The following is a 101,652-nucleotide window of genomic DNA, read 5'->3' as shown; positions in this document are numbered from 1 at the left end:
GGGGGCCGCCCCCGCGGGGGGGGGGGGGGCGCCGGGCGGGGGGGGGTTGTCCCCCCCCCCCCCCCCGACGCGAACCAGCGACCTCGGCGTCGGGGATGGGGCGGGCGTGGACGGGACAGTCGTCCACAGGCCCGGCGGCACCGTCGTGACGGCGGGTGGGTCGGGAACGAGCCTGCTGGTGTGGACGCCGCTGCACGCCCTGCCCTCGCTCGCCCGACGACGGTGGTGCGCCCGAGGTTCGCCGCCCCGCCCGTGCTGCTTGCCCGGGAGCACCACACCGCTGACCTGCGGCGAGAGGTCGAGACGGGTGCCGTGGTCCGCCTGCGACGTGGCGCGTACGTCTCGGGCGACCTCGGCGGTCCCGGGCAGGTCCTCGCCGAGGCCCGGGCGCGAGCGGCGATCGTGGCGGCACACCGACGCCTGACGTTGCCGTTCTGGTTCAGCCACGTCTCAGCGGCGCTGGTGTGGGGCTGTGTCGTCTGGCCCGCGCCGACAGCGACCCATGTCGTGCAGGAGCACCGTCCCGGGGGGCGCGGGGGCGAACGCGACACCCTGGTCCGGCACCACCGCGCCGTGCCGGCGGCGGAGCGAGCCCGGATCGACGGGCTCCCCGTGACCTCACTCGCGCGGACCGTGGCCGACTGCGCCCGGACCATGCCGGCGGGCGCGGCGCTGGCCCTCGCCGATTCCGCTCTCCGCCTCGGCGTGGTGGCGGGCGAGGTCGAGCGCCTGCTCGGCGCCCCCGGCGGTCGGGGCGTCCGACGCGCGCGGCTCGTCTGGGCGGCGGCAGACCCTCGCGCGGAGTCTCCTGGCGAGTCGATGACGCGCTGGATCCTCACCGTCTCCGGTCTGGCGCCCGGCGAGCTTCAGGTGCCGGTGCGGACGTCGATGGGCGTCTTCTACCCGGACCTGTGCTGGCCGGAGGTGAGCTTCTGCGTCGAGTTCGACGGTGCCGGCAAGTACGGCGAGGGTGAGGCGGCCGCCGAGGCGGTGCTCCGGGAGAAGCGCCGGCAGGACGCGCTCGAGGAGGCGGGATGGACGGTCGTCCGCGTCACGTGGGGGGATCTCCAGCGCCCGGACCAGCTGGTCGTCCGCGTCCGCGCCGGTCTCGCTCGTGCCCGTCGCCGGTCGTGACCCCGGGGGACCGGCCAGTGCGCCGAGGTCGCTGGTTCCCGTCGAGGTCGCTGGTTGGAACCAGCGACCTCGGCGCAGACCAGCGACCTCGGCGAACCGGCGGTCGGCGGGGGTGGGTGGGGGGTGGGGAGCGGGGCGGGGGTGGGGAGCGGGGCGGGAGAGGTGTCGGGGGTGGGTCGTAGAATGGGGGCATGAGCCAGCCGACTGCACCGACCGGCCCGGACGACCCCTTCGGGCAGCCCGGCGGTCCCGGTGCCGGCGGCGCGACGAGCGTCCTCGAGCGCGAGGAGACCCGCCAGCAGGTCGAGCCGGGGGACCACGAGAGGTTCTCGCACTACGTGCGCAAGGAGAAGATCCTCGCCTCGGCGTTGTCCGGCAGCCCGGTCGTCGCGCTCTGCGGCAAGGTGTGGGTGCCGGGCCGCGACCCCAAGAAGTTCCCCGTGTGCCCGATCTGCCAGGAGATCTACGACGGCCTGCGGGACCCGCAGGACGGCGACAAGCCCGGCGACGGCGCCGGCTCCGACGGCGGACGGTGAGCGCCCCGCACCACGCGGCGCGTCAGTCCTGGGAGGGGCCCGGCCTCGCCACGCCCGGAGGTGTCCACACGCCCTCCGCCGCAGCCGCGTCGCACCTGCCGCCCGCCTTCCCCGGCCGGGCGCCCTGGGGCACCGCGGGCAAGCTGCGCGCCTGGCAGCAGGCCGCGCTGACGGCCTACGAGCAGCGGCAGCCGCGGGACTTCCTCGCGGTCGCGACGCCCGGCGCCGGCAAGACGACGTTCGCGCTGCGCGTGGCGACCGACCTGCTGCAGCGCGGCGTCGTGCGGCGCGTCACCGTCGTCGCGCCCACGGAGCACCTCAAGCGCCAGTGGGCCGACGCCGCGGCGCGCGTGGGCGTCCACCTCGACCCCAACTTCCGCAACAGCCAGGGCCGGCACGGCGGGAGCTTCGACGGCGTCGCGCTGACGTACGCCGGCGTGGCGAGCAAGCCCGCGCTGCACGCCGCCCGCACCGCGGCAGCGCCCACGCTCGTCATCCTCGACGAGATCCACCACGGCGGCGACGCGCTGAGCTGGGGCGACGCGGTGCGCGAGGCGTTCGAGGGTGCCACGCGGCGGCTCGCCCTCACCGGCACGCCGTTCCGCTCCGACACCGCGCCCATCCCGTTCGTCACCTACGCGCCCGGCGCCGACAACATCCGGCGATCGCTCGCCGACTACACCTACGGCTACGGCGACGCGCTGCGGGACGGCGTCGTCCGTCCCGTCCTCTTCCTGTCCTACAGCGGCCAGATGCGCTGGCGCACCCGCGCGGGCGACGAGGTCAGCGCGCGCCTGGGCGAGGACCTGACCAAGGACATGACCGCCCAGGCCTGGCGCACCGCGCTCGACCCCGAGGGCGAGTGGATCCCCTCGGTCCTCGCGGCCGCGGACCGGCGGCTGTCCGAGGTGCGCCGCACCGTGCCGGACGCCGGCGGCCTCGTCATCGCGACCGACCAGGCGGACGCGCGCGCCTACGCCGGGCACCTGCGCCGCATCACGGGGGAGGCGGCCACCGTGGTCCTCTCCGACGACGACGGCGCCTCCGAGCGCATCGAGAGCTTCTCCGAGGGCGACTCGCGCTGGATGGTCGCGGTCCGCATGGTCTCCGAGGGGGTCGACGTCCCGCGGCTCGCGGTCGGCGTGTACGCGACGTCGACGGCGACGCCCCTGTTCTTCGCCCAGGCGGTCGGACGGTTCGTCCGCGTGCGGCGGCGCGGCGAGACGGCCTCGGTCTTCCTGCCGAGCGTGCCGCAGCTGCTCGCGCTCGCGGCGACGCTCGAGCTCGAGCGCGACCACGCGCTGGACCGCCCGGAGCGCTCGGACGACCCGGAGGCCGACCTCCTGCTCGCCGCCGAGCGCGAGCAGAGCACGCCCGACGCCGTGGGCGCCGACGGGGTGGCGGGCACCTTCCAGGCCCTCGAGGCGCAGGCGACGTTCGACCGCGTCCTCTTCGACGGCGGCGAGTTCGGCACGGGCGCCGAGGTCGGCTCGGACGAGGAGCAGGACTTCCTCGGCCTGCCCGGGCTCCTCGACGCCGACCAGGTCAGCACCCTCCTGCGCCAGCGGCAGGCGGACCAGGTGGCCGGACGGCGCGCGCCGCGGCCCGCCGTCGACCACCGGCGCCTCACGGAGCTGCGCAAGGAGCTCAACGCCCTCGTCAGCGCATGGGCGCGACGCAGCGGGCAGCCGCACGGGTCCGTGCACACCGAGCTCCGACGGCGGTGCGGGGGACCCGAGGTCGCGCTCGCGAGCCAGGAGCAGCTCGAGGCGCGCGCGGCGCTCGTCCGCGACTGGTTCGTCGGCCGCCGCTGACCTCCGGGCCCGGCACGCGCGCGCCCGGACGGCCGCCCGACGACGCCTCGTGACGCGTCCCGGGCGCCGACGTTCACCCGCTCGGACGACGACCTCGCTGCCGATGCCGGCGCGCGCGCATCGCCAGCGCGTGCATCGGTGCAGGTCAGCGAGCCGGGCGACGCCCGATACCACCGACCCGCGAGTTCCGCGCGACGTGATCGTTCCGGATGCGGGGTGCGGAAACACCTGCCACGCTCGTTGTCAAGACCCCCCGCCCCGGTACCCCCCGGGGAGGGAGACCTGGAAGAAAGGGCTCATCATGCCTACCTGGCTGATCATCCTGATCGTCGGCATCGTGCTGCTCATCCTCGGCGTCGCCGTCGAGGCTGCGCAGTTCCTCATCTGGCTCGGCATCATCGTGCTCGTCGTCAGCCTGATCCTGGGCCTCGTCGGACGCGGCAAGGCGCGCGTGTAACGACGCCGCCGCGGCGCTCGAGCCGCAGAGCCCCGCGCCCGGGGCCCCGGACCACCCGGGGCCCCGGGCGCAGTGCTGTCCGCCTCACCCCACGAGCGTCATCGCCGCCCGGCCTCACTCCGTGAGGGTCAGCGTGACCGTGGGGAGCGCCGGGTCGCCCGCCGAGAGCCGCCGCGCGCCGCGGGGCAGCTCGGCGCGCGAGGTGTGGTGGCGCTCGACGGCGTGCTCCACGCCCGCGCTGCCCGTCCACCGCGTGTCCACGGCGCCGGCGACGACGAGCGGCACGTGCAGGCCCCGGAGGTCGCCCTCGGCCGGCGCCCACGCCGCGACGGCGTGGTCGGGACCGGTGACCACGACCTCCTCGACGGCGCGGTTGTCGGGACCGAGCCGGCGCGCCGCGGTCTTGCGGCCGCCGCTGCTGCCCTTGCGCGCGGACGCCTTCGCGACCGGCTCCAGGCGCCCGTCCCGTCCCTCCCGGGCGACCAGCTTGTAGACCATGCCGCACGTGGGCGCGCCCGACCCCGTGACGACGGACGTGCCGACGCCGTAGGAGTCCACGGGTGCGACGGCGAGCGCGGCGATCGCGTGCTCGTCGAGGTCCGAGCTCACGACGATCTTCGTGCCGCGGGCGCCGAGCTCGTCGAGCAGCGCGCGGACCTCGTGCGCGAGGAACGTGAGGTCGCCCGAGTCGAGCCGCACGGCACCGAGGCCGGGGCCGGCCGCCGCGACGGCGTTCCGGACGCCCTGCATGACGTCGAACGTGTCGACGAGGAGCGTCGTGCCGGGACCCATCGCGGCCACCTGCGACGCGAACGCCGACGGCTCGTCGTCGTGCAGGAGCGTGAAGGCGTGCGCGGCCGTGCCGATCGTCGGCAGGCCGTAGCGGCGCCCCGCCTCGAGGTTGGACGTCGCCGCGAAGCCCGCGACGACGGCTGCGCGCGCCGCCGCGACGGCGGCGTGCTCCTGCGCGCGCCGCGACCCCATCTCGAGGCACGGGCGGTCGACGGCCGCGCTCGTCATGCGCGACGCGGCCGAGGCGACCGCCGAGTCGTAGTTGAGGATGGACAGGACCAGGGTCTCGAGCAGGACCGCCTCGGCGAACGTTCCCTCGACCGCGAGCACGGGCGAGCCGGGGAAGAAGCACTCGCCCTCCGCGTAGCCCGTGATGGTCCCCGTGAAGCGGTAGTCGGCGAGGAAGTCGAGCGTCTCGCGGTCCACGACGGCGTGGCGCGAGAGCCACGAGAGCTCGTCGTCGCCGAACCGGAAGGTCGACAGCGCCTCGAGCACCCGGCCGGTCCCGGCCAGGACCCCGAAGCGCCGGCCCGCGGGGAGCCGGCGGGTGAAGACCTCGAACACGCAGTGACGGGCCGCGGTCCCGTCCCGCAGCGCCGCCTGGACCATGGTCAGCTCGTACCGGTCGGTGAGGAGCGCGGACGACGCGGGCGCCGGTGTCGCGGGCGTCAGGGCCCCGTCGAGGGCCAGGGCGGGCGCGGACGAGGGCGGCTCTGCACTCATGCGCCCCACCGTAGGGGCATGATCACGGGTCCCGCTCGTCCGGCCACGACGGCGGTCGCGGCGCGTCCTCCCTAGACTGAGGCGGTGGGGTCGACGAGGGGGACGCGGGTGCCGAGCGCCCGGTCGGTGGTCCGTGCCGGGGCGCGGGCGACGTCCTCGACCGTGCCGTCCGAGGACGTGCGGACCCGCGAGGAGCTCGGCACGGCGGACGTGTGGGTCACGGTCGTCTGGAACGACCCGGTGAACCTCATGAGCTACGTCACCTACGTCTTCCGGTCCTACTTCGGCATGCCGGCCGAGCGCGCCGAGCGCCTCATGCGGCAGGTCCACGAGGAGGGACGCGCGACCGTCTCGCACGGCACCCGCGAGCAGATGGAGACCGACACGCAGGCGATGCACGGGTTCGGCCTGTGGGCGACGGTGCAGGCGTCGGGACGGGGCGCCGCGTGAGCACCCCCTGGACCTTCCGCCCGGACGACGGCGGCTGGGTGGTGGCCATCGCGCCGACGGAACGGGCCGTGCTGCTCGACGTCGTCGACGAGGTCGTCGAGCTGCTCGGCGGGGACGAGAGCCTCGGCCGCCGGGCCCGGGGCGCGAGCCGGCACCCGCTCGACGCGCTCGAGCTCGAGCCGCTGCCCGTCGCGCCGCCCGACGACCCGGCGCTGCGCCGCCTCCTGCCGGACGCCTCGCCCGACGCCGAGGTCTCGGCCGAGTTCCGCCGGTTCACCGAGGCCGACCTGCGCGCGACCAAGGCCGCGAACCTCGCACGCCTGCGGGCGGCGCTCGCGGACGCCCGCACCGAGGTCGTCGTCGTGCCGAGCGAGGCGCCGGGCGTCGCGGCCGCGCTCACCGACATCCGCCTCGTCATCTCCGAGCGGCTGGGGGTGCGCACCGACGAGGACGCCGAGGACGTCTACCGGCTCGCGGCCGAGGTCGGGCCGCAGGAGCCGTCCCCGCGCCACCTGCTCGCGGCCGTGTACGCGGTGCTCACGCAGCTCCAGGAGTCGCTCGTCGGGCTCATGCTGGGCGAGCTGCCCCGCGCGCGGCGGGAACGCGGGTAGGCGCCGACTACTCTCGGGGTGTGAGCGACGCGCCCATCGGGATCTTCGACTCCGGCGTGGGCGGCCTCACCGTCGCGCGCGCGGTGCTCGACCAGCTCCCCCACGAGTCGGTCCTCTACATCGGGGACACCGCCAACGGCCCGTACGGCCCCAAGCCCCTGGCCGCCGTGCGCGCGCACGCGCTCGAGGTCATGGACGACCTCGTCGACGCGGGTGTGAAGATGCTGGTCATCGCGTGCAACAGCGCGTCGGCGGCCGTGCTCCGCGACGCGCGCGAGCGGTACACCCAGCGCCGCGGCCTCCCGGTCGTCGAGGTGATCCTGCCCGCGGCGCGCCGCGCGGCCGCGGCCACGCGCACGGGGCGGGTCGGGGTCATCGGCACGCGCGCCACGGTCGAGTCCCGCGCCTACGACGACGCCTTCGCGGTCGCCGCGCGCCTCACGGTGACGTCCCAGGCGTGCCCGGGCTTCGTCGAGCTCGTCGAGGCGGGCCGCACGTCGGGCCCCGAGGTGCTCGACGTCGCGCGCGAGTCCCTCGCGCCGATCGTCGCCGCCGACGTCGACACGCTCGTGCTCGGCTGCACGCACTACCCACTGCTCACCGGCGTCATCTCCTACGTCATGGGCGAGGAGGTCACCCTCGTCTCGAGCGCGGAGGAGACCGCCAAGGACGTCTACCGCACGCTCGTGGCGCACAACCTCGAGCGCGACCCGGCCCTCGGCCCGCCCGAGCACCGCTTCCTCGCGACGGGGGACGCCGGGTCCTTCGCGACCCTGGCCCGCCGCTTCCTCGGGCCGGAGGTCGTCGCCGTCGAGCCCGCCGCGAGCCTGCGCGCATGAGGCTCACGGTCGTCGGCTGCGCCGGCTCCTTCCCCGGGCCGAGCTCGGCCGCGTCCTGCTACCTCGTCCAGGCCGACGACGACGCCGGCCGCACCTGGTCGGTGCTCCTGGACCTGGGCAGCGGCGCGCTCGGGCCGCTCCAGGCCCTGCTCGACCCGGCCGACGTCGACGCGGTCGCGCTGTCCCACCTGCACCCGGACCACATGGCCGACCTGTGCGGGCTGTACGTGTACCTCAAGTACCGGCCCGACGGCCGTGTCCGCGACCCGCTGCCCGTGCACGGACCTGTGGGCACCGAGCGCCGGCTCGAGGAGGCGTACGGCACCGAGGCGGGCGAGCGGCTCACCGACCAGCTCGCGGTGCGCCTGTGGGACCCGGAGGCGCCCGTGCCCGTCGGTCCGCTCACCCTCACGCCCGTGGCCGTCCACCACCCGGTCCCCGCGTTCGGCGTGCGCGTCGAGGGCCCGGCGGAGGACGACCCGGCGCGCACCGTCGTGCTCGCGTACACGGGGGACACCGACGCGTGCGACGGCGTCGTGACGCTCGCGACCGGCGCCGACCTCCTCCTGTCCGAGGCGGCGTTCGTCGAGGGCCGCGACGACGCGGTCCGCGGCATCCACCTCACGGGCCGCCGCGCGGGCGAGGCCGCCGCGGCCGGGGGAGCCCGGCGCCTGCTCCTCACGCACGTCCCGGCGTGGAACGCCCCGGACGTCGCGACCGCCGAGGCCCGAGAGGTCTACCCCGGGCCGGTCGACGCCGCACGGCCCGGGATGGTCGTCCGGCTCTGACGTCGGGACGGTCACTGCGCGAGCGCGGGCGCCACCATGACCGCCAGCCAGGCGAGGCCGGCGAGCAGGGCCGGTGACGGGTGCACGACGACCCGCCCGCGGGCGCCGCTCAGAGTTCGGGCCGCTCGCACGCGCTCGGCCAGCTGGCCGGTCGACGCCTCGTCCTTGGTAAGTCGCCGCAGCTCGGGGTCGGAACGCAGGAGCAGCGCGTCTCCGCCGGGACGGCCGTCGTCGTAGCGGATCACGAGGGTGTCGCCGTCCACGGCCTCGCCGGTGACGCGCGCCCACGGGATGCGCGTGTCCAGGAGCAGGCCCGAGCACCGCAGCGCGCGCGGTCCGAAGGCGAGCGCGGGTGTGCCGATCACCGAGAGGGCCCAGGGGACCGTGGCGAACGTCACCGCCGCGCCCAGCAGGCGGAGGCTGGGGCCGGTGATCGTGACCACCCACCACGACGTCGACGCGACGACAGGCAGAAGGGCCCAGGGCAGCCAGGAACCTGCCGCCCGCCCGACGGCCATGAGCGCCGCGCCGCGTGCCCGGCCGTAGGCGGCGCGGGTGCTCAAGGGCTCCGTCGCCGGGGTGCTCGCCGGGCGGATCGAGCGCCACAGGGGGTGCCCGAGCGTCCCGGTCGACACCAGTACTTCGTCGCCCCGGCGCACGAGGACCGGCCCCGACCGGTCGAGACGGCCCGCGACGACGACCTCCTGGAGCGCCCAGGCGTCGGTGCCGGACCGTGGCGGCGCCTCCCGCTCGAACCACCGGCGCTCTCGAGCCAGGCGGACGAGCTCCTGGTCGCTCATCGCCGACACGTCCGGGCGCCCGGTCGCGCCCGAGGGCCGTTCGGGGTCGAAGCCGTCGTCCAGGTCGTCACCGCCCTCCGCGTCGACGCCCCACTCCTCCTCCTCCTCCTCCTCCCACGCATCCCCGTCGTCCTCCCCGTCGTCGAGCGTGTGGTCGGCGTGCTCGAAGACACCCGGACCCGCGACGGCGACAAGACGCGGCGCGATCCCGGCGATGGCGGTGACGTCGTCGACCGGGCTCAGGAGGACACCATGAGCCCGCGGCGCACCCGTGGCGAGGGTCGAGACGGCGGGCTGGGAGGTGGTGAGCAGCTCGCCGACCTGCCGCCGGAGCCGCCACGTGCGACTGACCAGGGCGATCGCGACGACCGCGGACGGCATGCCGAGCAGGAGCACCACCGACGGGTCCGCGACGTCGTCGACGACCTCGGCCCGGCCCGTCGCGCGCTCGACCCGGACCAGCACCCGCTCGTCCGGGACATACCCGTGCGCGTGGGTGGGGACGCGCAACGTCATGCCGTCGACGACGACCTCGATCGTCCTCCCGTCGTCGGCGACCGCAGCGACGACGGTGGGCACCTCCTTTGCGCGCGCGCGGAACGCGGCGAGCTCGTTGGCCTCGTGCCACCACCAGCCCGTCGAGCCCGCAGTCACGGCGAGGAGGAGGGCCGCTACCACCAGACGCCATCGGCCGAGGCGGAGGATCGCCGGTGCGTGCCCATGCCTCAGCGCGGGCGGTGCCAGCGGTGTCGCCGCGCCGAGCACCTGCCGGGCCAGGAGCGACCGCCGGGCACGCGTCGCCCCGTCGACCAGCGAGAGCACGGCGAGCGCACCGCCCGCGACGAGCCACGGCAGCGGAACTCCTTGGTGGCCGTGCGGCAGCACGCCCAGAGTGAGCAGGCTGACTGAGGTGAGGGCGAGCCCGGCGGCGGTCGAGTGGAAGGCGAGCACCGCGCCGGCGAGGGCGGCGGCCTGCACCAGCGATCCCAGCACAGCGGGCGCCGACGTGACGACCTCAGCGGTCAGCGGCGTCTCCGGCGCACGGGCCGCCGTGACCACCACCGCCCCGGCGAGGGCCATCACCACGGCCGCGCGGAGGGGTCCAGCCGGCACGACGGGACCCAGCAGCCCGGCGACGTCCCGGGTCAGCGACTGCTGTTCCACGTCGCCTCCCTCCGGCCGACCATCGCGTGGAAGAGTAGGGCCGCCAGGTGTCGTCGGCTCGGGACCTCCCGACGTGTCGCCTAGGGTCGTCCCCATGACGTCCCCCACCACCTCGACATCCACACCGGCGACCCGCGCCGACGGCCGCCGCCCCGACGAGCTGCGGCCCGTGACCCTCACCCGCCACTGGCTCGACGCCGCCGAGGGCAGCGTGCTCGTCGAGTTCGGCCGCACGCGCGTCCTGTGCGCCGCGTCGTTCACCGAGGGCGTCCCGCGCTGGAAGAAGGGCTCGGGCGAGGGCTGGGTCACCGCCGAGTACGCGATGCTGCCGCGGTCGACGTCGACCCGCAGCGACCGCGAGTCGGTCAAGGGCCGCGTGGGCGGCCGGACGCACGAGATCTCGCGCCTCATCGGGCGCTCGCTCCGCGCCGTGATCGACGTCAAGGCGCTCGGCGAGAACACGATCGTCCTCGACTGCGACGTCCTCCAGGCCGACGGCGGCACGCGCACCGCGGCGATCACGGGTGCCTACGTCGCGCTCGCCGACGCGGTCGCGTGGGGACGTCGCACGGGCCGCATCAAGGGCAAGGGCGACGTGCTCACCGACTCCGTCGCCGCCGTGAGCGTCGGCATCATCGACGGCGTGCCCATGCTCGACCTCCCCTACGTGGAGGACGTGCGGGCCGAGACCGACATGAACGTCGTCGTCACCGGCCGGGGGCACTTCGTCGAGGTGCAGGGCACCGCCGAGCAGACGCCCTTCGACCGGCGCGAGCTCGACGTGCTGCTCGACCTCGCGGTCGCGGGCACCGCGCGCCTCACCGAGCTCCAGGCCGTCGCACTCGCCCAGGGCGCGTGACGGTGGCGCGTCTCGTCCTCGCGACCCACAACCCGCACAAGGTCCGCGAGCTGCGTTCGATCCTCGGCCCCGTCGTCCCCGACCTCGACCCGGCCGACGTCGTGGGCGCGGCCGACCTCGGCACGGAGCCGCCGCACGAGGACGGCGTGACGTTCGCCGAGAACGCCCTGCTCAAGGCGCGCGCGCTCGCGGCGGCGACGGGGCTGCCCGCGGTCGCGGACGACTCGGGGCTGTGCGTCGACGTCCTCGGCGGCGCGCCCGGCATCTTCTCGGCGCGCTGGGCCGGACGGCACGGCGACGACGCCGCCAACCTCGCCCTGCTTCTCGCCCAGGTCGCGGACGTCCCCGACGCGCACCGCGGGGCGGGGTTCACGTGCGCCGCGGCGCTCGTGACGCCCGACGGGTTCGAACACGTCGAGACCGGCGTGCTGCGCGGCCGGCTGGCGCGCGTGCCCCGGGGCGACGGCGGCTTCGGCTACGACCCGGTGCTCGTGCCCGACGTCCAGCCCGCGCGAGCCGCCGGCAGCCCGCTCACGTGCGCCGAGCTCACCGCGGAGGAGAAGAACGCCATCTCCCACCGCGGTCAGGCGTTCCGCGCGCTCGCCCCCGTGGTCGCCTCGAGGCTGTGAGCGCGCTCGCGCCCGCCTCCACCGTCCCGGCCGCGGCCGTCCACCTCGCGGCGCGGGACGTCGAGGTCGGCTACCCGGGACGACCGGTGCTGCGCGGCGTGACGTTCCGGGCCGGTCCGGGCTCCCGGATCGGCCTCGTGGGGGAGAACGGCACGGGCAAGACGACGCTCCTCCGGGTGCTCGCGGGCGAGCTCGCGCCGACGTCGGGCGAGGTGCGCGTGGTGGGCTCGCTCGCGACGGTCGCGCAGGAGCTCGAGGTGAGCGGCGGTGCGACCGTCGGCGACCTCGTCGAGGAGGCGCTCGCGGCGGCCCGGGCCGCGGCCGCGGAGCTCGCGGCCGCCCACGCGGCGATGGACGCCGTCGCCCCGGACGCGCGCCCCGAGGTGCACGACGCCGCCGCGGGCCGGCTCGCGCGCGCGCTCGCCATGGCCGAGCGCCTCGCGGTGTGGGACGCCGACCGGCGGGCCGACGAGGCGCTCACGCGCTTCGGCGCCCCCCGCGACACCGGGCGCCGGCTCGCCGAGCTGTCCGTCGGCGAGCGGTACCGGGTGCGCCTCGCGTGCCGCATCGCGCAGCGCCCGGACGTCCTGCTGCTCGACGAGCCGACCAACCACCTCGACCAGGACGGCATCGAGCACCTCACCGAGGAGCTGCGCCGCTGGCCGGGCGTCGTCGTCATCGTCACGCACGACCGGCAGCTCCTCGACGACGTCATGACCGCGATCCTCGACCTCGACCCGTCGATGGACGGACGGCCCACGCTCTACGGCGAGTCGAGCTACGCGACCTACCGCTTCCAGCGCACCCAGGCCCTGCGGCGCTGGCGTGCCCGCTACGCCGCCGAGCGCAAGCGCGCCGCGACGCTCGCCGAGCGGCTCGACGACGCCTACGAGGGGCTCTCCGACGCGTGGCGCCCGCCCAAGGGCTCGCAGGGCCACCGGCGCGCCACGCGTGCGCGGATCCACGTCAAGGCGGCGGACCGCCTCGTCCAGCGGCTCGAGGCGACCGCCGTCGAGGTGCCGGTCCCGCCGCTCGAGCTCGCGTTCCCCGACCTCCCGGCGCTGCCGCCGGCCACCGACGTCGCCGCCGGCACCCGGCCCCTGCTCGAGGTGCGCGGGGTGCGCGTCCCCGGCCGTCTCGACCTGCCGGGCGTCCGCGTCGACCTGCCGCCGTGCGGACGGCTGCTGGTGACGGGCCCGAACGGTGCTGGCAAGTCGACTTTGCTCGCCGTCCTCGCCGGGACGGTGCTGTCGGTGCGCGGGGTGCGGCACGTCGCGCCCGGGGTCCGGCTGGGTCTGCTCGGCCAGGACGACGACGCGGACGACGACGCGTCGGGCACGTCCCACGCGGCGAGCCCGGGCCGCGTCCCGCGGGCCTCGGGCGCGGCCCCCGGGACCACGGGGTTCGACGCGTACGCGGCGCACGCGCTCGCGCTCCTCCAGGCGGGCGCGCTCGACCCCGAGCGCCTGGTGCCGGTCGCGTCGCTCGGGCTCCTCACGGAGGAGGACCTCGACCGGCCCCTCGCCGAGCTCTCGGTGGGTCAGCGGCGCCGGTTCGCGCTCGCCAAGGCGCTCCTCGCCGCGCCGCACGTCCTGCTGCTGGACGAGCCGACGAACCACCTCTCGGTCGCTCTGGTGGACGAGCTGACCGAGGCGCTCACGGCGACGAGCGCCGCCGTCGTCGTCGCGACGCACGACCGCGCGCTGCGGCGCGACCTCGACGGGTGGCCCGAGCTCGCGCTCTGACGCCGTGGGTCAGGGCAGGCGGCCGACGTGCGCCATCGCCTGGCGCAGGAGGTACCCGTGGCCGCCGGTCATCTCGACCTGGACCTGCTCGCCGCACGCCTCCTCGGGCGTGAGCCACGCGAGGTCGAGGGCGTCCTGCTGCGGCTGGCAGTCACCCGCGACGGGGACGACGTACGCCAGGGAGACGGCGTGCTGGCGGACGTCGTGGTACGGCGTGACGCCGGGCGTCGGGAAGTACTCGGCGACCGTGAACGGCTGCGGCGCGGCGGGGATCTGGGGGAGCGCGACGGGGCCGAGGTCCTTCTCCAGGTGCCGCAGCAGGGCGTCGCGCACACGCTCGTGGTACATGACGCGGCCCGAGACCAGCGCGCGCGTCATCTCGCCGACGCTGTTGACCCGCAGCAGGAGGCCCACCGCGACGACGTCGCCGCTGTCGTCCACGCGCACGGGCACCGCGTCGACGTAGAGCAGGGGGAGCCGGGACCGGGCCGTCGCGAGCTCGCGGGGCGTGAGCCAGCCGTCGGGCTTGGGGTCCTCGGGGTAGTCGGCGGTCTCCGTCACGAGCGGCAGCCTAGGCGACTCCGGGCCCGCGGGCCGTCGTCCCACGCCCCGCCGCCACGTCGCTCGGCGCGCCGCGCGCGCCCGTCCCGCGGCGCTCCGCACGTGCTCCTGACGCGCGCGGGCGGCCCGTCCGACGGAATATCGAGGGTGCGCACGCGTTGACCACCGTGACGACAACGAGAGGAAACCCGATGGCGACCGTCGAGCTGACCGAGTCCGACTTCGAGCAGACCGTGACGAGCAACGACATCGTGCTCGTCGACTTCTGGGCCTCGTGGTGCGGGCCGTGCCGCCAGTTCGCGCCGGTGTTCGAGCAGTCCTCGGGCGAGCACCCCGACGTGGTCCACGCCAAGGTCGACACGGAGGCCGAGCAGGGCCTCGCGGCCGCGGCGAACATCACGTCGATCCCGACGCTCATGGCCTTCCGGGACGGCATCCTGGTCTTCAACCAGGCGGGCGCGCTGCCCAAGCAGTCCCTCGAGCAGGTCGTCCAGGCCGTCAAGGCCCTCGACATGGACGCCGTGCGGGCGCAGCTCGCCGAGCAGGGCCAGGAGCACGACCACGAGCACGAGCACGACCACCAGCACCAGCACTGAGACCTCGCCGGGACGCCCGGCACCGCACGACCGAGGAGGGCGCGGGTGACCGCGCCCTCCTCGCGCGTCCGTGGGTTCACGTCAGGCGGGGTCGGGTGACGAGGGCGCCGGACGCCTCAGCGGCCGGCGAGGAAGCGCGCCAGGGCGGCCGCGAGCTCGTCGGGCGCCTCCTCGGCCATGTGGTGACCGCTGTCGACCGTCCCGCCCGAGACGTCGTCGGCCCACTCGCGCCAGACCGCGAGCGGGTCGTCGTACAGCTCGCCCAGGTCGTCGCGCGTGGACCACAGGACCAGGACGGGGCACGCGAGCCGACGTCCCGCGGCGCGGTCGGCGTCGTCGGCCGCGCGGTCGACGCCGAGGCCCGCGCGGTAGTCCTCGCACATCGCGTGCACCGTCGCCGGGTCGCGCACCGCCGCCATGAGGTCGGCGTGGTTCTCGGCGCCCATGAGCGTCGGGTCGGCCTGGAGGGCGTACCAGGCGGGCGCGTCCCGGACGATGACGTCCTCGGCGGGCCGGACCGTCTGGCCGAGCCAGAACCAGTGCCACCACCGCTGGGCGAACCTGGCGTCCGCGCGCTCGAGCGCCGCGCCGATGGGCACGGCGTCGAGCACCACGAGCCGCGTCACGCGCTCGGGACGGTCGGCGGCGAGCCGGTGGGCGACGTAGGCGCCGCGGTCGTGCCCGACCACCGCGAACCGCTCGTGGCCCAGGTGGTCCATGAGCGCGGCGACGTCGCCCGCCATGGCGCGCTTGGAGTAGGGCCGGTGCTCCGCGTCCGACGGCGGCGCGCTGGACAGGCCGTAGCCGCGCAGGTCGGGGCACACGACGGTGCGGTCCCGGGCGAGGAGGGGCGCGACCCGGTGCCACGTCGTGTGGGTCCGGGGGTGCCCGTGCAGCAGCACGACCGGCTCGCTCCCGACCCCGCCCGGGGCGCCCTGCCGCGTCGGACCGCCGATGCGGTACCGCACGTCCACCTCGGCGAGCCGCGCGGTCGCCAGCGTGAAGTCCTCGAGCACGTCGTCCCTCCCTGGTCGCAGGCCCCAGGATCGCGGCCGCGCGTCGGGTCCGCACGCCCGGGTGCGGTCCGGGCTCGGGTCGGGCACGCTCGGACCACGACGGAGCAGCGGCACCCCTCGCGGGGTGCGGGAGGGCGGTGAGGTGAGGTTCGCGGCCGAGGTGTCCCGCATCCCCGCCTGTCGCCGGTGGGCCGTGAACCTCGCCCGCGCCGAGGGCGCGTCGGAGCACGCGTTGCGCCTCGTCGCGCTCCTCACCACCGAGGCCGTCACCAACGCCGTGCGGCACGGTCCGCCGGGCGGCGAGGTCCGCCTCGACCTGCGCCGCGACGGCGACGCGGTGCGCGTGATGGTCCGCGACGCCTCGCCCTCGCTGCCGGTCGTGCAGCGCGTCCCGCCGACCGCCCAGGGGGGCCGCGGCGTCATGCTCATCGACACGCTCGCGGAGGCCTGGGGGGTCGAGCGCGGCCCCGACGGCACCAAGAGCGTGTGGTTCCTCGTGCCGCTGGCGGCCGACGCGGCGCGCCCGGACGCCTGACGTCGCCGCCGTCGGGCGGGGTGCGCGAGGCGGGAGTCGAACCCGCACGCCCGAGGGCACCAGGACCTAAACCTGGCGCGTCTGCCGATTTCGCCACTCGCGCTCGGGCCGAGCCTAGGGGTCAGCCGAGGCCGAGGTCCCGCCGGAGCTTGGCGACGTGACCGGTGGCCTTGACGTTGTACTGCGCCACCTCGACGTCCCCGTCCGCGCCGACGACGACGGTCGACCGGATGACGCCCTCGACCGTCTTGCCGTAGAGCTTCTTCTCGCCGTACGCGCCGTACGCCAGCAGGACGGCCCTGTCGGGGTCGGAGCCCAGCGGGTAGGTGAGCGCGGCGGACTCCGTGAACTCCTGGAGGCGGGGCACCGGGTCGGGGGAGATGCCGAGGACGGTGTACCCGGCGGCCTGGAGGGCGCCGAGCGAGTCGCGGAAGTCGCAGGCCTGCGTGGTGCAGCCGGGCGTCATCGCGGCGGGGAAGAAGAAGATGACCACGCGCGTCCCGCGCTGCTCCGAGAGGGTGAAGGTCCCGCCGTCGGCGGTGGGGACGGTGAAGTCGGGTGCGGGGTCACCGACGGACAGGCGCGGCATGGTCCTCCTCGGGATCGGAGGCCACTGTAGCGTCGGGCGGGTGACGTCCCTCCCCCTCCCGGGCGACCCCCGCCCCGACGCGGCCGGCCCCGCAGGCCGTCCGCCCGTGCGGATGCTCCACGACCGCGTCCTCGTGCGTCTCGACGCCGAGTCGGCCGAGCGGCTGTCCTCGTCCGGGATCGTCATCCCGGCGACGGCGGCGGTGGGCAAGCGCCTGGCCTGGGGGCTCGTGGTCGCGACGGGCCAGCACGTCCGCCAGGTCGACCGCGGCGACCGCGTGCTCTTCGACCCCGAGGACCGGGCCGAGGTGGAGCTCGAGGGCGTGGACTACCTGCTCCTGCGGGAGCGTGACATCCACGGCGTCGCCGAACCGGCTCCGAGCGGCGAGGGAACCGGGCTGTACCTGTGAGCGTTCTCCGTGAGGACGTGCCCGCGCGCGGACGGATCGCCGGGCCTCGCCGCCGTGGCGGGAAGATCGTGCCGGTCCGTCCGGCGTGACGCGTTGCGTCACCTGCCCGGCAGTGGTGCAGTGTGACCGTCGACCACCAGAGAGGAGGTCCAGGCGATGGGTCTGGAGACCAACGTGGGTGAGGGTGAGGCCGTTCCCGGCCTCGAGCCCGAGCCGGCCGTCGTCGAGGCTGCCGACCAGGTGGAGACCGAGGCGTCGGCCGAGGTGATGAGCCTGCTGGCCGAAGGTGTCCCGCTGACCCTTCTCGCGGACCTCGTGAACCCGGACGGCCCCGCCTCCCCGGCGATCCTCGAGGACGAGGGCCTGCCCGAGGTCGCGTGGTGGGACGCCGAGGACGAGGGCGCGACGACGACGCCTGACGCGGCCGCGACCGGCGACGCGGCGGCGGCCGACGCCGACAGCTGAGGCGTCCGCGCCGCGGCGTGCAGGAGCGGCCGCCGGCACCCGAGGCGGGCCTTGGGGCGGGCGCGGACGCGCCCGGATGCGGCCCGCGGCCCGCTGACCAGCGGTTTCGCGTCCTCGCGACCTCGGTGCTAACCTCGTGCACCGCGCGCCATTAGCTCAATTGGCAGAGCAGCTGACTCTTAATCAGCGGGTTCGGGGTTCGAGTCCCTGATGGCGCACCGACGACGAAGGCCCCGGTCCTGCGACCGGGGCCTTCGTCGTGCGTGGGGTCGTCCGAGCGCCGGGCTCAGTCCTCGGCGGTCGTGTCGCCGAGCGGCAGCAGCTGGTCCACGCCCGTGATCGTGAGCAGCTCGCGCAGCATCCACGGCGCGTTGTCGAGGCGGACGGGATAGCCGCCGGCCTCGGCGTCGCGGGCGATCCGGACGAGGATCGACATGCCGGTCGAGTCGATGAAGGTCACGTCGCGCGCGTCGATGACGACCGGCAGGGACCGCTCGGAGACCGCCTGGCACAGCTCGTTGACGGACCGCCGGACGGACAGGTCGATCTCGCCCCACGCGCGGACCACCGACCGGTCGGGCTCGCTCTGCAGAGCCATCCCCGACGTCCCGTCACCCTCGGTCTCCACCTCGGCCATGGCCGTCCCTTCTCGCAGCGCCGCGCCCCTCTTCCTCAGCGATCCAACCGCACCCGGGGGGAGTTGGCACTGCGGCAGCGCTCCCACCTCCGGGACGCCGTGTCGGGGCCAGGACATTCCGGGCGCGGGAGGAGAGCGGAGGTCTCGTGGCACGCGGCGCGCCGGACCGTACAGTGGCGGGGTGAAGATCGCCCTCGCCACCTGTGCCGCCCTGCCCACCCTCGACGCCGAGGAGAGCCCGCTGCTCGGCGAGCTGCAGGCACGCGGCGTCGACGTCGACGTGGCCGTGTGGGACGACCCGGCGGTCGACTGGTCCGCCTACGACCTCGTCGTGATCCGCTCGACCTGGGACTACGCGACCCGCCGGCCGGCATTCGTCGCGTGGGCCGAGGCCGTCGAGGCGGTGACCACCCTGGTGAACCCCGCCGCCGTGGTGCGCTGGAACACGGACAAGCACTACCTCGCCGAGCTCGAGGCCGCCGGCGTGCCGATCGTGCCCACCATGTGGCTCGAGCCCGAGCGCCACCTGTCCTCGCGCGCGCTGCACACCCGGTTCCCCGCCCACGGCGACTTCGTCATCAAGCCCGCGGTGTCCGCGGGCTCGGTCGACACGGGCCGCTACACCGCGATCGACGCCGGCTCTCGCGGGCTGGCGATCTCCCACGCGCGCCGCCTGCTCGAGGCCGACCGCACCGTCATGGTGCAGCGGTACCTCACGAGCGTCGACACGGTCGGCGAGCGGGCGCACATCTTCGTGTCCGGGGAGTACTCGCACAGCGTGCGCAAGGGCGCGATGCTCAGCGGCCCCGACGTCGGCGGCTCCGGCCTCTACAAGAAGGAGCAGATGACGCGCATCGACGCGTCGGAGGCCGAGGTCGAGATGGCCCGGCAGGTCATCGCGACGGCGGCAGGCCTGCTGCGCGCGCAGGCGGACCCCGACGTCCCGGAGCAGCCGTTCCTCTACGCGCGGGTCGACCTGGTGAGCGGGGACGACGACCAGCCGGTCCTCATGGAGCTCGAGACGGTCGAGCCCTCGCTGTTCATGAGCCTCGGCGAGGGCGCGGTCGAGAGGTTCGCGACCGCGATCCTCGAGCGCGTGCCCGGAGCACCCTCCGCGACTGTGTAGACTTCTCGCCGGTTCGCGACCGCCGCCCGGTGGCCGGTCTCGACACCGTGGTGGCTATAGCTCAGTTGGTAGAGCACCTGGTTGTGGTCCAGGGGGTCGCGGGTTCAAGTCCCGTTAGCCACCCCATCGTGAGCACGACGACGGCACCCGACGACGCGTCGGGTGCCGTTCGTGCGTCCGGGCCGGCTCAGGGCGCGGGCGTCGCCCCGCGCACGCTCGTCGCGGCGATCTGCGCGGCGACCTGCTTGGCCGTCGCCGAGTCCGGCCCCGGCTGGGGCACGAGCATCGCGGCGCGGTAGTACCGCAGCTCGTCGATGCTCTCGAGGATGTCGGCGAGGGCGCGGTGCCCGCCCGTCTTCTCGGGCGAGGCGAAGTAGATGCGCGGGTACCAGCGCCGGGCGAGCTCCTTGATGGAGGACACGTCGATGATCCGGTAGTGCAGGTGCTCGACGAGACCCGGCATGTCCCGGTCGAGGAACGTCTTGTCGGTGCCGACCGAGTTGCCGGCGAGCGGCGCCCTGCGCGCCTCGGGCACCCAGGTCCGGATGTAGTCCAGGACCTGCTGCTCGGCCTCGGCGAGCGTGACGCCGCCGGGCAGCGCGTCGAGCAGCCCGGACGTCGTGTGCATGTCGCGCACGAAGGGTTCCATCTGCTCGAGAGCCTCGGCCGGCGGGGTGACGACGACGTCGACCCCCTCGCCGAGGATGGTCAGCTCCGAGTCGGTGACCACGGCGGCGACCTCGATGAGCGCGTCGCGCCCGAGGTCGAGACCGGTCATCTCGCAGTCGATCCAGACGATGCGGTCGTTGGGTGCGGCAGGGCTCACGCGGTCACTGTACGGGCTGGTCGCCCGCCGGCCGGTGCGCGTCGCGCCCGTCGCCCGGCGCCGGCGGCGTCGGCCGTGGCGGTCCCGGGGGTCCCGGGGGTCCCGCGCCCGGGCGGGGCAGCGTGCCGGCGAGCCACGCGCCGACGCCGACGACGACGGCTGCCGCAGCGGCCAGCGCGAGGGCCGTGGTCCACGGCGTGCCGCCCCAGAGCGTGACGGCCGCGACGGTGAGCCCGCTCACGGCGGCGAGCACGAGGCGCGGCACCAGGCCGTGCGTCGCGGGTGCGTGCCCGGCGCCGTCGTCGTGGCGCGGGGGCTCGGACGCGGGCGGCGGCGCGGGGGCGGAGTGCCGGCCCATCAGCGCGTCGCCTCGCAGCGGCCCGCCGAGCGGACGGGCGGGCGGAGGTCGGGCATGGCGCCATCGTGGCAGAGCGTCGGGGGTCCGAGGCGCCGTAGCGACGCTGCGTGGTGGCGACGGACGCCGGGGAGCAGGGCGGACGCCCCGCGTGCGCTCAGGCGACCGCGGGGCGTCCGTCGGTGGGGGACCCGGCCGCCGCGACGGCGGTCGTGCCCCGGGAGAGGAGCCGCTCGGTCGGCCGGACGTCCGGGACCGAGCGGGCCCGCCGGCTCAGGCGGACCTGGCGGGCGCGGCTGCGCTCGACGGTCGCGCGCTGGTGCTCGCGGACGGCTATCTCGTAGACGGTCAGAGGATGCATGGTGGTGCTCCAGGAGGTGGGAAGGGACTGGGGTCGAGGACGGGCCAGGTCCTTCACCGCGGTGGTCCCACGGTGGCAGAGCGCCGTGCCGGGACGCACCCGAATTACCCCGGTCCGGACGGGGTCGGTCGGTGCCGGGCGGTGCCGGGCGCCGCCCGCCGCCCGCGGCGACGGGCGCCCGCCGCGCGGTCCGCCCGCGCGGGTGCGATGCTCGCCGGATGGCGGAGGGGCGACGCGGCGTGCGCGCGACCGTGCGGGACGTGGTCGCCGACCTCTGGGGCCGGCGGTCGTGGGTCGTCGACCGGGGTCCGCAGGTCGCCGTCGTCGTCGGTCTGCTGCTCGTGGTGCTCGGCACCGCCGGGTTCCTCGGGGTCTTCGACGCCGTGCAGGAGAACGACGACCTCGCCGAGCTCGACCAGCCCGTCCTCACCGGCCTCGCCGAGGCGCGCAGCGAGCCCGTCACCGTCGTGCTCACGGTGATCACGACCGTGACGGGGCCCGAGGTGCTGCCCGTCCTCGTCCTCGTGGGCACCCTGACCTGGGGCTTCTGGCGCAAGCAGTGGTGGCAGGCGGGCCTGCTGGCCGGCGCGATGGTCGCCTCGACGATCGTGTCCGTGCTCATCAAGGACGCCGTCGCGCGGCCCCGGCCGCCCGTGGACACCATGACCGTCGCGGGCGTCGAGACGACCTACTCGTTCCCGTCGGGCCACACGATCGGCACGGCGACGCTCCTGCTCGTGGTCGGGTACCTGGCGTGGATCCGGCGTCCCCGCGTGGGCTCGCTCGTGGTGTGGTTCCTCGTCATCGTGGCCGGGATCCTCGTCGTCGCGCTGAGCCGGCTCTACCTCGGGTACCACTTCGTCACGGACGTCGTGGCGTCGATGGCGCTCGCGGTCGCGGTGCTCGGCGGCGTGGTCGTGGTCGACCGGCGCCGGGCGGTCCGGGCGGCGCGGGTGACGAAGGCGACGGCGTCGCTGCCCGGGACGGGCTGAGCGCGCGGGCAGGCGCGACCGGCCTGCGGCGCCCCCGGCAGGATTCGAACCTGCGACCTGCGGATTAGAAGTCCGATGCTCTATCCACTGAGCTACGGGGGCGGGTGCGAGCAGCACCTCGCGGCAACGCGATGCGCTCGGGTCGTGCGACGAGCCGCAGCGGCGGCCGCTGCGACGCACATGCTACGGACTCGGCGACGCGCCGGGGGAGCGGTCCTCGTCGGGCGGCTCAGCCGGCCGCCGGGGCGCCGACGTAGGAGACGTCGCCGCTGTCCGAGCGGATGTAGACCGAGCGCGGGGCGCCCGGGTCCGTCGGCGCGTCGACCGTGGAGCGGCCCTGGGCGGTCGCGATGTCGAGCGCCACCGGGTCGCCGGTGGAGCGCACGACGACCCGCCCGACCGACGTCGTCGCGCGCACGTCGCCGAGCACGCCGGCCACGTCCAGGCCGCCGCTGCCCGAGCGGACCACGGCGTCGCCCGCCGCGCCGCGCACCCGGACGTCGCCGATCCCCGTTGTCGCCTCGACCGCGCCACCCGCGTCACGGACCTCGACCCCGCCGCTGCCCGAGCGCGCGACGACCTCGCCGCTAGCCCCGTGCACGGCGACGTCGCCGATGTCGGTCGACGCCTCGACCGGACCGCCGGCGCCGCGGACCTCGACGTCGCCCGCGCCGGCCGCCGCCCGGACCCGCCCGCCGACCCCGTCGACCACCACGCTGCCGACGCCCGAGCTCACCGTGACGTCCCCGACGCCGTCGAGCACCCGGACGGCACCCGACGACGCCCGGACCGTCACGTGCGTCCCCTCGGGGACCCGCACGTCGAGCGACGCGCTGCAGCTGGCGCCCACCTGGTCCTGGCACGTGTGCCGGACGGTGAGCCCGGCGTCCGTGCGGTCCGCGGCGTAGGTCGCGGGCGACAGCCCCGTCCGTGCCCGGGCCAGGACCTCGACGTCCGCGCCGCCCGCGGTGACGGTGACCTCGCCGTCGGCGACCAGCTCCACGGCTGCGGGCGCCGGGTAGGCGTGCCCGGCCTCGGTCGTGCGCTGGGTCAGGTGGTCGGCCGCCGCGGCCCCGGTCGCGAGGATCACCAGGGCGCCCACGAGCCCGCCGGACCAGCGCAGCGCACCCGCCGCGCGCGTGCGCCGCGGCGGCGCGGTCACGGCCGGCCCCCGCGGCCCGGGGCGTGCTCGAGCCAGCGCAGCACCGCGAGGACGCGGCGGTGGCCGTCGCCGTCGGGGGCCAGGTCGAGCTTGGTGAAGACCGAGGTGACGTGCTTCTCGACGGCGCCGAGGCCGACGACGAGGCGCTCGGCGATGGCCGCGTTCGAGCGTCCCTCGGCCATGAGCCCGAGGACGTCGCGCTCGCGCGGCGTGAGCTCCCGCAGGCCGTCGCGGCGCGTGCGGGCGAGGAGCTGCGCGACGACCTCGGGGTCGATGACCGTGCCGCCCGCGGCGACGCGCGCCACGACGTCGAGGAACTCCTCCACGTCGGCGACGCGGTCCTTGAGCACGTACCCCAGCCCGCGCACGTCACCCGCGAACAGCTCGGAGGCGTACCGCTGCTCGACGTACTGCGACAGGACGAGCACCGGCAGCCTCGGGTGCAGGCTGCGCAGGTGCACGACGGCGCGCAGGCCCTCGTCGGTGTGCGACGGCGGCATCCGGACGTCGGTCACGACGAGGCCCGGCGGCTCCTGCCCGCTGCCGAGGCCGGCGACGAGCGCGTCGGCGGTGCGGTGGCCGGTGACCTCGTGCCCCTCGGCGGCGAGGAGGCGCGTCAGCCCGTCGAGCAGGAGGACCGAGTCCTCCGCGATCACGATGCGCACGGCACCTCCACGGTGAGGCGGGTCCCACGCCCGCGGGGGCTGTCGAGCGCGAAGGTCCCGTCCAGCGCCTCGACCCGGCCGCGCAGCCCGTCGAGCCCGCTCCCGGGCAGGGCCCTGGCCCCGCCGCGGCCGTCGTCGCTCACCGTGAGCCGCAGCCGGTCGCCGACGAGTTCGGCGCGCACGTCCGCGCGCTGCGCGCCGGAGTGCCGGGCGACGTTCGTCAGCGCCTCGGCGGTGACGAAGTACGCGGCGGCCTCGGCGGCCGGGCCGGCGCCGTCGAGGGAGTCCGTCGCGGGCACCTCGACGGTCACGGGCACCGGGCACCGCGCCGCGAGCGCCGAGAGCGCGGCGTCGAGGCCGCGGTCGGTCAGCACCGCGGGGTGGATGCCGCGCACGAGGTCGCGGAGCTCGGCGAGGGTCTCCTTGACCTCGCGGTGCGCGTGGTCGAGCGCCGCCGCGGCGACGGCGGGGTCCGACGCGGCCGCCCGGCGCGCGACGCCGAGCTCGACGCCGAGCGCGACGAGGCGCTGCTGGGCGCCGTCGTGCAGGTCGCGCTCGATCCGTCGCCGGTCGTCGGCCGCGGCGCCCACGGCGCGCGCGCGGGCCCGCGTGAGGTGCTCGGCGCGCACCTCGGCCCGGGTCGCGCGCTCGTCCGCCTCCAGCGCCGCGGCCCGCGCGGCGTCCGCGAGGGCGGCCGAGGCCGGGCGCCCGAGGAGGCCGCGCGCGAGCCGCACGTGCCCGAGGGTGACCAGCTGGGCGAGGAGCGCGGCGAGCCACACGGCGGCCAGACCGACGGCGACGAGGAGCGCCGCCGGCAGGTCGACGTCGGCCCACGAGCGGTAAGCCGGCAGAGCGAGGAGGGCCAGCCCGCCGCCGCCGAGCGCCGCGACCGCGCCGAGCTGGGCGACGGACAGGCCCAGCCCGACGACGACGTGGAGGAGGTGACCCCAGCGGCGGGGGTCGGCGGCGACGCGTCCCCACCCACGCCACCACCGGCGTGCTCCCAGGTCGCGCCGTGGGAGCTCGGGCGGGGCGATGTCGACGCCGAGCTGCGCCCGCAGGCGCGCCCGCTCGAGCGCGGCCACCGGGGCGCTCGCGAGCAGGACCAGCACGAGCATCGGCGCCCCCACCCCGAGCACCACGAGGGCGAGCGACAGCGGGACCGCGGTGAGCACGACCGCGGCCACGGGCAGCAGGACGACCGTGCCGACGACCGCGTGCGAGACCGCCCGCCAGGTCGCCGCCGACACCGGTGCGAGCAGCAGCGCCCGGCCGCCGCGCAGGGCGGGTGCGACGGCGCGCACGTCGTCGTGCGGGCCGGCGGCGGACGTCATGCCCCCGACCGTAGGGGCGCCGGGGACGTCGCGGGACCACGCGCCGCCACGTCCGCGGCCCCACGGCGGCCGTAGGACACCCGCCGCAGCGCCGACTCGAACGGTCCGCGCCGCCCGGCCCGGTGCAGGGAGACCGCGACCGCCGCCGTGACGAGCCACACCAGAACCGCGAGGAGCGCGGCCTGGGTGGTCGAGAGGCGACCGCCGAGGCCGAGGCCCCAGTCGCTGAGCAGCGGGGCGAACAGGAGCGACTGCAGCAGGTAGCAGGTGAGGGAGCGCTCGCCGACGGCGGCGAGGGCGGCCACCGGGCCGCGGCGGCCGCGCCCGACCCACGCCGCGGCGAACCAGCCGAAGGCGCAGACGTAGGCGAGCCCCATGAGGTCGCCGGCGACGTGGTGGACGAGCTCGGCGACGGCCAGCGCGGTCGTGCCGGGGTGCCACACCTGCCCGACGGCGACGGCGTACGGCAGGCTGCCGGCCACGCTGACGGCGCCGAGGCCGAGGGCGACCTGCCCGAGCCGCCGCCGGTGCTCGGCCGGGTGCGTGAGCCAGCCCGAGCGCGCGAGCAGGATGCCGACGACCAGGTGCGGGACGAACATGAGCGTCAGCGTGTAGAGCGAGGTCACGGTCGCGGCCGTGGCGAGCCGGTCGAGCGCCGAGGCGAGGTAGCCGGTCGCCTCGGGCGCGGACGCCTCGCCGCCGCCGGCGTCGGACGGGACGAGCAGCGCGACCGCACCGGCGGTGAGCGACAGCGTGTAGGCGACGCCGAACCACCACGCGAGCGCGACGCGGGACCGGTGCAGCAGGAGGAGGGCCAGCAGCCCGGCCGCCCCGTAGGGCGCGAGGATGTCGCCGCCGTAGAGGAGCGTCGCGTGGAGCAGGCCGAGGACGAGGAGCGCGAGGCTGCGGCGCGTGAGGACCCGTCGGGTGGTGCGGGGCGTCGCGCCGCGGGCGGCGAGGCGGGCCGCCATCGTCGCGAGCCCGAAGCCGTAGAGGATCGCGAACATCGGCTTCGTGTGGCTGTCGACGAGCAGGGTGAGGACGGCGTCCACGAGGTGGTCCGTGGCCGACCCGCCGACCGGGCGGCCGCCCGCCTCGTGGTAGCCGTCGTCCGACCACAGGTAGCCCCACACGTTCGCGGAGGCGATGAGCAGCAGGAGCAGGCCGCGCGCGAGGTCGGGGGCCAGGGACCGGGACGTCGCGGGCGTCGGGGAGGGGAGCGGGGGCTGCGGGCGGCCGGTCGGGCCGGGGCCCGGCGTCGCCGGCGCCGTGGCGGTCGGGGGATGGCTCATGCCCGGCAACGCTAGGGACGCCCGAGGGCCGCTCCCAGGGGGTGCGCCCACGAGGTCGTCCGGGGGCAGACCCCCGGGTCCGCGGCCCGGTCCGGCGCGCGCGACGCGACCGGTCGGGCCCGGCGGACGCGCGCCGCGACGCGCGGCGCGCGTGTTTGGTCCCCGCCTGCGCGCACGGGAGGATGACCCCGTGACCATGGCACCGAGCACCGGGGGCGTCCTCACCGGTCCTCGGGGCACGGGCTCGTTCCGTGCGGCGAGCACCCCGGACCGCCCGCGCGCGAGCTCGTCGACGCTCGACGCCGTGGAGGACCTGCGGCGCGACGTCGCCGCGACCTCCTTCCCGCTCCCCCTCCCGGGCGTCGACGAGGCCGAGGCGCGTCGGGTCGCGCTGCTCGACCAGCTCGACGACCACCTCCTGCCGCGGCTGCGCGAGCTCTCGGCGCCCGCGGTCGTCGTCGTCGCGGGATCGACGGGCGCGGGCAAGTCCACGATCGTCAACTCCGTGGTGGGCTCCGAGGTGAGCCCGGCGGGCGTGCTGCGGCCCACGACGCGCCGGCCGGTCCTCGTGCACCACCCTGCCGACGCCGACCTGCTCGCGGACCACCCGCTGCGCGACGTGGTCGACGTCGTCGGCAGCGACGCGGTGCCGCGCGGGATCGCGCTCGTGGACGCGCCGGACCTCGACTCGCTCGTCGCGAGCAACCGCGCCACCGCCCACCGGCTGCTCGAGGCGGCCGACCTGTGGCTGTTCGTCACCACGGCGGCGCGGTACGGCGACGCGCTGCCGTGGCAGGTGCTGGACGACGCCGCCGGGCGGGGCACGTCCGTCGCCATGGTGCTCAACCGGGTGCCCGCGGACGCCCTCGTGACGGTGCGCACCGAGCTCATGGCACGGCTGCGGGACCGCGGCATGGGCGCCGTGCCGCTCTTCCTCGTGCGTGACCTCGGCCCGCACGAGGGCCCGCTGCCGCCGGCCGCCGTCGCCCCGATGCGGCGCTGGCTCGCGACCGTCTCCGGGCCCGACCGCGCGCGCGCCGTCATCGCGCGCACGCAGCGCGGCGCGCTCGCGGCCCTGCGACCGTGGGTCGACGAGCTCGCCGAGGCGGTCCAGGCCCAGGTCGACGCCGCCGACGCGCTCGGCCGGCTGGTCAGGGCGACGGTCTCGCGGACGGCCGACGCCGCCGCGGACGCGGCGGCGCAGGGCGCCGTCGTGGCGGGTCCGGTGCGCAGCCGGTGGTCCGCCGCGGAGGCCCGCGGGCTGCTCGCGCGCCGCGTGCCGCGCCGCCGTCGCGCGGACCGCGACGCCGAGCTCGCCGCTCTCGCCGACGACGTCCTCGCCTCGCTCGAGGTCGTGCTGGCCCAGGCCCGGACCGCCGGGCGCGCGGCGGTCCGGGGCGCCGTCGCGGCCTCGGACCTGCCCGGCGCCCAGGGCCTCGTCGACGCGCTCGACGCCCTGGGCCACGACGCCGCGTCCGGGGTCATCGGCGTCGTGCCGCACGCCGACGCGGACGTCGTCGACACCGGCACCGCGAGCCCGCACGACGCGGCGCTCGCGTGGGCCGCGCGGGCCGACGGCAGCCCGCAGGCGGACGAGGCGCGGGACGCGCTCGCTCGCCGGCTGGGTCCCGCGGCGGCCGGGGTGCTGCTCGCCGGCGCGGCAGGCCTCGAGCCCGCGGCCGCACGGTGCGCGGACGCCGGCCGCGGCGCCGCCGGCGCCCTGGTCGCCGCGCTGCGCGAGGAGCTCACCGAGGCCGTCCGGCAGCAGGTCGTGGCCGGCGCGGCGCCGGCGTCGGCGCTCCTGGGGTCGGCCGACCTCGCCTCCGACGCCGCGTCGCGGCTGCGCCTGCGCGGCGCCGTGCTCAAGGCGGTGCGATGACGCAGCCGGACACCACCCCCGCACCCGCGGGAACGGCCCCGGGGAGCCGGACCGCCGGTCTGCTCGCGCGCGTCGATCGCCTCGAGCGCGCCCTCGACGTCGCCGGGCCGCGGGTGCCGGACGCGACGGCGTCCGCGGTGCGGGGCGCCCTGGCGACGGTGCGCGAACGGCTCGCCCTGGGCGCCGACCACACCGTCGTCGCGCTCGTGGGCGGCACGGGCTCGGGCAAGTCGAGCCTCTTCAACGCGCTCACGGGGCTGCCGCTCGCCGACGTCGGCGTGAGCCGCCCCACGACGTCGCAGGTCACCGCGTGCGTCTGGGCGCACGACGCCTCGGCGCTGCTCGACTGGCTCGGCGTCGCGCGCGACCGCCGCATGGAGCGCGAGAGCGAGCTCGACGGCGAGTCGCAGGCCGACCTGCGCGGGCTCATCCTGCTCGACCTGCCCGACCACGACTCGGTCGAGCCCGCGCACCGCGAGGTGGTCGACCGCCTCCTGCCGCTCGCCGACCTGCTCGTGTGGGTGGTCGACCCCCAGAAGTACGCCGACGACGCGCTGCACTCCGGCTACCTGCGTCACCTCACGGGCCACGAGGGCGCGATGCTCGTCGTGGTCAACCAGATGGACACGGTGCCGGTGCACGCGCAGGCAGGGCTGCTGCGGGACGTGTCGCGGCTGCTCGAGGAGGACGGCCTCCGCGGCGTCGGTGTGCACAGCGCGTCCGCCCGCACGGGCGACGGCGTGCCGGTGGTGCGCGGCGTCCTGGCGTCGACGGTCGCCGGGCACACGGTCGCCCAGGTGCGCGCGTCCGCGGAGATCGACGACGCCGCCCGGGGGCTGGCGCGGGTCCTCGGGGCCGCGGAGGTCGCGCCGGACGCGCTGCCCCGCGCCGACGCGGTCACGACGCTCGCGACCGCCGCGGGCCTCGAGCCCGCGCTCCGCCTCGTCGAGGAGGGCGTCGCCGCAGGCCGCACGGCCCGCGGCTTCACCGAGCCGGTGCAGCGCGACCGCGTCGCGGACCTGCGGGGGCGCTGGCTGGACGCGGCGGCCGCGGGCCTGCCTGCCCCCTGGCGCTCGGCCGTGGACGCGGCCCTGCCCGACCACCGCGCGCTCAGCGCGGCCGTCGACGACGCGCTCGGCGGGGTCGTGCTCGAGGGGCGCCGCGCGGGTGCGGCGACCGCGCTGCGGGTCCTCGCCGCGGTGCTCGGGGTCGGCGGTCTCGTCGCCGCGGGGCTCGCCGTCGCGGCGGTCGCGGGCGGCTCCTCGGGCGGCGGCGTCCGGGCGCTCCTCGCCGTCGTCGCGCTCGCGCTCGCGGTCCTGCTCGAGCTGCTCGGGCGCCGCGTGCGCCGCGCGGCCGGGCGGCGCGGGGCCGCGCGGGCGCGCGACGCCGCGCTCGCGGCCCTCGGCACGGTGGTGGACGAGCGCCTCGTCGCACCCGCCGCGGCGGTGCTCGCCGAGCACCGCGCGGTGCGCGAGGCGGCAGCCGTCGGGCCCGCGGTCGGGTCGTCGTCCCCAGGCGACGGCGGGGCGACGTCGTCCCCAGGCCCGGCGGTCCCTGCGCCCTGAGCCGCGGCCGCGGCGGCATGGTCCTGCCAGCGCCGGACCGGCCGGCGCGGGACGAGGAGGACGCCATGACCACGCAGGGACTCTCGCTGACCGTCGTCGGCTGGGTCGCGACGGCACCCAAGGAGATCGTCGGCGGCGGCGTGCCGTACACGAGCTTCCGGATCGCGACGACCCCGCGCCGGTTCGACACCCGCGCCGGCGCGTGGGCCGACGGGCGCACGGAGTGGATCACCGTCAAGGCGTTCCGCGACGTCGCCTTCAACGTGGCCGCGTCGGTCCGCAAGGGGGACCCGCTGCTCGTGCACGGGCGCCTGCGGACCGAGGAGTGGGAGAGCGAGAGCGGTCCGCGCACGACGCTCGTGCTCGAGGCGTCGGCGCTCGGCCACGACCTGACGCGCGGGCAGTCGAGGTTCGCGCGCACGGTGCGGGTCGGCACGTCCGACGCCGCCGGGACGCCGTCGGGCGCGGCCGCGGCGCTGGAGTCCGTGGACCCGTGGGCCACCGACGCGCCGCCGTCGGACGCGGACGCCGGCGACGAGCCGGTCGACGGGACCGACCCGGTCGACGCGCCCGACCTGGTCGACGCGCTCGACCCCGGGCCCGGCGACCCGGCGTCGCTGGGCGCACCGGACGAGGTGCCCACGCCGACGCCGTAGGCTTGCACGTTGGACCGCACCCCCCAGACACCTGGAGCAGACCCGACGTGGCTGAGTTCATCTACACCATGTACAAGGCGCGCAAGGCGCACGGCGACAAGGTGATCCTCGACGACGTCACCATGAGCTTCTACCCGGGCGCCAAGATCGGCGTCGTGGGCCCGAACGGCGCCGGCAAGTCGACCATCCTCAAGATCATGGCCGGCCTCGACCAGCCGTCGAACGGCGAGGCGCGGCTCTCGCCGGGCTACACCGTGGGCATCCTGCTGCAGGAGCCGCCGCTCAACGAGTCCAAGACGGTGCTCGGCAACGTCGAGGAGGGCGTCTCCGAGATCAAGGGCAAGCTCGACCGGTTCAACCAGATCTCCGAGGAGATGGCGAACCCGGACGCCGACTACGACGCGCTGCTCGAGGAGATGGGCAAGCTCCAGGAGGCCATCGACGCGGCCAACGCCTGGGACCTCGACTCGCAGCTCGAGCAGGCCATGGACGCGCTGCGCTGCCCGCCGCCGGACGCGGACGTGTCCGTCCTGTCCGGTGGTGAGCGCCGCCGCGTCGCGCTGTGCAAGCTGCTCCTCGAGAAGCCCGACCTGCTGCTGCTCGACGAGCCCACCAACCACCTCGACGCCGAGAGCGTGCTGTGGCTCGAGCAGCACCTGTCGCAGTACGAGGGCGCCGTCCTCGCCGTCACCCACGACCGGTACTTCCTCGACCACGTCGCCGAGTGGATCGCCGAGGTCGACCGCGGCCGGCTCTACCCGTACGAGGGCAACTACTCCACGTACCTCGAGAAGAAGCAGCAGCGCCTCGAGGTCCAGGGCAAGAAGGACGCCAAGCTCGCCAAGCGCCTCAAGGACGAGCTCGAGTGGGTCCGGTCGTCGGCCAAGGGCCGCCAGACCAAGTCGAAGGCGCGCCTGGCGCGCTACGAGGAGATGGCTGCCGAGGCGGACCGCACGCGGAAGCTGGACTTCGAGGAGATCCAGATCCCGCCGGGCCCCCGGCTCGGCAGCGTGGTCATCGAGGCGAAGGACCTGCGCAAGGGCTTCGACGACCGCGTGCTCATCGACGACCTGTCCTTCTCGCTGCCCCGCAACGGCATCGTCGGCGTCATCGGCCCCAACGGCGTCGGCAAGACGACCCTGTTCAAGACGATCGTCGGCCTCGAGCCGCTCGACGACGGCGACCTGCGGATCGGCGAGACGGTCAAGCTCTCCTACGTCGACCAGTCCCGCGGCGGGCTCGACCCGACGAAGAACCTCTGGGAGACCGTCTCCGGCGGGCTCGACTTCATCAAGGTCGGCAACGTCGAGATGCCGTCGCGGGCCTACGTCGCGGCGTTCGGCTTCAAGGGCCCGGACCAGCAGAAGCCGACCGGCGTGCTGTCGGGTGGCGAGCGGAACCGGCTCAACCTCGCCCTCACGCTCAAGCAGGGCGGCAACGTGCTGCTGCTCGACGAGCCCACCAACGACCTCGACGTCGAGACCCTGGGTTCGCTCGAGAACGCCCTGCTCGAGTTCCCGGGCTGCGCCGTCGTGGTCTCCCACGACCGGTGGTTCCTCGACCGGGTCGCGACGCACATCCTCGCCTACGAGGGCACCGAGGAGGACCCGTCGCGCTGGTACTGGTTCGAGGGCAACTTCGAGTCCTACGAGGCCAACAAGGTCGAGCGCCTGGGCGCCGACGCCGCGCGGCCCCACCGCGTGACGTACCGCAAGCTCACGCGCGACTGAGACGCGCCCCCGACGGGCCCGGCACCTCGTGCCGGGCCCGTCGTGCTGCCCCGGGCGGCCGCCCGGCCGGACGCCGGGCCGCCGAGCACGGGCATGATCGGTGCGCCTGCGCGAGACTGGCTGGACGTCCGGACGAAGGAGGCACGGTGACCTGGACCGACGAGGGTGCCCAGCGCCTCGCCGCCGGGCTGACCGGCCTGCGGGCCGCGGTGGCCGACCTGCGCCTGCCGCTGGACCTCGCGGGCGCCGAGCAGGACCGGCGCGCCGCGGCCGCGCTGGTCGACCACCTCGACGACTACCTCGTGCCGCGCGTGCGCCAGCTCGGCGCCCCGCTCCTGGCCGTCGTGGGCGGGTCGACCGGCGCGGGCAAGTCGACGCTCGTCAACAGCCTCGTCGGCGCGCAGGTGACGCCCGCGGGCGTCCTGCGCCCCACCACCCGGTCGCCGGTCCTCGTGCACCACCCCGACGACGCCGCCTGGTTCACCACGGACCGCGTGCTCCCGCGGCTGCCGCGCGTCACCGGGCCGGACGCCGTCGGCCGCGCCCTGCGGCTCGCGCCCGACACGTCCGTCCCGCGCGGGGTCGCGCTGCTCGACGCCCCGGACATCGACTCCGTGGTCGTCGAGAACCGCGAGCTCGGCGAGGAGCTGCTGGGCGCGGCGGACCTCTGGGTGTTCGTCACGACCGCGGCGCGCTACGCCGACGCGGTGCCCTGGGACCTGCTCGCCGCGGCCGCGCGCCGCCGGGCCGTCGTCGCGATGGTGCTCAACCGGGTGGACCCCGGCGCCGAGGACGCGGTGCGCTCGCACCTCGGGTCGATGCTCACCGAGCACGGCCTCGCGGACACGCGCCTGTTCACCGTCCCGGAGTCCCGCCTCGTCGACGGGCTGCTGCCGCCTGCGGCCACCGTCGAGCTGTCCGGCTGGCTGCGCCGCGTGGCGGGGGACGCCGTCGCGCGCCAGGAGGTCGTGCGCCGCACGGTCCAGGGCGCGGTCGACGACGTCGTCGCGCGTGCACCGGCGCTCGCCGCCGCGGCCGACGCGCAGGTCGCGCACGTCGCGCGGCTGCGCGAGGTCGCCCTGGACGCATACCGCGACGCGGCGCGGGCGGTCGAGACGGCGACGCAGGACGGGACCATGCTCCGCGGCGAGGTGCTCGCCCGGTGGCAGGAGTTCGTCGGCACCGGCGAGCTGTTCCGCGCGATCGAGAGCACCGTGAGCACGTGGCGCGACCGCGCGAGCGCCTTCCTGCGCGGGCGTCCGGCGCCCGAGCCGGTCGCGGACGCCATCGGGCACGGCCTCGTGGACCTCGTCCAGGACGCCGCGGACCGCGCGGCGGACCACACCTACGCGACGTGGCGCGCCGACCCGGCGGGCTCGCGCCTGGTCGACGGGCTGCGCCTGAGCCGGTCGTCGGCGGACCTGCGCGAGCGCATCAGCGCCGAGGTCCGCGCGTGGCAGGCCGGCGTGATGGACCTCGTCTCGACCGAGGGTGCCGACAAGCGCATGACCGCGCGGGTGCTGTCCTTCGGGGTCAACGGGCTCGGCGCGGCGCTCATGGTCGCGATCTTCGCCTCGACGGGCGGCCTCACCACCGCGGAGGTCGGGGTCGCCGGCGGCACCGCGGTCCTCGCCCAGCGCCTGCTCGAGGCCGTCTTCGGCGACGACGCGGTGCGCCGGCTCACGCGGACCGCGCAGGAGGACCTCGCGGCCCGGATGACCCGGCTCCTCGACGACGAGGCGCACCGGTTCACCACCGGCCTCGACGCGCTGGACCTCGGCACGCGCTCGGGCGAGGCGGTCCGGCTCGCCGCCCAGCAGGTCGCGCTCGCCGCGCCGGGCGGGACGCCCGAGCGCGAGCCGGAGCCCGCCACCCGGTGGGACGAGCCGGTCGTCGAGGTGCCGGCCGAGGAGCCCGGCGGCCTGCGCGGATGGTGGCGGCGGCTGTGGCAGGTGTGACCGTCGCCGAGCGCCTCGACGCGCTCGCCCACGCGGTGCGGGTGGGCCGCGACGTGATGCCCGAGGCGGTCGTCGAGGCGGCCCAGGGCCTCGAGGACCGCGCCGGCCACCGGCTGCGCCTGTCGGCCGACCACACGGTCGCCGCGCTCGCGGGCGCCACGGGCTCGGGCAAGTCGTCGCTCCTCAACGCGCTCGCGGGGGAGCCGCTGGCCGAGGTGGACGTGCTCCGCCCGACGACGTCGGAGGCGCTCGCCGTCGTGCGCGGACGCGACGGGTCCGCGGGTCTGCTCGACTGGCTCGGCGTGCGGCGTCGGCACCAGCTGCCCGAGGACGACGCGACCGACGCACCGGCGGGTCCGGCGTCCGGGACGGCGTCGGGCGCGGCACCGCGCGTGCGGCTCGGCCGCGGCCCGCGGACCCCCGGCGGGCTCATCCTGCTCGACCTGCCCGACCACGACTCCGTCCGCACCGAGCACCGCCTCGAGGCCGAGCGCCTCGTCGCGCTCGTCGACCTCATGGTCTGGGTGCTCGACCCGCAGAAGTACGCGGACGCCGTCGTCCACGAGCGGTACCTGCGCGGGCTCGTCGAGCACCGCGACGTCATGCTCGTCGTGCTCAACCAGGTCGACCGGCTCACCGACGCCGAGCGCCGGGCCTGCCACGCCGACCTGCAGCGGCTCCTGGCCGAGGACGGTCTCGCGGGTGTGCGCGTGCTCGACGTCTCGGCGCGGACGGGCGAGGGCGTCGACGCGCTGCGCGCCGCGCTCGACGACGCCGCGGCGCGCCGGGTCGCCGCGCAGGCCCGGGTCGAGGCCGACGTCGTGCGCCTCGCGCGCCAGGTGCAGGCCGCCTGCGGCCCGGTCGGTCGCGGCGGACGGACCCCGTCCACGTCGGAGCTCGTGACGTCGCTCGCGGGCGCGGCGGGGGTCCCCGCGGTCGCCGAGGCGGTGCGGGGGACCCGCCTGCTGCGCGCTCGCCAGGCGACGGGCTGGCCGCCCACGCGCTGGCTCAGCCGGCTGCGCCCGGACCCGCTGCGCCGCCTGCACCTCGGCGAGGGGACCGGCGGGGGGCAGGGCCGCGGCGAGCGCCGGCCGAGCATGCCCGACGTCGTCCGCACATCCGTGCCGCGACCGGGCCCGGCCGAGCTGGCGCGCGTCCGCGCGGCGGTCCGCGACTACACGGACGCGGCGACCGCGTCGCTGCCGGACGCCTGGGTGCTCGAGGCGCGCGGACGGACCGAGGGGAGCGCGGAGGCGCAGGCGCTGCCCGACGCGCTCGACCGCGCGGTGTCGGGGACGCAGGTCATCAGCGACCGCCGCCCGGTGTGGTGGACGGTCGTCGGGGTGCTCCAGTGGCTCCTGCTGCTCGTCGCCGTCGCGGGGCTCGTGTGGCTCGGCGTCCTGTGGGGCCTCGACGCGCTGCGCATGCCCGTGATCGAGCCGCCCGCGTGGGACCAGGGCCAGGTGAGCATCCCCGTCCCGACGCTCGCCGCGGTCGGCGGCACGCTGGTGGGCCTTATCCTGGCCGGGATCGCGCGGCTGCTGGCGGGCGTGGGGGCGCGCCGTCAGGCGCGGCGCGCGACCGCGCACCTGCGCGAGGCCGTCGCCGACGTCGCAGGCCGGCACGTCGTCGCCCCGGTGCGCGAGGTTCTCGAGCGGCACGACGAGTGCGCCCGCGCGGCGGCACGCGCGGTCGGCTGACCGGCCCCGCCCGGTCGTACCGGCAGGATGGCCGCATGACCCGACTGCACGTCCCCGTCCCCCTGCGCTGGGCGGATCTCGACGCCTACGGCCACGTCAACAACGTCGCCGTGCTCCGACTGCTCGAGGAGGCGCGCATCGCGGCGTTCTGGCGCCACGGCGAGGCCGCGGGGGACTGGCCGACCGCGGTGCTCGACGCGGGGCCGGGCGCGGGCACGCACACCCTCGTCGCGCGGCAGGAGATCGAGTACCTCCTGCCCCTCGGGTACCGCCGGGAGCCCGTGACCGTCGAGATGTGGATCGGCCACCTCGGCGGGGCGAGCATCGACGTCTGCTACCAGCTCACGGCGGGCGGGACGGGCGCCGACCGCGCGGTCTTCGTCCAGGCCACGACGACGCTCGTGCTCATCGACGCGGCGACCGCCCGGCCGCGCCGCATCACGGCCGAGGAGCGAGCGGTCTGGGAGCCCTACGTCGAGGCCCCGGTCGCGATGCGGCGGCGGCCCGACCGGGCGCGCGCGGACGCTTGACCCTCCCCCTGGGGCAGGCACGAGAGTGGCCGCATGACCACGACGCACGAGCGTGACGGGCTCCTGACGATCGGCCGCCTGGCCGAGCGGACGGGGCTGAGCCTCAAGGCCCTGCGGCTCTACGACGCCATGGGCCTGCTGCCGCCCACGCGGGTCGACGTGGCGACGGGGTACCGCTACTACGACGCGACGCAGCTCGAGCGGGCACGCCTCATCGGCCTGCTGCGCCAGGTCGACATGCCGCTCGCGACGATCGACGCGCTCCTCGCGGACCGCGACCCCGAGCGCCTGCGCGCGTGGTGGCGCGGCGTCGCGGCCGACCACCGCGACCGCGAGGGCGTCGTGCGGTACCTCCTCGCACAGCTCGACGGCGGCCCGCGCCCGTCGTTCGACGTGCGGACCCGCGCGGTGCCGGACGAGAAGGTCGCCACGACGTCCGCGCACGTGCTGCAGCCCGACCTCCCGCGGTACATCCCCGAGGCGATCGGCCTGCTCCGGGACCACGTGGTGGCCTGCGGAGCGACCCCGCGCGACATCGACTGGACCGTCTACCACGGCGTCTCCACCGCCGACTCGGCCGGGCTCGTGGAGGTGTGCGTCCCCTTCGCGGGCACGGTCGACCCCACGACGCAGGTGACGGTCCGCGTCGAGGCGGCGCACCACGAGGCGTACGCGCGGCTGACCAAGGCGCAGGTCCGCCCCCCCGACGTCATGTTCGCGTTCGACGCCGTCGCGTCGTGGGTCGACGCCCACGGCCTCGCGCGCACCCTCGCGCCGCGCGAGGTCTACTTCGCCGACTTCGTCGCCGTCGCCGACGACGAGCTCGCGGTCGACGTCGCGTTCCCGTTCGCGCCCGGACACGCCGCGCCCGACGGCGGCGCGCCGGACGAGCGTCGCGCACGACGACGGTGGTGCGGCGTGAGCGCGCCGGCCGCGGTCGAGCGGTACCGCCGCCACACGCCGTACAGCGATCCCGGACCGCACGCCGACCTCCTGCGGACCCTCCCCGCCGACCCCGGCGCGCTCGCGACGGCGGTGCGCGGGCTCGTCGTGCACTACGTCGCGAGCGGGCTCACCTTCACGCCCGAGCGGCTCGCGGAGATCGACAGCCGCTGGACGGCGGTGATCCTCGAGCACCTGCGCGGGCTGGACCCGGCGCCGCTCGACCGGCCGCGCGAGGCAGCGGCGTGCGCCGTCGGCTGCTGCCGCGACGTCACGCTCCTGGTCGTCGCCGCGGCGCGCGAGCACGGCATCCCCGCGCGCAGCCGGGTCGGCTTCGCGCCCTACCTCCTCGAGGGCTGGGCGTTCGACCACGTGGTCGCCGAGTACTGGCACGACGGCGACCGGCGCTGGGTGCGCGTGGACGCCCAGATGGACCCGGCCGCCTTCGCGGTCGACGTCACCGACCTCGGCACCGACGCCGCGAGCCCGTTCCGCACGGCGGCGCACGTCTGGCTCGACCACCGGGCCGGACGGCTCAGCGAGGCCGACCTCGAGGGCTACGGCGTGAGCCCGGACCTGCCCCTGCGAGGTCGCTGGTTCGTGCGGAACTACGTGCTCGCGGAGGTCGCGCACCTCGCGGGCCACGAGCTCCTGCTCTGGGACCTGTGGGGGGCGATGGTCGCGCCCGAGGTCGGGGCGGACGGCGACCTCGTCCCCGTGGCACCACCGGCGGACCCTGCGCTCGACGCGCTCGTCGACGAGGTCGCGCGTGTGCTCGTCGACCCGCTCGCGCCGCCCGAGGCGCTCGACCGCCTGCTCGAGGACCCGCGGCTCGACCCGCGCACCGGCGTGGTGTGCGACTCGCCGACGGGCCGGCGCGAACCGGTCGACCTGACCGGGCACGCCTGAGGGCGCCGCCCGGCCCAGGAGGTCAGCGGCCGGACGCGCCGCTCTCCGCCTGCGCCAGCCGCTCCGCCTCGGCCGCCATGCCCCGCTGCATCCCGCCGAACACGACGCCGTGGAACGGCGCGACCGACCACCAGTAGAGCTGTCCGGCGAGCCCGTGCGGGTGGAACGTCGCCACCTGGCGCAGCGTCGAGCCGCCGTCGGGCTCGGGACGCACCGCGAGCTCGAGCCAGGCGAGGCCCGGCAGCCGCATCTCCGCGCGCAGGCGCAGCATGCGCCCCGGGACGACCTCCTCGACGCGCCAGAAGTCCACGGCGTCGTCGACGAGGAGGCGCCGCGGGTCCCGCCGGCCGCGGCGCAGGCCCGGGCCCCCGGAGATCCGGTCGAGCAGGCCGCGGACCTGCCAGGCGAGCGGCCACGAGTACCAGCCGCGCTCCCCGCCGACCTCCTGGAGCACGCGCCAGACGGCGTCGGGCGGCGCGTCGACGCGGGTGCGCCGCTCGTCGCGGTACAGCGAGCCGCCCGCCCAGTCCGGGTCGCTCGGGAGGGGGTCGCTCGGGGCGTCCTGCACCGACGCGGACGACCACCGGGTCGCCACGTCGGCGTCCTGCACCTTGGCGAGCGCCAGGCGCAGGGCGTCGTCGAAGCCCAGCAGCCCCTCGGGCGGGTCGGGCAAGTGTTCGGCGATGTCGTGCTCGTCGCACACGACCTCGTGCACGAGCGACTCCACGAGCGGTCGCGCCAGCCCGGCCGGGACGGGGGTGACCAGCGAGACCCACAGGCTCGACAGCCGCGGCGTGAGGACCCCGACGCCGACGATGACGCGGCGCCGCAGGCCGGCGACCGCGGCGTAGCGGTGCATCATCTCGCGGTACGTCAGCACCTCCGGCCCGCCGATGTCGAACGCCCGGCTCACCTCCGGCGGCATCGACGCGCTGCCGACGAGGTAGCGGAGCACGTCCCGGATCGCGATGGGCTGGATGCGGTTGTCCACCCACCGCGGCGTCGTCATCGCCGGCAGCCGCTCGGTGAGGTAGCGCATCATCTCGAACGACGCCGAGCCCGAGCCGAGGATCACCGCGGCGCGCAGGACGGTCGTGGGGACGCCCGACGCGAGCAGGATCTCGCCGACCTCCTTGCGGGACTCGAGGTGCGGCGAGAGGTCCTGGCCGTCGGGGTAGAGGCCGCCGAGGTACACGATGCGCCCGACGCCCGCCTCGCGCGCCGCCTGCGCGAACGTCAGCGCGGTCCGGCGGTCGCGCGCCTCGAACTTCCGGCCCGAGCCGAGCGAGTGGATGAGGTAGTAGGCGACGTCGGCGCCCTCGAGCGCGGCGCGCAGCCCGTCGAGATCGGACGCGTCCGCCTCGACGACGTCGACCCGGTCGACCCAGTCGCGCCCCTGCAGCCGGCCGGGGTTGCGCGCGACCGCGCGGACCCGGTAGCCCGCGTCGAGGAGCTCCGGGACCAGCCGCCCGCCGACGTACCCCGTCACGCCGGTCACGGCGGCCACCTGCGTCATCGCCCGAGCGTAGGCGCTGGCCCCGTCCCGCGCCCCCGGTGGTGAGGTCCCGCGGGCGGGCTTAGCGTCGACTCAGCTACGTGCACGAGGGGGCGGACAGTGGCGACCACGGACTCAGCGGCGGGCACACCCGGTCAGCAGGAGCAGTACGACACCGGGCGGGCCGTGCTCCTCGCCACGGTGGCAGCGTTGGGCGGCTTCCTCTTCGGGTTCGACACGGCCGTCATCAACGGGGCGGTGACCGCCATCAGGGACGAGTTCGGCATGGGCGCGGGGCTCACCGGCTTCGCCGTGTCGTCGGCGCTCCTCGGCTGTGCGGCGGGCGCGTGGGCCGCCGGGCGCCTCGCCGACCGGCAAGGCCGGATCAAGGTCATGCTGCTCTCCGCGCTCCTGTTCACCGTCAGCGCGATCGGCTCGGGCCTCGCCGTCGGACCGTGGGACCTCATCGCGTGGCGCCTGGTCGGCGGCCTGGGCATCGGCGCGGCCTCGGTCATCGCGCCCGCCTACATCGCGGAGATCTCGCCCGCGTCCATCCGGGGCAGGCTGGGCTCGTTGCAGCAGCTCGCGATCGTGCTGGGCATCTTCGTCGCGCTCCTCACCGACTACTTCCTCGCGACGGCCGCGGGCGGCGCGGCCGAGGACCTGTGGCTCGGCTTCGAGGCGTGGCGCTGGATGTTCGCGTCCGCCGCCGTGCCGGCGGTCGCCTACGGGGTGCTCGCGCTGCAGATCCCCGAGTCGCCGCGGTACCTCGTCTCGCGCGGCGAGGACGCCGACGCCCGGTCGGTCCTCGGGCAGATCCTGCGGACGGGCATCGACGAGCGCCTGCGCGAGATCAAGCGGACGGTCTCGACCGAGGCGCGCTCCTCGATCAAGGACCTCCGCGGGCCGGTCCTCGGCTTCCTGCCCATCGTGTGGGTGGGCATCGCGCTGTCGCTGTTCCAGCAGTTCGTCGGGATCAACGTCATCTTCTACTACTCGTCGACGCTGTGGCGCAGCGTCGGCTTCAGCGAGGACGACGCGCTGCTCCAGACGGTGATCACCTCGGTGACGAACATCGTCGTGACGCTCGTCGCCATCTCGATCATCGACAAGGTCGGGCGGCGGGTGCTCCTCCTGGTGGGTTCCGCCGGCATGGTCGTGAGCCTCGGCCTGCTCGCGGTCACGTTCGCGACCGCGCGCGTGGTCGACGGGGAGCCCGTCCTGGACGGCACGGCCGGCGTCGTCGCGCTCGTCGCGGCGAACCTCTTCGTCGTCTTCTTCGGCGCGTCCTGGGGACCCGTCGTCTGGGTGCTGCTGGGGGAGATGTTCAACAACCGGATCCGCGCGAGCGCGCTGGGCCTGGCGGCCGCGGCGCAGTGGGTCGGCAACTTCCTCATCTCCACGACGTTCCCGGCGCTCGCCGCCGTGGGGCTGTCGCTCGCGTACGGGCTCTACACGGCGTTCGCGCTGCTCTCGTTCTTCTTCGTGCTGAGGTTCGTGCGGGAGACGAAGGGCAAGGAGCTCGAGGACATGGAGTGACGGACCCGTCGGTCAGGTGAGCAGGTCGACGAGCGCCCGCTCGGCGGCCGCGCGCGTGCGGCGGTGGCCGATGGTCCGGCCCCGCTCCCACAGGTCGATGAGGCGCGGGTCGATGTAGGACGCGCGGCACACGGCCGGCGTGTTGCCCAGCTCCTCGGAGACCTCCTTGACGACCTGCGAGACGACGCGCTTGCGCGCCCGCTCGGACGACGGCGGATCGCCCGCGTCGGCGAGCGCCGCGGCGGCGAGCACGGTCGCGTGCCACGTGCGGAAGTCCTTGGGCCGGGCCTCGGGACCGAGGCGCTCCTTGACGTACGCCTGGATGTCCGCCGTCACGACGTCCTTCCAGCCCTCGTCGTACCAGGCGAGGAGCTCGGGGTTGTCGTCGTCGCGGTCGCGCAGCTCGCGCACGAGCCGCGCGACGACCTTGTCGTCGACCTGGCTGTGGCGCTCCTGGCCGGACTTGGCGGGGTAGGTGAAGCTCACCGTCTCGCCGTCGACCCGCACGTGCTCGCGCAGCACCGTCGCGAGGCCGTACGAGCCGTTCTGCTTGGCGTAGGTCTCGCCGCCGGCGCGGAAGTAGGCCTCGTCGAGCAGGCGGAACGCGAGCGCGAGCGCCTTCTCGCGCGGCATGCCGGGCCGCGCGAGGTCCTGGGTCACCTTCTTGCGGGCGTTCGGCAGCCGGCGTGCCATGAGCAGCACCTGCTCGTGCTTGGCCCGGTCGCGCCGCGCGCGCCACTGCGGGTGGTAGAGGTACTGGCGGCGCCCCGCGTCGTCCGTCCCGAGCGCCTGGATGTGGCCGTTCTCGGCGGGGCTGATCCACACGTCCTGCCAGGCGGGCGGGATGACGAGCCCCTCGCAGCGCGCGACGAGCTCGGGGTCGGTGATCCGCTGCCCCTGCTGGTCGAGGTAGATCACCCCGCGCCCCTGGCGCCGGCGCGTCCAGCCCGGGTCGGTGGGACGAACCCGGCGCAGTCGTGGCATGCGGACAGTGTGGGGTGGACCCGCGCACGCGGCACGCCGAGCGCGCCGCGCCTCAGGCGAGCCGCACCATGCCCTCCTGGGCGATGGACGCGACGAGTGTGCCGTCGCGCGTGAAGACCTCGGCGAGGCCGAGGCCGCGCCCGCCCTGGGACGACGGCGTCGACTGGACGTAGAGCAGCCACTCGTCGACCCGCACCGGGCGGTGCCACCACATCGCGTGGTCGAGGCTCGCGATGGCGAGGTCCGGGGTCGCCCAGCTCGCGCCGTGCCGGCGCAGCACCGGCTCGAGCATGACCTGGTCGCACGCGTACGCCAGCAGCGCGCGGTGCAGCACCTGGTCGTCGGGCAGGGGCCCCCGCGCGCGCATCCACACGCGCTGGTCGGACCGCTCGGGCGCGGGGTCGAGGTAGATCGAGCTCTCGACGTGGCGCAGGTCGAAGGCGCTCGACTGCGTCCAGAACGCCGCCACGGGGTGGTCGACGGCGGCGAGCACGTCGAGCGCGCTGGGGACGTCCTCGGGGTCGGGCACGTCGAGCGGCCGCGCCAGGGCGTGCTCGGCGCCGGGCTGGTCGACCTGGAAGGAGGACGTCATCGACAGGATCGGCACGCCACGCTGGAACGCGTGCGTGCGCCGAGCGCTGAAGGAGCGGCCGTCGCGCAGGCGCTCGACGGAGAACGTGATGGGCTCGCGCACGTCGCCCGGGCGCAGGAAGTAGCCGTGCACCGAGTGGGGGAGGCGGTCGCCGTCGAGCGTGCGCGACGCCGCGAGCAGCGTCTGGGCGAGCACCTGGCCGCCGAACACGCGGCCGCCCGGTTTGGGCAGGCTCTGCCCGACGAACGTGTTCTCGTCGGTCTGCTCGAGCTCGAGCACGTCGAGCACCGTGGTGAGCGGGTCCGGGGTGACGGCCGGCATCCGGGGGGCGGGCGCGGCGGACGCCGTCGTGCCCGGGGTCGCGTCGGTCATCGGTCTCCTCGCGTCATGGCTGGTTCAGTCCTCGAACGTGTTGACCATCGCGTGCGCGGCGCGCTCGAGGTAGTCCCAGAGGGTGGCGTGCTGCAGCGGGGGCAGGTCGAGGGAGTCGAGGGCGGTGCGCATGTGCGCGAGCCACCGGTCCCGTGCGGCGGGGTTGACCTTGAACGGTGCGTGGCGCAGGCGCAGGCGCGGGTGTCCGCGCTGCTCGCTGTAGGTGGTGGGGCCGCCCCAGTACTGCTCGAGGAACCCCTGGAGCCGCTCGGCCGCGGGGCCGAGGTCCTCCTCGGGGTACATCGGGCGCAGCAGGGGGTCCTCGGCGACCTCGGCGTAGAACGCGGCGACCAGGCGGCGGAACGTCTCGGCCCCGCCGACGGCGGCGTAGAAGCTGTCGGGCACGGGGGCGAAGGTCACCCCACCATTGTCGCGCACACGCGGACGGCGCCCGCCCCGGGGAGGGACGGGCGCCGTCGTGCCGCGGTGACCGGGGCTCAGTGGTCAGGCTCAGTGCTCGGGGGTCAGCAGGTACTGCTCGAGGGCGTCGAGCGCGGCCTCGGCACCCTCGCCGTCGGCCTCGAGGACGACGTCCTCGCCGCCCTTCGCGCCGAGCGCCATGACGGCGAGGATGCTCGACGCCGACGCGGGGGCGCCGCCGTCCTTGCGGATCGTCACGGGGACGGGCTGCTGGCCGGCCAGCTGGACGAAGAGCGCGGCGGGGCGGGCGTGCAGCCCCTCGGCGATGGCGACGGTGACGCGACGTTCGGGCACGGCGACCTCGATCTCTGGGTGGTGGGTCTCTCGGAGGGCGGACGGCGGCCGGTGCGACCGCACGCTGGACGGCTGGAGATGCCGCTGCTCCGCCGGACCGGGTCCGGCGGAGCAGCGGCGGGAGCGACTAGACCTTCGGTGCCCGGGCGTCCCTGACGCCCGTCGACCCGGCGGTCGCGACCGCCGGCTCGTCGGTCGGCTGGTCGACGAGGACGTTGTTCGGGTCCGCCGCGGCGTCGTCGTCCTCGCGGCCCGGCGTCCGCAGGTTCCACTTCGTGATGACGAACCGGAAGAGGAAGTAGTAGACGACCGCGTAGCCCAGGCCGATGAGGATGAGGAGCAGCGGCTGCTCGGCGATCCGGAAGTTGAGCAGGTAGTCGATGACGCCGGCCGAGAAGCCGAAGCCGGACCGGACGTCGAGCGCGTTGACCAGCGCGAGCGAGGTGCCCGTGAGGATCGCGTGGATGACGTACAGCGGGTAGGCCACGTAGACGAACGCGAACTCGAGCGGCTCGGTGACGCCGGTGACGAACGAGACGAGCGCGGCCGAGCCCATGATGCCCGCGATGACCTTGCGCTTGCCCGGCTTGGCCGTGTGGACGATCGCGAGGGCCGCGGCCGGCAGGGCGAACATCATGATCGGGAAGAAGCCGGCCTGGAAGATGCCCGCGGTCTCGTCGCCCGCGAGGAAGCGCGGGATGTCGCCGGCGACGACGGTGCCGGCCGAGTTCGTGTACTCGCCGAACTGGAACCACGGCACGGAGTTGAGCAGGTGGTGCAGGCCGATGGGGACGAGCAGACGGTTGAGCGTGCCGAACACGAAGCCGCCGAGCACCGCGGAGCCGGTGACCCAGTCGCTCACGCCCGTGAGGACGGCGTCGAACCCGCGGTAGAGGAACGCGCCGATGACGGCGACGAAGATCGCGACGAACGCGGTGACGATCGGCACGAAGCGGCGGCCGCCGAAGAAGGCGAGGTAGGCCGGCAGCTTGATCCGGTAGTACCGCTGGTAGAGGAGCGCGGCGACGAGGCCGATGACGATGCCACCGAGCACGCCGTAGTTGATGAGCTCCTGCGACTCGCCCTCGCCGGCGCGGCCCAGCACGTAGGGCGACAGGGCGTCGGAGACGCCCTTGAAGACGAGGTAGCCGATGAGGGCCGCGAGGCCCGTCGAGCCGTCGGACTTGCGTGCGTAGCCGATGGCGACGCCGAGCGCGAAGATCATGGGCAGGTTGCCGAAGAGGGCGTTGCCGGCGGCGCCGAGGACGTCGGCGACGGGCAGCAGCCAGTCGCCCCAGGCGCCGGCGAGGCCGTCGGCCCCGAGCATGTCGGGCTGGCCGAGGCGCAGCAGGAGCGCGGCGGCCGGCAGGGAGGCGATCGGCAGCATGAGGGAGCGGCCGATCCGTTGCAGCTGGGCCAGCCCGGGGATGGGCCGCTTCTCGCGGACCTCGGTGGCTGTCGTGGCAGTCATGCGCGAGCACTCCTCGATGTCGGTGTGCGTCGGCGGGCACCGGCGCGTCAGTGATCCGGCTGCGTCCACGCACTCAGCACACCGGCGGCGCCCGGGCCGCGGCGGCATCGACGGGGCCCGAACTGGTGCATCGCTGGGGGTGTGCTAGATGTCTGGACCAGTTGGGCATCACCATGGTGGAATGGCGCCGCCGGTGTCAATGGGACACGACGTCCACGACGTCCGTGACCGACGCAGACGCACCGGGCGCCGCCGGGCACCCGGACGGGCGCAGGGCGCGACGGAGCGGAAGGGCGGTGCGGCCACGGTGCGTCACTCCGTCCTCAAGTACGTCCGGGTCCGCGACTACCTCCGCTCGCTCGTGACCCACGAGCTCGCCGTCGGCGACGCCATCCCATCCGAGCGCGTCCTGTGCGAGCGGTTCGGCGTGTCCCGGATGACCGTGCGCCAGGCCGTCGACGCGCTCGTCGTCGAGGGGCTGCTGCAGCGCGAGCAGGGCCGGGGCACGTTCGTCGCGCCGTCGAAGATGGACCTGGAGGTCCGCCTCGCGTCCTTCGGCGAGGAGATGCGGCGCCGCGGCATGGTGCCGTCGAGCACGGTCCTCACCGTCGAGGAGGTGCCCGCCACGCCCGACGTCGCCGACGCGCTCGACCTCGTCCCGGGTGAGCCCGTGCACTACCTGCACCGCGTCCGCCACGCCGACGGCGAGCCCATGGCGATCGAGCAGTCCTGGGTGCCGGCCGCGCTCGTGCCCGGCCTGCTCGTCGACGGGGCGCCCGAGAGCATCTACGGCGAGCTGCGTCGGCGCGGGCTCGACCCGGACTGGGGCGAGGACACGGTCGCCGCCTCCGAGGTCGACGCCCAGGACGCCGCGCTGCTCGGGCTGCGGCCCGGCGCCGCCGTCCTGCGCCTCGCGCGGCGTACCTTCGCGGGGGACGTGGCGTGCGCCTACTCCCGGTCCAGCTACCGTGCGGACAGGTACGTGCTGTGGGTGCCCCTGCGGGCCCCGCGGCCGGCGCTCACGCCGCGCGGTGACGACGGCGGGGCCACGAGCACGAGCCCGACCGGGGCGGCCGCCCCGGAGCGGATGGCGACGGCAGGCAGCGCGCGTGCCGACGGCGGGGAGGAGTGAGCTGGTGACCACGTACGACGACCGGGCCGCCCGGATCCTCGCCGCCCTGGGCGGCGTCGAGAACATCGTCGACATCGAGCCGTGCACCACGCGGCTGCGCTCGGAGGTGCGCGACACGGCCCGCGTCGACGTGCCCGCGCTGCGGGCCGCGGGCGCGCACGGCGTCATGGTCGCGGGACGCGTCGTCCAGGTCGTCGTCGGACCGAGCGTGGACGTCCTGGCGAGCGAGCTCGAGGACCTGATGTGACTACTGTGGACGTTCGGCGACAGGGCCGTCGTCGTGATGGAGGAGGAACCGATGAGCAAGGCTGAGCAGATCCTCGCGGCCCTGGGCGGCGACGCGAACATCATCGACCTCGAGCCGTGCATCACCCGCCTGCGGGTCGAGCTCGAGGACCCGTCGCTGGTGGACGAGGCCGCCCTCAAGGCGACCGGCGCGTTCGGCGTCGTGCGCTCGGGGCGGGTCGTGCAGGTCGTCGTGGGACCCGAGGCGGACACGCTCGCGTCCGACATCGAGGACCTGCGCTGATGCCGCTGACGCTCGTGGCGCCCGTCGCCGGGACCGTCATGGCGATGGCCGAGGTGCCGGACCCGGTGTTCGCGAACGCCATCGTGGGCCCGGGACTCGCGGTCGACCCCGCGCAGGGCGACGACGGCGGCCCCGCGGACGCCGTCGCGCCCGCGGACGGGACCATCGTCAAGCTGCACCCGCACGCCTTCGTCGTGCAGCTCGACGAGCACCGCGCCGTCCTCGTGCACCTCGGGCTCGACACCGTGCAGCTCGCCGGCGAGGGGTTCACGCTCCACGTCGCCGAGGGCGCGCAGGTGCGCACCGGGGACCGCGTGGTCAGCTGGGACCCGGCGGCCGTCGCGGCCGGGGGACGCTCGCCGGTCGTGCCCGTCGTGGCGGTCCAGGGGGAGACCTCCGCGGTCCGCGGTCTCGTCGAGCCGGGTGAGCGCGTGACCGTGGGCACCCCGTTCCTCGAGTGGGACTGACGCCCGCGTCCGAGCAGGCCGTCGAGGACGCGCTCGCCGAGCGGCTCGCCCGCCCGGGGGCCGGGCTCCTCCTCGACCTCGACGGCACCCTCGTCGACAGCGAGCCCGTCCACCGGGCGGCGTTCGCGCGCTACTTCGCGGCGCGCGGCTGGGACGTGCCTGACGCCGTCGTGCGCGAGTTCATGGGGCGGCGCGCGACGGAGGTGTTCCCCGTGCTCGACGGGCCGTGGCGGGGCGAGGACCCGGTCGCGCTCACCGCGGCCGTCGTGGACGAGCTGCGGCGCGGCACGCAGCGCCCCCTCCCGGTCCCGGGCGCTGCCGAGACCCTCGCCGCGTGCGACGAGCTCGGGCTCCCCGTCGCGGTCGTGACCTCGGCGCACCTCGAGTGGGCCGACGGCGCGCTCGCGACGCTCGCGGCCCCGCGGCCGCCGGCCGTGACGTGGGAGGACTGCACGGAGGGCAAGCCGCACCCCGAGCCGTACCGGCGCGGCGCGGCGCTGCTGGGGCTGGACCCGACGGCGCTGGTCGCGGCCGAGGACGCCGTCGCCGGCGTCGCGTCGGCGCGCGCCGCCGGGGTCGGGTTCGTCGTCGGCATGACGACGAGCGTCACCGCCGCGGGGCTCGCGGACGCCGACGTGCACCTCGCGGACCTCACCGTGCTCGCGCGGGCCGTGCGGCGCGCAGCCCGCGGCTAGGCTGGGGCGGACCCGGGGGGGACGCATGAGGGATCGGCTGGACCGCTCGACGCTGCAGGTCGTCGCCCCGATGGCCGGCACCGTCGTCGACCTCGCGGACGTCCCGGACCCCGTCTACTCGGGCGCCGTCGTCGGCCCCGGGCTCGCGATCCTGCCCGACGAGCCCGCGGCTCCCGCGGCTCCCGCGGGCAGCGGGCTCCCGGTCGTCGCCCGCGTCGTCGTCGTGGCGCCCTGCCCCGGCCGGGTGAGCGGCGTCTACCCCCACGCGCTGATGATCCAGGCGGACCACGACCGTTCGGTCCTCGTGCACCTGGGTCTCGACACGTCCCAGCTGGAGGGGCAGGGCTTCGACGTGGCCACGGCCGACGGCGACCGCGTCGAGCGCGGGCAGCCCGTCCTCGCGTGGTCGCCCGCCGACGTGCGCGGCGGCGGCCGGTCGACCCTGTGCCCGCTCGTCGCGCTCCAGGCGCAGCCCGAGGACGTCGTGCTCCTCGTCGAGGCGGGCGACGCCGTCGTCGAGGGTCAGCCCGTGCTGCTCTGGTCCTGAGCGGGGGCGCGCGGGACCTCGCGCTCGACGAGGACCTCGCGGCGCGGCAGCGCGAGCGGCACGCCCTCGGCCGCGAGCGAGGACTGGATGCGCGACCGCAGCTCGCGCTGCACCTCCCACTGCTTGGACGGGACCGTCTTGACCAGGGTGCGGAGCATGACGGACTCGCCCGTGAGGTCCTCGAAGGACGTCACCTCCGGGTCGTCGAGGAGCAGCGGGGCGAACGCCTCGTCGGCCGCGACGCTCGTCGCGGCCGCGCGCAGCACGCCGACGACGTGGTCGAGGTCCTGGTCGAGCGCGACGCGGACCTCGACGATCGCGCGCGACCAGCCCTGCGTCTTGTTGCCGACGCGCAGCACCTCGCCGTTGCGCACGTACCAGAGCGTGCCCTGGAGGTCGCGGACCTGCGTGACGCGCAGGCCCACGGCCTCGACCGTGCCGGACGCCTCACCCAGGTCGACGACGTCGCCGACGCCGTACTGGTCCTCGACGAGCATGAAGATGCCCGAGAGGAAGTCCTTGACGAGCGTCTGCGCGCCGAAGCCGAGCGCGACGCCGACCACCCCCGCGGACGCGATCACGGGGCCGAGGTTCCAGTCGTTGATGTTGGCGACCGCGGTGAGCACGCCGATGCCGACGACGAACGCGGCCGACGAGCGCAGCACCGAGCCCATCGTCTCCGCGCGCTGGACGCGCCGGGCCACCGTCAGCGCGCTGGACTCGGCGACGGCGGCCCCCACGCGCGTGCTCATGAGCAGGCGCCGGGCGCCGCGGCGCACGCGGGCGCCGCCCTCGACGACCGACCGCACCGCGCGCGTGATGGCCCAGCGCAGCAGCGCGAGCACGACCACGCCGACCAGGACCGCGACGAGGCTCTGCAGCGGCGCGCCGAGCAGCCAGTCGAACCAGCGCGCGGGCGCCTCGGTCACGTCGGCGGCCAGGACGGCGGGCGCAGCCGGAGCGGCGGGCGCGGGCAGGGAGGGGAGGAACGGCAGGGAAGGCATGGACCGCAAGGCTAGTTCGTCGCGCTGCCCGGTACCGCACCGGCGGCCGCACGCGCGGTCGCTCGGGCGGCGTCGCGCAGGCCCGTCTGCCGCGCGACGAACGCGAGCTGCTCGGACGCGAGGCCGAGGGTCCGGCTGAGGGAGCGGCCGCCGTGCCCCACGCCCGTCTCGCGCCGCAGCAGCACGGGCGCGCGCCCGACGTCGGCCGACGTCGCGTGCTGGAGGGCCGCGCACGTCTTGCGCGCGTGCAGCGGGTCGACGCGCGTGTCGCCCTCGAAGACGGTGAAGAGGACGGCGGGGGAGGCGGGCCCGCTCCCGGGCTCGTCGCCCGCCGCGTCGACCGCCCGGTGGTACGGCGAGTAGGCGAGCAGCCAGCCGAGCTCGGTCGGGTCGGCCGCGTCGCCGTACTCCTCGGTCCACGTCACGCCGAGGCCGAAGTGCTGGTAGCGCACCATGTCGAGCAGCGGGGCGCTGCACACCGCGGCCGCGACGAGGTCGGGGCGCTGCGTGACGACCGCGCCGACGAGCAGGCCGCCGTTCGAGCCGCCCCACACCGCGAGCCGGTCGGACGCCGTCCAGCCGGACGCCACGAGGTGCTCGGCGACGGCGTGGGCGTCGTCGAACACGTGCTGCTTGTGCTCGCGCATGCCCGCGCGGTGCCACTCCTCGCCCTCCTCGCCGCCGCCGCGCAGGTTCGCGACGACGTACGCGCCCCCGGCCTCGACCCACGCGAGCGCGGTCGCCGAGTAGGCGGGGTCCAGCGAGACCTGGAAGCCGCCGTAGCCGTAGAGGACGGTGGGCAGCGGCGCGCGCGGCGTCCCGTCGTCGGCCAGGAGGTCGGCGCGCACGGTCGCGAGCGCGCGCACGGGCGTGCCGTCGGCGCTCGCCACGGTGAGCTGCGTGGTGCGGACGTCGGGCAGGTCCGGCAGGGCGCCGGGCGGCGCGGCCCAGAGGTCGGTACCGCCCGTGCGCGCGTCCCAGCGCCGGATCGCGGCCGGCGACGTCGTCGCCGTCCAGCCGAACCAGAGCTCGCGCCCGCCCGTCGGCCGGCGCGCGAGCCCGGTCACCGTGCCGGCGCCGGGGAGCGCGATGCGGCCGCGCGCGCCGGGCAGCGGCGCGCCGTCGGCCGGGTCGTGCACCGTGAGCTCGCTCACCGCGTGCCGGGTCCGGAGCGCGACGAGCTCGGTGGGGCGGCGCGGGTCGTCAGTCGCGGCGCCGTCCCCCTCGTCGAGCAGGACGACGGCCCGCAGCACGGCCTCGTCGTCCTCGGGCAGGAGGGTGCGCCAGTGCTCCACGCCCGGGCGCTCGGGGTCCGTGACGGCGAGCCGCCCGCGCGGCGCGTCGAGGTCGGTGTGCAGGTAGAGCCGACCGTCGCGGCCCACCCAGGCCGCGGTCTCCGCGTCGAGCCCGACGACGACCGGGCGCAGGTCGGGCGCCTCGACCGGGCTCGCCGCGAGGTCCGCGATCCAGACGTCGGTGCGCGGCGCGGTCCCGGCCGAGGCCGAGACCACGAGCCAGCGGCCGTCGCGGGTCACCGTGACGCCGTAGTAGGTGGTGCGGTCGAGGCCGGCGCCGAACAGCTCGACGTCGTCGGCGGGGTCCGTGCCGATGCGGTGCAGCCACACGCGCCGGTGGTACTGCTCCTCGCCCGCGGGCACGAGCTCGGGCGCGAGGCGGCGGACGTAGACGAACGCGCGACCGCCCGGCAGCCACGCGACGGGCGAGTACCGGGCGCGGTCGACCGGGCCGTCGACGAGCGCGCCCGTGGCGACGTCGATCACGCGCAGCACGCTCTCCTCCGTCCCGCCGGACGACACCTGGTACGCGAGCAGGTCGCCCTCGACGCTCGGCTGCCACGCGTCGAGCGTCGTCGTGCCCGCGGGGTCGAGCGCGAGCGGGTCCACGAGCGTGCGCCGCGTGCCGTCGGCCGCGACGAGGTCGACGACCGCGTGCTCGGCGTCGCCCGCGCGGCGTGACTCGAACCACCGGTCGCCGCGCCACACGGGCGTGCCGACCGAGCCCGTCGCGAGGAGCTCGGCGAGGCGCGCGCGCCACCGGGCGACGTCCGGCGCCGCGGCCGCGCCGCCCGGGCCCCACCAGGCCTCGAGGAGCTCGTCCTGCGCGCGCGACCAGGCGGTCGTGGCGGGCGAGCCCGCGTCCTCGAGCCAGCGGTACGGGTCGCGCACCGGGCGTCCGGCGACGTCCTCGACGAGGTCGGTGCGCGGCGCGGACGGGTACGTGAGGGGAGGGGGGGCCGAGGTCATCCCCGCAGGCTACGGCGCGGTGCCGCCCCGCTCGCGCCGGGCCCACGACCGGCCGCACCCCGCTCGGCGCGCGCGGGGTGCGGGCGCCGCGTGCTCTGGCAGGATCGAACCCGTGCCGCACGCCGACCACCCGACCGGGGACCTGCCCGCACCGCTGCTCGCGCTCGCCGAGCGGTTCGGCGTCGTCCCCGACTTCTGGGGGTTCGGCGGCGAGAAGCGGACGGTGAGCGAGGCGACCCTCGTCGCCGTGCTCGCCGCCCTGGGCGTCGACGCCTCGACGCCCGAGCGCGCCGCCCTCGCCCTCGAGCACGCCGAGGACGACGAGTGGCGCCGGCCGCTGCCGCCGGCCGTCGTCCTGCGGCGGGGCACCACGCGTCGGGTCCCCGTGCACGTCCGGGACGGCGACACCGTCGAGACCTGGCTCGAGCTGGACCCCGAGGCCGGGGGCGGGCGCCGCGCCGTCGCCCAGGTCGACCACTACGTCCCGCCGCGCACCGTGGACGGCCGCGTGGTGGGCCGCGCGACCGTCGAGGTCCCGGCGGACCTGCCGCTCGGCTGGCACACCCTCGTCGCGCAGAGCGGCGGCACGACGTCGCGCGCGACGGTGGTGGTCACGCCCGAGCGCCTCGAGCTGCCCCACGGGCTGGCCGAGCGTCGCGCGTGGGGGTTCATGGCGCAGCTCTACTCTGTGCGCTCCGAGCGCTCGTGGGGCGTGGGCGACCTCGCCGACCTGCGCGAGATCGCGTGGATGTCCGCCCACCGTTCGGGCGCCGACTTCCTGCTCATCAACCCCCTGCACGCGGCCGAGCCCGTGGCGCCGCTGTCGCCCTCGCCCTACCTGCCGACCAGCCGGCGCTTCGTCAACCCGCTCTACCTGCGCGTGGAGGACATCCCCGAGACGGCGTACCTGCCCGTCGCCGAGCGCTCGCTGATCGAGTGGCAGGCCGAGGAGGCTCGCCCGCTGAGCACCGAGCCGGGCCCGATCGACCGCGACACGGCGTGGGAGGCCAAGCGCGTCGCACTCGACGTCGTGTTCGCCGCGCCGCGCTCGACCGCGCGCGAGCTCGCGTTCGCCGCGTTCCGTCGCGAGCAGGGCGAGGGCCTCGAGGACTTCGCCCTGTGGTGCGCGATGAGCGAGCACTTCGCGGGCCGCGAGTGGCCCGAGGGCGCCGACGACCGCCACTCCGACGTGGTCAAGGCCCTGCGCACCGAGCTCGCGGAGCGCATCACGTTCTACTGCTGGCTCCAGTGGGTCGCGGACGAGCAGCTCGCGGCCGCCCAGCGCGCCGCGGTCGAGGGCGGCATGCGGCTCGGGATCATGCACGACCTCGCGGTCGGCGTGCACCCCGAGGGCGCGGACGCGTGGTCGATGCGGGACGTCCTGGCGCAGGGGGTCTCGGTCGGCGCGCCGCCGGACATGTACAACCAGCAGGGCCAGGACTGGTCGCAGCCGCCGTGGCGCCCCGACGCGCTCGCGCGCGCCGCCTACGCGCCGTACCGCGACATGCTCCGCACGGTGCTGCGGCACGCGGGCGCGATCCGCATCGACCACGTCATCGGGCTGTTCCGCCTGTGGTGGATCCCGCAGGGACAGGGCGCGCAGGACGGCGCCTACGTCCGGTACGACCACGAGGCCCTCATCGGCATCCTGTGCCTCGAGGCGCACCGGGCCGGCGCGGTCGTCATCGGCGAGGACCTCGGCGTCTTCGAGCCGTGGGTCCGCGACTACCTCACGGAGCGCGGCGTGCTGGGCACGTCGGTCCTGTGGTTCGAGCGCGAGCACGACGCGCCGATGCCGCCCGAGCACTACCGGACGCTCGCGCTCGCGACGGTGACCACGCACGACCTCCCGCCCACCGCGGGCTACCTCGCGCTCGAGCACGTGGACCTGCGCGACCGCCTCGGGCTGCTCAGCGAGCCGGTCGAGGTCGTCCGGCAGGCGGCACGCGTCGAGCGCGACCAGATGCTCGGCGTCGTGGCACAGCGCGGGCTCGTCGGCCCGGACGCGTCCGAGCGCCAGCTCGTCGAGGCGCTGCACCGGCTCGTCATGGCCTCCCCGGCCGTCCTCGTCGGGGTGTCGCTCGCCGACGCCGTCGGCGAGCGGCGTGCGCAGAACCAGCCGGGCACGGACCAGGAGTACCCGAACTGGCGGGTCCCGCTGGCGGACTCGGCGCAGCGGCTCGTCATGGTCGACGACCTGTTCGACAACCCGCGGCTGAGGTCGCTCGTGGCGGCCCTGCGCGGCTGATGCCGCAGCACGAGCCGCACGCGGCGGGCCCGCCCGGCCGGCCCTCCGCGCCGACCCCGTCCCGCCGCGTCCGCGTCGTCGGGCCCGAGGGCGCGGGCAAGACGCACCTGGCGGGCCGCACGGCCGAGCTGCTCCGCGTGCCCCTGGTCGAGGTGGACTCCCTGGTCCGGCGCCCCGGCGGCGGCGTCGCCACGCCCGAGCAGTTCCGTGCCGCGTGCGGGCGCGCGCTCGCGGAGGCGCCCGACGGCTGGGTCGTGGACGGCGACGACGCGCACGAGGTCGGCCTGCGCTACGCCGACGCCGACGTCGTCCTGTGGGTCGACGCGCCGCTGCGGCGGACCGTGTGGATCCTGCTCGCGCGGGTCGTCCGCCCGCGCGCGGGCTGGCGTCGTGGCGCCGAGGCGCGCGTCCTGGGGTGGGCGGTGCGGCACCACGCCGGCGACCGGCGCCGGTGGGCCGCGCTCGCCGCGCGGGACCCCGAGCGGTGGCTCCGCCTCACGCCACGCGCGGCCGCGACCTGGGTCCCGGAGCCGGGCGAGCGGGTGCGGGTGCAACCGCGCCGGGTCCGCGTGCTGGGCACGTCCGGCACGGGGAAGACGACGTTCGCCGCGGCGGTCGCGCGCCGGCTGGGGCTGCCCCACCTCGAGCTGGACGCGGTCTTCCACCGGGCGGGCTGGCAGCCGGCGTCCGACGAGGAGTTCCGGGCGGCGGTCAGCGCGTTCGTCGCGTCCGCGCCGGACGGCTGGGTCGTCGACGGCAACTACCAGGCCCGGATCGGGCCGCTGCTCGACGACGCCGACGTCGTGGTCTGGCTCGACTACCCGCGTCGCGTCGTCATGGGTCGCGTGGTGCGGCGCACGGTGGTGCGCGCGGTGACGCGGCGCGAGCTCTGGAACGGCAACCGCGAGCCCTGGACCGGCATGTTCCGGCGCCGGCCCGAGGACAACATCGTGCTCTGGGCCTGGCGCACGCACGCCGAGCGCCGTCGACGGTTCGCGCTCCTCCGCGGCCCCCACTGGGTCCACCTCACGTCACCGGGAGCCGCCGACCGCTGGCTCGACACCCTCCCGCCCTGACCGCGCGCCCCACTCCCGCACGCCCATCCCCACCCCCCACCCCCACCGAGCGCGGAGCGTCGTGCCACGACTCACCGGCGTGTCCGGGCACGGCGCTCCGCACTCGCGGCACGGGGCTCCGCGCGAGGGCACGTGGCTCCGCGCTCGGGGGCCGTGTGATGGCGCCGAGGGGCGGGCGGACGGGTTCGGGTGTGGGGGGCGGGCTGCCCGCCGGGGTCAGGTGCGGTCGCGGGCCTGGGCGGCCAGCGCGCGGCGGACGCCGTCGCGCGACTCGACGACGAGGCGGCGCAGCGCCGGGTGGCGGTCGCCGAGCTGCTCGAGCCACGCGTCGGTCCGCGCGAGCACGTCGACCCCGTCGAGACCGGCGAGGACCGTCGGGTAGAGGCCGACGACGACGTTCTGCGCGATCTCGTTGGTCCGCTCGGTCCAGATGCGCTCGATCGACTCGAAGTACGGCTCGACGAACGGCACCAGCAGCGCGCGGTCGTGCGCGCGCCCGAAGCCCGCGATGGTCGACGTCTGGAGCGCGTTCGCCAGGTCGTCGCGCGCGACGACGGCGTCCCACGCGGCGCGCTTCGCCTCGGTCGTGGGCAGGGCTGCCCGCGCCGCCGCAGCCGCGCGCTCGCCGGTCGCCGTGGCGTCGGCCTCGAGCTGCGCCGCGATCTCCGCCTCGCCCGCGCGGCCGCCCGCGACGAGGCTCGTGAGCAGCTCCCACCGCAGGTCGGTGTCGACCGTGAGCCCCTCGAGCGCGCCGCTGCCGTCGACGAGCCCGGCGACCGCGTCGAGGTGCTCGGTCGCCGCGGCGCGGGCCGCGAACGCCTTGGTGAGCTGGAGCTGGGCGTCGCTGCCCGCGTCGGCCGCGCGCGCGAGCGCGAGCAGCCGGTCGGCGGCCTCGCGCGACGCCGCCTCGCGGTGCTCGGGCGCGACGTACAGGTCGAGCGCCGTCGCGAGCTGGCGCAGGAGGACGAGGACGACGGAGGAGTCCGTCTCGTGCGCGATGTTGCCGAGCACGAGCTCGACGAAGTCGCGCGCGGCGAGCTCGCCGTCGCGGGCCATGTCCCAGGCGGCGCTCCACACGAGCGTGCGCGGCAGCGAGTCGGTGAACGAGTGCAGGTGCGCGGTCGCGACCTCGAGCGACGCGGCGTCGAGCCGGACCTTGGCGTAGGCGAGGTCGTCGTCGTTGACCAGGATCAGCGCAGGCCGCTCCTGGCCGACGAGCTCGGGGACCTCGGTGCGCTCGCCCTCGACGTCGAGCTCGACGCGCAGCGTGCGCTCGAGGTGGACGGCGCCGTCCGGCTGCTCGACGAGGTCGTAGCCGCCGACGGCGAGGCGGTGCGGGCGCTGCACCGGGTGCTCGGCGGGGACCTCCTGCAGCACGGCGAAGGACGTCACGACGCCGTCGGCGTCCACCTCGACGTGCGGGCGCAGCAGGGTGACGCCCGCGCGCTCGAGCCACAGCGCCGACCACGGCGCGAGGTCGCGGCCGCTCGTGACCTCGAGCTCGGTGAGCAGGTCGCGCAGCTCGGTGTTGCCCCACGCGTGCTTCTGGAAGTAGGCCCGCACGCCGGCGAGGAACTCCTCCTGCCCGACCCACGCGACGAGCTGCTTGAGCACCGACGCGCCCTTGGCGTAGGTGATCCCGTCGAAGTTGACCTCGACGTCCTCGAGGTCGCGGATGTCGGCGACGATCGGGTGCGTCGAGGGCAGCTGGTCCTGGCGGTACGCCCAGGACTTCTCCATCGAGGAGAAGGTCGTCCAGGCCTGGGTCCACCGCGTCGCCTCGGCCGTGGCCAGGGTCGACGCGTACTCGGCGAACGACTCGTTGAGCCACAGGTCGTCCCACCAGCGCATCGTCACGAGGTCGCCGAACCACATGTGCGCGAGCTCGTGGAGGATCGTCACGGCGCGCCGCTCGACGGTCGCCTCGGGGACCTTGGAGCGGAAGACGTAGTTCTCGAGGAACGTCACCGCCCCCGCGTTCTCCATCGCGCCCGCGTTGAACTCGGGGACGAAGATCTGGTCGTACTTCGCGAACGGGTACGCCATGCCGAAGGCCTGCTCGTAGAAGGCGAAGCCGGCGCGCGTGACGTCGAGGATGTTGTCGGTGTCGAGGTACTGCGCGAGCGACGCGCGGCACAGGACGCCGAGCGGGATCGTCCGGCCGTCGCTGCTCGTCAGCTCGCCGGACTCACGGTGGTACGGCCCGGCGACGACGGCCGTGATGTAGCTCGAGATCCGCGGCGTGGGCTCGAAGGACCACCGCGCGACGGACGGCTGCTCGTCGTCGCCCGTGATCAGCAGCGGCTCGGGCGTGGGGGAGTTGGAGATGACCGTCCAGTGCGCGGGCGCGGTCACGGCGAACGCGAACGTCGCCTTGAGGTCGGGCTGCTCGAACACCGCGAACACGCGGCGCGAGTCGGCGACCTCGAACTGGGAGTAGAGGTAGACCTCGTCGTCGACCGGGTCGACGAAGCGGTGCAGGCCCTCGCCCGTGTTCATGTAGGCGCAGTCCGCGACGACGCGCAGCTCGTTCTCCTCCGCGAGGTCCGCGAGGGCGATGCGCGAGTCCGCGACGACGTCGGCCGGGTCGAGCGAGCGGCCGTTGAGCACGACCTCGTGCACCGCGGGCGCGATGAGGTCGACGAACGTCGACGCCCCGGGCGTCGCCGTGAACCGCACCACCGTGGTCGACGCGAAGGTCTCCGGTCCCGTCGTCAGGTCGAGCGCGACCTCGTAGGAGTGGACCTGCACGATCGAGGCGCGCTCGCGCGCCTCGGCACGGGTGAGGTTCTCAGCGGGCACGGTGGTGCTCCTTCGCGGGCTCGGGCCGTCGTGGGCCGGGCGGGGACCGGTAGGTCGGGGGGACGCGGTTGCTGCGGGTGATCCTCTCATCCGGCGGGACGTGGCACGCCGCGGATTCCCGTGCCTCGCGCGCGGTCGCGGAATGACCTGCGGCTGGGCAGGGTTGCCGGGAGGCGGACCGAGGTCCGCCCGCCAGCCGACGAGCCCCCGGAGGAGACGCATGACGACGACGACCGAGCCCGCGACCACCACGGAGCCGACGACCGCCGCGGCGGGCGACACCACAGCGCCCCGCGCGACCGCCGACTTCTGGTTCGACCCCGTCTGCCCGTGGGCCTGGATGACGTCGCGGTGGATGACCGAGGTCGAGCAGGTGCGCGACGTCGAGGTGCGCTGGCACGTCATGAGCCTCGCGGTGCTCAACGAGGGCCGCGACCTGCCCGCGGACTACCGCCGCTCGATGGACGACGCGTGGGGTCCGGTCCGCGTGGTCACCGCGGCCCGCCTCGCCCACGGCGACGCCGTCGTCAAGCCCCTCTACGACGCCATCGGCACGCGCCTGCACCCGGGCGGCCGCAAGGACGAGCGCCTGGCCGTCGTCGCGGAGGCGCTCGCCGAGGTCGGTCTGCCCGCCGAGCTCATCGAGGCGGCGTCGTCGGACGAGCACGACGCGGAGCTGCGCGCCTCCCACCAGCGCGCGATCGACCTCGTGGGCGACGACGTCGGCACGCCCGTGGTCGCGATCAACGGGACCGCGTTCTTCGGCCCGGTGATGACGCCCGCGCCGAAGGGCGAGGACGCGGGCCGCCTCTGGGACGGCTTCGTCCTGGTCACCGGCGTCCCCGGCTTCTACGAGCTCAAGCGCAGCCGCAAGGACGGCCCGATCTTCGACTGACCACCTCACCCGCAGACTGGAGCGTTCGCGCCCGACACGCCCGCGTGTCGGGGCCGCGACGCTCCAGTTCGCGAGGGGATCGGGGCCCGCCGTGCCGTTGCGCGGCGGGCCTCGCGTGTCTACTCTGCAAACTTCCAGGGAAGTTGCGGACTTGTTGCAGTCCGTTGCAGCGCGCTCCACTCGAGGTCGTCACACAGCCGTGGCGACCGGCCGTCCGGGCCCCGGCCCGGCCAGAACCGAATGGGGACACCGTTGGCTTTCGTCATCGGACATCGCACGACCCGCAGGACCCACCGGGGCGACGCCGCCCCCACCACCATCGCCCGCATCGCTCGCCCCGCCGGCTCCCGGCGCCGCGGTCTCGCCTCGACCGTCGTCGCCGTGCTCGTCGCGGTGCTCGCGACGCTCGTGCCGACCGCCTCGCCCGCCGCCCCTCAGCCGCCCGGCACCAAGGACGTCACCGCCGTCCTCTTCCAGTGGACGTGGAACTCCGTCGCGCGCGAGTGCACGAACGTCCTCGGCCCGGCCGGCTACGGCTGGGTGCAGGTCTCGCCGCCGCAGGAGCACGTGCGCGGCAGCCAGTGGTGGACGTCGTACCAGCCCGTCTCGTACCGCATCGAGTCCAAGCTCGGCACCCGCGCCGAGTTCGCCTCGATGGTGCAGACGTGCCGCGCCGCGGGCGTGGACGTCATCGCTGACGTCGTCATCAACCACATGAGCGGCCAGTCGGCGGGCGGTACCGGGTTCGCCGGCTCGACCTTCCAGCACTACACCTACCCCGGCATCTACCAGAGCCAGGACTTCAACGACTGCCGTCGCGACATCGCCAACTACGGCGACCGGTGGGAGGTCCAGCACTGCAACCTCGTCAACCTCGCGGACCTGCGCACCGGCTCGGACTACGTGCGCGGCCGCATCGCGGGCTACCTCAACGACCTCATCTCGCTGGGCGTGCGCGGCTTCCGGGTCGACGCCGCCAAGCACATCCCGGCGACGGACCTCGCGAACATCCGCTCGCGCCTCACGGACCCGAGCGTCTACGTGGTCCAGGAGGTCATCGGCGCGGCCGGTGAGCCGGTCCAGGACTCGGAGTACACGGGCATCGGCGACGTCCACGAGTTCGACTACGCCCGCAACCTCAAGCGCGTGTTCACGAACGAGCGGCTCGCGTACCTGTCGGACTTCGGCCAGTCGTGGGGCATGCTCCCGTCCGGCAGCGCCGGCGTGTTCGTCGACAACCACGACACCGAGCGCAACGGCGAGTCCCTCAACCAGACCTACGGCTCGACGTACACGCTCGCGAACGTCTTCATGCTCGCCTGGCCGTACGGCTCGCCGGCCGTCCACTCGGGCTACTCCTTCACCGACAAGGACGCCGGCGCCCCGCTCGAGGGCGACGGCAGCGTGCGTGACGCGACCTGCTACGCGAACGGCTGGCGGTGCCAGCACGACTGGCGCCCGATCCGGAACATGGTCGGCTTCCACAACGCGACGAACGGCGCGCCCGTCGTGCGCTGGTGGACCAACGGCAACAACCAGATCGCCTTCGGCCGCGGCGCCCAGGGCTACGCCGTCATCAACAAGGAGGGCGGCACGCTGAGCCGGACCTTCGCGACGAACCTGCCCGCGGGCACCTACTGCGACGTCGTCAACGGCGGCCCGACGGCGACCGGCTGCTCGGGCGCGACCGTCACCGTCGCCGCGGACGGCACGTTCACCGCGAGTGTCGGCGCGAACGACGCGCTCGCGATCCACGTCGGTGCGCGCTCCGGCGGCGGCACCGGCGGCGGAGACACCGGGAACGGCGGCGGGGACGACGGCGCCGTCGCCTCCGTCTCCTTCGGCGTCAACGCCACGACGACCTGGGGCCAGAACATCCGCGTCGTCGGCGACCACCCGTCGCTCGGCGCGTGGAGCCCGGCCGCGGGCGTCGCGCTCTCGTCGGCGACGTACCCGGTCTGGCGTGCCTCCGTGGCGCTGCCCGCGGGCACGACCGTCCAGTACAAGTACGTGCGGGTCGACGGCTCGGGGGCGGTGGTCTGGGAGAGCGGCGCGAACCGCACCGCGACCGTGCCCGCGAGCGGCGTGCTCACCCTGACCGACTCCTGGCGCGGCTAGGAGTCCCTGATCGGGCGAGGGGTGGGCTGCCCTGGAGCGCGCGCCCACCCCTCGCCCTCCCACGGTCGCACACGGCCGTGTCGTACGGTCGGCAGGTGCAGACGAGCCCCGCCGCCCGGTACGACGTCGTCGTGGTGGGGGGAGGGCACAACGCCCTCACCACCGCCGCCTACCTCGCGCGCGCGGGTCGCAGCGTGCTGCTGCTCGAGGCCGCCGACCACCTCGGCGGGGCCACCGTCTCGGCCCAGGCGTTCCCGGGCGTCGACGCGCGCCTGTCGCGCTACTCCTACCTCGTCTCGCTCATGCCGCGCGCCGTGCGCGACGAGCTCGGCCTCGACCTCACGCTGCGCCGCCGCCGCGTGTCCTCCTACACCCCCGTGCCGGACGACCCGGCCCGCGGGCTGCTCGTCGACACGGGCGACGCCGCCGCGACCGCGGCCTCCTTCGCGCGCGTGGGCGCCGCCGACGACGTCGACCGCTGGCGCGCGCTCGGCGAGCGCACGGGCGAGCTCGCGCGCACGCTCTTCCCCACGGTCACGGGCCCGCTGCCGACGGCGGACGAGGCGCGCGCCGCGCTCGGGCCGTGGTGGGCGGACCTCGTCGACGCGCCGCTCGGAGAGCTCGTCGAGCGGTCCGTGGGCCACGACCTCGTGCGCGGCGTCGTCCTCACCGACGCGCTCATCGGCACGTTCGCGCGCGCGCACGACGCCTCGCTCATCCAGAACCGCTGCTACCTCTACCACGTCATCGGCGGCGGCACGGGTGACTGGGACGTGCCCGTGGGCGGCATGGGCGCCGTGGTCGCGGCGCTCTCCGGGGCCGCGCGCGCTGCCGGGGCGCACCTCGCGGTGCGCAGCCGCGTCACGGCGCTGCACCCGGGCGCGGACGGCGTCGAGGTCGTCTGGTCCGACGACGACGGCGTCGAGCACCGCACCGCGGCCGCGCACGCCGTCGCGGGCTGCGCACCCGCCGAGCTCGACCGGCTGCTGGGCGTCGCGCCGACCGGCCCCGCGCCCGAAGGCGCGCAGCTCAAGGTCAACATGCTGCTCACGCGCCTGCCGCGGCTGCGCGACCCGCTCGTCGACCCCGCCGCCGCGTTCGCGGGGACGTTCCACGTCAACGAGGGCTACGACCAGCTCGAGCGGGCCTACCGCGAGGCCGCGGCGGGCGAGATGCCCACGACGCCGCCGTCGGAGATCTACTGCCACACGCTCACCGACCCGACGATCCTCGGCGAGGGCCTGCGTGCCACCGGGCACCACACGCTCACGCTCTTCGGCCTGCACATGCCCGCGCGCCTCTTCCGCGAGGACCCCGAGGGCGCGCGGGCCCGCGCGCTCGAGGCGACGCTGCGCTCGCTCGACGCGGTGCTCGGCGAGCCGATCGAGGACTGCCTCGCGCTCGACGCCGAGGGGCGCCCGTGCCTCGAGGCACGGTCCCCGGTCGACCTCGAGGGCGACGTCGGCCTGCCGGGCGGCCACATCTTCCATCGCGACCTGTCCTGGCCGTGGCTGCCCGACGGCGCCGAAGCGACGTCGCCCGAGCAGCGCTGGGGCGTCGCGACCGAGCACCCGCGCGTGCTGCTCGCCGGCGCCGGTGCGCGGCGCGGGGGTGGGGTCAGCGGCATCCCGGGACGGTCCGCGGCGATGGCCCTCCTCAAGGGCGCGGGCGCGTACACCTGACGTCCGCCGGGACGGCGGTCGCCTCGCGTTCACCCGGACGGCCGTGCCATGCTGCCGTGTCGGCCGCCCGCGGGCGCCGACCGTCTCGGACGAGCCGCAGCGCACGTCACGGGACGCGCAGCACCTGCCGGACGAGACGACGAGGAGAGCGATGGCGGACCGTTCGCCCGCTGCGGGCGTGGCCCGCCTGGGTCTCGGCCCCGGGCTGACGACGTTCCTCGTCGTGGACGTCATCCTCGTCGTGACGTTCTTCGTCCTGCTCGCGATGTCGCAGGGCGGGACGGGCACGCCCGACGCGCAGGTCCCGGCCCCCGTCGAGACGTCGGCCGAGCCCGAGACGACGCCCGAGCCGTCGGCGCCCGAGGAGCCCGAGGAGTCCGAGGCGCTGCCCGCGTTCGTGCTCCCGAGCGGCAACATCTGGTGCGAGATGACCGACACCTCGGCGACCTGCACCATCCTCGAGTTCAGCTTCACGCCCCCCGCGGTGCCCGAGGGCTGCACGGGCACGGTCGGCAACGTGCTCACCGTCACCGCGGGCGCGGAGCCCGCCTTCGCGTGCGTCGACGGAGCGCCCGCTGCGGCGCCCGCGGGCACGCCGGTGCTCGACTACGGCGGCGGGTCGACGATCGGCGAGATGACGTGCCTCAGCTCGAGGAACGGCGTGTTCTGCCGCCACAACCCGACGGGGTCGGGCTTCTCCCTCGCGCGCGCCGGGACGCAGTTCTTCTGAGCCGTCGTCCCCGAGCATGACGGGGCGGGCCGGCCCCCTCGGACCGGCCCGCCCCGTCACGCACTCACCAGATGCGCACGCGCTCCTCGGGCGCCAGGTACAGCGCGTCCCCGGGGGCGACGTCGTACGCGGTGTAGAACTCGTCGACGTTGCGCAGCACCGCGTTGCAGCGGAACTCGGTCGGTGAGTGCGGGTCCGTGGCGAGGCGCCGCACGAGCTCCTCGTCGCGGATCTTCTGCTGCCACACCTGCGCCCAACCGAGCAGCACCCGCTGGACGCCCGTGAACCCGTCGATCACCGGCGCCTCGTCGAGCGGGCGCCCGAGCGCGATCCGGTAGGCCTTGAGGCCGATCGACAGGCCGCCGAGGTCGCCGATGTTCTCGCCGATCGTCAGCGCGCCGTTGACGTGGGGTGCGCCGTCGCCCTCGGCACCCGCCGCGAGCTGCTCGGGCACGAGCGCCTCGTACTGCGCGACGAGCGCGCCCGTGCGCTTCTCGAACTCCGCGCGGTCCTGCTCGGTCCACCAGTCCTCGAGGCGGCCGGCGCCGTCGTACTTGGAGCCCTGGTCGTCGAAGCCGTGGCCGATCTCGTGGCCGATGACGGCGCCGATGCCGCCGAAGTTCACCGCGTCCTCGGCCTCGGGGTCGAAGAACGGCGGCCGCAGGATCGCCGCGGGGAAGACGATCTCGTTCATCCCCGGGTTGTAGTAGGCGTTGACCGTCTGCGGGGTCATGAACCACTCGTCGCGGTCGACCGGCTTGCCGATCTTGCGCAGCTCGCGGTCCTGCTCGTAGGCGTGCGAGCGCCGGACGTTGCCGACGAGGTCGTCGGCGCGCAGCTCGAGGCCCTCGTAGGACTTCCAGCGGTCGGGGTAGCCGATCTTCGGGGTGAAGGACCCGAGCTTGGCGAGCGCCTTGGCGCGCGTCTCGGGGCCCATCCAGTCGAGACCTTCGATCGACTCGCGGTAGGCGGCGACGAGGTGGCCGACGAGCTCGAGCATCCGGGCCTTGTGCGCGGCCGGGAAGTGGCGCTCGACGTACACCTGGCCCACGGCCTCGCCCAGCGCGCCCTCGACGAGCGACACACCGCGCTTCCAGCGCTCGCGCACCTCGGTGGTCCCGCTGAGCACGGTCCCGTAGAAGTCGAAGTTCGCCTGCACGACGGCGTCGTGCAGGTAGGGGGCCCGGGCGCTGATGAGGTGGTAGCGGAACCAGGCCTGCCACCGCTCGACCGGCTCGCCCGTCCAGGTGCGCGCGAAGCCCTCGGCGAAGTCCGGCTCACGCACCACGAGCTGGTCGAACGCGCCCTCCGGGACGCCCATCGCGACCGCCCACGAGCCCCAGTCGAAGCCGGGTGCGCGCTGGACGAGGTCGGCGAGCGTCATGGGGTTGTAGGTGAGGTCGGCGTCGCGGTCGCGCACCACGTCCCAGTGGGCCGCGGCGAGCGCCGTCTCGAGCGCGAGCACGTGCTCGGCGCCCGCGGCCGCGTCCTGCTCGCTCTGCCCGGCGAGGCCGAGCATGCGGGCGACGTGGGCCCGGTACTTCTCGAGCACGGGCGCGTACTGCTCCTCGCGGTAGTACGCCTCGTCGGGGAGCCCGAGGCCGCCCTGCATGAGGAAGACGACGTAGCGCTCGGGGTCCTTGGCGTCGTTGTCGACCCAGAAGCCGACGGCGCCTGCGCCGCCCGTGCGCTGGAGCTCGCCGAGCAGGCCCGTGAGCCGCTCGCGCGTGCCCGCGGAGCCGATCGCGTCGAGCTCGCCGCGGATCGGGTCGAGCCCGTCGCGCTCGACCTTCTCGGTGTCCATGAAGCTCGCGTACAGCGCGCCGACCTGCTGCGCCGCGCCCGACGTCGGGCCGGCCTCCTCGCCTGCAGCGCCGGCGACCTGCGCCCCGAGCTCCTCGATGATCGCCCGGACCTGCTCCTCGGCCTCGTCGTGCAGGGCGCGGAACGCGCCGTCGGCCGCGCGGTCGGCGGGGATGACGTGCTGGTCGAGCCAGCGTCCGTTGACGTGGCGGTACAGGTCGTCCTGCGGGCGGACGGCGGGGTCGAGGGCGTCGCGGTCGATGCCGCTGCGCAGGCCGGCGGGGTCCTGGAGGGTCGTCATCGCCCCAGGGTAGGCGAGAGCAGGGGAGTGCCCGGGGGCATCCGGTGGGCTGGCAGGATGGCGCCCATGCGCATCCACATCGCCGCCGACCACGCCGGGTACGAGCTCAAGGCGCACCTGCTCGAGCACCTGCGCGCGGGCGGCCACGACGTCGTCGACCACGGGGCCTACGAGTACGACGCCCAGGACGACTACCCGTCCTTCTGCTTCGCGGCGGGCGAGGCCGTCGTCGCGGAGCCGGGCAGCCTCGGCATCGTCATCGGCGGCTCCGGCAATGGCGAGCAGATCGCCGCGAACAAGGTGCGCGGCGTGCGCGCGGCGCTCGCGTGGAGCACCGAGACCGCGACGCTCGGCCGCCAGCACAACGACGCCAACGTCGTCGCGGTGGGCGCCCGCCAGCACTCGGTCGACGAGTCGACGGCGATCGCCGAGGCGTTCCTCGCCGAGCCCTTCAGCGGCGACCCGCGCCACCAGCGCCGCATCGACCAGCTCGCGGCGTACGAGGCGTCCCGCCAGTCCTGACGGCTCGCGGCCGGGCGCCCGCCCACCCGCCGAGGTCGCTGGTTCCCGCCGAGGTCGCTGGTTCGAACTAGCGACCCCGGCGCGAACCAGCGACCTCGGCGACCGTGTGGTGGGAGGGCCGGGACGCGACTGGCGTCAGAGGGCGACGGTGCCTCGGATGCACGTCGTGCTCGTGCCGCCGACCCAGATGTCGCCGTCGACGGTGGTGACGCGGACGACGCCGGACCGGCCGAGCGCCGTGCCCTGCGTGGCCGTGTAGTCGGGCGGCAGCACCCCGGCTCCCGTGAGCCACTGCGCGAGGCCCGCGTTGAGGCTGCCCGTGACCGGGTCCTCGTGCACGCCGATCCGGGGGCAGAAGCCGCGCACCTCGATCGCGTGCTCCGAACCCTCCGGGTGCGCGCCGACGAGCCCGACCATGAGGTCGGCCGCCTGCGCGTCGTCGAGGTCCACGGCGAGCACGTCGGCAGCCGACCGCAGCCGCAGCGCCGCCCACCCCGGCCCGTTGTCGACCCACTGGTGGTCGACGACGTCGTCGGCCGCGATGCCGAGCGCGCGCACGAGGCGTGCGACGAGCGCGTCCTCGAGCGGTCCGGTGCGCACGAGCGGGGGAGCGCGGAACGCGAGCGCTTCCCCGTCGCGGCGTAGCGGGACGAGGCCCGCGCCGCACTCCTGGACGACGACGCCCTCGGTCGCCGGCCGCCCGCCGCGCTCGAGCCACGCGTGGGCCGAGCCGAGGGTCGGGTGCCCGGCGAACGGCAGCTCCCCGCCCGGCGTGAAGATCCGCAGCCGGTAGTCGGCGTCCGGCGTGGTGGGCGGCAGGACGAACGTCGTCTCCGAGAGGTTCGTCCAGCGCGCGAACCGCTGCATGTCCGCCTCGCCCAGCCCGTCGCCGTCGAGCACGACGGCGACCGGGTTGCCCCCGTAGGGCGTCGACGCGAAGACGTCGACCTGCGCGAAGGGGCGCTCCTGGGGCACCTCAGAAGACCCAGCTGCACACGGGCGCGACGTGCCAGCCGAACGCCGTGGCCGTCGACGCGAGCGCGCCGGGCCGGTGCTCCGCCACGAGGCCGGCGCCGGCGAGCGCGCCGAGGCCCGTGCCGCCGAGGTACGCCGCCCCGAGCTCCCGCACGTCGAGCGTGAGGTCGGCGGCATCCTGCGTGGGCTCGACGGACGCGGCGTCGGGCCCGCCGCGCAGGCGCCAGCGCCCGGCGTTGGCCGGCAGCACCGTGTCGGAAACCTCGAGGACGACGTCGACCGGGGCGGCGTAGCGCCGCGCCGCGAGGGCCGCGCGCACGTCGAGCAGCCGCACCCAGAGGTTGTCGACGATGCGCGGCTCGGCCGCGCGCAGGTCGACGAGGAGGTGCGTGATGGCGTCGTCGGGCGCGAGCAGCCACGCCTCGGCCGTGGCCATGAGGTCGAGGTCGACGAGCACGCCCCACAGGGCGCGGGCGACGGCGGCGTCCGGCGCGACGACCTCGCGCACGCTCACGGTGCCGCGCGGCCCGGGCACCTCCCACGCCTCCTTGCGGCGGAACATCGCGTAGCCCACGGGCGTGCCGTCGCGCTCGGCGACCGCGATCCGCAGGGACTCGGCGCCGCCGCGGAAGGGCTCGGGGTCCGAGAGGCGGGTGCGGCGCAGCTCCTCGGAGTCGCGCGTGGCCCAGCCGGGGCGGTCCACCGCGGAGTGCAGGCGGTGCACGACGTCGCCGTGGCGCGCGGGGTCGAGGCGCTCGACGCGGATGCGGACGTCCTGCCAGCCGGGCACGTCGCGGAGCTTGGCCCCGCGCGGGATCTTCAGGCGCAGGTCCTGGGCGGCGAGGCCGTAGCCGAACCGGCCGTAGATGCCGGGCTCGGCGGCGAAGAGGGCGGAGACGGCCTCGCCGCGCGCGAGGCTGCGCGTGAAGTGGTCGTCGATCATGGTGCGGAGCAGGCCGCGGCGGCGGTGACCGGGGTGGACGCCGACCCACGTGAGGCCCGAGACGGGCGTGCGCGCGCCGGGCACCGGGAAGGTGGAGAAGGGGTAGGAGGCGTGCATCGCGACGAGCTCGCCGTCCTCGGCCTCGACGCCGCGCGTCCGGTCCCACGTGAGCGGGGACTCGAGGCCGAGCAGCTGCTCGTCGGTCATCGAGGTGGCGAACGCCCATCCGTCGAGGACGAGGACGTCGGCGCGGCGGTTCTCGGGCAGGTCGACGAGGCGGTAGCCGTCGGGCAGCGAGGTCATGCCTCGCATCGTGCCGTCTCCGGGCCGTGGAGGTCACGGCGTTTGACCCCGCGGGTCGGTAGCCTCGGCCCGTGACCCTCGCCGTCCCGCTCCCTCGCCGCACCCGGCAGGCGCGGGCGGGCGGGCCGCGCCGGCTGCGGCGCTTCCGGGCGCCGCGCGGCTCGGCGCTCGCGGGACGCCAGGTCGTGCTCGTGTCCGCGCTGCTCGCGGCGTCAGTGGTCGCGACGGTCGGCATGGTGCTGCTGCCGCTGTGGGTGCCGCCCGCGGTGATGCTCGTGGTCGTGCTCCTGGGCGTGTTCGCCCTGCGGCTGCCCGCGATGATCGTCCTGTGCGTCGCCGTCGTCGCGGAGCTGGCCGCGCTCGTGGCGCTCGACCGCGTGGAGCCGACGCCCGGCGAGGTCGTGGTGCTCGCGCTCGCCGTCGTGTCCGGGCTGGTGTTCGTGCGCGGGCGCGCGCGGCTCGGGCTCCAGGGCGCCGCGAGCGACCTCATGCTCGTCGACCTGCGCGACCGGCTCGTCGCGCACGGCCGCATCCCGCCGCTGCCCGAGCGCTGGCGCGTCGACAGCCTGGTCCGTTCCGCCTACGCCGAGGCGTTCTCGGGCGACTTCGTCGTCGCGTCGCGCAGCCAGGGCGGGCTCCAGCTCGAGATCGTGCTGGTCGACGTCTCGGGCAAGGGGCAGGAGGCGGGCGTGCGCTCGCTGCTGCTCTCGGGCGCGTTCGGCGGCCTGCTGGGAGCGATGCCGCGCGAGACGTTCCTGCCCGCGGCCAACGACTACCTGCTCGCGCAGAACTGGTCCGAGGGCTTCGCGACGGCGATCCACCTGGCCGTCCGACTCGACACGGGCCGGTTCTGGGTCTCGACGGCCGGCCACCCGCCCGCGGTGCACCTGCACGCCGGGTCGGGCCGGATTGAGGCCGTCGAGGCGCCGGGTGGACCCGCGCTCGGCGTCGTCATGGCGCCCGTCTTCGGCGTCCACGAGGGCCAGATGGAGCCCGGCGACACGGTGATGCTCTACACCGACGGGCTCATCGAGTCCCCGGGGTCCGACGTCGAGCTGGGCATCGACCGGCTCATGGGCCAGGCCGAGCGCATCATCGCGACGCGCACGGGCGGTGCCGACGCCGTCCTCGCGGGCGTCCGCGCGGGGGAGGGCGACGACCGCGCGCTCATCCTCGTGCACCGGGACTGACCGACCTCGCATGGACGACGACTACCTCGAGGCCGTGCTCGACCTCGTCGACCAGGTCCCGCCCGGCCGCGTCGTGACCTACGGCTCGGTCGCCGAGGTGCTCGCCGACCGCCTCGGGCGGGGCGGCCCGCGCCAGGTGGGCCTGGTGATGTCCCGGGCCGGATCAGACGTGCCGTGGTGGCGCGTCGTCAACGCGTCCGGGAGGCCGCCGACTCACCTCCACCACGAGGCGATCGACCGCCTGCGCGCCGAGGGCTGCCCGGTCCTCGGTCACGGCCCGGACGCCCACGTCGCGGTCCGGCGAGCGATCTGGTGGCCGGAGGACTAGACCGCCACCGCTCGCTACGCCTACGACGCCCTGGGTCGCCTGACCTCGGCCACCGACCGGCTGGCGATGAGCGAGGTCTGCACCACGCGCAGCTATGGGTTCGCGGGGTCCGCGCGGTCCAACCGCACGCAGTTCGCGGCGGCGACCGCACCGGCGGCGGGCGGGGCCGCGTGCCCCGTTGCGCCCCTGGGCGCGGCCACCGCGACCTACGACAGTGCGGACCGGTTGGTCGCGACCACCTCCGACGGGTCCGGGCAGTGGGTCTACGACCCCTTCGGGCGGACGACCGCGATGCCCGCGGCCGCGGGTGCGGTCACCAACGCGTTCTTCGTCAACGACCTCGTCCAGCAGCAGACCCAGCCGGGCGCTTCGCGCATCACCTGGGCACTGGATCCGCTGCACCGGCGGACGACCAACGTCATCGAGGAGTGGGTCAACGGCGCCTGGGCCAACTCCGCGACCAAGGTGTCGCACTACGCGAACGACTCCGACGAGCCGTCCTGGATCGCCGAGGACGTCACCCTGCCCTCCGACGTCACCCGCTACGTCTCCGGGGTCGAAGGCGACGTCGCCGTCACCACGTCGACCACCGGCGACCGCGAGCTCCAGCTCGTCGACCTCCACGGCGACGTCGTCGGCACCCTCCCCATCGCCGACGGCGCAGCGCAGGCCACCTCGGAAGCGCTGCGCTTGACCCGCAACGACGAGTTCGGCAACCCCCTCCCCCTGACCGGAGCTGGCGCGACCACCGGCCCACCTACCCGCTACGGCTGGCTCGGAGCTGCACAACGCTCCGCCGAAGCCCTCGGCGGCGTCATCCTCATGGGCGTCCGCCTCTACTCACCGACCACCGGGCGCTTCCTGTCCGTCGACCCCGTCCCCGGCGGCTCCGCCAACGCCTACGACTACTGCAACGCCGACCCGGTCAACTGCACCGATCTCGCCGGCACGTTCTCCTTTGAGGGCCTGCTCTCTGCAGTGGCTGTCGTAGGAGAGGTCGCCTCATTCATTCCCGGCCCCATCGGCGCCGCCGCAGCAGGGATATCTGCCGTCGCCTACGCGGCGCAAAGCAACACTGCGAAGGCCGTCGAGATGGGCGTGACGGCTGCGGCGCAACTCGTTGGCGCAGGAGCCGTCGTCCGTGTCGCTGCTCGGGCCGTCAACGTCGCGCGCAAGACGGGTCAGGCGGCCAGGGCCCTGCCCCGAGCTGTGAGAACCACCGCCCAGCGAGTAGGAAGCACAGTTCGGCGTCAGTCCAGCTCCTGCCCCGTGCCCAATAGCTTCGCGCCGGGTACCCAGGTCGTTCTAGGTGACGGCACTTTGGCGGCAATCGAGGACGTCGTTGCGGGAGACTTGGTCCTAAGCACCGATTCAATCACCGGCGAGCAATCCGTCGAGGTGGTGCTAGCGCCGATTGTCGGCTCGGGGAACAAGCACTTGGTGACGATAGTGACCAGTGCCGGGTCATGGACTGCAACGGCGGAGCATCCATTCTGGATCGCCGGTCATGGATGGTCGATCGCGTCAGATGTTCGTCGTGGTGATGCACTCATGCGTCCCGACGGCACGCCCCAGCGAGTGAACCACGTCATTGATCACGGAGTGGTCACGGGTCAGGTCGTGTACAACCTGCACATTGCCGAGACGCACACGTACTATGTGGCGGACTCCCGACTCGGCGGTACGGTGCTGGTCCACAACGCCTGTGGCAATCACTCCTTTGGCAGCCCAGGGGCTTTCGCTGCCGCGCACAACCTGACCAAGCAGCGAGTCCTGAACGCGATCGAGCTGTTGAAGCGACAGGCAAACGTGCGCGTTGGCGGGAGGCGCGTGGACGTGGAGGTCTGTACCCGTTGCGGCACCACGCGCCCGAAGGGGGGGCGCGGCGATGATGATATGGGAAGTGTCTGGGAGTTCATGGATCGTAGGCGACGAAAGTAGGAATCATGGTCCTGCTATACTCGGCTGGCCTGATGTGCTGGGGCGGCGAGCGTTCAGCGGAAGCTATGGCCGAACTCGCAGGCGGCGAAGTGGTCGCATACGAAGTGGGCCGCGAGGGTACCCTCGTCCATTCCGATGACAACCTCCAATACGCAGTTCGTCTACCCGGATCGGTGGCTTTCGCTTTGGAGCGCTGCGCACAGTCTCCGCTCCTGCGGTCGTTGCCTCTCGAGGTTTTTGCTCGACTGGTCGTCAGCGACTACGAGGCGCCGCTGATCCTCGATTCTGCCGCGATGCTCTTGCTTACTGAGGCGGGTGCGAGCCTTCAGGTGACCGGCCACGACGATCGCGAGCCAGGCGACGCGCCGGAACCTGCCGATGTCCGAACCGAGGAGGCGGATGAGAGACAGGGTGACGTGAGCCTGAAGATTTCATTCGTCGCAAGCGGTGCTATTGGCGACAAGGCTGAATCGTATTTCTCGGGCACCGCCGCGCCGGGCGGATCGCGCGCAGCACTCTATTCGGCATCGGCGCGGTGGAACTGCCGCGATTCTGCAGACATCCCCCCGCGTCTCGAAGGCGCGCTTGCAGAAATTCCTCGTGGCGCGGCGCGTGGCGTCGAAACAGTTGTGCGCATGACTGCGGGTGTGTCCGGGGCAGAGGTCAGATTTCGCCGAGAGGTCGTCGCATCACTTGCCGGTCTCGAGGCGACGCTCGCCACTTTCGTGACCTAGCGAGTCGAGCGGCCCCATCCTTGGCTCAGCCCAGCGCGTCCTTGGCTCAGCCCAGCGCGCGCCTCGAGCTGATGACGCCCGTGTCGAAGCCGGCGAGGTGCAGGCCCCCGTGGAACCGGGCGTGCTCGATCTTCACGCAGCGGTCCATGACGACCTCGAGCCCGGCCTCCTCGCCGCGGCGCGCGACGTCCTCGTGCCACGAGCCCAGCTGCAGCCAGAGCGTGCGCGCGCCGACGGCCAGCGTCTCGTCGAGCACGGTCGGCAGGTCGTCGTGCCGGCGGAACACGTCGACCAGGTCGGGGACCACGGGCAGCGCCTCGAGCGACGGGTAGACGGGCCGGCCCAGGATCTCGGTCGCGCGCGGGTTGACGAAGTACACGTCGTACGGCGAGGACGAGAGCAGGTAGGTCGCGACGAAGTAGCTCGCGCGCGACGCGTTCGCCGAGGCGCCGACGATCGCGATGGACTTGGTCCGGCGCAGGATCGCGAGCCGCTCGGTCGCGCTCGGGCCCACCCAGGTGCGGCCGGTCGGCACCTGAGTCGGCACGGCGCACGCGTCGCCCGCGCCGACCGTCGTCACGGGTGCGATGAAGCTCATGCCAGGACCTCCGCTGCGGTGGGGACGACGGCGTCGGCGGGGCCGACGGCGGCCGTGAGCGCCTGGTCGAGGTCCCAGAGGATGTCCTCGACGTCCTCGAGCCCGACGCTGATGCGCACCAGGTCCTCGGGCACGCCCGCCGCGGCGAGCTGCTCGGCCGAGAGCTGCTGGTGCGTCGTCGACCCCGGGTGGATGACGAGCGTGCGGGAGTCGCCGATGTTCGCGAGGTGGCTCGCGAGCTGGAGCGCCTCGATGAACCGGCGGCCGGCGTCGCGCCCCGGCACGTCGGGCGTGCCGCGCACGCCGAACGCGAAGACCGAGCCCGGGCCCGCCGGCAGGTACTGCGCCGCGCGCTCGTGGTGCGGGTGGCTCGGCAGACCGGCCCAGTTGACGTAGCCGACGCGCGGGTCCGCCTCGAGCCACGCGGCGACGGCCCGAGCGTTGGCGAGGTGCGCGTCGAGCCGCTGGGGGAGCGTCTCGACGCCCTGGAGCAGGTTGAACGCGGACTGCGGCGAGAGCGCGGGGCCGATGTCGCGCAGCTGCTCCGAGCGCAGCTTGGTGAGGAACCCGTACTCGCCGAAGTTCTCCCACCACGAGACGCCGCCGTAGGACGCGACGGGCTCGGTCATCTGGGGGAAGCGCCCGTTGCCCCAGTCGAACCGGCCGCTCTCGACGACGACGCCGCCCAGCGTGGTGCCGTGGCCGCCGAGGAACTTGGTGACCGAGTGGATGACGATGTCCGCGCCGTGCTCGATCGGCCGGCACAGGTACGGCGTCGCGAGCGTCGCGTCGATGACGAGCGGCACACCGGCCGCGTGGGCGACCTCGGCCAGTCCCGCGATGTCGGTGACCTCGCCCGAGGGGTTCGCGACGACCTCGGCGTAGACGACCTTGGTCTCGGGGCGGATCGCCGCGGCGTAGTCGGCCGGGTCGGTGCCGGGCACGAACGTGGTCTCGACGCCGAAGCGGCGCAGCGTGACGTCGAGCTGGGTCACGGTGCCGCCGTAGAGCGAGGCCGCCGCGACGACGTGGTCGCCCGCACCGACGAGCGCCGCGAAGGTGATGAACTCGGCCGACATGCCCGACGCGGTCGCCACCGCGCCGATGCCGCCCTCGAGCGACGCGATGCGCTCCTCGAGCGCAGCGACCGTCGGGTTGCCGATGCGCGAGTAGATGTTGCCGTACTTCTGCAGCGCGAAGAGGTTCGCCGCGTCCGCGGTGTCGTTGAACACGAACGAGGTCGTCTGGTAGATCGGCACGGCGCGCGCGCCCGTGGTCGCGTCGGGGACGCCGCCCGCGTGCAGCGCGCGGGTGCGGAAGCCCCAGCGGCGGTCGCCCGTCCCGGTGGTCTCGGTCACGACACGGTCTCCTTCGGGTGGGCGGCGGCACGGCTGGCGAGCACGGCCTGGATCCTGGTGAGGGCACCTGCGTCCTGCAACGACGTGACGTCGCCCAGGCTTCCCCCGGTGACGAGATCGGCGAGCAGGCGCCGCATGATCTTGCCCGACCGCGTCTTGGGCAGGTCGGGCACGACGACGACGTCGCGCGGCTTGGCGATGGGCCCGATCTCGCGCGCGACGTGCGCGCGCAGGGTCTGCGTGAGCTCGAGTGCGTGCGCGACCCACGCCGCGGCGTCGTCGGGCGCGGCCGGGGCGCGCGCGGGGATGACGAACGCGGCGATCGCCTGGCCCGTGGTGGCGTCCTCGACCCCCGCGACGCCGGCCTCGCCGACGAGCGGGTGGGACACGAGCGCGCTCTCGATCTCGATGGTCGACAGGCGGTGGCCCGAGACGTTGATGACGTCGTCGACGCGGCCGAGCAGCCAGATGTCGCCGTCGGCGTCGTAGCGCGCGCCGTCGCCGGCGAAGTAGTAGCCCTGCGCGGCGAACCGGGCCCAGTAGGCGTCGCGGAACCGCTCGGCGTCGCCCCAGACCGTCCGGGCCATGCCCGGCCACGTGCGGTCCACGACGAGGAAGCCGCCCTGGCCGGGCGCGACCTCGACGCCGTGATCGTCGACGACCTTCGCGGAGATGCCCGGCAGCGGCCGCGTCGCCGAGCCCGGCTTGAGCGTCGTGACGCCTGGCAGGGGAGCGACCATCGCGGCGCCGGTCTCGGACTGCCACCACGTGTCGACGATCGGCGCGCGGCCGCCGCCGACCTGCTCGTGGAACCAGACCCACGCCTCGGGGTTGATGGACTCGCCGACCGTCCCGAGCAGCCGCAGGCTCGACAGGTCCCACGTGGCCGGCAGGCCGTCGGGGAACCACGTCATGAACGTCCGGATGAGGGTGGGCGCCGTGTAGTACGTCGTGACGCCGTAGCGCTCGATGATCTCCCAGTGCCTGCCCGGGTGCGGCGTGCTCGGCGTGCCCTCGTAGATGACCTGGGTGACGCCGTTGGCGAGCGGGCCGTAGATCTCGTAGGTGTGCGCGGTGACCCAGGCGAGGTCCGCGGTGCACCAGTGCACGTCGTCGTCGCGCACGTCGAAGACCGCCCAGTGCGTCCAGGCCGCCTGCGTGAGGTAGCCGCCCGCGGTGTGCACGAGGCCCTTGGGCTTGCCCGTGGTGCCGGACGTGTACATGACGAACAGCGGCGTCTCGGCGTCGAACGCCTCGGCCTCGTGCACGTCGGGCGCGGTGTCGACGACGTCGTGCCACCACACGTCCCGCCCTGGCGTCCACGGGACGTCGGGCGTGAGGTCGCCCGTGCGGCGCACGACGAGCACGTGCTCGACGTGGTCGAGCCCGGCGACGGCGGCGTCGGCGGACGCCTTGGTGGGGACGGCGACGCCGCGGCGGAACTGGCCGTCGGACGTGACGACGAGCGTGGCGCCCGTGTCCTGGACGCGGAACCGGACGGCCTCGGCCGAGAAGCCGCCGAAGACGAGCGAGTGGATCGCGCCGATGCGTGCGATGGCGAGCGTGATGACGACCGTCTCGACGAGGACGGGCAGGTAGACGACGACGCGATCGCCCTTGCCGACGCCGAGCGCCGTGAGCGCGTGGGCGGCCCGCGAGACCTCGCGCTGCAGGTCGGCGTAGGTGACCGTGCGGCGGTCGCCGGGCTCGCCCTCGAAGTGCAGGGCGACCTTGTCGCCGCGGCCGGCCGCGACGTGCCGGTCGACGCAGTTGACGGCGACGTTGAGGCGGCCGCCCGCGAACCAGGTCGCCTCGGGGACCGTGAGCTCGTCCGGGTCGTCGTCACGGGGGACCGCGGGCGACCACGTGTGCGCGGTGTGCCACGGCTCGGCCCACTCGAGGCGCTCGGCGGCGCGCTCCCAGAACGCGACGTGGTCGGCGTCGGCCTCGGCGCGCAGGCGCGCGGCCTCGGCGGGGCCGACGTTCGCGCTCGCGGCGAGGTGGGCGGGGGCCGGGAACGTGCGGTGCTCGGTGAGCAGGTTCGTGATGGCGGGACCGCCGGGGGCGGCCTCGACGGCGGACGGGGGGGACGTGTCGGGTGTGGTCACCACCGGCGCAGGAGCCTCTTCTCGACGACGCCGATGAGGGCGTCGGTCAGCTTGCCCAGCACCGCGAGGGTGACGAGCGACAGCAGGATGCGGTCGACGCGGCCGTTGTTGGCCGAGTCGGTGAGCAGGAAGCCGAGGCCCATCGACGACGCGATGAGCTCGGCCGCGACGAGGAAGAGCCACGACTGGGCGAGCGCGAGGCGCAGGCCCGAGACGACGGCGGGCGTCGCCGCGGGCAGCTGGACGCGCAGCAGCAGCGACGTGCCGCGCAGGCCGTAGGCGCGGCCGGCCTCGACGAGCTGCGGGTCGACGTGGCGCAGGGCCGAGGCGACCGTCGTGTAGACGGGGAAGAACGCGCCGATGGCGACGAGGAGCACCTTGGAGTCCTCGTTGATGCCGATCCACAGGACGAGCAGGGGGACCCAGCCGAGCGACGGGACGGCGCGGACGGCGCCGATGGTGCCCGCGAGGAGCGTGTCGGCGAGCCGAGAGAGGCCCACGAGCGCGCCCACGGCGAGGCCGACGAGCGAGCCGATCGTGAAGCCGATGAGGACGCGCTGGACCGAGATCTGGATGTGCTCGAAGAAGTTGGGGCCGTTCTCGAAGGTCGCGAGCTCGACGGCCGCCGTGACGACCGAGCCGGGGGAGGGCAGCTCGTACGGCGCGAACGTGCCCGTGACCGCCGTCGCGACGTGCCACGCGACGAGCAGCAGCGCCGGCACGACGAGGGAGAGCGCGAGCCGACCCGCGCGGCGGCCCGAGAAGCGGGAAGAACGCGGCGCGACGACGTCGTCGGCGGGTGCCGGCACCTGCTCGTCCGCCACCGGCACGACGTCGTCCGACGGCTCCTCCGCGCGGGAGTCGAACGGGTTGAGCGCGCGCAGCGGATTCCCGTGCCGGTCGACGACCGGTCCGGTGCCGGTGCTCCCGAGAATGCTCATGTCGGCTCCTTCGGACTGCGCGCTGCTGGGACGTACTGACGTGCCGCAGGTGCCGGGCCCCGCCGCTGCGGGGCCCGGCACCGGGGTCACTCGGTGATCGACGACGGGTCCGCGGCCTCGGCGAACTGCGGGTCGAAGAGCTCGTCGAGCGCGGTGTCGATGAGGTCCTGCGACGTCACGTCGCCCGACTCCACGAAGATCGGCCCGACGACCTCGAGCACCTCGCGCTGGGCGTCACCCGGCACGACGTCGACCTCGAGGTTCGTGCGCTCGAGGATGACCTTCTCGGCGACCGCGGGGTCGATCGCCGCGACCTCGGCGAGGATCGCCGCCGTCTCCTCGGGGTTCTCGACCGCCCATGCGCGGGCCTTCTCGTACGCGTCGAGGACGACCTGCGCGAGGTCCGGGTTGCTCTCGATGAACTCCTGCGTCGCGTTGAGGAAGCCGTAGGTGTTGAAGTCGATGTTGCGGTAGATGAGCTGCGAGCCCGCGGTCGCCTCGCTCGCGGCCATGAGCGGGTCGAGGCCGGACCACGCGTCGACCGCGCCGGACTCGAGCGCGGCCTTGCCGTCGGCGTGCTGGAGGTTCTGCACCTCGACGTCGCCGAGCGCGACGCCGTGCTCCTCCAGCGACTGCAGGAGGAAGAAGTACGGGTCCGTGCCCTTGGTCGCGGCGACCGAGCGGCCCGCGAGCTGCTCGACCGACGTGATGTCCGAGCCCGCGGGGACGACGATCGCGGCCCACTCGGGCTGGGTGTAGATGCCGATCGTGTGGATGGGCGAGCCGTTGGCCTTCGCGAGCAGCGCGGCGGACCCGGCCGTGGAGCCGACGTCGACCGCGCCGGCGCGCAGCGCCTCGTTGGCCTTGTTCGAGCCGGCCGACTGGACCCAGTTCACCGTGACGTCGTCGCCGAGGGTGGCCTCGAGCCAGCCCTGGTCCTTGATGATGAGGCTCAGCGGGTTGTAGGTCGCGAAGTCGATGTTGAGGACGTCGTCGCTCCAGCCCTCCTCGCCCGCGGCCGTGGCGGCGGGCTCGGGGGCCTCCTCGACGGTCGCGGAGCCCTCGCCGGCCGCGCACCCGCCGAGCATCAGGGCGGCGGCGAGCGACGTCGCGGTGACGGACCAAGCGGTGCGGATTCTCATCAGTTCTCCTGGGCGAGCGGGCGGCGGGGTGCCGTCCGGGCTGGTGGGGCGGGGTGGGGCGGGGGTCGTGCGGTGGAGCGTCCGGCGGGGACTGCACCCCGACGGCGTCGTGCAGGGTCAGATCGAGTGGTGGGTGTCCGGGTCGTGCGCGACGTGGTGGGTCGCGACCCCGAGGCCTTCGAGCAGGGACGCGCGCAGCAGCGCGAGGCGCGCGTCGGCGCGGTCCCGCGGGCGCTCGCCCGGGACCGTGACGACGCTGCGCACGCCCGCCGGGGCCGACGTCGGCGCACCCTCGGGGCGGCCCAGCAGGACCACACGGTCGGCGAGGTAGAGGGCCTCGTCGACGTCGTGCGTGACGAGCAGCACCGTCGTGGGCTCGGCGGCGTGCACCTCGAGCAGGAGGTCCTGCATCTTGAGGCGGGTGAGGGCGTCGAGCGCACCGAACGGCTCGTCGAGCACGAGGACGCCCGGGTTGCGGGCGAGGGCCCGGGCGAGCGAGGTGCGCTGCGCCATGCCGCCCGAGATCTGGCGCGGGCGGTAGCCCGTGCACTCGCCGAGACCGACGAGCTCGAGCAGCTCGGTGACGCGCTGGTCGCCGGTCGACCGGTCCGTGCCGCGCGGCAGGCCGATGCGGACGTTCTGCGCGAGGGTGCGCCACGGCAGGAGGCGGGGCTCCTGGAAGGCGACGGCGCACCGGTCGTCCACGCCGTCCACGGGCCGGCCGTCGATGAGGATCCGGCCCGCCGTCGGGGCGTCGAGGCCGCTCACCTGGCGCAGCAGCGTGGACTTGCCGCAGCCGGACGCCCCGATGAGGGCCACGATCTCGCCCGCGGCGATCTCGAGGTCGACGTCGGCCAGCACGGCCTTGGCGCGGCCGCCGCGGTCGCGCGGCGCGAAGGTGCGCCCGACGCCGCGCACGGAGACGGGGTGGGCGGGGTGGGAGCGCACGGTCGTGGGGGCGGTGATCGCCATGGGGGGTCCTCGGGGGTCCACGGGCGGCAGCCGGACGAGCGTGGGCTCGCTCCGGCGCGCGCTCGTCAGAGCGGGCGGACGGGCTGGGGCGAGCGCTGGCGACCGAGGTACGTCGTCGGACCGTGCGAGGCGGCTCCGAGGGGGAGGCGGCTCGTCAGGCGCCAGCGCTTGGCATGCAGGGACAGCAGCCACAGCCGGAGGGCATCGGGAGCGCCATCATCACGTCGCGGACGTGGTCCGTCGGACGCCGCAGGTGCTGCGGGTGCATGGCGCTGCCTCCCTCCCGGATCGGGTCCCCACCTCGCGCGTATCGCCAGATGAGACGCGGCCTTCCGTCAGGCAAGACCGTCAGGGCGAGCGTAGGGGCGTGGTGGTTGCGCGTGCAAGGAACTGCCCGCTCGTGCCACATGGCGAGACGGTCGTCTCGCCGCCGGGCGCGGTCAGGGCCGGCGGCGGAGGACGCCGTGCAGCACGAGACCGGCGACCAGACCCCAGAACGCCGAGCCCACGCCCGCGAGCTGGAGCCCCGACGCGGTCACGAGGAACGTCACGGCCGCGGCGACGGGCTGCTCGGCCGTGGACGCGGCGCGCAGGGCCCCGGCGAGGGTCGCGACGAGAGCGAGCCCGGCCGCGGCCTCGATGAGCCCGCCGGGTGCGGCCAGGGCGATCGCGGCGACGCCGGCGGACCCGAGACCCAGGACGACGTAGCCGGCGCCGGCCGTGACCGCGGCCCGCCAGCGCCGCCGCGGGTCCGGGCCGGCCTCGGGTCCGGCCGCGAGCGCGGCGCTGATCGCGGCGAGGTTGATCGCGTGCCCGCCGAACGGAGCGCCGACCACGGTGCCGAGGCCCGTCGTGAGCAGGACCGGGCGCAGGGGCGGCGCGTACCCGAACCCGGCGAGCACGGCGACGCCGGGGAGGTTCTGCGACGCCATCGTCACGACGAACAGGGGGATCGCGACGGAGACGACGGCCGCGGGCGTGAGGGTCGGCGTGGTCCACACGAGGCTCGGCGCCCACGACTCGGGGCCGAGCGCGCGGACGTCGTCCGAGGTGAGGGCGAGCACGGCCGCCGCGAGGAGCGCCGCCGGCGCGGCCCACCGCGGTGCGAGCCGCAGCAGCGCCGCCCACACGACGACCACGGGCGCGACGAGGGCGGGTGCGTCGGCCAGGCCGCGCACGGGCGCGAGGCACAGGTCGAGCAGCACGCCCGCGAGCATCGCCGAGGCGAGCGGGGCGGGGATCCGGCGCACGAGGTCCGCCAGCGGCGTCACGAGCCCGACGGCCGCGAGCAGCACCCCGCACAGCGCGAACGCGCCGACGGCCGCGGGCCAGCCGCCGTCGACCGTGCCGGTGGTCGCCAGCAGCGCGGCGCCCGGCGTCGACCACGCGACCGTGATCGGCAGCCGGGTGCGCCACGCGAGGAGCACCGTCGCGAGCCCCATGAGCACGGTGACCGCGAGGAGGCCCGACGACGCCTGGGCGGCGTCGGCGCCCACCGCGCGCAGCCCGGCGAGGACGACGGCGAACGCGCTCGTGAACCCCACGACCGCCGTGACGACACCGGCCGTCGTCGGCTGGTCCGCGAGCTGCCGGCCCACCCGGCCCCGCGACGGCCGGGGACCCGGCTCGGGCGCGGGTGCCCCCACTAGAGCGAGCGGACGAGGTCGACGGCCTGCTGGAGGCTCAGCATGGGCAGCTGCCGCCGGACCGCGCGGGTGGCGACGAGCTCGCCCTCGGTGTCGCGCAGGGCGCGCAGGGCGTCCTGGTCGATGCTCGCGCGGGCGGCCTCGAGCGACCCGCCGAAGGCGACCGCGAGCTGCTCGCGACGGCGACGGCGGTCCTGCGCCGAGAACGCCGCCGCGCCGACAGCTCCGAGCAGCGCGATGCCCGCGAGCGCCAGCGCGACCCACACCCCCTCCCGGACACCGGTAGCGAGGAGCACGACCGCGACGCCGACGAGGCCCAGCACGGCGACGCCGAGGACCACGGTCCACGCAAGGCGTGCCCGCCGACGCGAGGCGCCGGCGGCGGCCGGTCCTGCCGGCGCGCTCACACCGTGCCCACGGGCCAGGCGCCGCGCGGGAACGCGTCGCCCGCGCTCGCGGCGCCCTTCATCGCGACGATCTGGTTGGCCTGGGCGGCGAGGAGCGCGGTGAGCGAGCCGATCGCGGCCCAGATCATCGCGCCGCTCACCGCGGCCTCCTCGATGATGATGGCGACGCCCGCGGGCGAGAAGACGACCGAGCCGAAGGCCGCGATCGCGGCGATCGTCGCGGCGATGACCTTGACGAGGATGATGCCGAGCGCGACGTAGAACGCGAGCCCCGCGGCCGCGCAGATGCCCAGCGAGGTCGCCATGGTCGTCGAGATCGCCTGGATCTCGGCCGCCGCCGTGGGCTGCGTCGACACGGCACGGGTGTAGGCCGTCGCGGCGTCGCCGGACCAGTCGAACGTCGCGCGCAGGGCCCCCGCGCTCGTGTTGCCCGCCACCTGGGAGGCCGGGCCGCCGACGCCCGAGTGCCAGTCGTAGGCCTTCCAGAAGAACAGCACCGGCGCCGCCGCGCCCTCCAGCAGCTCGCCGATCTTCTCGACGATCCAGCGACCGGCCTCCATGAGCTTGTTCCCGCACGCGACCAGCGCGTCGGCGACCCAGTCGGGGATGTACCAGTGGTTCGTCGCGGCCTGGATCGTGGGGTTGATGCGCCCCAGGTGCCCCGACAGCTGGGCCATCCCGCTGTTGAGCTCGTCGATCACTGCCTGGTACTGGGCCTCGCTGAACATGGTCCCCCCGGGGTGGTCTGGCTGGCTGCGGTGCTGGTGGTGCGGCGACGCGGTCTGCGTCAGTACGCGTCGGCGACGTGCTGCGAGACGTCCGCGTCGCCGCGGTCGTACGCGTCCGCGTTGCGGCGGAGCGTCGAGGCGATCGCGGTCATCTGCGTGCTGCCCTCGCGGCACCGGGCCGCGACGGCGTCCACGGTGGACTCGTACTCGCCGACGATGGGGAAGAAGATGCCGGCGGTGAGGTTGGTGAGCCGGAGGCTCTCGGCGCTGCTCGCCGAGGAGGCGATGATCCCGGCCTGCTCGTCCCAGGTGGTCGCCTCCTTCCGGAGCGCCTCGGTCACGACGAAGATGTCAGACATCACGGCCTCCCTGGTCGGGCGCGCCGCCGGCCGGCAGGCGCAGGTGTGCGAGCGCCCCGGCGAGGAGCGTGTCGAGCTCGGCCGAGCGGCGCGACGTAGCCTCGGCCCGGTCGCGGAGCACCGCGCGGGCGCCGCGCAGCGCCTCGTCCAGCGCCATGGTGAGCTGCTGGCCGGTCCGGTCCGCCGCCCAGGCGGGGTCCACCTCGCACGTGGCGAGGCCGCCGGAGGCGAGTCCGACGCGCACGCGGCCGTCCGCGCCCACGCCGACGGCGAGCCCGTCGGCGTCGAGGGTCGGTGCGTCCGCGGTGCGCAGCGCACCGATCGCCCGCTCGGCAAGGTCCTCGAGGGGCGGCACGACGACGCCGTCGGGCAGCTCGGGCAGGTCGACGGCCTGCGGCCCGCCCCCGGCGGGCTCGAGGTCGGTGGGGGCGACGAACGCGTCGCCGAGCGCGCGCACGCGGGCCTCAGCGGTGGCGGACGCAGCGGCGACGACGGCCGCCCCGAGCTCGGCCGGGTCGACCCGGGAGGACCAGTCCGCCGCGACGTCGAGGCCGACGACGTCGCCCGAGCGCCCGAGGGACGCCCGGACCGCGCCGGTCGGGTCGTCGGCCGCGGTTTGGTCGGGCAGCGCCGCCTCGGAGGCGCGCAGCGCCCCGGCGAAGCCCATGAGCTGGTGGAGGAGGACGTCCATGCCCTCCGGCGTGTTCGACACGCGGCCCCCTGTCGTCGTGGTCGAGCGGCCAGGGTAGCGGGCCGGCGATCTTGGGTCAGCCCGACGAGCCGGTCGACGCGCGACCCCGCTCGGCGAGCGTGTTGAGCAGCGCCGCACCCGTCGCGGCGTCGTCCACGGTGACGACCACGACCCGCCCGCCGCTGCGGCGCACCTGGATGGCCGGGCCGCCGCGGAGCACGACGCCCGTGCGACCGTCGAGCCCGATGCGCAGCCCCCAGCCGCCGAACTCGCGCATCGGGTCGACGTCGACCACCTCGGCGCCCTCGACCTCGGCCAACGGGACGTGCACGCGCGGCCGGCGGAGCAGCGAGCGCGCCGTGAGGCCGCGCGCGTCCACGGTGACCGTCCAGCGCAGGGTCGCGGCCATCACCGCGACGAGGATCACCCCGAGCACGACGCCGAAGAGCCACAGTCCCGACGCGAGCGAGACGACGGTCGCGAGCAGCGCCGCGCCGACGACCCCGACGACCACGCCCCGCTGCCCGACCTCGCCGACCCACACCGCGTGCTCCGACGCGCCGAGGTCGAGCCGCAGGGCGCCCGGCGGTGGCGTCGCGCTCGCGGCGATGGCCTCGTCACCCGGGACGGCCCAGGCCACCGCGATGGCCGCGAGGCAGGCGACGACGAGCGCGACGCCGAGGCCGCCCGCGGCGTCCGGCGCGGCCGACGGGTCCGTGAGGCCGCGCTGCGGCGCGAGCGTCGAGAGCAGGACGGCCTGGAGGAAGACGGCGAACCACACGGCCATGCCGCACGTGAAGCGCCGGCTCATCGAGGCCCGTCCGGCGAGCGTGCCGACGAGGGCCATGAAGGCGCAGAAGGCGAGCGTGAGGCCCCCGAGGCCGAGCAGCAGCGTGGAGAGGGTGCTGTACCCGTCGACACCCCCACCCCGGCCCCAGTGTGATGCGACCCGGTCCGGCAGCTCGTCGCGCCAGGACAGTGCGAGAGCCGACCCGGCGAGAGTCACCAGGGCCGGGACGACGACCGTCCAGAGGATCGTGGCGCCCCGGTGCGGGACGGGCGGGGCGGACGTCGTCGTGCGCGCGGTCATCGGAGCGCCTCCTTGAGCAGGGCGGTCGTGGTCTCGGGGGAGACGCCGAGGCGGCGGGCCGTCGCGACGACCTCGGCGATCGCGGCGTGCAGCGGCGCGTAGTCGGTCGCGGGCCCGGCGGCGACGACGGCGCCCCGGCCGCGCCGCAGGTCGATGAGGCCCTCGTCGCGCAGGTCCTGGTAGGCGCGCAGCACCGTGTGGATGTTGACGTCGAGCGACGCGGCGAGGTCCCGCGCGCTCGGCAGCCGCTCGCCGGGCCGCAGACCGCCCGCGGCGACCGCGGAGCGCACCTGGCCCGCGAGCTGCGCGAAGAGCGGCTCGGGTGCCGAGGGGTCGATCCGGAAGAGCATGGCGTCAGCATACTTGTTAGATGACAACTAGAACAACGGGAGCACGGCGGTGCGTGGCGAGCCCCGGTCCGCGAGGCGGACCGGGGCTCGGGACTGCCTGCCGGGCGGGCCCGGTCAGATGTAGATCGCGGGGTCCTCGACGAGGTCCGCCGCGGGCGAGGGGAGCGGCCGCGTGCGGACCACCGCGGGCACCCCGACCGCGGTCGCGCCGGCCGGGACGTCCTTGACGACGACGGCGTTCGCGCCGATCTGCGCGCCGTCGCCCACCCACACCGGCCCGAGCACCTTCGCACCCGCGCCCACGACGACGTCGTCCCCGAGCGTGGGGTGGCGCTTGCCGCGCCGCATGGCCTTGCCGCCGAGGGTCGCGCCGTGGAAGAGGACGACGTCGTCCCCGACGACGGCGGTCTCGCCGATGACGATGCCCATGCCGTGGTCGATGAACAGCCGCCGTCCGAGCTGCGCGCCCGGATGGATCTCGATGCCCGTCGCCGCGCGCACCGCCTGCGAGAGCAGGCGCGCCGCGAGGCGCAGGCCGGGCTCGCGCCACATGCGGTGGGCCACCCGGTACGCCCACACGGCGTGGACGCCCGGGTAGCCGAGGGCGACCTCGACGAGGCTGCGCGCGGCGGGGTCACGCCGCCGGGCGGCGTGCAGGTCCTCGCGCAGGACCCCGAGGAAGCGCCATAGATGCTCCACGTCAGTCCATCAGGTCCGAGTAGAGGATCGAGGACAGGTAGCGCTCACCGAACGACGGCACGATGACGACGATCAGCTTGCCCGCGTTCTCCGGGCGCTTGGCGACCTCGACGGCGGCGTGGATCGATGCGCCGGACGAGATGCCGACGAGCAGGCCCTCCTGCTTCGCCGTCTCGCGCGCCACGCGCACGGCCGTCTCGGCGTCGACGTCGATGACCTCGTCGTAGACCGACGTGTCGAGGATCTCGGGCACGAAGTTCGCGCCGATGCCCTGGATCTTGTGGGGACCGGGCTGGCCCCCGTTGAGGATGGGCGACTCGGCCGGCTCGACGGCGATGATCTGGATCCCCGGCTTGCGCTCCTTGAGCACCTGCCCGACGCCGGTGATGGTGCCGCCCGTGCCGATGCCCGCGACGACGATGTCGACCGCGCCGTCCGTGTCGGCCCAGATCTCCTCGGCCGTCGTCGCGCGGTGGATCGCGGGGTTGGCCTCGTTGGCGAACTGCCGCGCCAGGACGGCGCCGGGGCGCTCGGCCGCGATCTGCTCGGCGCGCGCGACGGCGCCCTTCATGCCCTCCGAACCCGGGGTGAGCACGAGCTCGGCGCCGAACGCGCGCAGCAGCGCGCGGCGCTCCTTGGACATGGTCTCGGGCATCGTCAGGACGACGTCGTACCCGCGCGCCGCGCCGACCATGGCGAGCGCGATGCCCGTGTTGCCGCTGGTGGCCTCGACGACGGTGCCGCCGGGGGGCAGCTCGCCGGACTTCTCGGCCGCGTCGATGATCGCGACGCCGATGCGGTCCTTGACCGAGCTGGCCGGGTTGTAGAACTCGAGCTTCGCGGCGACCGTCGCGCCGGCGCCCTCGGTCACGCGGTTGAGGCGGACCAGCGGGGTGTTGCCGATGAGCGTCGTGACGTCGTCGTGGATGCGTGCCATGGGGGTCCTCGTCTCTGGGGTGATGATCGTCTCTGCTGACCTCCGGAACGGCGCGCGGGGCGGGCGCATTCCGTCGTGCCGGGGCCGGTGCCGGTCTCGGCCGGGGCGGGGCGAGCGCAGGTCGGGACCGTCAGGGGCGCACGAGCGTGAAGCGTGCGCGCGGGAGGGCCGGCCGGCGCTCTAGCGACAGGACGTGCGACAGCACCGCCGGCGAGGGGCGGCGGACGGGCCGAGGCAGTCGGCGCGGGCGGCCCGCGCCGGGCGCGGACGCACCGGGCGGTGCGCGCGCGCACGTCCGAGGACGTCGGTCGCTCCGCACGCTCGCTGCACGAGCCGAGACGCTAGCGCCTGGCTCGCCGGGGCAGCAATCGGCCGACGGGTGGGCCGGGGGTCGGGCGCGCTAGCCTGCGTGCGCCGTCGCCGGTCGACCGTCGCGGTGCGCACGACCGTCGTGAGGAGGAGCGCATGAGGCGGACGCTGCCCGCGCTCGTCCCGCGCGCGCTGCGGGCGACGGTGCTCGACCTCGTGCGCACGCCGTGGGGCCGGGCGGTCGTCGTGACGCTCGCGGTCCTCGTCGCCGCCACCACGACGCTCGGCCTCGCCGGCGGGCTCCGCGCCGTCCAGGTGGCCGAGAGACGCGTCGTGGCCGGGGAGACCGCTGACGTCGGCCCGGTGCGGGTCACGGTCCTCGACCACGTCGTGACCGACGAGATCCTCGGCAGCGCTCTCGCCGAGGAGGGCGCGGGTGCCTGGCTCGGCGTGCGGGTCGAGGTGGCGGCGGCGGAGATGCGGACGGTGCGCTCCCTGCCCGACCTCGTCGAGCCGCCCGACGGCGTCCTCCTCGACCTCAGCGAGGAGGACGCGTACGCGTACCCCCGCGAGGTCCTCGTGAGCGACGGCTCGGAGTTCCCGACCCTGCAGCCGGGCCTGCCCGAGCAGGTGCTCCTGCTGTGGCCGGTCGAGGAGGCGTCCGACGTGCCCGAGGACCTCGAGGTCACGCTGCTCGCCTCCGAGCGGTACTACAGCCGCAACGCACGGGCGATGGCGTGGGCGACCGAGGAGCCCTGGGCCCTGGTCTCCGTCCCGCGCACCACCCGGCTGCCGGCGGCGGTGCTCGAGCGCCTCCAGGAGGACGGCCTGTGAGCACGACGTGGCGCGACCGGCTCGTGCACCTCGGGCTCGCGGTCGCGGTGCTCGCCGGCGGGCTCGTGGTCAACCACGTCGACCGCAACGGCGGATCGACGCGGTCCTTCGTGAGCACCGGCTCCGTCGGGGAGCGGCTCCCCCTCTGGCCGGGCAGCGTGGTCGTGCACGGCGCCCGTGCGGCCTCGGAGCTCGAGACGGACTACCAGGGGCGCCCTCCGACCCACGGCGTGTGGGTGGCGGTCGACCTCTCCGTCGCGGGCGGCGACCAGCCGGGCCCCTACGCCGACGTGCGGCTCGTCGACGCGCAGGGCCGGACGTTCGACGCGACCGACCGGGTGGGTCTGCAGTCCCTCGGCCCGCCTCAGCCGGCGTCGCCGATCCGGGGCGAGGTGGCCTTCGAGGTGCCCGAGGACGCGCTCGGCGACCTCGTCGTGGTCGTCGCCGCGCGTGCCGAGGACTCCCTGGGCGCCGAGGCACGCGTCCCGGTGACCGTCGAGGACGTCGAGCGTGAGCCGCTCGTGATCGCCGAGCCCGAGCTCCTGGGGCCGCTCCCGTGACCGGGACGCAGCGCGTGCGCGCGTGGGTTGGGCGGCACCGGCTCTCGCTCGCCGTGCTCGTCCCGGTGGTCCTCGCGTTCCTGTGGGTCGCCTCGGACGAGGCGCGCGCCGGGTGGTGGCGCGTCGAGAACCACCTGCCGGTGCACCCCGGACCGCTGGGCTGGGCCGTCGTCGAGGACACGGGGCTGAGCCTCGAGTCGTTCGAGCGGCTGCGGGTGCTCCAGGAGGACGACGAGTCGTCCCACCCGCCCGCGGGCTACGCGGTGTGGCGTGCCGTGGTCGCGTCGCGCAGCGACCACCCGGACACCCGCTACTGCGACGTCGGCGTGGTCGACGACCGCGGCCGCACGTTCACCGCGCCCCTCATCGGCGTGCCGGGCTACTCGGACTCGACCGTCGGCTGCGGCACGCGACCGGACCCCGAGGACCTCGGCGAGGAGCCTCCCGCCGAGGGCGAGCCGGTGCCGCGTCCCGACAGCATCGTGACCGAGGTGCTCTTCCTCCTGCCGGACGACGCCGAGCCCGTCGAGGTGCGCGTCTGGACGGAGTCCAGGGACGACGCCGGCTTCGGCGCGCGCTACGCGGCGCTGCCCGTGCCCTGAGGAGCGGGGTCGGCAGCCGCACCCATGGCCGGGGCGGTGGAGCCCGTGCGGTGGAGCCGGAGGGCGTCGGGCAGGCCGAGCCGGACGAGGATGGCGTTCGCGGCCGCGGCCACGAGGGTGAGCGTCAGCACCTGCGCGAGCACCGCGCCGATGCCGTTGAGGAGGGGCTCGAGGGCGAACCACGCGAGGATCGTCTGCGGACCGACGAGGACGCGGGCGAGCTCCCAGACCGCGAGGTCGACGTTGTCCGCGACGAGGAACGCGAGGCACACCACGAGGACGGGCCGCCACCCCGCACGGGCGATGAGCGCGGCGGCACCGATGACGGCGCCGAACCGGCGCTCGGGGTCGGTGAGGAGCGTCAGGGCCCGGTCGGTGCGCGCGTCGCCGACCCGCGTCACGACCGCGCCGAGCCCGCGGCCCGCGGCGAGGTCCCGCGCGCGGAGCACCTTGGTCGCCTCGACCCCGTAGACGACGGCTGCGAGGTTGAGCCAGGCGAGGGGGACCAGCACGGCCGTCACCGCGGCGCCCACGAGCAGCCCGGCCCCACCGAGCACCGTCTCGACCCACGCCGCGACGTGCGGCACCGACACCGTGACCGACTGCCACCAGGTGGTGAGGGCGAGGCCGGCGGTGCGCGTCGACCACCACGTCGCGGCAGCCCCGAGGGACTGGCTCACGACCTGGGCGCCGAGCACGATCCACACGGCCTCGCAGTAGCCCGCGGCGAGCCGCAGGAGGGAGCGCGCCCCCTCCCGCTGCGGCGGCGTGCGGCGGACGAGGACCGTCAGGACACGGCGGGCGACGAGAGCGGCGGCGACCGTCACGACCACCACAACCGACGCACCGAGCTCGAGGCGCGTCTCGAGGTCGGCCCCGAACGCGAGGTCGTCGACGACGGCGTAGCCGAAGGCGATGGCGTCCTGGGCGAGGGAGCCGTTGTGCTCGTAGACGACCAGGAAGGGGACGAGCACGGCGGCCGACGCGACGACCACGGCCGAGGCGGCGCGCGCGACCCGTGTCGCCGCCCGGCGACCGCGCGCCCTGCCGACGGGTGCGACGAGCGTCTCCGCGGGGGTCGCAGCCGTCGGCGCGTGGCGCCCGCGCAGGAGCAGGAGCATCGCGACGACCGCCAGCACCTGGACGAAGGGCACGAGCGCCTGCACCAGGTCCGTGAGGACCGGCATGAGGCGGGACGCGACGACGGCCAGCTCGAGCACGAGCGACCGCGCGACGACGGCGGCGCACGCGAGCGCGAGCAGCGCGGGCCAGTGCTCGACGAGCAGGCGGCCGGAGTCCCGGAGCACGACCGCGCCCTCACGCAGGACGGGCCGCGGGGGCAGGCTCCGAGAGGCCTCGCGCTCCGTGGTCGCCGCGTCGTCGACGGGGGGTGCGGGCGCGGACATGCCCGGAAGGCTAGCGGCGACGGCGCGTGGTGGGGCGGACGACGGCGCGTGGTGGAGCGGGCGACGGGAATCGAACCCGCGTAGCCAGTTTGGAAGACTGGGGCTCTACCATTGAGCTACGCCCGCACGCGTCCCCGAGGGGAGCGCGACCCAGGGTAACGGCTCGGCGCGGCAGTACTGTTCAGCCTGCCGGGCGGCCCCACGCGGTGCCGGCCGACGGGATGTGGCGCAGGTTGGTAGCGCGTCCGCTTTGGGAGCGGAAGGTCGTGGGTTCGAATCCCGCCATCCCGACACCGTAGGATCGTCGGGCCGAGCGAGGCTCACGCCTGCCCGCGTGCCCTCACGAGCCGCCGTCCGGGCGGCCCTGCCTGCTTCGCCCACGCACCTGCACCACCCGAGCGCCCGGGGCCCCCCGGCCGCCGTCCGAGCCGTTGGAGACCACTGCTGTGAAGAGCGCCGTCGAGACCATCGATGCCACCACGGTCAAGCTGACCGTCGAGGTGTCCCACGACGAGCTGAAGCCGAGCATCGACCACGCGTACGAGCACATCGGCTCGCAGGTCCAGATCCCCGGCTTCCGCAAGGGCAAGGTGCCGGCCCGCATCCTCGACCAGCGCGTCGGCCGGGCCGCGGTCATCGAGCACGCCGTCAACGACGGCATGGCCGGCTTCTACCGCCAGGCCGTGACCGAGGCGGACCTGCGCCCCCTCGGCCAGCCCGACATCGAGGTCACCGCGATCCCGGCGCTCACCGAGCCCGAGGGCGGCCTGAGCTTCACGGCCCAGGTCGAGGTCCGGCCGGTCATCGAGCTCCCCGAGCTCGCCGACCTCACGGTCACGGTCGACGACGTCGAGGTATCGGATGAGGACGTCGACGCGCGCCTCGACGCGCTGCGCGAGCGCTTCGGCACCCTCGTCGGCATCGACCGTCCGGCGGCCGAGGGCGACTACGTCGTGCTCGACCTCGTCGCGACGATCGAGGACGAGGAGGTCGACACGGTCTCCGGCGTCTCCTACCAGATCGGCTCGGGCAACATGCTCGAGGGCCTCGACGAGGCGCTCACGGGCCTGTCGGCCGGCGAGACCACGACGTTCGAGACGGCGCTCGCGGGCGGCGACCGCGCGGGCGAGACCGCTCAGGTCACCGTGACGGCGACGTCGGTGAAGACGCGCGAGCTGCCCGCGGCCGACGACGAGTTCGCCCAGCTCGCGAGCGAGTTCGACACGCTCGAGGAGCTGCGCGCCGACCTGCGCGAGCAGGCGGCGCGCATCAAGGCGTCCAACCAGGCGGTCCAGGCGCGCGACCTGCTGCTCGAGCAGCTGCGGTCCGGCCTCGAGATCCCCGTCCCGTCGGGCGTCGTCGAGGCCGAGGTGCACCGTCACCTCGAGTCCGAGGGCCGGCTCGAGGACGACGAGCACCGCGCCGAGGTCGGCGACCAGGCCCGCGAGGCTCTGGCGAACCAGATCCTGCTCGACACGCTCGCCGAGAAGCTCGCGGTCAAGGTGTCGCAGAACGAGCTCGTCGAGTACCTGGTGAGCGCGTCGCGCCAGTACGGCATGGACCCGAACACCTTCATCAAGACGGTTGACGAGCAGGGCCAGATCCCCGCGATGGTCGCCGAGGTCGGCCGCTCCAAGGCTGTCGCCGTCGCGCTGCGCCAGGTGAAGGTCGTCGACGGCTCCGGCGCGACCGTCGACCTGTCGACCTTCATCGGCACCGACGAGGAGGACGCGGACGACGTCGACGTCGCGGACGCCGTCGCCGCCGACTCCGAGGTCGCCGAGGACGCGTCGGCCGAGGCGGACGAGGCCGAGGCCGCCAAGGCCTGAGCACGGACGCAGGGCCCCGCACCGACCGGTGCGGGGCCCTTGCCGTGCCACCCTGCGTGCCACCCTCTGCCGACAGCGAAACGGGGCCGCGCCGGGACGTGGGGGGTCGGCGCTGCGCGTTAGGGTCACTGCACACCACCGAGGGACAGCGGTCGGACCGCGGGCAGGTACCGCGGGGACCGACCGGACCGGCACCAGCCGGCAGCGGCCCGACGAGGTGACGACGACGGACGGACGAGGAGAGTCGTGAACGAGACGAGCCACGCAGCACCGCGCGCCGCGCGGGGCGACGGCCCGAACCTGGGCCTCAACGACCACATCTACAACCGGCTGCTGCGCGAGCGGATCATCTGGCTCGGCTCCGAGGTGCGGGACGACAACGCCAACGCGATCTGCGGCCAGATGATGCTCCTCGCGGCGGAGGACCCCGACAAGGACATCTACCTCTACATCAACTCGCCCGGCGGCTCGATCACGGCCGGCATGGCGATCTACGACACCATGCAGTACATCCAGCCGGACGTGGCCACGGTCGCGATGGGCATGGCGGCGTCGATGGGGCAGTTCCTGCTCTCCTCGGGCGCCAAGGGCAAGCGCTACGCGACGCCCCACGCCCGCGTGATGATGCACCAGCCCTCGGGCGGCATCGGCGGCACGGCGACGGACGTGCGGATCAACGCCGAGCTCATCCTCCACATGAAGAAGGTGCTCGCCGAGCTCATCGCCGAGCAGACCGGCAAGAGCGTCGAGCAGATCAACACCGACTCGGACCGCGACCGCTGGTTCACGGCCCAGGAGGCCCTGGAGTACGGCTTCATCGACCACGTCGTGACCCACTCCGGGTCGGTCAGCGGCGGCGGCGGCACGGGCGCCTGAGCGCCCGCCCCGTCAGCGCCCCACTTCATCGAGGAGCACCAGGAGCACCGTGAGCACCGAGCACCAGTTCATCTCCCGCGCGAGCGGCCTCGCCGGCATGCACGGCGGCAGCGCCCTGCCGTACGGCGCGCCGACGTCGCGCTACGTCCTGCCCCAGTTCGAGGAGCGGACGGCCTACGGCTTCAAGCGCCAGGACCCGTACACCAAGCTCTTCGAGGACCGCATCATCTTCCTCGGCGTGCAGGTCGACGACGCCTCGGCGGACGACATCATGGCCCAGCTCCTGGTCCTCGAGAGCCAGGACCCGGACCGCGACATCATCCTGTACATCAACTCGCCCGGCGGCTCCTTCACGGCCATGACGGCGATCTACGACACGATGCAGTACATCAAGCCGCAGATCCAGACCGTCTGCCTCGGCCAGGCGGCGTCGGCGGCGGCCGTGCTGCTCGCGGCCGGCACGCCGGGCAAGCGCCTCGCGCTGCCGAACGCGCGCGTGCTCATCCACCAGCCGGCGATGGAGGGTGGCGGCTACGCGCAGGCGTCCGACATCGAGATCCACGCCAACGAGCTCATCCGCATGCGCGAGTGGCTCGAGGAGACGATCGCGCGCCACACCGGGCGCGACGTCGAGCAGGTCCGCAAGGACATCGAGCGGGACAAGATCCTCTCGGCCGAGCAGGCGCTCGAGTACGGCCTGGTCGACCAGGTGCTGCAGAGCCGCAAGGCGGCCGTGGTCCCGTCCTGATCGTCGGTCACCCGCCCGGGGCGCACGTCCCGGGCGGGTGAAGGACACGCCGCCGGGCCCGCGCGGGCTGACAGCGGCGTCGGCGTGGTGTGCAATGGTTCGTGAACGTCCCGGAACCGGGGCGTCAGGGAGGGGAACGCAGTGGCTCGCATCGGGGACGGCGCCGACCTGCTGAAGTGCTCCTTCTGCGGGAAGAGCCAGAAGCAGGTCAAGAAGCTCATCGCCGGTCCTGGCGTCTACATCTGCGACGAGTGCATCGACCTCTGCAACGAGATCATCGAGGAGGAGCTCGCCGAGGCCACCGAGGTCGGCATGGTCGAGCTCCCCAAGCCCCGCGAGATCTTCGACTTCCTCGAGCAGTACATCGTCGGCCAGGAGCCCGCCAAGCGGTCGCTCGCCGTCGCGGTCTACAACCACTACAAGCGCATCCAGGCCGGCGAGCTGAGCCGCGTCGGGAACGACGCGGACGCCGTCGAGCTCGCGAAGTCCAACATCCTGCTCATCGGCCCCACGGGCTGCGGCAAGACGTACCTCGCGCAGACGCTCGCCAAGATGCTCAACGTCCCCTTCGCGATCGCGGACGCCACCGCGCTCACCGAGGCCGGCTACGTGGGCGAGGACGTCGAGAACATCCTCCTCAAGCTCATCCAGGCCGCGGACTACGACGTCAAGAAGGCCGAGACGGGCATCATCTACATCGACGAGGTCGACAAGATCGCCCGCAAGAGCGAGAACCCGTCGATCACGCGCGACGTCTCGGGCGAGGGCGTCCAGCAGGCGCTCCTCAAGATCCTCGAGGGCACGACGGCGTCCGTGCCGCCGCAGGGCGGTCGCAAGCACCCGCACCAGGAGTTCATCCAGATCGACACGACGAACGTGCTGTTCATCGTCGCGGGCGCGTTCGCGGGCCTCGACGAGATCATCACGTCGCGCGCCGGCCGGCGCGGGATCGGCTTCGGCGCCCCGCTGCACTCGGCCGACGACACGGACGTGTTCGGCGACGTCATGCCCGAGGACCTGCTGAAGTTCGGGCTCATCCCCGAGTTCATCGGCCGCGTCCCGGTCATCACGACGGTCTCGCCGCTCGACCAGGAGGCCCTGGTCCGCATCCTCACCGAGCCGCGCAACGCGCTCGTCAAGCAGTACCAGCGCATGTTCGAGATCGACGGCGTGGAGCTCGAGTTCACGCCCGACGCCGTCGAGGCCGTCGCCGACCAGGCGCTCCTGCGCGGCACGGGTGCTCGCGGCCTCCGGGCGATCCTCGAGGAGGTGCTGCAGCAGGTGATGTTCGACGTCCCCAGCCGTGACGACATCGCGCGTGTCGTCGTGACCCGCGAGACGGTGCTCGAGAACGTCAACCCGACGATCGTGCCGCGCGAGCCGGCACCCAAGCGGACGCCGCGCGAGAAGTCCGCCTGACCGACCCGCGCGACGACGCCCCGCCACCGCCCGGTGCGCGGGGCGTCGTCGTGCCGGGGACCGGGTGCACCGCGGTGCACGTCACGAGGTCGGGGCGAGGTCGCGTGAAGAGGTGGCGCGCGCGGCCCGTTTGGCAGAGGGTGGGGAGAACCGAGCCGGCGCCGTCCCGGGCCGGCGTCAGCGACCAGATCGCGAGGACCTGATGAAGCTCGACTCCCTCAAGCCCCTCATCCACCACGACGGCCCGCTCACGTCGGTGTGCCTCGACACGACGCGAGGTGACGAGTCCGGCGGCGACCGCGAGGTCCGGAACCGGTGGAACGGGATGCGACGGGCGCTCGAGCATGCCGGTGCGCCGGCAGAGACGATCCAGGTCGTCGAGGAGGCCGTGCTCCGCCCGACGCACGTGCCGGGTCCCCACGGGCGCTACGTGGTGGCCGTGGGCCGCCGGGTCCTCATGGACCGGGTGCTCGCCGCCCCGCCCGTGCGCGACGAGGCCTTCCACGACGGCGCGCCGTCGCTCGCGCCCGCCGTCACGGCGACCGACGAGGGGGTGCGGTACCTGCTGGTCGAGATCGACCGGCTCGGCGCGGACCTCATCTGGTCCGACCCGGACGGCGGCGGCGAGCGGGACCACGTCGAGGGCGGGCACGACGAGCTGCACAAGTACGGCGGGGGCGGCTGGTCGCAGCGACGCTTCGAGATGCGCGTGCAGGACTCCTGGGAGCGCAACGCCGAGGCCGTCGCGGGCGAGGTGGACCGCGTCGTCGCGGAGAAGCGACCCGAGCTCGTCCTCGTCACGGGGGACGTCCGCGCGGTGGCGCTCCTGCGCGACGTCGTGGGCCGGGCGACGCGCGACCTCCTCACCGAGGTCCCGGGCGGGTCGCGCGCCGACGGCGTCAAGGAGGACGTGTTCGCGCAGAACGTCCACGAGGTCCTCGAGGCCTACCGCGCCCGCCGGCGTGAGGTGGTGGCCGACCGTGTGCGCGAGGCCCTCGGTCGCGGGGACGGCGCGGTGACGTCGCTCGACGACGTCGTGGACGTGCTGCGCAAGGGGCAGGTGGCCGAGCTCGTCGTCCTGCGGTCGGCCGCCGGGGCGTCGGTCGCACGGCTCGGCGAGCGGACGCTGTGGTGCGGCCCCGACCCGCTCCACCTGGGTGTGCGCAGGCAGGACGTCACCGCTCTGGGCGTCCCGGACGCCGACGTGCGTGAGCACCGGGCCGACATCGTCGTGCTGCGCGCCGCGGTCGCCCAGGACGCCGGCTTCACGTACGCGCCCGAGGGGAGCCTCGAGCTCGTCGACGGCGTCGGTGCCCTGCTGCGCTGGTCCGACGCCGCGACGCCGCACGAGACCGCGCCGGCCTACACCGCCGACACCCACCACCGCCGCCGCTGACCGCGGCCACCCCACCCCGCCGAGGTCGACACCCGTGGGCCGAGGTCGACACGTCCCGGAGCGTCGGCCTCGGCGGGGGGTGTCGGCCTCGGCGTCAGCGGGTGTAGAGCTGCTCGACCTGCTCGGCGAAGTCGCGCAGCACGAGCGAGCGGCGCACCTTGAGCGAGGGCGTGAGGTAGCCGTTCGCCTCCGTGAAGTCGCTGGGCAGCACGTGGATCTTGCGGATGGACTCGGCCCGCGAGACCGCCTCGTTCGTGCGCTCGACGGCGCGGTCGAGCGCCGCGAGCACCGCGTGGCTGCGTGAGGCGGCTGCCGGGTCCATGGGCGGCAGCCCCTTGGCCGCGAGCCAGCCGGGCAGCATCTCCGCGTCCAGGGTCACGAGCGCGCCGATGAACGGCTTGCCGTCGCCGACGACGACGACCTGGCTGACGAGCGGGTGCGCGCGCAGGCGGTCCTCGAGGACGGCGGGCGCGACGTTCTTGCCGCCGGCCGTGACGATGATCTCCTTCTTGCGCCCCGTGATCGTGAGGAAGCCGTCCTCGTCGAGCGAGCCGAGGTCGCCCGTGCGGAACCAGCCGTCGACCAGCGCCGCCGCCGTCGCGTCCGGGTTGCCGTGGTACCCGCGGAAGACGTGCGGCCCGGAGATCTCGATCTCGCCGTCGTCGGCGATGCGCGCCGCGGTGCCGGGGAAGGGCGGCCCGACCGTGCCGATCTTCGTGCGCTCGGGCAGGTTGACCGCCGTCGGGGCCGTCGTCTCGGTGAGGCCGTAGCCCTCGAGGACGCGCAGGCCGATGCCGCGGTAGAAGTGGCCGAGGCGCTCGCCGAGCGGCGCGCCGCCCGAGACCGCGTACTCCGCGTTCCCGCCGAGTGCGGCGCGCAGCTTGTGGAGCACGAGGCGGTCGGCCAGCGCGTGCTGGGCCTTGAGCGCGGCCGAGGGCGCGCCGGTCCCGTCGAGCGCCCGCGAGTACTCGATCGACGTCCGCGCGGCCCAGCGGAAGAGCCGCAGCTTCACGCCGCCGGCGGCCTTCTGCTCGGCCGAGTTGTAGACCTTCTCGAAGACGCGGGGCACCGAGAGGATGAAGGTCGGCCGGAACGTGCGCAGGTCGGCGAGCAGGTTCTTGGTGTCCGGCGTGTGGCCCATGACGGCGCCCGACGGGATGCACATGACCTGGATGTACCGGGCGAAGACGTGCGCCAGCGGCATGAACAGCAGCGTGCGCGACGTTGGCTTCGCCACCACGTCCGCGAGGCCCGCGACGCCCTCGAGCGCGAGCGCCACGAAGTTGCCGTGGGTGAGCTCGACGCCCTTGGGGTTCCCGGTGGTGCCCGACGTGTAGATGATCGTCGCGAGGTCGGCCGTGCCCGCGACGGCGCTGCGACGCTCGACCTCCTCGTCGAGCACATGCTCGCCCTCCGCGCGCAGCGTCTCGAGCCCACCCTCGTCGATGACGAGCACGTCACCGAGCCGGGGCAGGCCGTCGCGGACGGACTCCGTCGCGGCCGCGTGCGCCGTCGTCTCGACGACCGCGAGGCGCACGTCGGCGTCTGAGAGGATCCAGCGGATCTGCTCGGCCGACGACGTCTCGTACACGGGCACGGGGACGGCGCCGGCCGCCCAGACCGCGAAGTCGAGCAGCGTCCACTCGTAGCGCGTGCGGCTCATGATCGAGACGCGGTCGCCGACCTCGACGCCGCGCGCGACCAGCCCCTTGGCCACGGCGGTGACCTGGTCGACGAAGGCGCGCGTGCTCACGGGCGTCCACGTGCCGCCCAGGCCCTGCTTGCGCTCGACGAGCGTGCCGCCGGGCGACCGCTCGAGCCGGGCCGCGAGCAGGCCGGGGATCGACATCGACGGGTCGAGGGTGACGAGGCTGGGACTGGTGAACTCGCGCAACGCGGGCCTCCCGGGTGGGTGTGCCGGCCCACGACGACCCGGCTCGGCGACGATATCGCGCGGGTCGTGGCAGGCGCGGGCGAACGGCTCGGTGTGGGTCAGGTGTGGTCCGGGCGCGACGGCTCAGGCGTCGTCGTGCCGGTGGGTGGGGTCGAGCACGCGCGCGAGGAACGCGCGCGTGCGCTCGTGCTCCGGCGCGCCGATGACGCGGTCGGGCGGTCCCTGCTCGACGACGACGCCGTCGTCCATGAAGACGACCCGGTCGGCGACCTCGCGCGCGAACGCCATCTCGTGCGTGACGACGAGCATCGTCATCCCGGCGTCGGCGAGGTCGCGCATGACGGCGAGCACGTCGCCCACCAGCTCGGGGTCGAGCGCCGACGTCGGCTCGTCGAAGAGCATGAGCGCGGGGTCCATGCTCAGCGCGCGCGCGATCGCGACCCGCTGCTGCTGGCCGCCCGACAGCTGCCCGGGCATCGACGCCGCCCGGTCGCCCAGGCCCACGGCCTCGAGGTTGCGTCGCGCGACCGCCTCGGCCTCGGCGGCCGACCGGCGCAGCACCGTCCGCTGGGCGAGCGTGCAGTTGTCGAGCACGGACCGGTGCGGGAAGAGGTTGAACTGCTGGAAGACCATCCCGACGTGCGTGCGGACCCGGTCGATGTCGACGTCCGGGTCCGTCACCTCGGTGCCGAGCACGCGGACGGTCCCCGCGGTGGGCTGCTCGAGCAGGTTGACGCAGCGCAGGAGCGTCGACTTGCCGGAGCCGGACGGGCCGATGACGCAGACGACCTCGCCCTCGTCGACCCGCAGGTCGATGCCGCGCAGCACCTCGCGCTCACCGAACGACTTGTGCAGCCCGCGGATCTCGACGACCGGCTCGGCCGGCGACGTGCCGGTGCTCATACGTGCCCCTTGTGACCGGTCGTGCGCTCGAGCCACCGGGTGAGGGAGCTGAGCGGGATGGTGATGAGCAGGTACACGAGGCCGACGACCACGATCGACGTCATGCCGCCGCTGGCCTCGCTGAGGGCGTTGCGGCCGAGCTTCGTCAGCTCGTAGTCGCTGGTCAGCAGGCCGAGCGCGAAGACCAGCGAGGTGTCCTTGGTCAGCAGGACGACCTCGTTGGTGAGCGGCGGCAGGACGATCCGGAACGCCTGCGGGATGACGATGCGGAGCGTCGTGCTGGTCGCGGACATGCCGAGCGACCGGGCCGCCTCGACCTGGCCGCGGGGGACCGCCTGGATGCCCGCGCGGAGCGTCTCGGCGATGTACGCGGCGGAGACCACGCCGAGCGCGAGCGCGATCTGGAGCACGACGGAGTCGAACCGGATCTGGAACGCGGCCGGGATCGCGTAGCCGAACGCGAAGACGACGAGCAGCGCGGGGATGCCGCGGAAGAACTCGACGTACCCGGTCGCGAGGATCCGGTAGACCCGCACGGACGACAGCTTCATCAGGGCGAGCAGGAGGCCCAGGCTGAGGCCGACGGCGAACGCCGCGACCGTGTAGACCACCGTGTTCAGGGCGGCGCGCGGCAGCGCGGGCGCGATGGCCCGGATCGCGTCGGGGTTCGCGAACGTCGTCGCCATGCGGTCCCAGTCCGTCATGACCGCGAGCGCCACGAGGACGGCGGCGATGACGACGTACTGGATCCGCCGGGACAGCTGCTGGCGACGACGCGGGCTCAGGCGTGCCCGGCCGACGACGGCCGCCCGGGCCTCGCTCGCAGCCATCAGTCCTCGATCGGCGCCGTGCCGAGGTACTGCGTGTAGATCTCGTCGTACGTGCCGTCCTCGCGGATGCGCTCGAGCGTCCCGTTGACGGCGTCGAGGAGCGCGGTGTTACCCGTGCGCACGCCGAGCCCGTACTGCTCGCCGGTCGGGAAGGTCGTGCCGATCTCGAGGTCGTCGCCGACGAACGGGCCGAGCACGGCGATGTCGTTGATCGCGGCGTCGATCTGGCCCGAGCGCAGCGCCTCGACCTGGAGGCCGAGGTCCTCGAACTGCACGGTCTCGAGGCCCTGCTCCGCGGCCCAGCTCTCGCCGGTCGTCGCGCCCTGGACGCCCACCTCGAGGCCCGCGAGGTCCTCGGCGGAGGCGAGGTCGGAGCCGGCGGGGACGAGGAGGCCCTGGTCGGCGTCGAAGTACGGGTCGGAGAAGTCCATCTTCTCCTCGCGCTCGTCGGTGATGGTGATGCCCGACGCGACGACGTCGCAGTTGCCCGCCTGGAGGTCCTCGCCCGACTGGATGCCCTCGAACGGCACCACGATCGTGGAGAGCTCGACGCCGAGGTCGGCGGCGATCTCCTGCGCGATCGCGATGTCGAGGCCCACGACCTCGCCGTCCTCCTCGTACTCGAACGGCTCGTACGGCGGGTTGGTGCAGACGGTGAGCGCGCCGTCCTCGATGAGCTGCACCTCGCCGTCGGCGGCGACGTCGTCCGGGGCCGTCGAGCTGCACGCCGTGAGCGCGAGCACGGCGAGCCCGACGACGGCGGTGGTCCGGGGGCGGGGCATGGCGGGTCCTCTCGGTGGTCGTGCGATGCGCTGGAAGTTTATTCGCTCCGCACGATAGGTATGCACCTCAAGGGCCCGGTGTGACGAACGTCCCTTCCGGCCCCTGGACCGGCCGGTCAGCGGGCCGCGGCCTCGCCGAGCGTGTGCGCGCGCACCTGCGCGACCTCGACGGCGTCGCCGACGACGGAGAGGTCGTGCGCGCGGCCCGCCGCCCGCACGTCCGCGAGCGCCTGCTCCACGAGCGCGAGCTGCGCCTCCGGCACGGCGAGCTCCGCGGTGAGGATCGGGGTGCGCATCGAGACCTTGGCCTCCGACTTGACCTTGCGCAGCGCCGCGAGCGCGCGGCCGGCGGCGTCGAGCGTGGCCGGTTCCGCGTCCCCGGCGGCCGCGCGCAGCGGTGCCGCGTCGGGCCACGGCGCGCGGTGCACCGTGCCCTCGCGCCACCACGACCAGACCTCCTCGGTCGCGAACGGCAGCACCGGGGCGAGCAGGCGCAGGAGCGTGTCGAGGGCGAGCGCGAGCGCCGCCCGCGCCGAGGCCACGGCCTCGGGCGTCACGGCCTGGCCCTCGGCCCCGGCGCCGTACGCGCGGTCCTTGACGAGCTCGAGGTAGTCGTCGCAGAACGTCCAGAAGAAGGTCTCCGTGAGCTCG

At 75.1% G+C, this 101,652-nt stretch carries 97 protein-coding genes and 6 tRNA genes (1 of these 103 only partly in view); 54 read left to right on the top strand and 49 right to left on the bottom strand.

The window, feature by feature from the left end:
* Positions 1-612 precede the first annotated feature (612 nt).
* From JIG38_RS11640 to JIG38_RS11625, 4 genes are all read left to right on the top strand, one after another.
* Positions 613-1,134 carry a putative endonuclease domain-containing protein gene (locus tag JIG38_RS11640; RefSeq protein ID WP_199423962.1) on the top strand — a complete coding sequence of 174 codons (522 nt, stop codon included), beginning with the start codon at positions 613-615 and terminating at the stop codon, positions 1,132-1,134.
* Positions 1,135-1,325: 191 nt separating this feature from the next.
* Complete coding sequence (locus tag JIG38_RS11635; protein WP_199423961.1) at positions 1,326-1,670, top strand: DUF3039 domain-containing protein; 345 nt, start codon at positions 1,326-1,328, stop codon at positions 1,668-1,670.
* A 95-nt stretch (positions 1,671-1,765) separates the two neighbouring features.
* Positions 1,766-3,484, top strand: a complete 1,719-nt coding sequence (locus JIG38_RS11630; RefSeq protein WP_233404877.1) for a DEAD/DEAH box helicase — start codon at positions 1,766-1,768, stop codon at positions 3,482-3,484.
* A gap of 301 nt (positions 3,485-3,785) precedes the next feature.
* A complete protein-coding gene (locus JIG38_RS11625; protein ID WP_199423959.1) occupies positions 3,786-3,941 on the top strand; it encodes a hypothetical protein in 156 nt (51 codons plus the stop codon).
* 114 nt (positions 3,942-4,055) lie between these two features.
* On the opposite strand, the gene JIG38_RS11620 is transcribed toward JIG38_RS11625, so the two are convergent.
* Positions 4,056-5,456 carry a nicotinate phosphoribosyltransferase gene (locus JIG38_RS11620; protein WP_199423958.1) on the bottom strand — a complete coding sequence of 467 codons (1,401 nt, stop codon included), beginning with the start codon at positions 5,454-5,456 and terminating at the stop codon, positions 4,056-4,058.
* Positions 5,457-5,618: 162 nt separating this feature from the next.
* Between JIG38_RS11620 and clpS the strand changes: the two genes are divergently transcribed.
* Genes clpS through JIG38_RS11600 form a run of 4 tightly spaced genes read left to right on the top strand, consistent with a single transcriptional unit; the run spans position 5,619 to position 8,144 of the window.
* Positions 5,619-5,906, top strand: a complete 288-nt coding sequence (gene clpS / locus JIG38_RS11615) for an ATP-dependent Clp protease adapter ClpS (RefSeq protein ID WP_307844840.1) — start codon at positions 5,619-5,621, stop codon at positions 5,904-5,906.
* Positions 5,903-6,517 carry a DUF2017 family protein gene (locus JIG38_RS11610; protein ID WP_307844834.1) on the top strand — a complete coding sequence of 205 codons (615 nt, stop codon included), beginning with the start codon at positions 5,903-5,905 and terminating at the stop codon, positions 6,515-6,517. The genes clpS and JIG38_RS11610 overlap by 4 nt, the downstream gene beginning before the upstream one ends.
* Positions 6,518-6,537: 20 nt before the next feature.
* A complete protein-coding gene (murI, locus tag JIG38_RS11605) occupies positions 6,538-7,356 on the top strand; it encodes a glutamate racemase (RefSeq protein WP_199423957.1) in 819 nt (272 codons plus the stop codon).
* Positions 7,353-8,144 carry an MBL fold metallo-hydrolase gene (locus JIG38_RS11600; protein WP_199423956.1) on the top strand — a complete coding sequence of 264 codons (792 nt, stop codon included), beginning with the start codon at positions 7,353-7,355 and terminating at the stop codon, positions 8,142-8,144. Before murI ends, JIG38_RS11600 begins: the two co-directional genes overlap by 4 nt.
* An 11-nt stretch (positions 8,145-8,155) precedes the next feature.
* On the opposite strand, the gene JIG38_RS11595 is transcribed toward JIG38_RS11600, so the two are convergent.
* Positions 8,156-10,108 (bottom strand): hypothetical protein, encoded by a 1,953-nt coding sequence (locus JIG38_RS11595; RefSeq protein WP_199423955.1) that lies wholly within the window; start codon positions 10,106-10,108, stop codon positions 8,156-8,158.
* A gap of 94 nt (positions 10,109-10,202) precedes the next feature.
* Here JIG38_RS11595 and rph point away from each other — a divergent pair, with 94 nt between their 5' ends.
* From rph to JIG38_RS11580, 3 genes are read left to right on the top strand one after another with little or no spacing between them, the layout of a single operon-like run.
* Positions 10,203-10,967, top strand: a complete 765-nt coding sequence (gene rph, locus JIG38_RS11590; protein WP_199423954.1) for a ribonuclease PH — start codon at positions 10,203-10,205, stop codon at positions 10,965-10,967.
* On the top strand, positions 10,964-11,596 hold the full coding sequence (gene rdgB, locus JIG38_RS11585) for an RdgB/HAM1 family non-canonical purine NTP pyrophosphatase (protein ID WP_199423953.1): 633 nt from the start codon (positions 10,964-10,966) through the stop codon (positions 11,594-11,596). Before rph ends, rdgB begins: the two co-directional genes overlap by 4 nt.
* Positions 11,593-13,341 (top strand): ATP-binding cassette domain-containing protein, encoded by a 1,749-nt coding sequence (locus JIG38_RS11580; protein WP_199423952.1) that lies wholly within the window; start codon positions 11,593-11,595, stop codon positions 13,339-13,341. The genes rdgB and JIG38_RS11580 overlap by 4 nt, the downstream gene beginning before the upstream one ends.
* A gap of 9 nt (positions 13,342-13,350) precedes the next feature.
* Here JIG38_RS11580 and JIG38_RS11575 read toward each other — a convergent pair whose 3' ends face one another.
* The gene (locus tag JIG38_RS11575; RefSeq protein WP_199423951.1) at positions 13,351-13,902 is read right to left on the bottom strand and encodes an NUDIX hydrolase family protein; all 552 of its coding nucleotides are present in this window, start codon (positions 13,900-13,902) and stop codon (positions 13,351-13,353) included.
* 191 nt (positions 13,903-14,093) lie between these two features.
* On the opposite strand from JIG38_RS11575, the gene trxA reads away from it, so the two are divergent.
* A complete protein-coding gene (gene trxA / locus JIG38_RS11570) occupies positions 14,094-14,498 on the top strand; it encodes a thioredoxin (RefSeq protein WP_199423950.1) in 405 nt (134 codons plus the stop codon).
* A 116-nt stretch (positions 14,499-14,614) separates the two neighbouring features.
* On the opposite strand, the gene JIG38_RS11565 is transcribed toward trxA, so the two are convergent.
* The gene (locus JIG38_RS11565; RefSeq protein ID WP_307844833.1) at positions 14,615-15,514 is read right to left on the bottom strand and encodes an alpha/beta fold hydrolase; all 900 of its coding nucleotides are present in this window, start codon (positions 15,512-15,514) and stop codon (positions 14,615-14,617) included.
* 142 nt (positions 15,515-15,656) lie between these two features.
* Between JIG38_RS11565 and JIG38_RS11560 the strand changes: the two genes are divergently transcribed.
* The gene (locus JIG38_RS11560) at positions 15,657-16,049 is read left to right on the top strand and encodes an ATP-binding protein (protein ID WP_199423948.1); all 393 of its coding nucleotides are present in this window, start codon (positions 15,657-15,659) and stop codon (positions 16,047-16,049) included.
* Between the two features lie 21 nt (positions 16,050-16,070).
* Here JIG38_RS11560 and JIG38_RS11555 read toward each other — a convergent pair.
* Positions 16,071-16,152, bottom strand: a tRNA-Leu gene (locus JIG38_RS11555).
* 18 nt (positions 16,153-16,170) lie between these two features.
* Complete coding sequence (locus tag JIG38_RS11550; protein ID WP_199423947.1) at positions 16,171-16,638, bottom strand: peroxiredoxin; 468 nt, start codon at positions 16,636-16,638, stop codon at positions 16,171-16,173.
* Positions 16,639-16,750: 112 nt separating this feature from the next.
* On the opposite strand from JIG38_RS11550, the gene JIG38_RS11545 reads away from it, so the two are divergent.
* From JIG38_RS11545 to JIG38_RS11535, 3 genes are all read left to right on the top strand, one after another.
* On the top strand, positions 16,751-17,047 hold the full coding sequence (locus tag JIG38_RS11545) for a GroES family chaperonin (protein WP_199423989.1): 297 nt from the start codon (positions 16,751-16,753) through the stop codon (positions 17,045-17,047).
* Positions 17,048-17,203: 156 nt separating this feature from the next.
* Complete coding sequence (locus JIG38_RS11540) at positions 17,204-17,512, top strand: hypothetical protein (RefSeq protein ID WP_199423946.1); 309 nt, start codon at positions 17,204-17,206, stop codon at positions 17,510-17,512.
* 145 nt (positions 17,513-17,657) lie between these two features.
* Positions 17,658-17,730: transfer RNA gene (locus JIG38_RS11535), tRNA-Lys, on the top strand.
* A gap of 68 nt (positions 17,731-17,798) precedes the next feature.
* Here the strand turns inward: JIG38_RS11535 and JIG38_RS11530 are convergent.
* On the bottom strand, positions 17,799-18,149 hold the full coding sequence (locus JIG38_RS11530; RefSeq protein WP_199423945.1) for an STAS domain-containing protein: 351 nt from the start codon (positions 18,147-18,149) through the stop codon (positions 17,799-17,801).
* Between the two features lie 181 nt (positions 18,150-18,330).
* On the opposite strand from JIG38_RS11530, the gene JIG38_RS11525 reads away from it, so the two are divergent.
* Complete coding sequence (locus JIG38_RS11525) at positions 18,331-19,275, top strand: ATP-grasp domain-containing protein (protein WP_199423944.1); 945 nt, start codon at positions 18,331-18,333, stop codon at positions 19,273-19,275.
* Positions 19,276-19,325: 50 nt separating this feature from the next.
* Positions 19,326-19,401 (top strand) — tRNA-His (locus tag JIG38_RS11520).
* Between the two features lie 61 nt (positions 19,402-19,462).
* On the opposite strand, the gene orn is transcribed toward JIG38_RS11520, so the two are convergent.
* The 3 genes from orn to JIG38_RS20715 all read right to left on the bottom strand — a co-directional run bounded on the left by orn (position 19,463) and on the right by JIG38_RS20715 (position 20,817).
* The gene (orn, locus tag JIG38_RS11515) at positions 19,463-20,101 is read right to left on the bottom strand and encodes an oligoribonuclease (protein WP_199423943.1); all 639 of its coding nucleotides are present in this window, start codon (positions 20,099-20,101) and stop codon (positions 19,463-19,465) included.
* A gap of 4 nt (positions 20,102-20,105) precedes the next feature.
* A complete protein-coding gene (locus tag JIG38_RS11510; RefSeq protein ID WP_199423942.1) occupies positions 20,106-20,459 on the bottom strand; it encodes a hypothetical protein in 354 nt (117 codons plus the stop codon).
* Positions 20,460-20,613: 154 nt separating this feature from the next.
* Complete coding sequence (locus JIG38_RS20715) at positions 20,614-20,817, bottom strand: hypothetical protein (RefSeq protein ID WP_199423941.1); 204 nt, start codon at positions 20,815-20,817, stop codon at positions 20,614-20,616.
* 218 nt (positions 20,818-21,035) lie between these two features.
* On the opposite strand from JIG38_RS20715, the gene JIG38_RS11500 reads away from it, so the two are divergent.
* Positions 21,036-21,809 (top strand): phosphatase PAP2 family protein, encoded by a 774-nt coding sequence (locus JIG38_RS11500; protein ID WP_199423940.1) that lies wholly within the window; start codon positions 21,036-21,038, stop codon positions 21,807-21,809.
* Positions 21,810-21,838: 29 nt separating this feature from the next.
* Here the strand turns inward: JIG38_RS11500 and JIG38_RS11495 are convergent.
* From JIG38_RS11495 to JIG38_RS11475, 5 genes are all read right to left on the bottom strand, one after another.
* Positions 21,839-21,911, bottom strand: a tRNA-Arg gene (locus tag JIG38_RS11495).
* A gap of 127 nt (positions 21,912-22,038) precedes the next feature.
* Positions 22,039-22,971, bottom strand: a complete 933-nt coding sequence (locus JIG38_RS11490) for a DUF4097 family beta strand repeat-containing protein (RefSeq protein ID WP_199423939.1) — start codon at positions 22,969-22,971, stop codon at positions 22,039-22,041.
* Positions 22,968-23,636 (bottom strand): response regulator transcription factor, encoded by a 669-nt coding sequence (locus JIG38_RS11485; RefSeq protein ID WP_199423938.1) that lies wholly within the window; start codon positions 23,634-23,636, stop codon positions 22,968-22,970. Before JIG38_RS11485 ends, JIG38_RS11490 begins: the two co-directional genes overlap by 4 nt.
* Positions 23,624-24,970: a sensor histidine kinase gene (locus JIG38_RS11480; RefSeq protein WP_199423937.1), complete on the bottom strand. Its 1,347-nt coding sequence runs from the start codon at positions 24,968-24,970 to the stop codon at positions 23,624-23,626. Before JIG38_RS11480 ends, JIG38_RS11485 begins: the two co-directional genes overlap by 13 nt.
* Positions 24,967-26,262, bottom strand: a complete 1,296-nt coding sequence (locus tag JIG38_RS11475) for a DUF418 domain-containing protein (protein WP_199423936.1) — start codon at positions 26,260-26,262, stop codon at positions 24,967-24,969. The genes JIG38_RS11480 and JIG38_RS11475 overlap by 4 nt, the downstream gene beginning before the upstream one ends.
* 196 nt (positions 26,263-26,458) lie before the next feature.
* Here JIG38_RS11475 and JIG38_RS11470 point away from each other — a divergent pair, with 196 nt between their 5' ends.
* The 8 genes from JIG38_RS11470 to JIG38_RS11435 all read left to right on the top strand — a co-directional run bounded on the left by JIG38_RS11470 (position 26,459) and on the right by JIG38_RS11435 (position 38,131).
* Positions 26,459-28,141, top strand: a complete 1,683-nt coding sequence (locus JIG38_RS11470; protein WP_199423988.1) for a dynamin family protein — start codon at positions 26,459-26,461, stop codon at positions 28,139-28,141.
* The gene (locus JIG38_RS11465; RefSeq protein ID WP_199423935.1) at positions 28,138-29,706 is read left to right on the top strand and encodes a GTPase family protein; all 1,569 of its coding nucleotides are present in this window, start codon (positions 28,138-28,140) and stop codon (positions 29,704-29,706) included. The genes JIG38_RS11470 and JIG38_RS11465 overlap by 4 nt, the downstream gene beginning before the upstream one ends.
* 65 nt (positions 29,707-29,771) lie before the next feature.
* A complete protein-coding gene (locus JIG38_RS11460; protein ID WP_199423934.1) occupies positions 29,772-30,362 on the top strand; it encodes a single-stranded DNA-binding protein in 591 nt (196 codons plus the stop codon).
* 47 nt (positions 30,363-30,409) lie between these two features.
* Positions 30,410-32,092, top strand: coding sequence for an energy-dependent translational throttle protein EttA (ettA, locus tag JIG38_RS11455; protein ID WP_199423933.1), 1,683 nt, complete (start codon positions 30,410-30,412; stop codon positions 32,090-32,092).
* A 146-nt stretch (positions 32,093-32,238) separates the two neighbouring features.
* Positions 32,239-34,050 (top strand): dynamin family protein, encoded by a 1,812-nt coding sequence (locus tag JIG38_RS11450; RefSeq protein ID WP_199423932.1) that lies wholly within the window; start codon positions 32,239-32,241, stop codon positions 34,048-34,050.
* On the top strand, positions 34,038-35,750 hold the full coding sequence (locus JIG38_RS11445) for a GTPase (protein ID WP_199423931.1): 1,713 nt from the start codon (positions 34,038-34,040) through the stop codon (positions 35,748-35,750). The genes JIG38_RS11450 and JIG38_RS11445 overlap by 13 nt, the downstream gene beginning before the upstream one ends.
* Before the next feature lie 35 nt (positions 35,751-35,785).
* Complete coding sequence (locus tag JIG38_RS11440; protein WP_199423930.1) at positions 35,786-36,280, top strand: acyl-CoA thioesterase; 495 nt, start codon at positions 35,786-35,788, stop codon at positions 36,278-36,280.
* 33 nt (positions 36,281-36,313) lie between these two features.
* Complete coding sequence (locus tag JIG38_RS11435) at positions 36,314-38,131, top strand: MerR family transcriptional regulator (RefSeq protein ID WP_199423929.1); 1,818 nt, start codon at positions 36,314-36,316, stop codon at positions 38,129-38,131.
* A gap of 22 nt (positions 38,132-38,153) precedes the next feature.
* Here JIG38_RS11435 and JIG38_RS11430 read toward each other — a convergent pair whose 3' ends face one another.
* Positions 38,154-39,647, bottom strand: a complete 1,494-nt coding sequence (locus JIG38_RS11430; RefSeq protein WP_199423928.1) for an SDR family oxidoreductase — start codon at positions 39,645-39,647, stop codon at positions 38,154-38,156.
* Positions 39,648-39,746: 99 nt separating this feature from the next.
* Here JIG38_RS11430 and JIG38_RS11425 point away from each other — a divergent pair, with 99 nt between their 5' ends.
* The gene (locus tag JIG38_RS11425; protein ID WP_199423927.1) at positions 39,747-41,165 is read left to right on the top strand and encodes a sugar porter family MFS transporter; all 1,419 of its coding nucleotides are present in this window, start codon (positions 39,747-39,749) and stop codon (positions 41,163-41,165) included.
* A gap of 12 nt (positions 41,166-41,177) precedes the next feature.
* Here the strand turns inward: JIG38_RS11425 and JIG38_RS11420 are convergent, their stop codons facing one another.
* The 5 genes from JIG38_RS11420 to JIG38_RS11400 all read right to left on the bottom strand — a co-directional run bounded on the left by JIG38_RS11420 (position 41,178) and on the right by JIG38_RS11400 (position 45,358).
* On the bottom strand, positions 41,178-42,149 hold the full coding sequence (locus tag JIG38_RS11420; RefSeq protein WP_199423926.1) for a DNA topoisomerase IB: 972 nt from the start codon (positions 42,147-42,149) through the stop codon (positions 41,178-41,180).
* 52 nt (positions 42,150-42,201) lie between these two features.
* The gene (locus tag JIG38_RS11415; protein WP_199423925.1) at positions 42,202-43,113 is read right to left on the bottom strand and encodes an acyl-CoA thioesterase; all 912 of its coding nucleotides are present in this window, start codon (positions 43,111-43,113) and stop codon (positions 42,202-42,204) included.
* Positions 43,114-43,137: 24 nt separating this feature from the next.
* Positions 43,138-43,533 (bottom strand): globin, encoded by a 396-nt coding sequence (locus JIG38_RS11410; protein WP_307844830.1) that lies wholly within the window; start codon positions 43,531-43,533, stop codon positions 43,138-43,140.
* 90 nt (positions 43,534-43,623) lie between these two features.
* A complete protein-coding gene (locus tag JIG38_RS11405) occupies positions 43,624-43,887 on the bottom strand; it encodes an HPr family phosphocarrier protein (protein WP_199423924.1) in 264 nt (87 codons plus the stop codon).
* A 127-nt stretch (positions 43,888-44,014) separates the two neighbouring features.
* Complete coding sequence (locus tag JIG38_RS11400) at positions 44,015-45,358, bottom strand: PTS transporter subunit EIIC (protein ID WP_199423923.1); 1,344 nt, start codon at positions 45,356-45,358, stop codon at positions 44,015-44,017.
* A gap of 307 nt (positions 45,359-45,665) precedes the next feature.
* Between JIG38_RS11400 and JIG38_RS11395 the strand changes: the two genes are divergently transcribed.
* From JIG38_RS11395 to JIG38_RS11370, 6 genes are read left to right on the top strand one after another with little or no spacing between them, the layout of a single operon-like run.
* On the top strand, positions 45,666-46,490 hold the full coding sequence (locus JIG38_RS11395) for a GntR family transcriptional regulator (protein ID WP_307844829.1): 825 nt from the start codon (positions 45,666-45,668) through the stop codon (positions 46,488-46,490).
* 4 nt (positions 46,491-46,494) lie between these two features.
* The gene (locus JIG38_RS11390) at positions 46,495-46,737 is read left to right on the top strand and encodes a PTS sugar transporter subunit IIB (RefSeq protein WP_199423921.1); all 243 of its coding nucleotides are present in this window, start codon (positions 46,495-46,497) and stop codon (positions 46,735-46,737) included.
* A gap of 51 nt (positions 46,738-46,788) precedes the next feature.
* Positions 46,789-47,019, top strand: a complete 231-nt coding sequence (locus JIG38_RS11385; RefSeq protein WP_199423920.1) for a PTS sugar transporter subunit IIB — start codon at positions 46,789-46,791, stop codon at positions 47,017-47,019.
* On the top strand, positions 47,019-47,486 hold the full coding sequence (locus tag JIG38_RS11380; protein ID WP_199423919.1) for a PTS sugar transporter subunit IIA: 468 nt from the start codon (positions 47,019-47,021) through the stop codon (positions 47,484-47,486). Before JIG38_RS11385 ends, JIG38_RS11380 begins: the two co-directional genes overlap by 1 nt.
* Positions 47,477-48,181: an HAD family hydrolase gene (locus JIG38_RS11375; RefSeq protein WP_199423918.1), complete on the top strand. Its 705-nt coding sequence runs from the start codon at positions 47,477-47,479 to the stop codon at positions 48,179-48,181. Before JIG38_RS11380 ends, JIG38_RS11375 begins: the two co-directional genes overlap by 10 nt.
* A 25-nt stretch (positions 48,182-48,206) precedes the next feature.
* On the top strand, positions 48,207-48,728 hold the full coding sequence (locus tag JIG38_RS11370) for a PTS sugar transporter subunit IIA (protein ID WP_199423917.1): 522 nt from the start codon (positions 48,207-48,209) through the stop codon (positions 48,726-48,728).
* Here JIG38_RS11370 and JIG38_RS11365 read toward each other — a convergent pair.
* Together JIG38_RS11365 and JIG38_RS11360 are read right to left on the bottom strand one after the other, a co-directional pair.
* Positions 48,704-49,732 carry a mechanosensitive ion channel family protein gene (locus tag JIG38_RS11365; protein WP_199423916.1) on the bottom strand — a complete coding sequence of 343 codons (1,029 nt, stop codon included), beginning with the start codon at positions 49,730-49,732 and terminating at the stop codon, positions 48,704-48,706. The two genes, JIG38_RS11370 and JIG38_RS11365, sit on opposite strands and share 25 nt — an antisense overlap.
* Positions 49,733-49,743: 11 nt before the next feature.
* Positions 49,744-51,996 (bottom strand): prolyl oligopeptidase family serine peptidase, encoded by a 2,253-nt coding sequence (locus JIG38_RS11360; protein ID WP_199423915.1) that lies wholly within the window; start codon positions 51,994-51,996, stop codon positions 49,744-49,746.
* Positions 51,997-52,108: 112 nt separating this feature from the next.
* Between JIG38_RS11360 and malQ the strand changes: the two genes are divergently transcribed.
* A complete protein-coding gene (gene malQ / locus JIG38_RS11355; RefSeq protein ID WP_199423914.1) occupies positions 52,109-54,244 on the top strand; it encodes a 4-alpha-glucanotransferase in 2,136 nt (711 codons plus the stop codon).
* Positions 54,244-55,320, top strand: a complete 1,077-nt coding sequence (locus JIG38_RS20235) for an AAA family ATPase (RefSeq protein ID WP_233404806.1) — start codon at positions 54,244-54,246, stop codon at positions 55,318-55,320. The genes malQ and JIG38_RS20235 overlap by 1 nt, the downstream gene beginning before the upstream one ends.
* 216 nt (positions 55,321-55,536) lie before the next feature.
* Here JIG38_RS20235 and pepN read toward each other — a convergent pair whose 3' ends face one another.
* Positions 55,537-58,122, bottom strand: a complete 2,586-nt coding sequence (gene pepN, locus JIG38_RS11345; protein ID WP_199423913.1) for an aminopeptidase N — start codon at positions 58,120-58,122, stop codon at positions 55,537-55,539.
* Positions 58,123-58,342: 220 nt separating this feature from the next.
* On the opposite strand from pepN, the gene JIG38_RS11340 reads away from it, so the two are divergent.
* The 4 genes from JIG38_RS11340 to JIG38_RS11325 all read left to right on the top strand — a co-directional run bounded on the left by JIG38_RS11340 (position 58,343) and on the right by JIG38_RS11325 (position 63,547).
* Positions 58,343-59,017 carry a mycothiol-dependent nitroreductase Rv2466c family protein gene (locus JIG38_RS11340; RefSeq protein ID WP_199423912.1) on the top strand — a complete coding sequence of 225 codons (675 nt, stop codon included), beginning with the start codon at positions 58,343-58,345 and terminating at the stop codon, positions 59,015-59,017.
* Positions 59,018-59,398: 381 nt separating this feature from the next.
* A complete protein-coding gene (locus tag JIG38_RS11335; protein WP_307844827.1) occupies positions 59,399-61,135 on the top strand; it encodes a carbohydrate-binding module family 20 domain-containing protein in 1,737 nt (578 codons plus the stop codon).
* A gap of 95 nt (positions 61,136-61,230) precedes the next feature.
* The gene (locus JIG38_RS11330; protein WP_199423910.1) at positions 61,231-62,817 is read left to right on the top strand and encodes a phytoene desaturase family protein; all 1,587 of its coding nucleotides are present in this window, start codon (positions 61,231-61,233) and stop codon (positions 62,815-62,817) included.
* 151 nt (positions 62,818-62,968) lie between these two features.
* Positions 62,969-63,547, top strand: coding sequence for a hypothetical protein (locus JIG38_RS11325; RefSeq protein WP_199423909.1), 579 nt, complete (start codon positions 62,969-62,971; stop codon positions 63,545-63,547).
* 64 nt (positions 63,548-63,611) lie between these two features.
* Here the strand turns inward: JIG38_RS11325 and JIG38_RS11320 are convergent, their stop codons facing one another.
* The gene (locus JIG38_RS11320) at positions 63,612-65,651 is read right to left on the bottom strand and encodes a M13 family metallopeptidase (RefSeq protein ID WP_199423908.1); all 2,040 of its coding nucleotides are present in this window, start codon (positions 65,649-65,651) and stop codon (positions 63,612-63,614) included.
* Between the two features lie 66 nt (positions 65,652-65,717).
* On the opposite strand from JIG38_RS11320, the gene JIG38_RS11315 reads away from it, so the two are divergent.
* Positions 65,718-66,173, top strand: coding sequence for a ribose-5-phosphate isomerase (locus JIG38_RS11315; RefSeq protein ID WP_199423907.1), 456 nt, complete (start codon positions 65,718-65,720; stop codon positions 66,171-66,173).
* A 135-nt stretch (positions 66,174-66,308) separates the two neighbouring features.
* On the opposite strand, the gene JIG38_RS11310 is transcribed toward JIG38_RS11315, so the two are convergent.
* Positions 66,309-67,148, bottom strand: coding sequence for a PhzF family phenazine biosynthesis protein (locus JIG38_RS11310; RefSeq protein WP_307844824.1), 840 nt, complete (start codon positions 67,146-67,148; stop codon positions 66,309-66,311).
* A 1-nt stretch (position 67,149) separates the two neighbouring features.
* Entirely contained in the window at positions 67,150-68,394 is a 1,245-nt protein-coding gene (locus tag JIG38_RS20230; protein WP_233404805.1) for a GNAT family N-acetyltransferase, read from the bottom strand.
* A 71-nt stretch (positions 68,395-68,465) separates the two neighbouring features.
* Between JIG38_RS20230 and JIG38_RS21040 the strand changes: the two genes are divergently transcribed.
* From JIG38_RS21040 to JIG38_RS11290, 4 genes are all read left to right on the top strand, one after another.
* Positions 68,466-69,584, top strand: a complete 1,119-nt coding sequence (locus tag JIG38_RS21040; protein WP_199423905.1) for a PP2C family protein-serine/threonine phosphatase — start codon at positions 68,466-68,468, stop codon at positions 69,582-69,584.
* 10 nt (positions 69,585-69,594) lie between these two features.
* Positions 69,595-69,912, top strand: coding sequence for an MGMT family protein (locus tag JIG38_RS11300; protein WP_199423904.1), 318 nt, complete (start codon positions 69,595-69,597; stop codon positions 69,910-69,912).
* Positions 69,913-69,978: 66 nt separating this feature from the next.
* Complete coding sequence (locus JIG38_RS11295) at positions 69,979-71,853, top strand: polymorphic toxin-type HINT domain-containing protein (protein WP_199423903.1); 1,875 nt, start codon at positions 69,979-69,981, stop codon at positions 71,851-71,853.
* A 5-nt stretch (positions 71,854-71,858) separates the two neighbouring features.
* A complete protein-coding gene (locus tag JIG38_RS11290) occupies positions 71,859-72,587 on the top strand; it encodes a hypothetical protein (protein ID WP_199423902.1) in 729 nt (242 codons plus the stop codon).
* A 46-nt stretch (positions 72,588-72,633) separates the two neighbouring features.
* Here JIG38_RS11290 and JIG38_RS11285 read toward each other — a convergent pair whose 3' ends face one another.
* From JIG38_RS11285 to cysK, 15 genes are all read right to left on the bottom strand, one after another.
* Positions 72,634-73,185: a CoA-binding protein gene (locus JIG38_RS11285; protein ID WP_233404804.1), complete on the bottom strand. Its 552-nt coding sequence runs from the start codon at positions 73,183-73,185 to the stop codon at positions 72,634-72,636.
* Positions 73,182-74,543, bottom strand: coding sequence for an O-acetylhomoserine aminocarboxypropyltransferase/cysteine synthase family protein (locus tag JIG38_RS11280; RefSeq protein WP_199423901.1), 1,362 nt, complete (start codon positions 74,541-74,543; stop codon positions 73,182-73,184). The genes JIG38_RS11285 and JIG38_RS11280 overlap by 4 nt, the downstream gene beginning before the upstream one ends.
* Positions 74,540-76,591 carry an acetate--CoA ligase gene (gene acs, locus JIG38_RS11275; RefSeq protein WP_307844836.1) on the bottom strand — a complete coding sequence of 684 codons (2,052 nt, stop codon included), beginning with the start codon at positions 76,589-76,591 and terminating at the stop codon, positions 74,540-74,542. Before acs ends, JIG38_RS11280 begins: the two co-directional genes overlap by 4 nt.
* A 56-nt stretch (positions 76,592-76,647) precedes the next feature.
* Positions 76,648-77,592 carry an ABC transporter permease gene (locus JIG38_RS11270; protein WP_199423900.1) on the bottom strand — a complete coding sequence of 315 codons (945 nt, stop codon included), beginning with the start codon at positions 77,590-77,592 and terminating at the stop codon, positions 76,648-76,650.
* Positions 77,593-77,678: 86 nt separating this feature from the next.
* Positions 77,679-78,734 (bottom strand): aliphatic sulfonate ABC transporter substrate-binding protein, encoded by a 1,056-nt coding sequence (locus JIG38_RS11265; RefSeq protein WP_199423899.1) that lies wholly within the window; start codon positions 78,732-78,734, stop codon positions 77,679-77,681.
* Between the two features lie 117 nt (positions 78,735-78,851).
* Positions 78,852-79,706, bottom strand: a complete 855-nt coding sequence (locus JIG38_RS11260; protein WP_199423898.1) for an ABC transporter ATP-binding protein — start codon at positions 79,704-79,706, stop codon at positions 78,852-78,854.
* 440 nt (positions 79,707-80,146) lie between these two features.
* A complete protein-coding gene (locus JIG38_RS11255) occupies positions 80,147-81,304 on the bottom strand; it encodes a benzoate/H(+) symporter BenE family transporter (RefSeq protein ID WP_199423897.1) in 1,158 nt (385 codons plus the stop codon).
* A 47-nt stretch (positions 81,305-81,351) separates the two neighbouring features.
* The gene (locus JIG38_RS11250; RefSeq protein WP_199423896.1) at positions 81,352-81,693 is read right to left on the bottom strand and encodes a hypothetical protein; all 342 of its coding nucleotides are present in this window, start codon (positions 81,691-81,693) and stop codon (positions 81,352-81,354) included.
* Positions 81,694-81,755: 62 nt separating this feature from the next.
* On the bottom strand, positions 81,756-82,487 hold the full coding sequence (locus JIG38_RS11245; RefSeq protein WP_199423895.1) for a hypothetical protein: 732 nt from the start codon (positions 82,485-82,487) through the stop codon (positions 81,756-81,758).
* Positions 82,488-82,546: 59 nt separating this feature from the next.
* A complete protein-coding gene (locus JIG38_RS11240) occupies positions 82,547-82,846 on the bottom strand; it encodes a type VII secretion target (RefSeq protein WP_199423894.1) in 300 nt (99 codons plus the stop codon).
* Positions 82,839-83,558 (bottom strand): hypothetical protein, encoded by a 720-nt coding sequence (locus JIG38_RS11235; protein ID WP_199423893.1) that lies wholly within the window; start codon positions 83,556-83,558, stop codon positions 82,839-82,841. The genes JIG38_RS11240 and JIG38_RS11235 overlap by 8 nt, the downstream gene beginning before the upstream one ends.
* A 55-nt stretch (positions 83,559-83,613) precedes the next feature.
* Positions 83,614-84,627, bottom strand: a complete 1,014-nt coding sequence (locus JIG38_RS11230; RefSeq protein ID WP_199423892.1) for a DUF1648 domain-containing protein — start codon at positions 84,625-84,627, stop codon at positions 83,614-83,616.
* Complete coding sequence (locus tag JIG38_RS11225; RefSeq protein WP_199423891.1) at positions 84,624-84,977, bottom strand: GntR family transcriptional regulator; 354 nt, start codon at positions 84,975-84,977, stop codon at positions 84,624-84,626. Before JIG38_RS11225 ends, JIG38_RS11230 begins: the two co-directional genes overlap by 4 nt.
* A gap of 114 nt (positions 84,978-85,091) precedes the next feature.
* On the bottom strand, positions 85,092-85,676 hold the full coding sequence (gene epsC / locus JIG38_RS11220; RefSeq protein WP_199423890.1) for a serine O-acetyltransferase EpsC: 585 nt from the start codon (positions 85,674-85,676) through the stop codon (positions 85,092-85,094).
* Position 85,677: 1 nt separating this feature from the next.
* Positions 85,678-86,613: a cysteine synthase A gene (cysK, locus tag JIG38_RS11215; protein ID WP_199423889.1), complete on the bottom strand. Its 936-nt coding sequence runs from the start codon at positions 86,611-86,613 to the stop codon at positions 85,678-85,680.
* A 465-nt stretch (positions 86,614-87,078) separates the two neighbouring features.
* Between cysK and JIG38_RS11210 the strand changes: the two genes are divergently transcribed.
* The 3 genes from JIG38_RS11210 to JIG38_RS11200 are packed head-to-tail and all read left to right on the top strand — an operon-like array spanning position 87,079 to position 88,918.
* Positions 87,079-87,756, top strand: a complete 678-nt coding sequence (locus JIG38_RS11210; RefSeq protein WP_199423888.1) for a hypothetical protein — start codon at positions 87,079-87,081, stop codon at positions 87,754-87,756.
* Positions 87,753-88,316: a DUF4352 domain-containing protein gene (locus tag JIG38_RS11205; RefSeq protein WP_199423887.1), complete on the top strand. Its 564-nt coding sequence runs from the start codon at positions 87,753-87,755 to the stop codon at positions 88,314-88,316. Before JIG38_RS11210 ends, JIG38_RS11205 begins: the two co-directional genes overlap by 4 nt.
* Entirely contained in the window at positions 88,313-88,918 is a 606-nt protein-coding gene (locus JIG38_RS11200; protein ID WP_199423886.1) for a hypothetical protein, read from the top strand. Before JIG38_RS11205 ends, JIG38_RS11200 begins: the two co-directional genes overlap by 4 nt.
* On the opposite strand, the gene JIG38_RS11195 is transcribed toward JIG38_RS11200, so the two are convergent.
* Together JIG38_RS11195 and JIG38_RS11190 are read right to left on the bottom strand one after the other, a co-directional pair.
* Positions 88,894-90,324 carry a hypothetical protein gene (locus JIG38_RS11195; RefSeq protein ID WP_199423885.1) on the bottom strand — a complete coding sequence of 477 codons (1,431 nt, stop codon included), beginning with the start codon at positions 90,322-90,324 and terminating at the stop codon, positions 88,894-88,896. The genes JIG38_RS11200 and JIG38_RS11195 overlap by 25 nt on opposite strands.
* A gap of 52 nt (positions 90,325-90,376) precedes the next feature.
* Positions 90,377-90,450, bottom strand: a tRNA-Gly gene (locus JIG38_RS11190).
* 91 nt (positions 90,451-90,541) lie between these two features.
* On the opposite strand from JIG38_RS11190, the gene JIG38_RS11185 reads away from it, so the two are divergent.
* The 6 genes from JIG38_RS11185 to JIG38_RS11160 all read left to right on the top strand — a co-directional run bounded on the left by JIG38_RS11185 (position 90,542) and on the right by JIG38_RS11160 (position 96,592).
* A tRNA-Pro gene (locus JIG38_RS11185) sits at positions 90,542-90,615 on the top strand.
* A gap of 155 nt (positions 90,616-90,770) precedes the next feature.
* Positions 90,771-92,153 carry a trigger factor gene (gene tig, locus JIG38_RS11180; RefSeq protein WP_199423884.1) on the top strand — a complete coding sequence of 461 codons (1,383 nt, stop codon included), beginning with the start codon at positions 90,771-90,773 and terminating at the stop codon, positions 92,151-92,153.
* Positions 92,154-92,399: 246 nt separating this feature from the next.
* Complete coding sequence (locus tag JIG38_RS11175; protein ID WP_307844822.1) at positions 92,400-93,029, top strand: ATP-dependent Clp protease proteolytic subunit; 630 nt, start codon at positions 92,400-92,402, stop codon at positions 93,027-93,029.
* Between the two features lie 49 nt (positions 93,030-93,078).
* Positions 93,079-93,777 (top strand): ATP-dependent Clp protease proteolytic subunit, encoded by a 699-nt coding sequence (locus JIG38_RS11170; protein WP_307844821.1) that lies wholly within the window; start codon positions 93,079-93,081, stop codon positions 93,775-93,777.
* Positions 93,778-93,918: 141 nt separating this feature from the next.
* Positions 93,919-95,196, top strand: a complete 1,278-nt coding sequence (clpX, locus tag JIG38_RS11165) for an ATP-dependent Clp protease ATP-binding subunit ClpX (protein ID WP_199423883.1) — start codon at positions 93,919-93,921, stop codon at positions 95,194-95,196.
* Between the two features lie 202 nt (positions 95,197-95,398).
* Positions 95,399-96,592 carry a baeRF2 domain-containing protein gene (locus JIG38_RS11160; RefSeq protein WP_199423882.1) on the top strand — a complete coding sequence of 398 codons (1,194 nt, stop codon included), beginning with the start codon at positions 95,399-95,401 and terminating at the stop codon, positions 96,590-96,592.
* Positions 96,593-96,686: 94 nt separating this feature from the next.
* Here the strand turns inward: JIG38_RS11160 and JIG38_RS11155 are convergent, their stop codons facing one another.
* The 5 genes from JIG38_RS11155 to valS all read right to left on the bottom strand — a co-directional run.
* A complete protein-coding gene (locus tag JIG38_RS11155) occupies positions 96,687-98,486 on the bottom strand; it encodes an AMP-dependent synthetase/ligase (RefSeq protein WP_199423881.1) in 1,800 nt (599 codons plus the stop codon).
* Positions 98,487-98,609: 123 nt separating this feature from the next.
* On the bottom strand, positions 98,610-99,389 hold the full coding sequence (locus tag JIG38_RS11150; RefSeq protein ID WP_199423880.1) for an amino acid ABC transporter ATP-binding protein: 780 nt from the start codon (positions 99,387-99,389) through the stop codon (positions 98,610-98,612).
* Complete coding sequence (locus JIG38_RS11145) at positions 99,386-100,219, bottom strand: amino acid ABC transporter permease (RefSeq protein WP_199423879.1); 834 nt, start codon at positions 100,217-100,219, stop codon at positions 99,386-99,388. Before JIG38_RS11145 ends, JIG38_RS11150 begins: the two co-directional genes overlap by 4 nt.
* Positions 100,219-101,001: an ABC transporter substrate-binding protein gene (locus JIG38_RS11140; RefSeq protein WP_199423878.1), complete on the bottom strand. Its 783-nt coding sequence runs from the start codon at positions 100,999-101,001 to the stop codon at positions 100,219-100,221. Before JIG38_RS11140 ends, JIG38_RS11145 begins: the two co-directional genes overlap by 1 nt.
* Positions 101,002-101,117: 116 nt before the next feature.
* On the bottom strand, positions 101,118-101,652 hold the final stretch of the coding sequence (gene valS / locus JIG38_RS11135; RefSeq protein WP_199423877.1) for a valine--tRNA ligase. 2,150 nt of this gene lie beyond the right edge of the window; 535 of the gene's 2,685 nt are visible here — the last part of the coding sequence; the start codon falls outside the window, past its right edge — the gene reads right to left on this strand; the stop codon is at positions 101,118-101,120.

Source organism: Actinotalea solisilvae, assembly GCF_016464425.1.
In the GTDB taxonomy this organism is placed as follows: domain Bacteria; phylum Actinomycetota; class Actinomycetes; order Actinomycetales; family Cellulomonadaceae; genus Actinotalea; species Actinotalea solisilvae.
The sequence above is the reverse complement of the archived record's forward strand: the minus strand, read 5'-3'. Positions and strand labels throughout refer to the sequence as shown.

Excerpts from the sequence above, each read along its gene's own strand:
- JIG38_RS11635 (WP_199423961.1), top strand. The coding sequence starts at position 1,326 with ATGAGCCAGCCGACTGCACCGACCGGCCCGGACGACCCCTTCGGGCAG.
- JIG38_RS11625 (WP_199423959.1), top strand. The coding sequence starts at position 3,786 with ATGCCTACCTGGCTGATCATCCTGATCGTCGGCATCGTGCTGCTCATC.
- JIG38_RS11620 (WP_199423958.1), bottom strand. The coding sequence starts at position 5,456 with ATGAGTGCAGAGCCGCCCTCGTCCGCGCCCGCCCTGGCCCTCGACGGG.
- JIG38_RS11600 (WP_199423956.1), top strand. The coding sequence starts at position 7,353 with ATGAGGCTCACGGTCGTCGGCTGCGCCGGCTCCTTCCCCGGGCCGAGC.
- rph (WP_199423954.1), top strand. The coding sequence starts at position 10,203 with ATGACGTCCCCCACCACCTCGACATCCACACCGGCGACCCGCGCCGAC.
- trxA (WP_199423950.1), top strand. The coding sequence starts at position 14,094 with ATGGCGACCGTCGAGCTGACCGAGTCCGACTTCGAGCAGACCGTGACG.
- JIG38_RS11550 (WP_199423947.1), bottom strand. The coding sequence starts at position 16,638 with ATGCCGCGCCTGTCCGTCGGTGACCCCGCACCCGACTTCACCGTCCCC.
- JIG38_RS11545 (WP_199423989.1), top strand. The coding sequence starts at position 16,751 with ATGCTCCACGACCGCGTCCTCGTGCGTCTCGACGCCGAGTCGGCCGAG.
- JIG38_RS11540 (WP_199423946.1), top strand. The coding sequence starts at position 17,204 with ATGGGTCTGGAGACCAACGTGGGTGAGGGTGAGGCCGTTCCCGGCCTC.
- JIG38_RS11530 (WP_199423945.1), bottom strand. The coding sequence starts at position 18,149 with ATGGCCGAGGTGGAGACCGAGGGTGACGGGACGTCGGGGATGGCTCTG.
- JIG38_RS11510 (WP_199423942.1), bottom strand. The coding sequence starts at position 20,459 with ATGGGCCGGCACTCCGCCCCCGCGCCGCCGCCCGCGTCCGAGCCCCCG.
- JIG38_RS20715 (WP_199423941.1), bottom strand. The coding sequence starts at position 20,817 with ATGCATCCTCTGACCGTCTACGAGATAGCCGTCCGCGAGCACCAGCGC.
- JIG38_RS11500 (WP_199423940.1), top strand. The coding sequence starts at position 21,036 with ATGGCGGAGGGGCGACGCGGCGTGCGCGCGACCGTGCGGGACGTGGTC.
- JIG38_RS11480 (WP_199423937.1), bottom strand. The coding sequence starts at position 24,970 with ATGACGTCCGCCGCCGGCCCGCACGACGACGTGCGCGCCGTCGCACCC.
- JIG38_RS11475 (WP_199423936.1), bottom strand. The coding sequence starts at position 26,262 with ATGAGCCATCCCCCGACCGCCACGGCGCCGGCGACGCCGGGCCCCGGC.
- JIG38_RS11470 (WP_199423988.1), top strand. The coding sequence starts at position 26,459 with ATGGCACCGAGCACCGGGGGCGTCCTCACCGGTCCTCGGGGCACGGGC.
- JIG38_RS11465 (WP_199423935.1), top strand. The coding sequence starts at position 28,138 with ATGACGCAGCCGGACACCACCCCCGCACCCGCGGGAACGGCCCCGGGG.
- JIG38_RS11460 (WP_199423934.1), top strand. The coding sequence starts at position 29,772 with ATGACCACGCAGGGACTCTCGCTGACCGTCGTCGGCTGGGTCGCGACG.
- JIG38_RS11440 (WP_199423930.1), top strand. The coding sequence starts at position 35,786 with ATGACCCGACTGCACGTCCCCGTCCCCCTGCGCTGGGCGGATCTCGAC.
- JIG38_RS11435 (WP_199423929.1), top strand. The coding sequence starts at position 36,314 with ATGACCACGACGCACGAGCGTGACGGGCTCCTGACGATCGGCCGCCTG.
- JIG38_RS11430 (WP_199423928.1), bottom strand. The coding sequence starts at position 39,647 with ATGACGCAGGTGGCCGCCGTGACCGGCGTGACGGGGTACGTCGGCGGG.
- JIG38_RS11420 (WP_199423926.1), bottom strand. The coding sequence starts at position 42,149 with ATGCCACGACTGCGCCGGGTTCGTCCCACCGACCCGGGCTGGACGCGC.
- JIG38_RS11415 (WP_199423925.1), bottom strand. The coding sequence starts at position 43,113 with ATGACCGACGCGACCCCGGGCACGACGGCGTCCGCCGCGCCCGCCCCC.
- JIG38_RS11400 (WP_199423923.1), bottom strand. The coding sequence starts at position 45,358 with ATGACTGCCACGACAGCCACCGAGGTCCGCGAGAAGCGGCCCATCCCC.
- JIG38_RS11385 (WP_199423920.1), top strand. The coding sequence starts at position 46,789 with ATGAGCAAGGCTGAGCAGATCCTCGCGGCCCTGGGCGGCGACGCGAAC.
- JIG38_RS11380 (WP_199423919.1), top strand. The coding sequence starts at position 47,019 with ATGCCGCTGACGCTCGTGGCGCCCGTCGCCGGGACCGTCATGGCGATG.
- JIG38_RS11370 (WP_199423917.1), top strand. The coding sequence starts at position 48,207 with ATGAGGGATCGGCTGGACCGCTCGACGCTGCAGGTCGTCGCCCCGATG.
- JIG38_RS11365 (WP_199423916.1), bottom strand. The coding sequence starts at position 49,732 with ATGCCTTCCCTGCCGTTCCTCCCCTCCCTGCCCGCGCCCGCCGCTCCG.
- JIG38_RS11360 (WP_199423915.1), bottom strand. The coding sequence starts at position 51,996 with ATGACCTCGGCCCCCCCTCCCCTCACGTACCCGTCCGCGCCGCGCACC.
- JIG38_RS20235 (WP_233404806.1), top strand. The coding sequence starts at position 54,244 with ATGCCGCAGCACGAGCCGCACGCGGCGGGCCCGCCCGGCCGGCCCTCC.
- JIG38_RS11340 (WP_199423912.1), top strand. The coding sequence starts at position 58,343 with ATGACGACGACGACCGAGCCCGCGACCACCACGGAGCCGACGACCGCC.
- JIG38_RS11325 (WP_199423909.1), top strand. The coding sequence starts at position 62,969 with ATGGCGGACCGTTCGCCCGCTGCGGGCGTGGCCCGCCTGGGTCTCGGC.
- JIG38_RS11320 (WP_199423908.1), bottom strand. The coding sequence starts at position 65,651 with ATGACGACCCTCCAGGACCCCGCCGGCCTGCGCAGCGGCATCGACCGC.
- JIG38_RS11315 (WP_199423907.1), top strand. The coding sequence starts at position 65,718 with ATGCGCATCCACATCGCCGCCGACCACGCCGGGTACGAGCTCAAGGCG.
- JIG38_RS20230 (WP_233404805.1), bottom strand. The coding sequence starts at position 68,394 with ATGACCTCGCTGCCCGACGGCTACCGCCTCGTCGACCTGCCCGAGAAC.
- JIG38_RS11300 (WP_199423904.1), top strand. The coding sequence starts at position 69,595 with ATGGACGACGACTACCTCGAGGCCGTGCTCGACCTCGTCGACCAGGTC.
- JIG38_RS11295 (WP_199423903.1), top strand. The coding sequence starts at position 69,979 with ATGAGCGAGGTCTGCACCACGCGCAGCTATGGGTTCGCGGGGTCCGCG.
- JIG38_RS11290 (WP_199423902.1), top strand. The coding sequence starts at position 71,859 with ATGGTCCTGCTATACTCGGCTGGCCTGATGTGCTGGGGCGGCGAGCGT.
- JIG38_RS11285 (WP_233404804.1), bottom strand. The coding sequence starts at position 73,185 with ATGAGCTTCATCGCACCCGTGACGACGGTCGGCGCGGGCGACGCGTGC.
- JIG38_RS11270 (WP_199423900.1), bottom strand. The coding sequence starts at position 77,592 with ATGAGCATTCTCGGGAGCACCGGCACCGGACCGGTCGTCGACCGGCAC.
- JIG38_RS11265 (WP_199423899.1), bottom strand. The coding sequence starts at position 78,734 with ATGAGAATCCGCACCGCTTGGTCCGTCACCGCGACGTCGCTCGCCGCC.
- JIG38_RS11260 (WP_199423898.1), bottom strand. The coding sequence starts at position 79,706 with ATGGCGATCACCGCCCCCACGACCGTGCGCTCCCACCCCGCCCACCCC.
- JIG38_RS11245 (WP_199423895.1), bottom strand. The coding sequence starts at position 82,487 with ATGTTCAGCGAGGCCCAGTACCAGGCAGTGATCGACGAGCTCAACAGC.
- JIG38_RS11240 (WP_199423894.1), bottom strand. The coding sequence starts at position 82,846 with ATGTCTGACATCTTCGTCGTGACCGAGGCGCTCCGGAAGGAGGCGACC.
- JIG38_RS11230 (WP_199423892.1), bottom strand. The coding sequence starts at position 84,627 with ATGACCGCGCGCACGACGACGTCCGCCCCGCCCGTCCCGCACCGGGGC.
- JIG38_RS11225 (WP_199423891.1), bottom strand. The coding sequence starts at position 84,977 with ATGCTCTTCCGGATCGACCCCTCGGCACCCGAGCCGCTCTTCGCGCAG.
- cysK (WP_199423889.1), bottom strand. The coding sequence starts at position 86,613 with ATGGCACGCATCCACGACGACGTCACGACGCTCATCGGCAACACCCCG.
- JIG38_RS11210 (WP_199423888.1), top strand. The coding sequence starts at position 87,079 with ATGAGGCGGACGCTGCCCGCGCTCGTCCCGCGCGCGCTGCGGGCGACG.
- JIG38_RS11195 (WP_199423885.1), bottom strand. The coding sequence starts at position 90,324 with ATGTCCGCGCCCGCACCCCCCGTCGACGACGCGGCGACCACGGAGCGC.
- JIG38_RS11160 (WP_199423882.1), top strand. The coding sequence starts at position 95,399 with ATGAAGCTCGACTCCCTCAAGCCCCTCATCCACCACGACGGCCCGCTC.
- JIG38_RS11150 (WP_199423880.1), bottom strand. The coding sequence starts at position 99,389 with ATGAGCACCGGCACGTCGCCGGCCGAGCCGGTCGTCGAGATCCGCGGG.
- JIG38_RS11145 (WP_199423879.1), bottom strand. The coding sequence starts at position 100,219 with ATGGCTGCGAGCGAGGCCCGGGCGGCCGTCGTCGGCCGGGCACGCCTG.
- JIG38_RS11140 (WP_199423878.1), bottom strand. The coding sequence starts at position 101,001 with ATGCCCCGCCCCCGGACCACCGCCGTCGTCGGGCTCGCCGTGCTCGCG.